The organism is Paraburkholderia sediminicola (genome assembly GCF_046027825.1).
Classification (GTDB): domain Bacteria; phylum Pseudomonadota; class Gammaproteobacteria; order Burkholderiales; family Burkholderiaceae; genus Paraburkholderia; species Paraburkholderia sediminicola_D.
Genome location: NZ_JAQQDU010000011.1, coordinates 1 through 115029, shown reverse-complemented (window position 1 = coordinate 115029; position 115029 = coordinate 1). Strand labels below are relative to the sequence as shown.

Here is a 115029-nt window from a genome sequence, read left to right as displayed (position 1 = left end):
CGGCGTAGCGGCTATGCAGATCGGCGACTTTGGCGTCGATGGGTTTCAGCGAATCGAGAAACTTCGCGAGGTTCGCATCGTACGCCGACTTGTGCGCCGGGTCAGCCGCTACGAGCGCCTCGCTCACCGCGCGCGCCACTTTCGGCATGGTCTGCGGGTCGTACCAGAGGTGGGGATTATCGCCGCCTTTCTTGCCGACGAGATCCGCGGCGATGATCGTGGTGCGCTTCGCGCTCTTCGAGGCGGCCAGCAGTTTTGCCATCCACGGATCGTAATCGGCGCCGTTGTAGACCACAAGGCTCGCATGCTGCAAGGCGCGCGCCGTCTTCGGGCTGGCTTCGAACAGGTGCGGATCCTGATCCGGATTGCTGAGGATGCTCGTCACGTCGACGCGGTCGCCGCCCAGTTGCTGCACGACGTCACCATAAAAGTTCTCCGCTGCCACCACCGGGATTTTCGCATCCGCGGCAAACGCGTTCTGGCTGAGCGTGACAGCAGCCGCGAGCGCCGTGCCCATGGCCACGGTCTTCGAGCGCTTCAGCGCATGGCGCGCCCCGTTCAACATCGAACCGAATGTCTTCATCGTTGTTCCCTGCTGGGTGAGAGTTGAATGAACTACAAAACTTAAGAGCGGCGCGCTTTGGCGGTCACTTTGGCAGTCATAGGGGGCATTCATGCCGCCGTTCGACCCTGCGCATCGGCGGTGCCGCACGCAGGCTGCTGGCCCAAAGCTGAGCGAGTTCGAAATGATATAACGTATCTCTCGTGCTTGTCAGCGACTTCTGCAGCAAGCGGCCTGGCTGCCTGCGATTTCTCGTCACGGTGTCGATTGGGGCGGGGAGCGGCGGCGCGGCGCTCCTGCCGCGCTGCACCATCGAAATCTGGTCGAGCGCCTTGACATGACCCGGTCCGTATCCGATCATTCGATCACTAACAGAGCAATTGTTCGCGCAGCGAGCGTTCGCTCACCGCGTCTCAAGAAGCGCAACGAACCGGAGACAGGCAGTGGCGGCACGATTGCAAGACAAGGTGGCCATTCTGACGGGTGCGGCAAGCGGAATCGGTGAAGCCGTGGCCCGGCGCTATCTGGACGAAGGCGCGTGTTGCGTGCTGGTCGATGTGAAGCCGGCGGACAGTTTCGGCGACGCGTTGCGCGCCGCGTATGGTGACCGCGTGCTGACTGTCAGTGCCGATGTGACGCGCCGCGAGGATATCGAACGCATCCTCGCGAGCACGCTGGCGCGTTTCGGCCAGGTCGATATCCTGTTCAACAACGCGGCGCTCTTCGATATGCGCCCGATCCTCGATGAATCCTGGGACGTGTTCGACCGCCTCTTCGCGGTCAACGTGAAGGGCATGTTCTTCCTGATGCAAACCGTTGCCCGGAAAATGGTCGAGCAGGGCCACGGCGGCAAGATCATCAATATGTCGTCGCAAGCCGGGCGGCGTGGCGAAGCGCTGGTGTCGCATTACTGCGCAAGCAAAGCCGCCGTACTCAGCTATACACAATCCGCAGCCCTCGCTCTCGCGCCGCACAGGATCAATGTGAACGGCATCGCGCCGGGCGTCGTCGATACGCCGATGTGGAACGAAGTCGACGCGCTCTTCGCACGCTATGAAAACCGGCCGCTCGGCGAGAAGAAGCGCCTGGTCGGTGAGGCGGTGCCGCTCGGCCGTATGGGTGTGCCGGACGATCTGACCGGCGCCGCCCTGTTTCTCGCGTCGGCCGATGCCGACTACATCACCGCGCAGACCCTGAACGTCGACGGCGGAAACTGGATGAGCTGAGCGGATCACAGCGTGGATGAGCCAACCCCGCTTCACCCTTCGTCATTTTCGTAGAACAAACGCAGCACTACATAACGTACGAGAAAGGAGACAACACATGAAACCAGCTACCAAAACCACGCTGAAGGCGGTCAGTGCCGGCGCACTTGCATGCTTTGCGTTGAACGCTCAGGCCGCCACGGTGACCATCGCCACGTTGAACAACCCGGACATGATCGAGCTGAAGAAGCTCTCGCCCGCTTTCGAGCAGGCGAATCCGGACATCAAGCTCAACTGGGTGATTCTCGAAGAAAACGTACTGCGTCAGCGCGCCACCACGGACATCACGACCGGCAGCGGCCAGTTCGACGTGATGACGATCGGCGCGTACGAAACGCCGCAATGGGGCAAGCGCGGTTGGCTCACGCCGCTTACCGGCCTGCCCGCTGATTACGATCTGAACGACGTCGTGAAAACAGCCCGCGACGGCCTCTCGAGCGGCGGCCAGTTGTACGCGCTGCCGTTCTACGTCGAAAGCTCGATGACGTATTACCGCAAGGATCTGTTCGCGGCCAAGGGCCTGAAGATGCCCGATCAACCGACCTACGACCAGATCGCGCAATTCGCCGACAAGCTCACGGACAAAGCCAATGGCATGTACGGCATCTGCCTGCGCGGCAAGGCCGGCTGGGGCGAAAACATGGCGTACGCGACGACGGTGGTGAACACCTTCGGCGGCCGCTGGTTCGACGAAAAGTGGCAGGCGCAACTGACCTCGCCGGAATGGAAGAAGGCCATCACGTTCTACGTCGATCTATTGAAGAAAGACGGCCCTCCGGGAGCGAGCTCGAACGGTTTCAACGAGAACCTGACGCTGATGTCCTCGGGCAAATGCGCGATGTGGATCGACGCCACGGTGGCCGCCGGCATGCTCTACAACAAGCAGCAGTCGCAGATCGCCGACAAGGTGGGCTTTGCGGCGGCGCCAATCGAAGTCACGCCGAAGGGCTCGCATTGGTTGTGGGCATGGGCGCTGGCCATTCCGAAGTCGTCGAAGCAGGCTGACGCGGCGAAGAAGTTCATCGCGTGGGCCACGTCGAAGCAGTACATCGAACTGGTCGCGAAGGATGAAGGCTGGGCCTCGGTGCCGCCGGGAACGCGTCATTCGACCTACGCGCGCCCTGAATACAAACAGGCTGCACCGTTCGGCGACTTCGTGCTGAAGGCGATCGAAACGGCGGATCCGGATCACCCGACGTTGAAGCCGGTGCCGTACACCGGTGTGCAGTTCGTCGGCATCCCTGAGTTCCAGTCGTTCGGCACAGTGGTCGGTCAGAGCATCTCCGGCGCGGTTGCCGGTCAGATGACGGTCGATCAGGCGCTGGCAGCCGGGCAGGCAACGGCGAACCGCGCCGTGCAACAGGCCGGCTATCAGAAGTAAGCCGCAGTGTTGAGCCGCACCGCAAGCACTGCAACGTAACGCGAAACGCGCCGGCTGACGCCCGTCAGCCGGCTCACGCAGCACAGCGGGCCGTCCTCGCCACTTATTGGCCACTCACGCGTCGCAACATCGCCTGGCGTCGCGGCGAGTGATGCGGCCAAGGTGGTGTCTTCGCCGGACAGCCCGCGCATTACCGAACAGGTGGTCAATCATGCGTCCTCTGCGCCTACCTCTCATGCATGCCCATCCCCAGACAGAAAAAGAACGCGAAGTCCGTAAAGCCAATTCCGCCCGCTGGCTGGTATCGCCCTCGGTCGCGGTACTTGTACTGTGGATGGCCATTCCGCTGGCGATGACGATCTGGTTTTCGTTCCGGCGCTACAACCTGCTGAATCCGGATCTCAAAGGCTTCGCCGGATTCGACAACTATAAGTATCTCGCCACCGATCCGTCGTTCGGACCGTCGATCGGGCACACCCTCGAACTGATCATCTCGGTGCTGGTGATCACCGTGGTTGGCGGCGTGCTGATGGCGATCCTGTTCGACCGTAAGTTCTACGGTCAGGGCATCGCGCGGCTGCTGGCGATCGGGCCGTTCTTCGTGATGCCGACGGTCAGCGCGCTGATCTGGAAGAACATGATCCTGCACCCGGTGTACGGCCTGATCGCACAGGGTATGCGCGCGATCGGCATGCAGCCGATCGACTGGTTCGCCGACTATCCATTGACGGCGGTGATCATGATCGTCGCGTGGCAGTGGCTGCCGTTCGCGTTCCTGATTCTGTTCACCGCGATCCAGTCGCTCGATCAGGAGCAGAAGGAAGCGGCGAAGATCGACGGGGCGGGTCCGTTCTCGATGTTCTTCTACATCACGCTGCCTCACCTGAAACGGGCGATCGCGGTGGTGGTGATGATGGAGACGATTTTCCTGCTGTCGATTTTCGCCGAAATCTATACGACCACGGGCGGCGGTCCGGGCACCGCGACCACCAATCTGTCGTACCTGATCTATTCGCTGGGCCTGCAACAGTTCGACGTCGGTCTCGCTTCGGCAGGCGGCATTCTGGCTGTCGTGCTGGCTAACATCGTGTCGTTCTTCCTTGTGCGGATGCTCGCGAAGAACCTGAAAGGGGAGTACGAAAAATGAGCCACGTTGCCTCTACACCGACGTCCACCTCGACGTCCATCAGCGTGCCGGCCAAATCACCGTTCGCCACGATTCGCCGCGGCATTCCCGGCGTGATTGCCTGGCTGGTCGCGCTGCTGCTGTTCTTCCCGATCTTCTGGATGACGATCACCGCGTTCAAGACGGAGCAGCAGGCGTATTCGTCGTCGCTGTTTTTCATCCCGACGCTCGATAGCTTCCGCGAGGTGTTCGCGCGCAGCAACTATTTTGCATTCGCGTGGAATTCCATCCTGATCTCGGTGGGCGTCACGGTGCTGTGCCTGCTGCTCGCCGTGCCGGCCGCCTATGCGATGGCCTTTTTTCCGACGCGCCGCACGCAGAAAGTGCTGCTGTGGATGCTGTCGACCAAGATGATGCCGTCGGTCGGCGTGCTGGTGCCGATCTATCTGCTGTGGAAAAACAGCGGCCTGCTCGATACGGTGTCCGGTCTGGTGATCGTCTACACGCTGATCAATCTGCCGATTGCGGTGTGGATGTCGTTCACGTACTTCGCCGAAATTCCGCGCGACATTCTCGAAGCAGGACGGATCGACGGCGCGGCGACGTGGCAGGAAATCGTCTACCTGCTCATGCCGATGTCGCTGCCGGGGCTCGCCTCCACCGCGCTCCTGCTGGTGATCCTGTCGTGGAACGAAGCGTTCTGGAGCATCAACCTGTCGAGTTCGAACGCCGCGCCGCTGACTGTGTTCATCGCCTCGTATTCGAGTCCTGAAGGTTTGTTCTGGGCCAAGCTCTCCGCTGCTTCGCTGCTCGCGGTCGCGCCGATCCTGATTGTCGGCTGGCTGTCGCAGAAGCAACTGGTGCGCGGCCTTACGTTCGGGGCGGTGAAATGACGGCAGTCACGAGTGCAGGTACGAGCGTAGGCAATTTCGCGCTGATCTGCGATTGCGACGGTGTGCTGATCGACAGCGAAGCCGTGGCGGCGCGCATGCTGGTGCACGAACTCGAAGCGCGCTGGCCCGATACCGATGTCGAACCGGTGGTGCTGCCGCTGCTCGGCTTGCGCATCGAAAAAGTGTTGCAAGGCACGGCGGCGCAACTTGACAAGCGCCTGAGCGCCGAGGATATCGAGGCGATCCGTCGAGCGGTGGAAGCAGCGGCGATGCAGGCACCCGCAGTCGATGGCATCGAGGCTGCGCTTGCGCAGGTGCCGCTCACCAAAGCCTGCGCGAGCAACAGTTTCCGCCCGTATGTGGAGAACGTACTGGCGCGCACGGGCCTCGTGAGGTTCTTCGGCGATCGGGTCTTTTGCGCCGATGCGGTGCCGAATCCGAAGCCGGCGCCCGATGTCTATCTTGCCGCAGCGCGTGGTCTCGGCCTTGCGCCGTCCGCCTGCCTGGTGGTGGAAGACAGCGTGACGGGCGTGACGGCGGCGACCGCGGCCGGCATGACGGTGCTGGGCTTTATCGGCGGCGGTCATGCGAGCGACGCGCAGATCGACGCATTGCATGCAGCGGGCGCGCGTTCCGTATTCGACGACATGTTGCAGTTGCCGGAGCTGGTTGCGCAATGGACGCTGAGCGCGACGGCAGCGACGCCATAAGCGCAACCGCCTTGGCGCAGCACCTGGATAAACGAATCAACGCAGTTAGAGCAATACACGGAGACACATCATGGCAAGCGTAACTCTGCGCAACATCAGAAAGGCCTACGACGACAACGAAGTGATGCGCGACATCAACCTCGACATCCTTGACGGCGAATTCGTCGTGTTTGTGGGTCCGAGCGGTTGCGGTAAATCGACGCTGATGCGGATGATCGCCGGCCTCGAAGATATCAGCGGCGGCGATCTGACCATCGACGGCACGCGCGTGAACGACGTGCCGCCCGCCAAGCGCGGCATCGCGATGGTGTTCCAGTCGTACGCGCTGTATCCGCACATGACGCTGTACGACAACATGGCGTTCGGCCTGAAGCTCGCCGGCACCAGGAAGCCGGAGATCGACGCCGCCGTGCGCAATGCGGCGAAGATTCTGCACATCGACCATCTGCTCGATCGTAAGCCAAAGCAGCTTTCGGGCGGTCAGCGCCAGCGGGTGGCAATCGGCCGCGCGATTACGCGCAAGCCGAAGGTGTTCCTGTTCGACGAACCATTGTCGAACCTCGACGCCGCGCTGCGCGTGAAGATGCGCCTCGAATTCGCGCGTCTGCACGACGAATTGAAAACCACGATGATCTACGTGACGCACGATCAGGTCGAAGCCATGACGCTGGCCGACAAGATCGTCGTGCTGTCGGCGGGCAATGTGGAGCAGGTCGGCAGCCCGACCATGCTGTATCACGCACCGGCTAATCGCTTCGTAGCCGGCTTCATCGGTTCGCCGAAGATGAACTTCATGGAAGGGGTCGTGCAGTCAGTGACGCATGACGGCGTCACGGTGCGCTACGAAACCGGCGAGACGCAGCGTGTCGCGGTGGAGCCAGGCACGGTGAAGCAGGGCGACAAGGTCACCGTCGGCATCCGTCCGGAGCATCTGCATGTCGGCATGACAGAAGACGGCATCTCGGCGCGCACCATGGCGCTCGAATCGCTCGGCGACGCAGCGTATCTGTATGCCGAATCGAGCGTTTCGCCGGATGGCCTGATCGCGCGGATTCCACCGCTCGAACGGCACGCCAAAGGTGAGACGCAAAAGCTCGGCGCCACGCCGGATCACTGCCATTTGTTTGACAGCGATGGGAAAGCCTTCCAGCGGAAGATTGTCGAAGTGCTGGCTGCGTGAGCACGTGATTGGGAAAGCGGCGGGGCGCCGCTTTCCTTCAATCAGCGCTCGGGATAAGCCGCCGTGGCAAGCGTCGCACTCGGGCTTCCAGCGGCGCCCGCGTGGGCAACGCGTTGCGAACACGTTTGGGCGCGGGCAGCGGTCTGCGCGTGCCGCGCTCAGGTTTCAAGCGCCGCCTGCGCACACAACTCGTCGGTCACAAGTTCGGACAGCCAATCGCCTGTGCGCGCCGCGCTTAGGCTTCGAGCGCCGCCTTCGCACACAACTCGTCGGTCACCAGTCCCGACAGCCAGCCACCTTTGAGCACCGCGATCAGCGCTTCACGCTTGCGCTCGCCGCCGGCAAACCCGATGGTGGGCCGCTGCGGCGGAGAGTCGAGCGCAATGCTGGTGACGCGCCGGCCGGTCGGTGATTCGACGTGCGCGCCGGATGAATCGATCGGCAGGCCGAGCATCTCAGCCACCGCACCGCTTTGCACCAACTCATTCACTTCCGCGGTCGTGATAAAGCCGTCTTCGTGCAGCGGGCATTTCGGGCCAATATTGCCGATGCCAACGAACGCGACATCCGCCTGGGCGGACAGCGATTCGACGATCCGGTACAGCCGGTGATTGCACCACTGCGCGCGTTCGGCCTCGCTGTCGGCGAGCAACGGCGCAGGCAGCAGAAAGTGCTTGCCGCCGGTCTTCTCCGAAATGTGCAGCGCGACGTCGTAGCGGTTCGAGGAGCCGTCCGAGGCGATCGCCCCGACCATCGATACCAACCGGTGCTGCGGACGCTCCAGTTGCGCGATCTGATCGACCGCGGCCTTCAGCGTACGGCCGCTGCTCACGGCGACCACCATCGGCTTTTCTTCGCCGAGATAGCGTTCCATGACCTGCGCGCCGGCCACGGCCAGCTTGCGGTCGACTTCCTCCGAGGTATCGCTGTCGATCGGGACGACCTCGCACATGCTCAGGCCGTAGCGCTTCGAGAGTTGATCGGCGAGGGCAAGACAATCGGCCAGTTTGTGATCGACGCGTACGCGAATCAGATTCTTCTCGACGGCGAAGGCGACCAGCCGCTGCGCGACCGGACGTGACACCTGCAGTTTCTCGGCGATTTCGTTTTGCGTATTGCCGGCGACGTAGTAAAGCCACGCGGCGCGGGTAGCAAGATCTAATTTTTCTGTGGACTTGGGCACGGTGACGGTTCGCTTGTAGTGCGCCGATGATAGCAGCCGGTCCTCGCCTCTCAACGGGAACCGGCTGTGGGTTGCCGGTTAGGCGAGCGGTTGCCGCGCGGGGTCGAACAGCGGCCGCACGTGGCGGTAGAGCGCGCGATAGGCTTCGAGCCGGCTGCGCAGCTCGGCGTGCCGCTGCGGATTCGGCGTGAACTCCTTTTCGATCGGCGGCTTGGTCAGCACCTTGGCCGGATCACCGCCCGCGGCCAGCCAGCCGAGACGTGCCGCGCCGAGCGCCGCGCCTGTTTCGCCGCCACCGTGCTTACGGGTGGCGGTGTCGAGCGCATCGGCGAGCAGTTGCGCCCAGTAATCGCTGCGCGCGCCGCCGCCGAGCAGGGACAACGCCTTCGCTTCGGTGCCGGCCGCGCGCAAGGCGTCGAGGCCGTCGGTAAGCGCGAGCGTCACGCCTTCGAGCACCGCATAGCCGAGCAACGCGCGATCGGTTGCGTGAGTCATGCCGAAGAACACGCCTTGCGCATACGGGTCGTTGTGCGGCGTACGTTCACCCGACAGATAGGGCAGAAAGAGTGGGGCAGTGTTCAACGCCTCCGCTGGCAACGCCTCGATTTCGGCGAGCAGGGTTGGCTCGTCGGTGGAGGTGAGCTTGCAGACCCAGCGCAAACAACTTGCCGCCGACAGCACCACGCTCATCTGATGCCAGCGATCCGGAATCGCGTGACAGAACGCGTGCACCGCGGATGCGGGGTTCGGCCGGAAACTGTCGCCGACCACGCACAACACGCCGGACGTGCCGAGTGAGACGAAGCCATCGCCCGGTTGCGTCGCGCCGATGCCGATCGCACTCGTGGCATTGTCGCCGCCGCCGGCCGCGACGATCACGCCGTCGCTCAAACCGAACTCGCGCGCCACCTCGGGGAGCAGGGTGCCGGACGGCGCGCTGCCTTCGCACAAGTCGGGCATCTGCGCGCGCGTCATGTTGCAGGCGGCGAGCAGCGAATCGGACCAGTCGCGTTTGGCGACGTCGAGCCACAGCGTGCCGGCTGCATCCGATGGGTCGGACACCTTGCCGCCGGTCAGTTGCAGCCGCAGGTAATCCTTCGGCAGCAGCACGCAGGCGGTTTGCGCGAAGATTTCCGGTTCGTGGCGCGCAACCCAGAGCAGCTTCGGCGCGGTGAAACCGGGCATCGCGAGATTGCCGGCCACCGTGTGCAACTCGGGCGCGCGTTCAGTTAGCTCCGCGCATTCCTTGTCGCTGCGCATGTCGTTCCACAGGATCGCGGGCCGCAATACGCGGTTCTCCGCATCCAGCAGCACGGCCCCGTGCATCTGCCCTGAAAGGCCGATGCCGCGAATCTGCGCGAACTCGTCCGGATGTTTGGCGCGCAACGCGGCCAGCGCCGTGCGCGTGCCGGCCCACCAGTCTTCGGGATTCTGTTCGGCCCAGCGCTGATGCGGGCGCGAAACGGTAAAGGGTGAGCCTGCGGTGCCGATCACGCGTCCATCGGAGGCGAGCAGCAGGACTTTCACTTCGGACGTGCCGAGGTCGATGCCGAGATACATGGGCGCGAAACCTTCGTCGTTAGGGATGCGCTACTTTAGCCGCATAGGGCAAGCGGTGCCATGCGCATTAAGCCTGGCACCGGTGTGGTTCGATGCCGCGCGGTGCGCGGCGCTGAGTGATGCTGCCTGATGCGATGCCCGTTGCTGCCGACGTCCACGCGCAACGTCGCGGCGACGCTGGCCGCCGGCATACGGGTCAAGCCGCGCCGCGTTTGGCCAGCCATACGTCGACGCGCGCTAACGCGCCCGCCAGCGCCGATTCCAACTCCGGCGTCTGCGCCATGCTGCCCCATAGCAGCCGGTCAGCGGCGAACGCCTTCAACGGGTCGGGCGCGGCAAAGAAACCGCGCGCGACGCGCTCGTCCATCAAGCCATCCTGATACGCATACGGCAGCTTGCCGGCGTTCCAGCGTTCGAGGAAGCGGAAGAACAGCGCCGGCAACATCGCCGTCGCCGCAGGCGTGACGCCACGTTCGAAGCATTCCGCAAGCGTCGGCGCGATAAAGCCGGGCAGCTTGGAAAAGCCATCGGCTGCAACGCGCTGGTTAGTGTCCTGGATGTAGGGATTGCCGAAGCGTTCGAGCACCACGTCGCGATAGCGCGCGAGATCGAGCGGGCTCGGCGTAAGGCAAGGGATCACGTCTTCGGTCACGTAATCGAAGGCGAACTTGTGAATGTCCGGATCGAGCGTGCCTTCGTGAATGTAGTTCAGTCCGACCAGCGTACCCGCCCACGCAATGCAGCTATGCGTCGCGTTGAGAATGCGGATCTTCGCCTCCTCGTACGGCAGCACCGAGTCGACCAGTTCCGCGCCGACGTTTTCCCACGCAGGGCGTCCTGCGATGAAGCGGTCTTCGATCACCCACTGGATGAATGATTCACCCATCACCGGGCAGGCATCGTCGACCCCGGTAGCGGCTTTGACGCGTTCGCGCACGTCGGGTGTCGGGCGCGGCGTGATGCGGTCGACCATCGAGCTCGGGCACGCGGTGTTGTCGTCGAACCATTGCGCCAGTTCATACGCGCCGCGCCGTTCGAGAAACGCGCTCATGCCCGCATGAAAACGCTCTCCGTTGCTGCGCAGGTTATCGCAGGTCTGCAGCGTGACCGGGCCGGCGCCACGCTTCATGCGGGCGTCGAGAATCGCCGCGAGCGCGCCGTAAATCGTGGTGTGGCCGCCTTTCAGGTCAGCCGCGAGATCGGCATTGGCCGTGTCGAGCTCGTCCTGTTCGTCGAGGTAATAGCCGCCTTCGGTGACGGTAAACGCAATGATCTTGCAGGCGGGATCGGCGCCCGCTTCGATGAGCGCGTCGAGACTCTCGGTCCACGGCACCACGCGTTCGATCGACCGGATCGTCTCGTACGCGCGCTCGCCCTGCGGCGTGACGGTCTCGAGCGTATAGACGCCGTTTTGCGCGGCGAGCGCTTCGAGTACCGCATTCATGTCGCTGCGGATATTGCCCACTGTCAGCGACCAGTGCGGTTCGCCCGGCACGTTCGCCTCGTTCAACTGATGGAGATACCACGCCTGATGCGCGCGATGAAACGATCCCGCGCCGATGTGCAGGATCACGTGTGCGGCCGCGCCGCTGCCTTGCCCGCTGTTCATGTGCGTCTCCTGAATGTCTTTGATCGCACCGCTCGGAGCGTGCGTTTTTCTTCGGGTGGAGCATTTGCTCTGGCTGTGAGCGAATGATCGTACCCGGCGAAACGAATGTCAAGGCGACGTCTGCGGCTTTTTTCGTGGCGCAGCGCGGCGTGGCGGGGCTTTCAGCACGACTCGCGAGGCGCCCACGTGCTATGGGACGTGTCTCGCCGTGCGTATTGCATTGCATCAATTTTGACTTTTACCGCGCCAGGACTAACCCGAATGCAAAAAAGTATCGGTCCGCGGTCTGATTTTTAGTGGTGGATCAGGCTTTAGAGGGCTACTTTTCGCTATACAAGACGAAGCTCAGCGGCACCGGCAGCACGCCGCTTCATGGAGGAAGACGCGAATGCAACCCGATCTGGAAGTCGTCGCCGTACGGCGCGACGAATCCTTCAAAGTGTGGTCGCACGGCTATCCGTATCGCACGGTGCGCTGGCACTTTCACCCGGAATACGAAATCCATCTGATCGTGGCGACGACCGGCAAGATGTTCGTCGGCGACCATATCAGCAGCTTTGCGCCCGGCAACCTCGTGTTGATGGGGCCGAACCTGCCGCACAACTGGGTCAGCGATGTGCCGGAAGGCGAGACCATTGCGCAGCGCAATCTGGTGGTTCAGTTCGGGCAGGCGTTCGTGTCGAGTTGTGTGGACAGTTTTCCGGAGTGGCGCCAGGTCGAGGCGCTCCTCGCCGACTCGCGCCGCGGCGTGTCGTTCGGTGGACAAACGAGCGCCGCGATCCAGCCGCTGTTTCTCGAATTGCTGGCCGCGCGGGGACTGCGCCGCCTCGTGCTGTTCATGTCGATGCTTGAAATCCTGATGAACGCCGAGGACCGCGAGACGCTCGCGAGTCCCGCCTATCAGGCCGACCCGACCGGTTTTGCGTCGACCCGCATCAATCACGCGCTGTCGTATATAGGCAAGAACCTGGCTAACGATCTGCGCGAATCGGATCTGGCGCAACTCGCCGGGCAAAGTGTGAGTGCGTTCTCGCGTTACTTCCGCCGTCATACGGGACTGCCGTTCGTGCAGTACGTGAATCGCATGCGTATCAACCTCGCGTGCCAGTTGCTCACGGACGATGAACTGAGTGTCACCGATATCTGCTTCAAGGCGGGCTTTAACAACCTGTCGAATTTCAACCGGCAGTTCCTCGCGGTGAAGGGCATGGCGCCTTCAAAATTTCGCCACTATCAGCAACTGAACGACGCGAGCCGCGATGCCTCCGAAGAGGCAGCCGCGCGCGGCACGGGCATCGACAATGCACCCGCGATCGTGCTTGCGCCAGATTTGCCACGCACCGCTGCGGCTGCCTATCCACCGACGTAGCACTGACGTAGTCCTACGTAACGTTTCAAAGCGAAGCGTTTCAGTTCACCCGCGTTTCAACACCTTTCGCGCTGTCCGCAGACAGCGTGAGGGATGTGCTTATCTCATCGAACAGTTTTAATAATGGAGTCAACCATGACGCAATCCACTTCGAAGCAGGCATCGTTGAAGACTTTCGCGCGCAGCACGGCCGCTCTCGCGACGCTCGCGTTCGGTCTGTCGTTCATCGCCGCGCCGGCTGCCCACGCCGCGCCGCTGAAGATCGGCATGACGTTTCAGGAACTGAACAACCCGTACTTCGTGACAATGCAAAAGGCGCTGAACGATGCGGCTGCGTCGATCGGCGCGACGGTGGTCGTCACCGACGCGCATCACGACGTCAGCAAGCAGGTCAGCGACGTTGAAGACATGCTGCAAAAGAAGATCGACATCCTGCTCGTGAATCCGACTGATTCGACCGGCATTCAATCCGCTGTGACCTCGGCGAAGAAGGCGGGCGTGGTGGTCGTCGCCGTCGATGCGAACGCGAATGGCCCGGTCGATTCATTCGTCGGTTCCAAGAACTTCGACGCGGGTGAGATGGCCTGCGACTATCTGGCGAAGTCGCTTGGCGGCAGCGGCGAAGTGGCGATTCTCGACGGCATTCCGGTAGTACCGATTCTCGAACGTGTGCGCGGCTGCAAGGCGGCGCTGGCGAAAGTGCCCGGTATCAAGCTCGTGGATACGCAGAACGGTAAGCAGGAACGCGCGACCGCCCTGTCCGTCACCGAGAACATGATCCAGGCGCATCCGAATCTGAAGGGCATCTTCAGCGTGAACGACGGCGGCTCGATGGGCGCGCTCTCGGCGATCGACTCATCGGGCAAGGATATCAAGCTGACCAGCGTCGACGGTGCGCCGGAAGCGATTGCCGCGATCCAGAAGCCGAATTCGAAGTTCATTGAAACGTCCGCGCAGTTCCCGGCCGACCAGGTGCGTATCGCGCTCGGCATTGCACTTGCGAAGAAGTGGGGCGCTAATGTGCCGAAAACGATTCCGGTCGACGTGAAGATGATCGACAAGAGCAATGCCAGGGGTTTTAGCTGGTAAGCCGAATGCTCGTCGCTGCGCCTCTTCGATGAACATGGCGGCGAGCAGCAGAGGAGGACCCGATGGACACGATTCTCAAGCTCGACAACATCACCAAAAGCTTTCCCGGTGTGAAGGCGCTGCAAGGCATTCACCTGGAAATCGCGCGCGGCGAGATTCATGCATTGCTCGGCGAAAACGGTGCGGGCAAATCGACGTTGATGAAGATTCTGTGCGGCATCTATCAACCAGATGAAGGCACGATCACGATTGCAGGCGACGCGCGCCACTTCACGAACTACCACGATGCGGTCGCCGCGGGTGTCGGTATCGTGTTTCAGGAGTTCAGCCTGATTCCGTATCTGAATGCGGTGGAGAACATGTTTCTCGGCCGTGAGTTGAAGAACGGTTTGGGTCTGCTTGAACGCGGCAAGATGCGGCGCGCCGCTGCCTCGATTTTTCAGCGGCTCGGCGTGGCGATCGATTTATCAGTGCCGATTCGTGAACTGTCGGTCGCGCAGCAGCAGTTTGTTGAAATCGGCAAGGCGTTGTCTTTGGAGGCGCGCATTCTGATTCTGGATGAACCGACCGCGACGCTGACGCCCGCCGAAGCCGGACATCTGTTCGCGATCATGCGCGAGCTGAAGACGCAGGGCGTTGCGATGATCTTTATCTCGCACCATCTCGAGGAGATCTTCGAAGTGTGCGACCGCATAACCGTGTTGCGCGACGGTCAGTACGTCGGCACGACGGAGGTCGCGCAATCCGATGTGAGCCGCCTCGTGGAAATGATGGTGGGGCGTCGCATCGAAAACAGTTTTCCGCCGAAGCCGCCGCTGCGCGCTGATGCGAAGATCGTGCTCGAAGTCGACAAGCTGCAGTTGCTCAAAGACAGCCCGATGCTGAGCTTTACGCTGCGTGAGGGCGAGATTCTCGGTTTCGCGGGACTGGTCGGTTCGGGCCGCACGGAAACCGCGCTGGCCGTGATCGGCGCGGACCCGGCTTATGTGAAAGAAATCCGCATCAATGGCGCCGCCGCGAAACTATCCGATCCGGCGGATGCCTTGCGCGCTGGCGTCGGCATTCTGCCCGAGAGCCGCAAGACCGAAGGCCTGATCACTGATTTCTCGATCAAGCAGAACATCTCGATCAACAACCTCGGCAAGTACCGCTCGCTGCGTTTCTTTATCGACCAGCGCAGTGAAGCGCGCGCCACTGCCGACATCATGAAGCGCGTCGGCGTCAAAGCGCCGACGATGCACACCGAAGTCGCAACCCTCTCAGGCGGCAATCAGCAAAAGGTGGTGATCGCGCGCTGGCTGAATCACGACACCAACATCCTTATCTTTGACGAACCGACGCGCGGAATCGACGTCGGCGCCAAAGCCGAAATCTATCTGCTGATGCGCGAACTCACCGCGCGCGGCTACTCGATCATCATGATCTCATCCGAACTGCCGGAGATCGTCGGCATGTGCGACCGCGTCGCCGTGTTCCGGCAGGGCCGCATCGAAGCGATGCTCGAAGGCGACGAGATCGACTCGAACGCCGTGATGACCTATGCAACAGCCGGCACCCGTGGAGCAACTCATGAACACGCCTAGTCCTTCTTCATCGCCGAAAACATCGACCGTCAGCAGCGACTCGCCGGGCGCACCTGTGCGCTTCACGTGGGCTGCGTTGAAACGCTCGACGCTGTTCTATCCGTTCATCGGCTTGCTGGTGGTGTGCATCGTGATGGTGTTCGCGAGCGACAGTTTCCTCTCCGCCGCAAATATCGAGAACGTACTGCGCCAGGTGTCGATCAACGCGATCATCGCTGTGGGGATGACGTGTGTGATTCTGACCGGCGGCATCGATCTGTCGGTTGGGTCGGTGATGGCTTTGGCAGGCACGCTCGCTGCAGGCTTGATCGTTGCCGGGATGAATGCAGTGGCCGCGTTGGCGGTCGGCATTGCGGTCGGCTTGGGCTTCGGCGCGGCGAACGGGTTCTTCGTCGCGTTCGCTGGTATGCCGCCGATCATCGTCACGCTCGCCACGATGGGTATCGCGCGCGGCCTCGCACTGATCTACACCGGTGGCTATCCGATCGACGGCTTGCCCGATTGGGTCAGCTTCTTCGGTAGCGGCAAGATCCTCGGCATTCAGGCGCCGGTTGTGATCATGGTGGTGATCTATGCGATCGCGTGGGTGTTGCTCGAGCGCATGCCATTCGGCCGTTACGTGTATGCGATTGGTGGCAACGAACAGGCGACGCGTCTATCCGGTGTGCGTGTGGCTCGTGTGAAGCTTATCGTGTATTCGATTGCCGGTTTGACCTCCGCTTTCGCCGCCATCGTGTTGACCGCACGGTTGATGAGCGGCCAGCCGAACGCGGGCGTCGGCTTCGAACTCGACGCCATTGCCGCCGTGGTGATGGGTGGCACGTCGATCTCCGGCGGACGCGGCTCGATTATCGGCACCCTGATCGGCGCCTTGTTACTTGGCGTACTTAACAACGGCCTCAACATGGTCGGCGTGAATCCGTATGTGCAGAACGTGATCAAGGGCGGGATTATTTTGCTGGCGATCTACATCAGCCGCGACCGCAGAAAGTAACTCTCCACTGACTAATCCTTTTATAAGCAGGACCGTGCAATGACTCAATCCACTCAATCCGACAAGCAGGACATGACGGCGATCGTCTGCCACGCACCGAAAGACTATCGCGTCGAACAGGTGTCCAAGCCTAAGGCCCGCGCTCATGAACTGGTGATCCGCGTCGCCGCGTGCGGCATCTGCGCGAGCGATTGCAAATGCCATTCCGGCGCGAAGATGTTCTGGGGCGGCCCGAGCCCGTGGGTCAAAGCGCCGGTGATTCCGGGCCACGAGTTCTTCGGTTTCGTCGAAGAAATCGGCGAAGGCGCGGCCGATCACTTCGGCGTGAAGATGGGTGACCGCGTGATCGCCGAACAGATCGTGCCGTGCGGCAAGTGCCGCTATTGCAAATCCGGCCAGTACTGGATGTGTGAAGTGCACAATATCTTCGGCTTCCAGCGCGAAGTCGCGGACGGTGGCATGGCCGAATACATGCGCATTCCGCCGACCGCGATCGTCCACAAGATTCCCGACGGCATCTCCCTCGAAGATGCCGCGATCATCGAACCTTTGGCGTGTGCAATACACACGGTGAACCGTGGTGAGTTGCAACTTGACGATGTGGTGGTGATTGCCGGCGCCGGTCCGCTTGGCTTGATGATGACGCAGGTCGCGCACTTGAAGACGCCGAAGAAGCTCGTCGTGATCGATCTGGTTGAAGAGCGCCTGGCGCTTGCACGCGAGTATGGCGCGGATGTGACGATCAACCCGAAGCAGGACGACGCGCTGGCGACCATTCATGCGCTGACCGACGGCTATGGTTGCGATGTTTACATCGAAACCACCGGCGCACCGATTGGCGTCAATCAGGGCATGGAGATGATTCGCAAGCTTGGGCGGTTTGTCGAGTTCTCCGTGTTCGGCGCGGATACGACGCTCGACTGGTCGGTGATCGGAGACCGCAAGGAGCTCGATGTACGCGGCGCGCATCTCGGCCCATACTGTTATCCGATTGCGATCGATTTGCTGGCGCGCGGGCTCGTGACGTCGAAGGGCATCGTCACGCACGGCTTTTCGCTGGAAGAATGGGACGAAGCGATCAAGGTCGCTAATTCGCTCGATTCGATCAAAGTGTTGATGAAGCCGCGCGCCTGAGCTTTCTTTGCGCAGGTACGGCATGAGCGGCACATAAACGGAGACTGTATGGACTACGTCATCGGCGTCGATATCGGCACGCAGAGCACCAAGGCGCTGCTGGTCGATCAGCACGGCGTGATCGTTGCGCAGCATGCGTCGAGCTATCAGCCGGACACGCCCAGGCCGCTATGGGCCGAGCAATGGCCGGCGGTGTGGTTGAAGGCGGTGGTGGAGTGTATTGCTGCGTGCGTCGGCAAAGCGAAGAAGTCGGGTGTTGCGGCGAAGTCGATCAAAGCGGTGTGCGTGAGCAGCCTGTATGGCGGCTCAGGGATTCCCGTCGATAGCGAGATGCGGCCTCTCTATCCATGTCTGATCTGGATGGACCGGCGTGCGACCGATCAGGTTGAGTGGGTGTGTGAACATATCGACCTCGAGCGACTGTATGCGATCACGGGCAATGGCGTGGATAGCTACTACGGTTACACGAAGATGTTGTGGCTGCGCGACCATGAGCCGGATGTGTGGGCGCATACGCGCTACTTCCTGCCGCCGAATGCCTATGTGATTTACATGCTGACTGGTGAGGTCGCCGTCGATCATAGTTCGGCGGGCAATATCGGCGGTATTTACGACATTGCGAAGCGCGACTGGTCCGATGAAGCGCTCGACATGCTAGGCATTCCCGCGACGATGATGCCGGAGCGGCTGGTGGAGTCGTCGGACGTGGTGGGTGGATTGTTGTCGCAGTGGACCGAGCAGCTTGGGTTGGACGCGGGCGCGGCGATCGTCGCGGGCGGGGTAGATGCGGCGGTGGCGACGTTTGCTGCGGGCGTGACGCGCGCTGGACAACACGTGGCAATGATCGGCACGAGCATGTGCTGGGGGTATATCAACCAGACTGTCGACGCGCGGCATGGTTTGATCAGCATGCCGCATGTGTTCAACGGGCAGCGCGATATTTATGTATTCGGCGGCGCGATTACGGCAGGTGCTTCGGTGACGTGGTATCGCGAGCAGTTCTGTCATGCGGAGACTGAGGCCGCTCGCGCGATACCGAATGGGGATCCGCATCGGTTGCTGGAAGAGAGTGCTTCCCAGATCCCGGCGGGTTCGGATGGTGTGATGTTCTTGCCGTATTTGATGGGAGAGCGCAGTCCGGTCTGGGACGCGAAGGCGAGCGGTGCGTTTGTCGGCCTGAGTCTGTTTCATACGCGGGCGCATTTGTATCGTGCGGTGTTGGAAGGCGTGTCGTTCGCGCTGAAACACAACATCGAGGCGGGACGTAAAGGTGCGCAATCGTTGGATGACAAGTTGATCGTCGTGGGCGGCGCCGCGCATTCGGATCTCTGGATGCAGATCATTGCGGACATTACCGGCTATCCGGTCTATACGATCGAGCAGGACGTGGAGGCGGCGATGGGGGCGGCGTTGCTGGCTGGCGTCGGTGTTGGTCTGGTGTCGCGTGAAGAAGCGCAGAGTGGATGGGTCACGCTGATCGAACGTGCGGAGCCGAACGCGCAACGGATGGCGTTGTACGAGCAGCGGTTCGGCATCTATACGGATTTGTATCCGGTGTTGAAGCCGGTCATGCATCGGTTGCAGACATCATGAATGCTACTTTCGATTTTTCTGGTCGCTCGATTCTGGTGACGGGCGCGTCGAGCGGAATTGGACGCGCGACGGTTGAAGCGTTGTGTGCTTCTGGCGCGAATGTCGTCGCGGCGGCGCGGAATGTGAATGAGCTCGCGCGGCTGGCTGAGGAAACGGGTTGCGAGCCGTTGATGCTCGATGTGAGCGATGAAGCCGCGATTGATGAGGCATTGGGCTCGCTCGATGCATTCGATGGGCTTGTGAACTGTGCGGGGATTGCTTTGCTTGAGCGTGCCGTGGATACGACCGGCGCGAGTTTCGATCGCGTAATGGGGGTGAATGCGCGGGGGGCGGTGCTGGTTGCCAAGCACGTGGCTCGTGGGATGATCGATGCTAAACGTGCTGGCAGCATCGTGAATGTTTCCAGTCAGGCTGCGCTTGTGGCGTTGGATGACCATTTGAGTTACTCCGCTTCGAAGGCGGCGCTCGATGCGGTTACGCGTGCTTTGTGTATCGAACTGGGGCCGTTCGGCATTCGGGTGAATAGCGTCAATCCGACGGTGACGCTGACGCCGATGGCGGTGCAGGCGTGGAGTGATCCTGCGAAGCGCGATCCTGCTTTGATGGCGATTCCGTTGCGACGCTTTGCGGAGTCCGTTGAGGTCGCCGCGCCGATTATGTTTTTGTTGAGCGACGCGGCTTCTATGATTAGCGGGGTTTGTTTGCCGATTGATGGGGGGTATACGGCGAGGTGATGGGCTTGTGCGTGTGGCCTACAACGATACGACCCGCGTACCAACGAGCGTGAGCGACCAATCAATGACAACGGCTAAAAAGCCCCATAAGAATAGCTGCCGTGCGCTCACATTTCTTCTGCTCAACTGGTAACCGAGGATTGCGAATAGGAAGGGCGGTCCGAGTACGACTAGTGCAAGACCTATGATCATGTGCGCGTTACTACTGCATACGTCAATGCCACCGCACACGCCGGGTTCCGGTCGGCAGTAGCTCGGATAAGCCTTGCACAATCTGACGTCTATAGCACCCCACCCAAGTACACTCGCGAACCCGAGAAGACCGAAACAAGCCGTTGTGAAGAAACGCCTATTCATTCGATTTCCGATTGAGCTAACCCTGCCGGCTCGGACGGTGCGCTTTGGCGATGATCCCGCCAGCGAGCGCAAGCACGAAAGCACCGGCCAATGCACAGCGAAGGGCGAAGACCAAAGCGCGCACGCCGCACTCGTCGCCGCATTCGATCGTCGAATGTGGCAAGGCGATGTACAGTCCAATCAAACCGCCAACGATAGCCCCGCTGACGAATAGTGCGAGGACGAGCATTGCTGTTTTCACGCTATTTCCCAGAGTGAGATCTGCTTTGCGTCCGCGAGATTAGAGAACAGATTCTCCGGCCCGACACCGATGACGAATAGCTTGATGCGCTTGGGTCGGTCGCGCGCGTGTACCACTCGGCCGGTCGCACTGAGGCGCGCTTGAGGTGCAGCTCACAAATCGCGCCTTTTTCAAGGTGGCAGCATGTTGGCTGCTACCTCTCTTTAGTGCTTCACGGCCGCCTGCTTTGCATCCGCTCGCGCGCACGCGGCAGTCTTTACGCGCTCCTGCTTACGCGTCACCGCTTTGTCCGACGCAGCTTTGGCTTCGGCTGCAGCTTCCCCTGCTTCTCGTCCCGCTTCCGCCGCATCTGAAAGAAGTTGTTCCGCAAGTTTGGCCGTCATGCGACTGTGAGGAACCCCCTTCGCATCGAGCGCGACTACCTGGTACAGGTCACGGTCGCCTTCAATTTCCTGCTGGTATTGCTCGACGGTATAGAGCAGGTGTTCCAGCAGGTTGCGCTCACGGCGTCTTTCCTCAACCGTCGTAGCCGGGCATTGGGTGATGCTCGCCGCGAGGTTAATCAGTGTTTCAGGCTGCCGGATTTGTCGGTCGCATTCGCCAAACGCCGGCAGTGCGAGTTTTTCGTACTGGAGCGCATCAACGGGTAGGCGTGATGCAGGTTGAGTCTTTTTGGTGGATTTGCTCATAGTGCGATTTCCGGTGTGTTCCTGAAACGCCCGACACCTACTATCAAGCAGGGTGAGCGGGTACGTAGCGCGTTTGAGAGACCGGCGGTAGTTCAAACCGGCGGGCCTTTCGGCCCTCTCGCTACGACCCGCCCATTGAATGGATGTGTGGAAGCAAGCGCACGACCCACGAATGTAGGTTATGTGAACTACCGTTCGGGCTCTCACACCCGGCCGTTTTGTCTAACGGCTCATGGAAATCTAACCCAGCCGTTTTTTAAGACGATCAACCACACAGGCTAAACACACGTATTGTGACCAATCTTTACATTCTGGCCTGTGCATCCACCGGGCACCATGCGTCGCGCAAACGCGGTCGATACATCGTGCATTGACGACGAAACGAAGACGCTTAAAGCATCGTCCTCACATGCCAAAGCTCAGGAAACAAAACAACGTCGAGCATCTTCCGCAGATAAGGCGCGCCGCTCGTGCCGCCGGTTCCTTGCTTGAATCCAATGATCCGCTCAACCGTCGTCACATGCCTAAACCGCCACTGTCGAAACGCATCCTCGAGATCGACAAGCTCCTCTGCCATCTCGTACAGCTCCCAATGCTGCGAAGGATTCCGATAAACCTCCAACCACGCCGCTTCGACAGAAGCATCATGCGTAGTCGGTTGCGTCCAATCGCGCTCCAACCTGGACGGTGAAATCGCAAACCCACGCCGCGACAGCAAGCGCACGACTTCGTCATAGAAAGAAGGCGCCTCCAGCGAAGCCGTCACCTCGGCAAGAACATCCGCCCGATGCGCATGCGGCTTCAGCATCTGCTCATTCTTATTGCCGAGCAGAAACTCGATCTGCCGATACTGATAAGACTGGAACCCGGAAGAGCTACCCAGATAAGGCCGCATTGCCGTGTACTCGGACGGCGTCATCGTCGCGAGAACACTCCATGCCTGCACGAGTTGCTCCATGATCCGCGACACCCGCGCGAGCATCTTGAACGCCGGCGGCAACTCATCGCGATGAACCGCCTTCAATGCAGCACGCAGTTCATACAGCGCGAGCTTCATCCACAACTCGCTTGTCTGATGCTGGATGATGAACAGCATCTCGTTGTGATCCGGCGACAACGGATGCTGCGCATCCAGCACCGTCCCCAGCGACAGATAATCGCCGTAACTCATCGACTCCGAAAAGTCGAGCTGTGCGTCATGCCAGCCATCGCCGGAATCGGCGGCGGCAGAAGCCGTAACCGAGGCCGAAGGGGCCACCCCACTGCCATGCCCAAACGGACATCCTTGCGCCGGTTTCTCTTCCGGCAATCCCGGCGTTTGCATGTGATCGGTCATCGTGCGCTCCTCAGGTCACTGCGCCGCGGGCGGCAAATTCAGGGGCTCGCCAGGTCTCTTGCGCAAGCACATCGCGCAGCGTCTCCACCGCATCCCACACATCGACAAAGCGCGTATACAACGGCGTAAAGCCAAACCGCAGCACATGGGGCTCGCGATAGTCGCCGATCACGCCACGCGCGATCAACGCCTGCATCACTTCATAACCATGCGGATGCTCGAAGCTCGCATGCGAACCTCGCTGCGCATGGTCACGCGGCGTCACGAGCTTCAAAGGAAACTCGCCGCAACGTGCTTCGACCAGTTCGATAAACAAATCGGTCAGCGCGAGCGACTTCGTGCGGATCGTCTGCATATCCGTTTGAAGGAACACATCGAGCCCACATTCGACCAGCGACATCGACACCATCGGCTGCGTGCCGCACAGGAAACGGCCGATACCGTCATCGGGTTGATACGCCGGGTCCATTTTGAACGGCGCGCGATGACCCCACCAACCGGACAGGGGCTGAGCGAAATCGTTCTGATGCCGCTGCGGCACCCACACGAAAGCCGGCGAACCCGGACCGCCGTTCAGATACTTATACGTGCAACCCACCGCGCAGTCCGCGCCTACACCATTCAGGTCGACCGGCACCGCGCCCGCCGAATGCGCGAGGTCCCACAGCGCGAGCGCGCCCTTGTCGTGGATCAGTTTGGTCAGTGCGGCCATGTCGTGCATGTAGCCGGTGCGGTAGTTCACGTGCGTGATCATCGCGATCGCGGTGTCGTCGCCGATCGCGGCGGGCAACTCGGAGGGATCGTCGACAAGGCGCAATTCATAACCGCGGTCGAGCTGTTCGATCAGCCCTTGCGCAATGTACAGATCGGTCGGGAAATTCGAACGCTCGGAAACGATCACGCGACGCTTGGGGTCGCGCGCATTCGCCAACCGCACAGCAGCCGACAAAAGCTTGAACAGGTTGATCGAAATCGTATCGGTGACGACCACTTCGTTGTCGGCCGCACCGATCAGCGGCGCGAGCTTGTTGCCGAGACGGCGCGGTAGTTCGAACCAGCCGGCGGTGTTCCAGCTGCGGATCAGGCCTTCGCCCCATTCGGCGCCGATGACGGTCTGCGCGCGTTGTGCGGCGGCGGCCGGCGGCACGCCGAGCGAGTTGCCGTCGAGATAGATAGTGGTCGGTGAGAGCGCGAACTGGTCGCGCAGCGGCGCGAGTGGGTCGGTGCTATCTAGCGCCAATGCTTCTTCACGAGTGTTCATGATGGTCCAGTCAGAGAGATCAGGGTGTTCGGTGAATGCGGTGATTCAGTTTTGCAGGGCGCCGGTGATCAGCGCGATTCGGGCAGCGCGCGCAACACGGCGCGCACGGGGCTCGCATCGAGCGTGGTCAGCTTGAGCGGCAGCGCGATCAATTCATAGTCGCCGGGCGCGACGGCATCCAGCACGATGCCTTCGAGAATCGCCATGCGATGCGCGCGAATCCGATGATGGGCATCCATCGTTTTCGATTCCTGCGGATCGAGCGACGGCGTATCGATGCCAATCAGCTTCACACCTCTCGCAGCCAGCAAGTCGATCGTTTCCGGCGCAACTGCGCAGAACGCGCTGTCCCAGACCGCAGTCGGCGCGTTTTTGTAAGTGCGTAGTAAGACTCGCGGCGGCAGGTCGTCGAGCGAACCCGTCAGGTGTTGTGGCGTGACAACAGGCGAAGCGCCGATGCAATGAATCACGCGGCAGCGTCCGAGGTACGCATCGAGCGGTACCCGACCGATCGCCGCGCCGTCGGCGTCGTAGTGAAGCGGGGCGTCGGTGTGGGCGCCGGTGTGCGGCGACAACGTCAGGCGCGCGACGTTGACGGGCGAGCCCGCTTCCATGCGCCACACGCGTTCGATGCCGACCGGCGTGTCGCCGGGCCAGACGGGCGTCGCGGTATCGACGGCGGGGGTGATGTCCCAGAGTTTGTCCATGTCTCCATCGGCGGATTGTGTCTATCCCGGAATGATAGGTGGCTTGCCACGAAATGTGATTGCGAAAAAATCTCCTTCTGAGCCGTGTCTTGGAACATAATTTGAGTCAAATGGGAAAGGGAGACCGAATATGAACGCGATCTCGCTCGACGCCACCGATTGCCGTATCTTGACGGTGCTACAGCAAGAAGGACGGATCAGCAATCTCGATTTGGCGGAGCGCATTTCGCTTTCGCCATCGGCCTGTCTGCGACGCTTGCGCCTACTGGAAGAACAGGGCGTCATCGAACATTACCGCGCGTGTCTGAATCGCGAAGTGCTGGGTTTCGAACTGGAAGCGTTCGTGCAGGTGTCGATGCGCAACGACCAGGAGAACTGGCACGAGCGTTTTGCGGAGGCGGTGCGGGATTGGCCGGAAGTGGTCGGCGCGTTTGTCGTGACCGGCGAAACCCATTATCTGCTGCGGGTGCTCGCCCACAATCTCAAACACTATTCGGATTTCGTGCTGCAACGCCTCTATAAGGCGCCGGGCGTGATGGATATTCGTTCGAATATCGTGCTGCAGACGCTGAAGGAAGATTCGGGCGTGCCGGTGTCGCTCGTGAAGAAAAGCAGTGGACACGCCGCGCCGCATAGCTGACTTAGGGCGGCTGGCTCAGCTTGCGTCGGTTTGAGCCTGCTTGTGGCCGCTGTTCATACACAGCGGCGCCGCGGTCAAAGCGGCTTGAGTCCGTGAAATCGACCGTTCTGGAAGACTAGCGGGGCAATCTCCGCGGCATTCTCGTGGACGCCGCAGCGCTCCACTTCGCCGACAAAAATCACGTGGTCGCCTTCTTCGTAGCGGCTGCGGTTATGGCATTCGAACCAGGCGAGCGCGCCGTCGAGCACCGGCATGCCGGTGTCGCCTTCGGCGTGCGACACACCTTCGAAACGATCGCCCTTCACTGTGGCAAAGCGTTTGCACAGATCCAGTTGCGACGCGGCCAGCACGTTGACCACGTAGTGACTGTTCGCCCGGAACACCGGCATCGACGCCGAGCGCGTGGCCAGGCTCCACAGCACCAGTGGCGGATTGAGCGAAACTGAATTGAACGAACTGGCCGTGATGCCGATCAACTGGCCGGACGCGGCGCGCGTGGTAATGACGGTGACGCCGGTGGCGAATTGGCCGAGCGCCTGTTTAAAGGCGGGTTGATCGAAGTTGGGCGGGCTGGCGCGCTTCATTGGGCGGGAGCCTTTGCGCCAAGCCGGATGAACCCCAGGCTGAACCCATCGTGCGTGCGACCGGAAATAAATGATTCAAAAGTCATAGTGAAAATCGTCGATTTGTCCCAATTTTAACTGCAATCGCAGTGGACTGGCCGCGCCGCCTGCCAGTTAGTGGAAAAACCGCTAAGCTGGAAAGCCTCGGTGGTGGCATGAGCGTTGCGGTTAACTGGGACCGGCATCGGCCGGCTATGCGTATCAAGGAGCAAGCAGCATGAGTCAGACAGGCGAAGTCGCCACCCTCGGTGGCGGGTGTTTCTGGTGTCTCGAAGCGGTGTATCTGGGCGTCGAGGGCGTGAACTCGGTGGAGTCGGGCTATGCGGGTGGCCAGACCCAACGGCCGACCTATGAACAGGTGTGCGACGGTGTGACGGGCCACGCTGAAGTCGTGAACGTCGACTTCGATCCGGCGAAGATCAGCTATCGCGAGATTCTCGATATTTTCTTCGCGATCCACGATCCGACCCAGTTGAACCGGCAGGGCAACGACGTCGGCACACAATACCGCTCGGCGATTTTTACCCACTCCGAAGCGCAGCGTGAAACGGCATTGCAGGCCATCCGCGAGATTGGCGAGCAGGGTATCTACGACGGCCAGATCGTCACCCAGGTCCTGCCGCTCGACGGCAACTACTGGCCGGCCGAAGCGTATCACCAGAACTATTTCGCGCAGCATCCGAACCAGGGGTACTGCTCGTTCGTGGTGGCGCCGAAGGTCGCGAAGTTTCGGCAGAAGTTCGCGCACCGGATCAAGGCGAGCTGAATCGGCGCGGCGGTGGAGGTTTGATGACTGCCTGATTGGTGGGACGGGCGGTGACCTGGGTTTCAGCCTGGCTCGCCGCCTTCCTGCTGCCCGTTCTCGTTCTCGTCCGACTCCGACTCCGACTCCGACTCCGACTCCGACTCCGACTCCGACTCCGACTCCGACTCCGACTCCGGGGGCGTCGGCTCGTGGCCGTGCTCGTGCTCATGGGCAAGGCGCGCATACGCCTCAATAATCTCTCGCGCCAGCTCCACGCAGCTTAGCGGCGCCGAACCTTCCGCCTTGTTATTGATCGCGATCACCACCGGCTGGCCGGCCAGCGCATAACGCGCGGCCAGTTCGGCAAGCGCGGCGCGGGTCGACGGGTCCTGATCGACCAGCTGGTTGAACGGTTCGTACTTGGCCTTCGCCTGTTCGTATTTGAAGCCACCGTGCAAACTCCAGCGCACGATCAACGGGCCGGCCGGCTCGCCGTCCAATAAGGCAAGCGCCGCCGCCTGACGCAGCGGATCAGGCATCCGTGCATGAATCCCCACGCAATACCGCACGCCCGCCGCTTTTAGCGTGCGGATGAAGCGCGGTGTGAGCAAACTGGCATCGCGGATTTCGATCGCGTAGCACGTGCCTTCGGGCAGCTTCGGCAACGCTGCCAGGAACTCGGCAAGCCGTTCGATGAACGCCGCCGGTTGCGCGAGCATCTGGTCGGGCAACGGTGAGAGCTGGAACACCAGTGCACCGGCTTTCGCGCCGAGGCCCTCGAGGCATGGCGTGACGAACTCGTCGATGGCCATTTGCGCGTTCAGAAAGCACGGGTTCAGTGAGACCGGCTCGCCGCGTTCGGCACGCACCGTGGCGTCGGTGATCGTCATCGGCGCTTTGACGATGAAGCGGAAGTGCTCCGGCACCTGCTGGGCATAGCGCAGGTACTCGGTGACGGTGAGCGCCTGGTAAAACGACCGGTCGATGCTGACGGTCCTTAACAGCGGATGCGCGCCATAAGCCGTCAGACCCTCGCGCGAGAGTTTGCTATTGCTGTAGTCGTCGCCGTAGACGATGCCGTTCCAGCCCGGAAACGACCATGTCGACGTGCCGAGGTGGACCTGCGCCGGCAGTTCGGCGGCGAGCGTCAGGAGTTCGGGAGAGGGTGTGGCGGCGAGAACGTCGCGCGAGCGGCGTTTTTTCGGTGCATCTGTTGTCGCCGGCGCCGCATGGGCCTCGGCCGCAGTCCCGGTTTCGGGTGGCACCGGTGCGTCGTTTTCCTGCCAGAGCAGGGCCACGCCGCTTGCCTTTGCGCGCGGTGGTTTCGCGCCCACATCAGGCTTCGATGCCGGTGCTGCCGTCTTCCCGACCGTCTGCTCCACCGGCATTCCGAACAGATCGACCTGCACGGCGTCGGCCTGTGCGTCATGCTCGCCGCTCACCGGCTGTTCAACTTCGCTTGTCCCGCTCTGGTCCATCGATGTTCGACCTGCTGTTTAACGTTTGCGCCGCGTCGGCCCGCCCAGACAATGCACGCAGCCCCGGCACGCAGCGACGACGAATCGCCGCTGCGCAACCCTATCACAGCGGTTTGTCGTACATATAGCGGCGTGACCACGGCAAGGTCGTCGCACTGCGGCCGGCTTTGCGGCAGACCACCTGGAAGATCGAGACGTCGTCGGCTTCGAACGCGTACGCGCAACCGGCGAGGTACACACGCCAGATGCGGAATTTTTCGTCGTCGACCAGCTTGCGGGCTTCGTCTGCATGCGCCTCGAAGTTTTCCGCCCAGATGTCCAGTGTGTGCGCATAGTGACGGCGCAGGCTTTCGACGTCAACCGCTTCGAGCCCACCGCGCTGCATGGCTTCGAGCGCGAGGCCGATGTGCGGCAGCTCGCCATCCGGAAAGACATAGCGGTCGATGAATTCGCCGCCGCCCAGCGCGGTTTCGCCGCTGTCCGAATCGCTCGACGTGATGCCGTGATTCATGGCGACGCCGTCGTCGACGAGCAGATCGTGAAGCTTCTGGAAGTAGCCCGGCAGATTCTTGCGGCCGACGTGCTCGAACATGCCGACACTGGTGATCCGGTCGAACTGTCCGTCGATGTCGCGATAGTCCTGCAGACGAATCTCGATCTGGTTTTCCAGGCCCGCGGCTTTCACGCGGGCAGTCGCGAGATCGAACTGGTTCTGCGACAGCGTCACGCCAACGCACTTTGCGCCGAACTTCTGCGCGGCGCGCAAGACGAGTGCGCCCCAGCCGCAGCCGATATCGAGCAGGCGCTGCCCGGGTTGCAACTGGATTTTGGTGAGGATGTGGTCGATCTTCTTGATCTGCGCGGTGGCAAGATCTTCATCGCCGTTCTCGAAGTACGCACACGAGTAGACCATGTTCTCGTCGAGCCACAGCCTGTAGAACTCGTTCGAGACGTCGTAGTGATACTGAATGGCCTTCTTGTCCGACGATTTCGAGTGCTGGAAGTAGCGCCGTACGCGCGCCAGCTTGCTCGCACTGGTGACGGTGTTGCGCGCCAGTTGATAGCTGATGTTGATGATGTCCGACAGCTTGCCTTCGATATCGATCTTGCCCTTCACATACGCCTCGCCGAGATTGTCGAGGCTCGGTTCGAGCAGATAAGGCAGCGCCGTAGCGCTTTTGACATGTAGCGTGACCTGGGGCGCGGCGAACTGCCCGAAGTCATGTTGCTGACCATCCCACAGCACAAGGCGTGCTGGCAGGTTAGCCTTGGTTTTTACATCTTCCACCCACTGCGCCAGCTTTTTCTCCCAGAACATGTGATCTCTCCGTGTCCGTTGAATTAAAGCAAAGCCTGTGTGGATTGCGACTCAGTGCGGCGCAACTCCCATGCCACGAGACGCAGTCCGACCGGCGCGCGCTGCTGCGTTGGCAACGCGCGTACGGTGTCGTTTTCCGTTTCAAGGCGATAGGCGGGAGATCTGCCAGTCGCTGTTTTCACTTGAACGCGTGTAGAGCAAGCGGTCGTGCAGACGCGACGGCCGGCCCTGCCAGAATTCGATTGCTTCGGGTACCAAACGATAACCGCCCCAGTGCGGTGGGCGCGGCGGTTGGTCGCCGTATTGCAGGCTGATTTCGCGTTCGCGTGTTTCGAGCTGCGAACGGCTTTCAATTAGCCGACTTTGATTGGATGCCCACGCGCCGATGCGTGAACCGAGCGGGCGCGACGCGAAATACGTATCGCTTTCTTCCGCGCTGGTTTTAACGATGCGGCCTTCGACGCGCACCTGGCGTTCGAGTTCGATCCAGTAGAACAGCAGGCTCGCGTACGGATTGGCGGCCAGTTCGCGGCCCTTGCGGCTTTCGTAATTGGTGAAAAACACAAAGCCCCGCTCATCGACGCCTTTGATCAGCACGATGCGCGCCGACGGCCGGCCACGCGAGTCAACCGTGGCCAGCGTCATCGTATTCGGTTCGGGCAGTTGGGCGTCGACCGCCTGCTTAAACCACGTGTCGAATTGACGAAACGGGTTGCGGTCGATGTCGGCAACGTCCAATGAACCGAGCGAATAGTTTTTTCGAAGTTCGGCGAGTGAGGTCATATTCTTATGCGAACGCTACAGTACAACCAGTATAGCTAAGGCGTGAATTCTTTGCCCACGACCAGGTCAAGTCCCGCCGCGCTGTGTGGACATCCAGGTCACCGCGTTTGAGGCCATGCGCGCCTGACATTAGCATCGCACCGAATTGGGCGCAGCGATGTGGATTGACGCGATCAGGCAAAATACGGGCTGCGAACGCCTGAGCGTGCCTGAGCGTTTTCACCACTTTGTGTTTTGCCTGCTTTGAACGAGCCTTCCACCATGTCCAGCACCACCGCGCATTCCGATCTTACTACCAGCCTCGACGGGAGTGAAACCGCCGACCGCGCGCGGCGCTTCGGCGGCGTTGCCCGTCTGTACGGGGCGCCGGCGCTTGCTGCGTTCGAAGGGGCACACGTTGCCGTGATCGGTATCGGCGGGGTCGGCTCGTGGGTGGCGGAGGCGTTGGCGCGTAGCGCGGTCGGCACGCTGACCTTGATCGATCTCGACAATGTTGCTGAGAGCAACACTAACCGCCAGATCCACGCGCTGGATGGTAACTACGGAAAACCGAAGGTCGAAGCGATGGCCGAACGCATCGCGGCAATCAATCCGTTCTGCGACGTGCGGCTGGTTGAAGACTTCGTCGAGCCGGATAATTTTGCGGTGGCGCTCGGCGGTGGTTTCGATTATGTGATCGATGCGATCGACAGCGTGCGCACCAAGACCGCGTTGATCGCGTGGTGCGTCGAGAAGAAGCAACCGTTGATTACGGTAGGTGGCGCGGGTGGCCAACTGGACCCGACGCGCATCCGGATCGACGATCTCGCGTTGACCATTCAGGATCCGTTGCTGTCGAAAGTGCGCGGGCAGTTGCGAAAACTGCATGGCTTTCCGCGTGGTCCGAAGGCGAAGTTCAAGGTGAGTGCGGTGTATTCCGACGAGCCGCTGATCTATCCTGAGGCTGCTGTCTGCGATATCGACGAGGAAGCGGAGCACGTCACGACGTCACCGGGTCATACTGGGCCGGTCGGTTTGAACTGTGCGGGGTTTGGTTCGAGTGTGTGCGTTACCGCGAGCTTCGGCTTTGCCGCTGCCGCGCATGTGTTGCGGGCGTTGGCGAAGCAGGCGGTGGGTTGAAGCGGTAGGGCGTTACAGCGTCGCCGCGTTCGAACGATACGGTGTTGATGCAGTCAGGCAGGTTGATGCAGTGTATGCCGCGGCGCGTTCAGGCGCGGCACCCTCGCCGCACCTGAACGCGCTACAGATTAATACAGCAACGCACTCAGCTTGCGCCGCCATTGCGACACCAGCTCCGGCTGATGCGCGGCGAGATCGAACACCGACAGCATCGTCTTACGGCCGATGTCTTCGCGGAACGTGCGGTCGCGTTGCACGATGGCGAGCAGGTGCTCGAGCGCGCCTTCGTATTTGCGGCGGGCGATCAGCGCACTAGCCAGATCGAAGCGTGCTTCGAGATCGTCCGGGTTCGCTGCGACTTTGGCTTCGAGTGCATCCGTAGGCGGCAGATCAGCAGCCGCGTCCACAGCGTCGAGACGGGTCTTGATCGCGTTGAAGCGCGCGTCGATGCCCTGCGTGGTTTTCGGCGACAGCAGGTCGACTTCATTGCGCACTTCGTCGATGCGGTGATCTTCGAGCAGCATTTCGATCAGGTCCATGCGCGCTTCGTCGAAGCCTGGGTCGTAGGCGAGTGCGGCTTGCAGCGCATTGTAGGCATCGTCACGACGGCCTTCGGCCAGCGCGGCTTGCGCGTCAAGACGTGCCGCGTCCGCGCCTTGCGGGATGAGGCGCTCGATAAACTCGCGCAACTGGCCTTCCGGCAGCACGCCGACGAATTGATCGACCGGCTGGCCGTCGGCAAATGCCATGACGTGCGGAATGCTACGCACCTGGAAGTGTCCGGCCAGTTCCTGGTTTTCGTCGACGTTCACCTTCACCAGCTTCCATTTGCCGGCGGCCTCGGCTTCGAGCTTTTCCAGCATCGGGCCGAGCGTCTTGCAGGGGCCGCACCACGGCGCCCAGAAATCGACCAGCACAGGGGCCAGTGTCGACGCCCCGATGACGTCCTGTTCGAAAGTGGCCAGAGTGGTGTCCATTGCGTCCTCTTCGATAAAACGGTTGGTTGGCTAGGTGGGGCCGGGCAGGGCGAATTCAATGCGCCTCGCGCTCACTTTTACTTGTTCGGATTCGCGCTTATTTGCTTGTCGGCAGCGGAATCCATTCGGTTTCACCCGGCACCTTGCCCATCTCCTGATTGGTCCACGCCAGCTTCGCGGCTTCGATCTTCTCGCGCGAGCTGGCGACGAAGTTCCATTCGATAAAGCGCTCGCCATCCAGCTTCTCGCCACCGAGCAGCATCACGCGTGCGCCGTGGGTGCTGGCAAGCGTGACGGTTTCGTCGAGCGCGAGCACGGCCATCTGACCCACTTCGAGCGGTGTGCCGTCGATCTCCAGATCGCCGTCCACCAGATAGACACCGCGTTCCTCGTGTTCCGGTTCGAGTGCGAACGCGCCGCCCGGAGCGAACTCCGCAGCCACATACAGCGTGCCGGAAAAGGTTGCGACGGGCGAGGTTTCGCCGAACGCGGTGCCCGCAATCACGCGCAGCGTGACGCCGTTGCGCTCGACCACCGGCAGCGTGTCGGCTGCGTGATGTGAGAAGGACGGTTCGATGTCTTCGTCGTCGAGCGGCAGCGCGACCCAGGTCTGGATACCGTGCATGGTCTGGCCGCTTGCGCGGTCTTCGGCCGGCGAGCGCTCGGAATGGACGATGCCGCGGCCCGCCGTCATCCAGTTGACGTCGCCCGGAACGATCTTCTGCTCGGAGCCGAGGCTGTCGCGATGCATGATCGAGCCTTCGAACAGATACGTGACGGTTGCAAGGCCGATATGCGGATGCGGACGCACGTCGAGCCCGACGCCGGGTTCGAGCGTGGCGGGGCCCATGTGGTCGAAGAAGATAAACGGGCCGATCAGGCGCGCCGCCATGGCCGGCAGCACACGCCGCACGGTGAGACTGCCGACATCGCGCAGATGCGGCTTGAGGACTGCTTTGATCGAGGAAGTCATGGGCAGGCTCGGCTGAAAGGGTGGGTTGGATTTTGCTTAATGGATTATTCTACTGCGGTTGAGGCTGCGCCCGCATTCTGCGCGCCATGTACACACATGTATTTACATTGGTAACGCGGATGGATATAGTATTAGCTCGTACATCCGGCGTACATCCGCAGCAGGAGTTCAGCATGCTCACCAAAGTCTTTCGCAACGGCAATTCGCAAGCGGTGCGTATTCCAGCCGAATTGGCATTCGACCGCGCCGACGTCGAGGTTGAAATTGAACGAGTTGGCGAAGAATTGCGGATCCGTCCAACCCGGCGTCCGCTGACCGGCGTGCTCAAGAAATTCGGGAAATTCGGGCCAGATTTCATGTCCGAAGGACGTGGCGACCACGAGCAGGCCGAACGCGAGGATTTGTAATGCCGCGATACATGCTCGATACGAATATCTGCATCTACCTGATGAAGAACCAACCGGAACAGGTTGCGAAGCGCTTTGCGGAATGTTTCGTTGGCGACGTGGTGATGTCTGCCATCACCTTTGCGGAACTCGAATTCGGCGTGGCGGTATCGGCGAACCGTGCGCGCGAGCGCCGCAATCTGGCAGCACTCGCCGAAGACATTCTGGTCATGCCGTTCGACAGCGCGGCAGCAAGTGCGTACGGTCCGATTCGCGAGGCGACGCGTGAGCGTAAGAAGGATCAACTCGACAAGCTGATTGCCGCGCATGCCGTGGCGCTCGGCGTGGTGCTGGTGACCAACAACGAACGTGACTTCGCCGCGTATCCGGGGCTGCGCGTGGAAAACTGGCTGAACGGCTAACTACGCTTTAACGCACTGTCGAGTCAGGCGACGTCCGCTAAACTGCCGGTTCGAACAAACAAATGGAGACCGGGATGTCGCCCAGGGATCTGCTTCTCGCGCTGGTGGTCGTGGTTGCGTGGGGTGTCAATTTCGTCGTGATCAAGGTAGGCCTGCATGGCGTGCCGCCGATGCTGCTCGGCGCGCTGCGTTTCACGCTCGCCGCGGTGCCGGCGGTGTTTTTCGTCAAGCGGCCGCAGATGCCCTGGCGCTGGCTGTTCGCGTACGGGGCAACGATTTCGTTCGGGCAGTTCGCTTTCCTGTTTTCTGCGATGTACGTTGGTATGCCGGCGGGGCTCGCTTCGCTCGTATTGCAGGCGCAGGCTTTCTTCACGCTGATTTTCGCGGCACTGTTTCTGCATGAGCGTTTTCGCGTGCCGAACATCGTCGGTTTGTTGATCGCGGCGGGCGGTCTCGCGGTAATCGGCATGCAAGGCGGCCACGCGATGACGCTCGCCGGTTTCGTCCTCACGCTGTGCGCCGCGTGTTCGTGGGCGCTCGGCAACATCGTCACGAAGAAGGTCGGCAAGGTCGATCTGGTCGGGCTGGTGGTGTGGGGCAGCCTGATTCCGCCGCTGCCGTTTTTCGCGCTGTCGTACGCGTTCGAGGGACCGCAATGGATCGTCGCGGCGCTCTCCGGCATCAGCGCGATGTCGATTTTCGCCATCGTGTACCTCGCGTTTATCGCGACGCTGATCGGCTACGGCCTGTGGAGCCGACTCCTGTCGCGCTATCCGGCCAGCCAGGTGGCGCCGTTCTCACTGCTGGTGCCCATTGTCGGGCTGGCGTCGGCGTCCTTGTTTCTCGACGAGCAGTTGTCGGGGGCGCAGATCGTGGGCGCCTTGCTGGTGATGGCGGGGTTGGCGGTGAATGTGTTCGGTGGTTGGGTCGTGCAGCGGCTTTCACCGGCGCGTTGAACGCTTCTTAAGCATCAAGCTGAAACTAAACGGGCTGAGTCCCGTGATGGACAGAACTCAGCCCTCGCGGCCCTGGCCGAAAACTGTCCAACTTTGCGGGGTCAGTGCTCGAGCGGCCGTTTTGTTTATTGCCGGCATGACCCGGTGTCACGCCGGGCGGCGTCAGGTCATGCGGCTCTTCGCCAGCGGCGGATTCGCCGCGAAATAGCGCTTGATGCCGGTCATGATCGCATCGGCCATCTTCTCCCGATACGCGTCGTCGTTCAGGCGGCGCTCCTCATCCGGGTTGCTGATGAAGGCGGTCTCCACAAGGATCGACGGAATGTCCGGCGCCTTCAGCACGGCAAACCCCGCCTGTTCGACCGAGCCTTTGTGCAGCTTGTTAATGCCGCCGATCTCGTTCAGTACGAAATTGCCATAGCGCATCGAGTCGCGGATCTGCGCGGTGGTCGACATATCGAACAGCGCGCGGTTGACGGAGGCGTCGGCGGACTTGATGTTGATCCCGCCGATCTGATCCGACGAGTTCTCCTTGTTCGCCATCCAGCGCGCCGCGGCGCTCGATGCGCCATGCTCCGACAAGGCGAACACCGACGAGCCCTTCGCATCGGGTGTGGTGAACGCGTCCGCGTGGATCGACACGAAGAGGTCCGCACCCACGCGCCGCGCCTTCTGCACGCGCACGTTCAGCGGCACGAAGAAGTCGGCGTCGCGCGTCATCATGGCGCGCATGTTCGGCTGCGCGTCGATCTTCGCGCGCAGCTTCTTCGCGATGTCGAGTGCGACGTGTTTCTCGTACGTGCCCGAACTGCCGATCGCGCCCGGGTCTTCGCCGCCATGGCCCGGATCGATTGCGACGGTCAACAGACGCACCGTGTTGCTCTTGCCGGATTTCGGGTTGGTGAAAGCGTAGCTATCGTCGCTGTCGTTGTCATCGCCGAGGTTGCTGGCGCTGCTGCCACTGCTATTGCTGCCTTTGTTGCGAGCGATGGCGGTCGGCGGCGCGATGGGCGCCGTCGGCGTGGAAGGCTTGCCCAGGATGGGCGGCGCCGGTGTCGGTGTGACGTGGACAGGCGGACGTGGCACGCTCGGCGCGGGCCCGCCGCTGCCGTTCTGCGCATAACGCTCGAAGAAGGCTTCGCTGTTGTCAGGGGTGGGCGGCGTGGTGCCCGGGCCGCTTAGCGTGGCGGGCGGCGCGTTATTCTCGTCCAGCGTTTGCTGCTTGCGCTCGGTCTGCGCGAGCAGATCCATGAGCGGATCGGGCGCGACAGCGGGGTACAGGTCGAATACCAGCCGGTATTTGTACGCGCCGACCGGCGGCAGCGTGAACACCTGTGGTTTCACCGAGCCCTTCAGATCGAACACCATGCGCACGACGTGCGGCTGATACTGCCCTACGCGCACCGACTGAATCTGCGGGTCGTTCGGCATGATCTTCGACACCAGGTCTTTCAGCGCCTGATCCAGATCGAGGCCGCTCAGATCGACCACCAGCCGGTCCGGACTCTGCAGCAACTGCTGCGCGTTCTGCAAAGGCTGATCCGACTCGATCGTCACACGCGTGTAATCGCGCGCCGGCCAGACCCGCACGCCCAGCACCGAGCTCGCCCACGCGAGACGCGGAGCGACAAGGCCAAGCACGAGCGTGGACGCGCCCGCGCGCAGAATCTGGCGGCGCCGCCAGTTATGCGTTGCGGTAGCCGCTGATTCGATCGAGCGGAACGGTTTGATCAACATCTTTCGAGACATGCCTTTCCTGATTCGCTATATGCCTGTGCGACGAGTACCCGGCCGTCGCCCCCGCTGTCCAGGTCGAGCGAGAAGACGAGATCCGGCACGCCGAGGAGCCGTCCGGCGCGCTGCGGCCATTCGACGAGGCAGATGGCGCCGCTGTCGAAGTACTCGCGAAAGCCCGCGTCGGCCCATTCGGCCGGATCGGTGAATCTGTACAGATCGAAGTGATAGAGCGCGAGTTCCCCAGCGGGCCGCTCGAGCACGTAGGGTTCGACGAGTGTGTAAGTGGGACTGCGCACGCGGCCGGTGTGGCCGAGGCCACGCAAGGTCGCGCGCACGAGCGTGGTCTTGCCGGCGCCGAGGTCGCCGACGAGTTGTACCTGGAGCCCGTGGAATGCCTGATCATCCGCAGCGCCTGGCGCGCGTTGTTGCGTTTTTTGCTGCAACTCGCGCACGCTTTCGATCGCCCGGGCGAAGCGCTCGCCGAATGCATGGGTGGCGGCCTCGTCCGCGAGCGCGAAGGAGCGTTCGAGCAGGATATCGGCGGGCGGTTGGATCGCGAGATCGGGATTGACGGGCATTCTCGTAAAATGGCGTGATGAACCGAAGTCCGGAGTCCCCTGTTTCCTGCACGCCTGCGTCTAACGACGATGTGCGTGCCGAGCGTCATTTCGATGAAGCGGCGCTGAATGCGCTCGCGCTCAACATCAAAACGTGGGGCCGTGAACTGGGATTCGGGGCGATCGGTATCAGCGACACCGATCTCTCCGCTGCCGAAGCGCCGCTTGCAGCATGGCTGGACGCGGGTTGCCACGGCGAGATGGATTATATGGCGAAACACGGTATGAAACGCGCGCGCCCCGCCGAGCTTGTGGCCGGCACGCGACGTGTGATTACCGCGCGCATCGCCTATTTGCCAGCTCAGACATTGCGTGGAAAGGCGCACGAAAGCGCTTTGCAGGACACCCCGCTCGCCCCCCAAGACTGGCGCGCAGCCGAGCATGCGCGGCTCGCAGACCCGTCGGCGGCGGTGGTGTCGATCTATGCGCGGGGCCGCGATTATCACAAGGTGATGCGTAACCGTCTGCAACATCTGGCCGAGAAAATCGAGGCGGAGATCGGCGCGTTCGGCTACCGCGTTTTTACCGATTCGGCGCCGGTGCTCGAAGTAGAACTTGCCCAGAAGGCCGGCATCGGCTGGCGCGGCAAGCACACGTTGCTGCTGCAGCGCGACGCCGGATCGCTGTTCTTTCTCGGTGAAATCTATGTCGACGTGCCGTTGCCCACCGATGCCGAGACGTCGCCCGACGATGCGCCCGAAACGCCGGGCTCGCATTGCGGCAGTTGCACGCGCTGCATCGGCGCATGTCCGACGGGTGCGATCGTGGCGCCCTATAAGGTCGATGCACGCCTCTGTATTTCGTATCTGACGATCGAATTGAAGGGCAATATTCCCCTGGAAATGCGGCCGCTGATCGGTAATCGTGTGTATGGCTGCGACGATTGCCAGCTCGTCTGTCCGTGGAACAAGTTTGCGCAGGCTGCGCCGGTTGCCGATTTCGACGTGCGGCACGGACTCGATCGCGCGACGCTGGTCGAACTGTTCGCATGGAGCGCGGACGAGTTCGATACGCGCATGCAGGGCAGTGCGATTCGCCGCATTGGCTATGAGAGCTGGCTGCGCAATCTGGCGGTGGGGATGGGTAATGCGCTGCGGGCCTCTTCGGAAAGTTTGAGTGTGGATGCGCGCGAGGCGATTGTTCACGCGCTTAAATTGCGCGCCGAAGACCCCTCCGCCGTGGTGCGCGAGCATGTGGAGTGGGCGTTGGAAGCGGCGTAAAGTAGCGGCATTCCGGCGAGGCGGTTTTTCTGGGCGAAACGCCTGCACCCCATGCAGGTACGCTACCGTGACGTTTAAAAGGCGCCGGTCCAGTCATGAGGCAAGCAATCATGTTCAACGCAGTGATCGATGCACCGTTCGGCAAGGTCGGCATTCGCCTAGAAGGCGAGGCCGTGCGCGAGATCGTCTATCTGCCAGAGTCGATCCAGAGCGTCGCGCCGGACACACCGCTGGCCAAGCAGGCCGTCGAGCAGATCGAGCGTTATTTCGAGCGCGCGTCCGCGAAGTTCGAATTGCCGCTGGCAGCGGTCGGCACCACGTATCAACGACGTGTCTGGCAAGCGATCAGCGACATTCCGCCGGGCGTCGTATTGACCTATGGGCAACTGGCGAGGCAACTCGGCAGCGTCCCGCGCGCGGTCGGCCAGGCGTGCGGCTCCAACTACTTCCCGATCGTGATTCCGTGTCACCGGGTGGTCAGTTCGAGCGGCATCGGCGGATTCGCACATCACGCCGGCGATGGTTTCTTTCGCAACGTCAAGCGCTGGCTTCTGGCGCATGAAGGTATCCCGTACGCATGAGCGACACCGTGACTGAAGACGCGCCCATCGCGTCACCTTTGTTTGTGGCGAGTTCGGCCTCGATCGATGCGTTCTGCGACGCGTTGTGGCTCGAGCACGGCTTGTCGCGCAACACACTCGATGCGTACCGGCGCGATCTGCGGCTGTTCTGCGAATGGCTCGCGCAAACCCGCAACACGTCGCTCGACACCGCCAGCGAGGCCGATCTCAGCGCCTATAGCGCGGCGCGTCAGAAAGACAAATCCACCTCGGCGAACCGGCGGCTCTCGGTGTTTCGCCGCTACTACGGCTGGGCGGTGCGCGAGCATCGCACGCAGGTCGATCCGACGGTGCGCGTGCGTTCCGCGAAGCAACCGCCGCGTTTTCCGTCGACGCTCACCGAGGCGCAAGTCGAAGCGCTGCTCGGTGCGCCGGATATCGACACGCCCCTGGGCCTGCGCGATCGCACCATGCTGGAGTTGATGTACGCGAGCGGCTTGCGTGTCACCGAACTCGTCACGCTGAAGACGGTGGAAGTGGGTCTGAATGAAGGCGTAGTGCGCGTGATGGGCAAGGGCTCGAAAGAGCGCCTGATTCCGTTCGGGGAAGAGGCGCACGGCTGGATCGAACGTTATCTGCGCGAAGCGCGTCCGGCTTTGCTAGGGGCGCGGGCGACGGATGCGCTGTTTGTCACGAGCCGCGCGGAGGGCATGACCCGCCAGCAGTTCTGGAACATCATCAAGCGTCACGCGGCAGCGGCCGATGTGCGCGCGCCACTCTCGCCGCATACGCTGCGGCACGCGTTCGCCACGCACCTGCTGAACCATGGCGCCGATTTGCGCGTCGTGCAATTGCTGCTCGGTCATACGGATATCTCGACCACGCAAATCTATACGCACGTGGCGCGCGAACGGTTGAAGTCGCTGCATGCGCAGCATCATCCGCGGGGGTGAGGTGCGCCGGCAGCGGCATTGAGTCGTGATGCGGCTGCCGTTGCTGTGGCCCGTAGCGGCCAAGGTGGCGACCGTTACCAAGGCCACAAATCGTGTGACCGTAGTCGCTGTCGTCGCCATAGCCGCTACCGCCGCATGGCTGCTGCGTTACATGAACTCGCGCAACCGGTGCTTGAGAATCTTGCCCGTCGACGCGGCCGGCAGCGCGGCGAGTACCTTCACTTCGGCAGGCCGCTTGTAGGGCGCGAGACGCTCGCCACACCACGCGATCAGTTCAGCCGGCGACACCTTCGCACCCGCGATCAATTCGACGAACGCGACCACTTCCTCGTTACCCTCCACGGCGCGCCCGATCACCGCCGACTGTACCACCTGTGGATGCGCGTTCAACACATGCTCGACTTCCGCCGGATACACGTTGAAGCCCGAGCGAATGATCAACTCCTTGCTGCGCCCGACGATATGCAACGCACCGTCCGTGTCTCGCCGCGCGAGATCGCCGGTCTTGAGCCAGCCGTCTTCGGTGACAGTGGCGCGGGTCTGCTCCGGGCTGCGGTAGTAACCCAGCATCACGTTCGGGCCACGCACCCACAGTTCGCCGATTTCGCCCGGCGTGGCATCCACGCCGTCGAGTCCGACAAACCGCACGTCAACGCCGGGAATGACCTCGCCGACTGAGCAATCGCTGCGCGGCGCATCGAGCATGGTGTGGGAGACGGTCGGGCTGCTCTCGGTCATGCCGTAGCCGTTGTGCAGCGGAAGGCCGTAGACGCTTTCGACCTGTGCCTTCAACGCGGCGTCGAGCGGCGAGCCGCCCGAATAGGCAAAGCGCAGGTACGGCGCGGACCACGCGTGGCCGTGCGTCTGCAGATGTTCGAGCAGTTTCGCGTGCATGGCCGGCACGCCCTGGAAGATCGACACGCGCTCTTCGGCGAGCGCGCGACGCACCGCTTCTGGAGCGAACCGCGGCACGAGGCGCAAAGTGGCGCCGGCGTACAGGCTGCCGAGGCAAACCGAGGCAAAGCCGTACACGTGCGAGATCGGCAGCACGGCGTACACGACGTCTTCCGGACCGACTTTGCGCAAGCGGCTCGACACGGCCGCGATGAAGAGCAGATTGCGGTGCGACAGCATCACGCCTTTCGGCGCGCCTGTGGTTCCCGTGGTGTAGATCAGCGCGGCGCATTGGCGATGATTAGCGGCTTCGACCGGTTCGGCTTTTGCGGTGGTGTCGATCGTGTATGACCACGTACCGATATCCGGCGCGATAGCAGGCGCTGTGACAGCTTGGTGTCGCTGCGCATGCTGTTGGGCATCCGCGGAGCTTTCGACCGCGTACGCGACCACGCGAGGCTGCGCGTGCGCGCGAATCGCGTCGAGTTCGGCGGCGGACAGGCGTGCATTCGACACCAGCGCCCACGCGTCGAGCTTCGCGGTCGCGAACAGCAGCACGATCTGCACGATGCTGTTCTCGGCCACGATCATCACGCGATCGCCGCCGCGCACGCCCCATTCGCGCAGCAGCGCCGCGGCGGCATCGACGGCTTCCAGAAGTTGCGCATTGGTGAGGCGGCGCGCATCCTCGATCAAGGCGACGTGCTGCGGATCGCGCGCGGCCGCGAGCGCCGGGATTTCGGCAATACGCTCGGGTAGGCCGGCCAGCAGGGCGGGAATGTCGATCGTGGAACGGGTAGATGAATCGAGGCTCAACGCTGTCTCCTGTGTCGACCAGAGTTCGCGCTTTAGCGCGTTACTCTGGTCCCATGCGAGGCGGTCGACCAGAGTGGGTGCTTTAGGGTCTTACTCTGGTCCCCTGCAAGGTAATTGCAAAAACGATTCAGTGCCCGGCATGCTGTGCGCCGGAAGATTTGCGAACGATCGTGCCACAATGCCAGGACCCGCACAATTGGCCGTTCGGCAAATAGCCGTTGTGCAAAGTCGCCATTACAATGCGCCGATGAGCAAATCCAGACACGTCTCCGAAACGCCCGCGACGCAGTTGCTGCGCCGTCATGGCATCACTTTCGGCGAACATCCTTACGATTACGTCGAGCACGGCGGCACCGAGGAATCGGCGCGCCAGCTCGGCGTGGACGAACATCATGTCGTCAAGACGCTCGTGATGGAAGACGAACACGCCAAGCCCCTGATCGTGCTGATGCACGGCGACCGCACCGTCAGCACCAAGAATCTGGCGCGGCAGATCGGCGTGAAGCGGGTCGAGCCGTGCAAGCCGCAGGTGGCGAACCGGCATTCGGGCTATCTGATCGGCGGTACGTCGCCGTTCGGTACGAAGAAGCAGATGCCGGTGTTCGTCGAGTCGAGCATTCTCGAGATGGACGCGATCTGGCTGAACGGCGGGCGGCGCGGTTTTCTGGTCAGCATCGAGCCCAAGGTATTGACCGACTTGCTGGCGGCGAAGCCGGTTCAGTGCGCAAGCGTCGATTGACGTTTGCCTGAATGTTTTCCGGGCAGGTGGGTTCGGTAGAATGTGCGCCGCCTTGTTCCCTGTTGCGGTTGGGGTATCGAGTTTCAGACCGCCGATCCTTATAAGAGTCCCAGATGCAAAACCTGATCGTTGCTGTCGTTGCCTACCTGATCGGCTCGGTGTCGTTTGCCGTGATCGTGAGCGCCGCGATGGGGCTGGAGGACCCGCGCTCGTACGGTTCGGGCAACCCGGGTGCCACCAACGTGCTGCGCAGCGGCAGCAAGAAAGCCGCGATACTCACCCTGATCGGCGACGCCTTCAAGGGATGGCTGCCGGTGTGGTTCGTGGTGCACTTCGGCGCGCGATTCGGCCTTGACGATACGTCGGTTGCGATTGCGTCCGTGGCCGTGTTTCTCGGCCACCTGTATCCGATCTTTTTCCGCTTTCAGGGCGGCAAAGGGGTGGCAACCGCAGCGGGCGTGCTGATCGCGATCAACCCGATCCTCGGCATTGCCACCTTGCTGACGTGGCTGATCGTGGCGTTCTTTACGCGCTATTCGTCGCTGGCGGCATTGGCCGCGGCGGTGTTCGCCCCGATTTTCGATGGCTTTCTGTTCGGGCCGCACATCATCGCGCTGGCGATCGTGGTGATGAGTTCGCTGCTGGTCTGGCGCCACCGCGGCAACATTGCCAAGCTGATGCGCGGCCAGGAAAGCCGCATCGGCGACAAGAAGAAAACCGATGCAGCTGCCGGCGCGGCGGGCGGTAACGAACCTTGAGCGCGGACGGGGTGCCGACCGGGTGTTGGCCGGCGTACCCTGGTTCGCTCACGGAGTGCGCACTGAAGGCGTACTGCCTGTGCGCGGGTCGTTCGATACGCGTCGGGTGCTGCGCCTCACGCTGCCAGGCGCTTCGTGGCGAGCCTTAACGCAGCGCATTGCCGAGCGTTCAACACGCGCCCGGTACTGAGCCTGATGCGCGTTCAGTCGCGGAAGTTGTTGAAGTCGAGCGGGGTATCGGTCACGTCCTTGCGCAGCATTGCGATCACGCTTTGCAGATCGTCGCGCTTGCCGCCGGTGATACGCACCGCGTCGCCCTGAATGCTTGCCTGGACCTTGATCTTGCTGTCCTTCACGAGGCGCACGATTTTCTTCGACAGATCGCCGGACACGCCTTTCTTGATCTTGATGACCTGCTTGACCTTGTCGCCGCCGATCTTCTCGATCTTGCCGTAGTCGAGAAAGCGCACGTCTACGTTGCGCTTGGCCATTTTCGACAGCAGGACGTCTTTGACCTGGCCGAGCTTGAAGTCGTCGTCGGCGTAGGCGGTGATTTCGCTTTCCTTGTGCTCGACGCGCGCGTCCGACCCTTTGAAGTCGAAGCGGGTTGAAATTTCCTTGTTGGACTGCTCGATCGCGTTCTTGACTTCGATCATGTCTGCTTCGCAGACGACGTCAAACGATGGCATTGTTTTCTCCCAATAGTGCTGCGGTGCGTGGCGCGGCCGGTCGGCTGCTCACGGGGCACTCGCTATAATCACGAACCGGACGTCATTTTACCGACGCCACTCCCTTTTGCCTAAGGCTGCCGCGCATTGTCGCGGAGCCGGGGGCCAGATGCCGATTCGTTCGTCGTTCCATTCTTCTCATTCTGATGTCCCAACCCAACTCTGCCACGTTCATTGCCGGCTATCCGCTCAAGGCACATAACACCTTTGGTTTCGATGTTCGCGCGCAGTTGGCGTGCCGGATCGAGCGCGAAGCGCAGCTGATGGCTGCCGTGCGCGATCCGCGTGCCGTCGGCTTGCCGCGACTGGTGCTGGGCGGTGGCAGCAATGTTGTGCTGACGGGCGACTTCGCCGGACTGGTGCTGCTCGTGGCGCTGCAAGGCCGCCGCATCGTGCGCGAGGACGATGACGCATGGTACGTCGAGGCGGCAGCCGGCGAGCCGTGGCATGACTTTGTCGCCTGGACTTTGTCGCAAGGGCTGCCTGGGCTGGAGAACCTCGCACTGATTCCGGGCACGGTGGGTGCGGCGCCGATTCAGAACATCGGCGCGTATGGGCTGGAGATGTGTGAGCGGTTTGCGTGGCTGCGGGCCGTCGAGCTGGAAACGGGCGCCGTGGTTGAGCTCGATGCCGGCGCTTGCCGATTCGGCTACCGCGACAGTTTCTTCAAGCGGGAAGGGCGTGACCGTTTTGTGATTACGTCGGTTACTTTCCGTTTGCCGAAGGCTTGGCAGCCGCGGGCGGGGTATGCGGATCTGGCGCGAGAGTTGGCTGCGAATGGACACGCCGATACGCCGCCGAGCGCGCAGGCGATTTTCGACGCGGTGGTCGCGGTGCGGCGGGCCAAACTGCCTGATCCGCTTCAGCTGGGTAACGCGGGGAGTTTCTTCAAGAATCCGGTTGTGGAGGCGATACAGTTCGACGCGCTGAAGGTTAAGGAGCCCGAGGTTGTGTCTTACCTTCAACCGGATGGCCGGGTGAAGCTTGCGGCGGGCTGGTTGATCGACCGATGTGGCTGGAAAGGCCGTGCGATGGGCGCCGCGGCCGTGCATGAACGGCAGGCGCTGGTGCTGGTGAATCGCGGCGGAGCAAGCGGCGCGGAGGTGTTGGCGCTGGCGAAGGCGGTTCAGCGGGATGTGCTGGCGCGGTTTGGGGTGGAGTTGGAGGCTGAGCCGGTTTGTTTGTGACCGCGTAAGTGGCTTGCAACAATGAAAAAAGGCGCCGCGAGTTTCCTCCCGGCGCCTTTTTCGCATCTGCGCTTCAGTTTCAGCCGCGCTGGCTTGGCATTTTGGCTCCGGCCGCGCCTTGCGGCGCTTAACTTGGCTTGCGCGAAGTGAGCCTTCACCGAAACGCGCGTCCTCAGCTACGCTGACGACGCGCGTTTTCAGCAATCCGCATGCGCAGTGCGTTCAGCTTGATGAACCCGCCAGCGTCGGCCTGGTTGTATGCACCGCCGTCGTCGTCGAACGTGGCGATGGTCTTGTCGAACAGCGTTTCCTTCGAATCGCGCGCGACAACCGAGACGCTGCCCTTGTACAGCTTCACGCGCACCCAGCCGTTGACCTTCTCTTGCGTGTGGTCGATCAGCACCTGGATTGCGCGTCGCTCCGGGCTCCACCAGTAGCCGTTGTAAATCAGCGCGGCGTAGCGGGCCATCAGGTCGTCTTTCAGGTGGGCCACTTCGCGGTCGAGCGTAATCGACTCGATGCCACGGTGCGCCTTCAGCATGATCGTGCCGCCCGGCGTTTCATAGCAGCCGCGCGACTTCATGCCGACGTAACGGTTTTCAACCAGATCCAGACGGCCGATACCGTGCTTGCCGCCCAAACCATTCAGTTCAGCCAGCATTTCCGCTGCCGACAGACGCTTGCCGTTGATCGCGACCGGGTCGCCGTGTTCGTATTCGATGTCGAGGTACTCAGCCTGGTCGGGCGCCTGTTCCGGCGACACCGTCCAACGCCACATATCGGCTTCGGCTTCAGCCTTCGGGTCTTCCAGGTGACGGCCTTCGAACGAGATGTGCAGCAGGTTCGCGTCCATCGAATACGGCGCGCCACCTTGCTTGTGCTTCATTTCGATCGGAATGCCGGCCTTTTCGGCGTACGCGAGCAGCTTTTCGCGCGACAGCAGATCCCATTCGCGCCACGGTGCGATCACCTTGATGCCCGGTTCCAGCGCGTAGTAACCGAGTTCGAAGCGAACCTGGTCGTTGCCCTTGCCGGTTGCGCCGTGCGAGACCGCTTGCGCGCCGGTTGCGCGGGCGATTTCGATCTGACGCTTGGCGATCAGCGGACGCGCGATCGACGTACCCAGCAGGTACTCGCCTTCATAGATCGTGTTGGCGCGGAACATCGGGAACACGTAGTCGCGCACGAACTCTTCGCGCAGGTCTTCGATGAAGATGTTGTCCTGCTTGATGCCAAGTTGCAGGGCTTTCTTGCGCGCCGGTTCCAGCTCTTCGCCCTGGCCGATGTCGGCCGTAAACGTGACGACTTCGGCGTCGTAGTTGTCCTGCAACCACTTCAGGATGACGGAGGTGTCGAGGCCGCCCGAATAGGCGAGCACGACTTTCTTGATATCGCTCATGGTGAACTCGTAGCTGGAGAAAGCTGGAAAACAAGGCGCACCGGCGGTTCCGGAGCGCGGAAAACCACTATTTTGACACTAAACCGCCGCTTGCCCGCGTTTTTGGGACAGTGCGGTGGGTGAGCCGGGTCCGCTTGCAACCGTGAACAACCGGTGGACGCCGGCTCGATGCGTGGCGCTAACGTGGTTGCCTTGCCTCGTATTCAAGGCCCCGTCGCGCTTCACGCAGGTGCTGCTTAAGGTGCTGAACAGCGGCTCGCTCAGTGATTGAGCTTGCCGAGCAGCAGATATTCCATCAACGCCTTTTGCACGTGCAGACGATTTTCCGCTTCGTCCCACACGACGCTTTGCGGGCCGTCGATCACTTCCGCGCTGACTTCCTCGCCACGGTGGGCGGGCAGGCAGTGCATGAACAGGGCATCAGGATTGGCGCAGGCCATCATGTCAGCGTCCACGCACCAGTCTGCAAAGGCTTTCTTGCGTGCTTCGTTTTCGGCTTCGAAGCCCATGCTGGTCCACACGTCTGTGGTAACCAGATCGGCGCCCGCGCAGGCTTCGTTCGGATCGTCGAATTCCTGATAGAACGGTGCGCTTTCCGCCGCGACCATGGCGGGGTCGAGCTTGTAGCCTGGCGGCGTGGACAGGCGCAGCTTGAAGCCGAGAATCTGGGCGGCTTCGATCCACGTGTACAGCATGTTGTTCGCGTCACCCACCCACGCGACCGTCTTGTCGCGAATCGGACCGCGATGCTCGAAGTACGTGAAGATGTCCGCCAGCACCTGGCATGGATGATATTCGTTCGTCAGCCCGTTGATCACCGGCACGCGCGAATTCTCGGCGAAGCGCTGAAGAATGTCCTGGCCGAACGTGCGGATCATGATGATGTCGACCATGCGCGAGATCACTTGCGCTGCGTCTTCGATCGGTTCGCCGCGGCCGAGCTGCGTGTCGCGCGTGCTCATGAAGACGGCGTGGCCGCCCAGCTGGAAGATGCCGGCTTCGAACGACAGGCGCGTGCGTGTCGAGTTTTTCTCGAAGATCATCGCCAGCGTGCGGTCGTGCAGCGGGTGGTAGGTCTCGTAGTTCTTGAATTTGCGTTTCAGAATGCGCGCGCGTTCCAGCACGTACTCGTAGTCTTCCAGCGAGAAATCCTTGAACTGCAGGTAGTGGCGAATTTTCTTGGCGGTCATGAAACAAATACGGCGGTCTCACCCGGCAGGATTGCCGGACGGCGCCGCCGTCGTTTGTGGTAACTCGATGCAGCATAAAGGATTTTGTCCGGTTTGACGAGTCGGCCAAAAGGCTGGGTAAGTTGCCTGAAAGCCTTTCGCAACGCTCGAACGAGGCTTGTGTGCGCTGCGGAAAAAGGCCCGCTGCGCTATAATCTACCGGTTATCCCTAAGCCCAGCAGGCCGGTATTGAGCTTGCGGGACACGGCTCGCGCGCTCCGGAAAGTTTCCTCGCGGTGCGCCGTCATGATGAGCGCCGAGGCGGCTTGTCCGGCCGTTCGCGGTTTCTGGCGGCGCAGTTCGCCATTCAGGCGTGGTCGACGTGTTCAGGCATCCAAAGCCGCATTGCAGGCGGCTTTGCCGTCATCCCGCTGGGCAGTCACACAGGTATTCCTACATGGCCGAAGCAGCTCCAACCGAATATTTCATTCAGGGCATCACGTCGACCGGGAAAAAATTTCGGCCGAGCGACTGGTCGGAGCGGCTTGCGGGCGTGATGTCATGTTTCGGTCCCAGAGCGGGCGGCAGGGGACCGAACGCTTATCTGCAGTACTCGTTGTACGTCCGGCCCACTCTGATCGGCGACCTCAAATGCGTGATTCTCGATTCGCGCTTGCGCGACATCGAGCCGATGGCCTTCGATTTCGTCATGAACTTCGCGAAAGACAATGACCTCCTTGTGACCGAGGCGTGCGAGTTGGAGCTCGAGCACGCAACGCCGCAAGAAAAAAAGCACGTGCTGTAGCGCAAGCCAGCCAGATCGGCAAAAGTAAAAAAACCCGCAAGCAGCGGGTTTTTTTATGGCTGAGATCGAGGCCTCATTGGGCAGTTCGTCAATGACGAGCGCGAACGAGCGAGACGCGACACGTCGCGCGGAATAGCGCGGATCTGTCAGTTCCAAGCAAAAAAGCCCGCCGAGGCGAGCTTTTCCGTTGCAGCGGAAACAGGAGGTAGCCCACCGAAGCGGGCTGACCGAATTTACTGCGCTGCGGGCGCTTGCAGACCCTTGAGGGCTGCAGCGAGACGGCTCTTGTTGCGAGCTGCCTTGTTCTTGTGAACGATTTTCTTGTCGGCGATGATGTCGATGGTCTTCGACGATGCCTGGAAGATCTCGACGGCCTTAGCCTTGTCGCCGGCTTCGATTGCCTTGCGGACAGCCTTGATAGCCGTGCGGAACTTCGAGCGCAGTGCCGAGTTGTGCGAGTTAGCCTTGGCGGCCTGGCGGGCGCGCTTGCGTGCTTGTGCGGTGTTAGCCATGACGGTTCCTTATCCTGTTCCTGTTTCCAGTACCTGACCTTCAAGTGGTAGGTGCTGCTTTTAGATCGAACTCTTGGAAGCGATTGCCCAAGAGCGCAAAAAGTGTCGAAGTGAGTCGAAAAAATCGATCGGCCCACGCGAAGGCGGGCCCGTGTTCCGGTGTTTTTCGAGGCTGGCTGGCGCGCCAATACGGCTTGCGTGCCGCTTGAGCGATGCTCGCGACCGGCTTGCGCCCGCTTACTGCGGCGTGCCCGAATCTCATCCGGAAGTCATCCGAAAACCCGTCCGAAAATTGAGCGAGCTTCGAAACCGGCGATTATAGCAACAAAATCAGGCACGTGGCAACGGGGAATCGCCGATCCCGATGAGGTGCGCTGCCGCGCATCGCCCAGAATTCTGTCAGTTTCAGCGGTTCGCAAGCGTCCCGGTGCCGTCGCTACGGGCAAGCGGCGGGCGAGTGGCCGACGCTGGTGCGGCTCGCGGAGCCCGGGGCAAGCAACAAAAAACGGCCCGATCCGCTGATCCGACCGAACGTCTGCGCCACAAATCGGTCCGATTCGCGTTCCGGCTCGTCGTCCGCACCTGCGGCACCCGTATAATAAGCGCCCCATGAATCTATTCCGAGCCCTGCTGACGGTCAGCGGCTTCACGCTGCTGTCGCGCGTGACCGGACTGGCCCGCGAAACGCTGATCGCCCGTGCGTTCGGTGCCAGTCAATATACTGACGCGTTCTACGTCGCCTTCCGCATTCCGAACCTGCTGCGCCGCATTTCGGCCGAGGGTGCGTTCTCGCAGGCCTTCGTGCCGATCCTCGCCGAATTCAAGAACCAGCAAGGACACGACGCCACCAAGGCGCTTGTCGACGCCACCTCGACCGTGCTTGCCTGGGCGCTCGCGATTCTCTCGGTGATCGGCGTGGTCGGGGCGTCGGGCGTGGTGTTCATCGTCGCCTCAGGGCTCGCGCATGAAGGCCAGGCGTACGCGCTCGCCGTCACGATGACGCGCATCATGTTCCCGTACATCATTTTCATCTCGCTGACGTCGCTGGCGTCCGGCGTGCTGAATACGTACAAGAACTTTTCGCTGCCCGCATTCGCGCCGGTTCTGCTGAACGTCGCCTTTATCTTCGCGGCAGTGTTTGTCGCGCCGCGCCTGCAAACGCCGGTCTATGCGCTCGCCTGGGCCGTGATCGCCGGCGGTGTGCTGCAATTCATCGTGCAACTGCCCGGTCTGAAGAAGATCGACATGCTGCCGCGCATCGGCCTGAATCCGCTGAAGGCGCTCGCGCACCGCGGCGTGAAGCGGGTGCTGTCGAAGATGGTGCCGGCGATGTTCGCCGTGTCGGTCGCGCAGATCAGCCTGATCATCAACACCAATATTGCGTCACGCATCGGTCCGGGGGCCGTCTCCTGGATCAACTACGCTGACCGGCTGATGGAGTTTCCGACCGCGCTGCTCGGCGTCGCGCTCGGCACGATCCTGTTGCCGAGCCTGTCGAAGGCGCACGTCGATGCCGACCCGCACGAGTATTCGTCGCTGCTCGACTGGGGGTTGCGCGTCACCTTCCTGCTGGCCGCACCGAGCGCCGTCGCGCTGTTTTTCTTCGCGCAGCCGCTTACCGCGACGTTGTTTCACTATGGCAAGTTCGACGGCAACTCAGTGGTCATGGTTGGCCGTGCGCTATCGGCCTACGGCATCGGCCTGATCGGCCTGATTCTCATCAAGATCCTCGCGCCTGGTTTTTACGCGAAGCAGGACATCAAGACGCCGGTGAAGATCGGCATCGGTGTGCTGATCGTCACGCAGCTGAGCAACTACCTGTTCGTGCCGATTTTCGCGCATGCGGGCCTGACACTGAGTGTCGGGCTCGGTGCTTGTGTCAATGCGCTGTTCCTGTTCCTCGGCCTGCGCAAGCGCGGCATCTATATGCCGTCGAAGGGCTGGCTGAAGTTCTTCGTGCAGTTGCTCGGCGCCTGTCTGGTGCTGGCCGGCACGATGCATTGGCTTGCGATCAGCTTCGACTGGATCGGCATGCATAGCCGTCCTGTCGATCGCATCGTGTTGCTGGGGGCGTGCCTGGTTCTGTTCGCCGCGCTATATTTCGGTATGCTTTGGCTGATGGGCTTCAAGTACGCGTATTTCAAAAGGCGAGTGAAGTGATCACGATGACGCGAGTTCTCGACTATTTCAGCACGCTGGTTGCCGAAGATGACAGCCTGCCGCTGACCGAGGCGGCGCTCTCGCTCGCGCAGGACGCTTATCCCGATCTTGATTTGCAAGGCACGCTGGCCGAGATCGACGAGTTGGTCGTGCGTTTGCAGCGCCGCATGCCGGACGATGCCGACATCAGGCAGAAGGTCGGCATTCTGAACCGGTTCTTCTTCCGTGAGCTGGGTTTCGCCAGCAACCTCAACGATTACTACGACCCCGACAACAGCCATCTGAACGCGGTGCTCAAGCGGCGCCGCGGCATTCCGATTTCGCTGGCGGTGCTGTATCTGGAGATGGCCGAGCAGATCGGCATTCCGGCGCGCGGCGTGTCGTTTCCCGGTCACTTCCTGTTGCGCGTCACAACGCCGGATGGCGACGTGATGCTTGATCCGACCAACGGGCATTCGCTGTCCGAATCGCAGATGGTGGACATGCTGGAGCCGTATGTGGCGTCGGCGGGCGAGTCGGTGAGCAGGGCGCTGCGCATGTTGCTGCAACCGGCCACGCGCCGCGAGATCATCGCTCGCATGCTGCGCAATCTGAAGTCCACTTATCTTCAGACGGAACGCTGGCAGCGTCTGTTGGCGGTGCAGCAGCGTCTCGTGATCCTGTTGCCGGACAGTATCGAGGAAGTGCGCGATCGCGGTTTCGCCTATGCACGGCTCGATTACCTGCGCCCGGCGCTCGAGGATCTCGAACGCTATCTCGGCGACCGGCCGGATGCGGAGGATGCGACGGTGGTGGAGTCGCAGTTGCATGAACTGCGTCAACGCACCCAGTACGACGACCGCGACTAATATCGCTTCCAGTCTGCCGTTCAAAACAGAACGCCTGCACATGACTCATGCGCAGGCGTTTTTCATTGGCGCGGCCGCGCAACGCGGCGCGCTGGATACATCGTCACTTCGGCTGCATCCGGATCGCGCCATCCAGACGAATCACTTCGCCGTTGAGCATCGGATTGTCGAAGATCTGCTTGGCCAGCATCGCGTACTCTGCCGGTTTGCCGAGGCGCGGCGGGAACGGCACCATTGCACCGAGCGCGTCCTGCACTTCCTGCGGCATGCCGAGCAGCATCGGCGTTTCGAAAATACCCGGTGCAATCGTCATCACACGGATCGCGTTGCGCGACAGATCGCGTGCGATCGGCAGCGTCATACCGACCACGCCGCTCTTGGACGCAGCATAAGCGGCCTGGCCGATCTGGCCGTCAAACGCCGCCACCGATGCCGTGTTGATGATCACGCCACGCTCGCCATTCGCATTCGGTTCGTTCTTCGACATCGCCGCGGCAGCGAGCCGGATCATGTTGAAGGTGCCGATCAGATTGATGGAGATGGTGCGCGCGAACGACTCGAGTGGATGCGGGCCATCCTTGCCGACGGTCTTGATGGCGGGCGCCACGCCCGCGCAATTGATGAGGCCGCGCAGCGTGCCGAGCTTCGTGGCGGCTTCGACGGCTTGCGTGGCGTCGTCTTCGCGGCTCACGTCGCATTTGACGAACACGCCGCCGAGTTCCTTCGCGAGCGCCTCACCGCCATCCTGATTCAGGTCGGCGAGCACCACCTTGCCGCCGTTTTCGACGAACAGGCGCGCTGTGGCCGCGCCGAGTCCCGATGCACCGCCGGTGATCAGGAATACGTTGTCACGAATCTCCATGTCTTCTCCTTTGCTTCAGTTCAGTAATGTCTCGAGTCTCGATCGAATATTTTTTCGATAAACGATTGTAACGGCTATGCTGCAATGCGGAAAGCGAAGTGGGCATTGGCCGCCTGCGGCCCCTGCCGGCGCCCCATAGCGCCGCCAAATTGCTATGGATGGCTAATTAATGCTGGGCCTGGCGGACAACGGAGATCGTGGGAGCGCACAAGCCACGCCACGCGGCGCACAATGAAAAAACCCGCCGGAATGGGCGGGTTTTTTTGACCGACAAACGCAGAGGCAAGATTACTTCAACGCATCGAACGCGCGGTTGCGAATTTCGTCGACCGTGCCGAGGCCCAGAATGCGGCGATACTGCGGCGCCGTCAGCGAAGTCGACGGGTCACCGTTTTGCGCCCAGTTGTTGTAGTACTCGATCAGCGGCTTGGTTTGCGCAACGTACACGTCGAGGCGCTTCTTGACCGTTTCTTCCTTGTCGTCGTCGCGCTGGATCAGCGGTTCGCCCGTCACGTCGTCGATACCGTCAACCTTCGGCGGGTTGAACTTGACGTGGTACGTACGGCCCGACGCTGCGTGCGAGCGGCGGCCGCTCATGCGCACGATGATCTCGTCGAACGGCACGTCGATTTCCAGCACGTAATCGATCGCGACACCCGCCTGCTTCATGGCTTCAGCTTGCGGAATGGTGCGCGGAAAGCCGTCGAACAGGTAACCGTTCGCGCAATCCGGCTGCTGCAGGCGTTCTTTCACCAGGTTGATGATCAGCTCGTCCGTGACCAGTTCACCGGCATCCATGAAGCGCTTGGCTTCAAGGCCGAGCGGCGTGCCAGCCTTAACGGCCGCGCGCAGCATGTCACCGGTGGAAATTTGCGGAATGCCGAACTTTTCCTTGATGAAGGTGGCTTGAGTGCCCTTACCCGCGCCGGGCGCACCCAAAAGGATCAAACGCATGTGATATCTCCAGATCTATGTGAATTCTTTGGTGGCGCTGCAGCCATCCCACGATGCGTCGAGGGACCCGCGTCGGTTGCCGTTTCAAGTCTCGCGCAGCACGTCGAAAACGACGGCGCTGCAAGACAACAACGGCGCGACCGGGGCAAACCCTGACGCTCGCTCCTAATGGGAGGCGCGCACATCCATCCGATTATGCCATGGGTTTTTACGCTCAAGCCCTGAATAAAGCCTGTACGCGCGCGAGATCGGCGGGCGTGTCGACACCGGGCAGCGGCGCATTCAGCGTGACGAGCACCGCGATTCGCTCGCCGTGCCACATCGCGCGCAGTTGTTCGAGCGCTTCGACCTGCTCGATCGGTGAGATCGCGAGACTCGGATAGCTGCGCAGAAATTGGGCGCGATACGCGTACAGGCCGATATGCCGGTGGACGACGGCGGGGGCCGGCGGCGTGGGCATCGACGCCACGTTGGGCCAATGCGGCTGATACGCGTCGCGTGCCCACGGAATCGGCGCGCGCGAGAAGTACAGCGCGACGCCGCGCGCGTCGAGCACGACCTTGACGACGTTCGGATTGAAAATTTCCGCGGGATCGGTGATCGGATGCGCGGCGGTGGCAATTGCGCACCCATGGCTCGAAGCCAGGTGCGACGCCACGCCGCACACGAGCGCCGGGTCGATCAGCGGCTCGTCGCCCTGAACGTTCACCACGATCGTGTCGTCGCTCCAGCCGAACTGCGCCGCCACTTCCGCGAGACGGTCGGTGCCCGACGGATGATCGGCGCGCGTCAGCACGGCGTCGAAGCCGTGCTCGCGTGCCACATCCAGCACCGCTTGCGCGTCCGACGCGATCAGCACCTGCTGCGCGCCCGATTCGCGCGCGCGTTCGGCGACCCGTACCACCATCGGCTTGCCGCCGATGTCGGCGAGCGGCTTGTTGGGCAGACGCGTCGAGGCGAGCCGGGCCGGCACGACGGCGATGAACGGGGGAGTGGTGGCGTTAGCGTTGGTCATCGGAAGGACGGGCGGCGATGAAACCGGAAGAAAGCGCTCGCAAGTGCACGGCGGGCGTTGACGGGAAAGACAGCAAATGCGGATGGCAAATGCGGATCAGACACGCGAGGGGCGCGCAGAACGCACCCCTCGTCGGGCAAAGCTGCTTCAGGCGACCGAGCCCGGATTCAGATCGACCGGCGTGCCTTCCACGGTCTGCCGCGCTTCGTCGACCAGCATCACGGGAATGCCGTCGCGGATCGGATAGGCAAGCTTGTCCGCGTTGCAGATCAGTTCCTGTGCAGCACGGTCGTAGCTGAGCGGGCCCTTGCAGATCGGGCAGACGAGAATTTCAAGCAGGCGAGCGTCCACGGACTTTCTCCACAACTAATGCAATGAGGCGATGATCGAGCGCGGCTTCGACAGGGACTACCCAGATGCGCGCGTCGTGCCAGGACCCTAATTTTACCGCATCCTTTTCGGTTATCAGGATGGCGTCCGCATCGACGTCCGCAAAAGGATTGCGCTCGAACGCGTAGTGATCCGGCAAGGCGCGAGTGGCGGGCGTGAGACCGGCCGCGCGCAGCGTCGCGAAAAAACGCTCCGGTGCGCCGATGCCGGCCGCAGCCAGCACGCGATCGCCGCTGAATTGCGCCAGCGGGCGGCGCAGACCGGGGTTGTCGAGATGCCAGGCGTCGGCGGGCGCGAGTTGCAGCGCGAAGGTGTTCGGCCACGGAGGCAGCGAGCGGGCGTACGGGTCGTTGATCAGCGTCGCGTCGCGGCGGCGCGACAGCGGCTCGCGCAGCGGGCCGGCCGGCAGCAGAAAACCATTGCCGCCGAGCCGGTGGTCGAAGACCACGAGTTCGGCGTCGCGGGCGAGGCGGTAGTGCTGCAAGCCGTCGTCGCTGACGATCACATCGACGTCGCGATGCGCGGCGCACAGCGCCTGCGCGGCCGCGACGCGATCCGGGCAGACCCACACTGGTGCGCCGGTGCGGCGTGCGATCAGCAGCGGTTCGTCGCCGCCGACGCCCGCTGCCGACGTCGAGAAAACCGGCGTCGGTCCCTTGACGCGCGCGCCATAACCACGCGAGACGACGCCGGGCTTAAAGCCGGCGGCGCGCAAGGCTTCGACGAGCGCGATGACGGTCGGCGTCTTGCCGGTGCCGCCGACGGTCACGTTGCCGACCACCACCACCGGCACGCCAATGCGCACGGATTTCAGCCAGCCGAACGAGAAAGCGACGCGGCGCGCGGCGGCAATCGCGCCGAACGCACACGCGAAGGGCGTGAGCGCCCACGCAAACGGGCCACGCTGCTGCCACTCGCGGGCGAGGCGTGCTTCGAGACGGTTGTTCAGTTCGCTCATCGGCAAGCCGTAAGGACGGGCGGCGGGGGCCGGGACGGCGGCGTGGAAGCGCCAGGTGCAATACGCGGTGCGGGCATCAACGCGGTTCTCCGGACAATCGAAAGGTGAAGCGAAAAGGTGACGCGGCGGCTGCATCCGATGCGCTTGCGCAGTGTGCCGCCATTGTGTCGTCATGGCGAGCGTTGCGCGGCGTTCGGTATGCCGTCGAACCCGCCACTCTAGCGCGCGGGCGTCCCGCCCGGCAAGTCGCGCGCCCCGCACGGCGCGGTGCGGCAGCGCTTCCAACGATTCCCACAGCTTGTGGATAACTTTGTGGAGAACCTGCCAGTCGATGGGCTGAAAGGGCCGCGCGGAGCCCTCCGTATCGGCAATCGTTCTCTTTAACGAGATATAAACAGCATATAAATCAATGACATGCTTCCAATTCGCGCGGCTTGGCGAGGAGGTCTGGCGGCATTCGTCTAAAGGGTCCCGACATGTGGACACTTTTAACAATTCGCCCGTTGCGCTGGACGCCGATGGCCACTCGGTCTATCGTCTGTCCGGCCAGTCACCGATATTCCTCGCATGAATCCCGAAAGCCCCTTTTCCTCGTCGGCCACGCCCGGCGGTGAAGTTGTTGTCCCCGTTTCCGCGCTCAACCGTGCGATTGGCACGATGCTTGAACGCTCGTTTCCGCTCGTCTGGGTGGCCGGGGAAGTGTCGAACTTCACGCGTGCCGCGAGCGGCCATTGGTATTTCTCGATCAAGGACGCGCAGGCGCAGATGCGCTGCGTGATGTTCCGCGGTCGCGCGCAGTACGCCGAATTCACGCCGCGCGAAGGCGATCGCATCGAAGTGCGCGCGCTGGTGACGATGTACGAACCGCGCGGCGAGCTGCAACTGAATGTTGAAGCGGTGCGCCGCACGGGGCAGGGGCGTCTTTACGAAGCCTTTCTCAAGCTGAAGGCGCAACTCGAAGCCGAGGGTCTCTTTGCTGCCGAGCGCAAACGTGCGTTACCGGCCCACCCGCGTGCGATCGGCATCGTGACATCGCTCCAGGCCGCTGCATTGCGTGACGTCTTGACCACCTTGTCGCGGCGCGCGCCGCACATTCCGGTCATCGTCTATCCGGCGCCGGTGCAGGGCGTGGGTGTCAGCGCGAAGCTGGCGGCGATGGTCGATGCGGCCAACGCGCGGCGCGAGGTCGATGTGCTGATCGTGTGCCGCGGCGGCGGCTCGATTGAAGACTTGTGGGCGTTCAACGAAGAAGTTCTGGCGCGCGCGATTGCCGAAAGCGCGGTACCGGTGGTGAGCGGCGTGGGTCACGAAACCGATTTCACGATCGCTGATTTCGCCGCCGACGTGCGCGCACCGACGCCCAGCGGCGCCGCCGAACTCGTCAGCCCACAGCGCGTGCTGTTGTTGCGCGAGCTCGATCATCGGCATGCGACGCTCGCACGCGGTTTCGGCCGCATGATGGAGCGGCGTGCCCAACAACTCGACTGGCTCGCGCGCCGGCTCGTGTCACCGGCTGAGCGGCTTGCGCGGCAGCGCACGCATCTGCAGCAATTGAGCGTGCGGCTGGCGTCGGCCGGCGCGCGTCCGGTGCGTGACGCCCGAGCGCGGTTTTCTCTGTTGCAGATGCGCTGGCAGCACTGGCGCCCTGATCTCGCCACGCATCAGGCGAAGCTCGGCAATCTCTCGGAGCGTCTGGACGCTGCATTGTTACGCCAGCATGAACGTCAGTCTGCGCGGATCGGCACGCTGGCCGCTCGGCTCGAGGTGCTGAGTCCGCAGCGTACGCTGGAGCGTGGTTATGCTGCCGTGCTCGATGCGCAGAGCGGTCGTGCGGTGCGTTCGCCGTCGTCGCTGAAACCGGGGCGGCGCCTCACGGTGCATCTTGCTGAAGGGGCTGCGGACATTGCCCTCGCCGATGTGCAACCGCGTCTGACCGACGGTTTCTGACACTTCGCCGACAGCACGAAAAGGCGGTTTTTTGACCTCCGCATGGGGCAGGCACAACTCATGCGGATGCACTAATTACGCTATGTGTGCGGCATGTTTGCCGATGCCGGGCATAAAGTCCGTTGGTTTGCGGGGTTATTCCAACTCGCCTACAATCCAGTGCTCTACAGCGTTATCCGCAGACTCCCCCACAACAGATACAGACAGAAGGAAAGCACCATGGAACATACGCTCCCGCCGCTGCCGTTTGCAAAAAACGCACTCGTTCCGAACATGTCGGAAGAGACGCTCGAGTATCACTACGGCAAGCACCACCAGACCTATGTGACCAACCTGAACAATCTGATCAAGGGCACGGAGTTCGAGAACCTGACGCTCGAAGAGATCGTCAAGAAGGCATCGGGTGGTGTTTTCAATAACGCTGCTCAAGTGTGGAACCACACGTTCTTCTGGAACAGCCTGTCGCCGCAAGGTGGCGGTGCACCGACCGGCGCACTGGCTGACGCAATCAACGCCAAGTGGGGTTCGTTCGAGAAGTTCAAGGAAGAATTTGCCAAGACCGCAGTCGGCACGTTCGGCTCGGGCTGGGCATGGCTGGTGAAGAAGGCTGACGGTTCGCTCGACCTGGTGTCGACGAGCAACGCTGCTACGCCGCTGACCACGGACGCGAAGGCACTGCTGACGATCGACGTGTGGGAACACGCGTACTACATCGACTACCGCAATGCGCGTCCGAAGTTCGTTGAAGCGTACTGGAACATCGTCAACTGGGAATTCGCGTCGAAGAACTTCGCGTGAGATTGCCGGTTGCAGCGTGACAACCTGGCTTGGGAAGTGCAATAAGGTTTGCAAAAACCGAGCGGGTTGCCGCAGTCGAAGCAGTAGTGAAAAAAAGCCCTCCTGTGCGAGGGCTTTTTTGTTTCTTGCGTTCCTATCGTTATTTACTGGCAGGCTTTCCCGTGATCGGCGTGGAAACCTTTTGCCTTTGCATCCGCTTCAGTCATGTATGCACCATTCTTCGTCTTGCCGTAGTACTTGTCTGTCGGGCAATGGTAGACCTTGGTGCTCGTGTTGACCCAGACCTGGCCGGGGCCGCCACCGGCTGCCGCCGGTTTCGCGCTGCTCGCGGCGGCCGGAGCGACAGCAGGGGCTGCGCCTGCGGGAGCGCTGGCAGCCCCCGCTGCAGCGCCCGTTGCGCCGTACCAGGTCTTGACACCCTTATGACCCGCGCACGCGCCCTTTTTCGAAGCGCCTGAATAGGACGTGCCGTCCTTGCAGAGGGCGGTTGATCCGGCCGGCGCGCTGGCCGGGACCTGCGCATAGGCCGCCGTTGCAGCGAGCAATCCGGTCGCCACTGCCATGGTAAGAAACGGTATTTTCATCGCTGATCCTGTAGGTGTGAGACGAGGTGGAGTCGATCAGTGTCGCGCGCCCGCACGGCACTGCTTGATATAACGCGACGTCCTCGCGTTCCGCTGACAGGGTCAGGTCTGCAAGATTGTCAATCTTCGCAAAATAAAACCGGCGGTTGCGATTCAGCCGCCGACTTCCTGCTACCCGGCGACACGTGCCGCTGTCCGGCTCGTGTGGTTGACTGGCAGCCGCCAACCCGCCTGGCGGTGTGAGCGTCTGGCTACCCTTTCAAGCATCGTTCTATATAACCGATCAATTCGTTCTATATTCCGCGTTGGAATATAGAATCTGTCATCGCGATAATCCCTCCATTATCTTGACGCTGAAATGCCGAGGATGCGATGTCGACTCCGCTAGAACCCCATGTTTTAACCGGAAGGCACCCGGTGGAATTCAACACCCTGGCTTGGGTGCGAAGCCATGCGCCGGGCGTTGCCCTATGCATGGCCGTCACGCTGGCTGCTTTCGGGTTGCAATGGGTCGAGCAACAGATGTTTGGGCGCGCGTGGCTGGAAGCACTGGTCCTCGCCATTCTCGTCGGAACGGCTGTGCGAAGTGTCTGGAAGCCGGCCGCTCACTGGCACGCCGGGATCAACTTCAGCGCCAAGACGCTGCTTGAAATTGCCGTGGTCCTGCTGGGCGCCTCGCTCAGCACCCAGACACTCAAAGCCGCTGGGCTGGGACTGCTGGCAGGTATCGTGGTTGTGGTCGGCGTGGTCATCGTGGTCAGTTACGGTATTGGGCGCGTCCTTGGTTTGCATCACCGGATGGCCTTGCTGGTCGCATGCGGCAACTCGATTTGCGGCAACTCGGCGATCGCCGCCGTGGCTCCCGTGATTCGGGCGCATAGCGATGACGTGGCCGCGTCGATTGCCTTTACCGCCGTGCTCGGCGTGATCGTCGTGCTCGGACTGCCGCTGCTGGTTCCCGTGCTGCACCTGAGCAACCTGCAATACGGGGTACTGGCCGGAATGACGGTCTATGCGGTGCCGCAGGTGCTGGCTGCAACGGTCCCTGTTTCGGCGGTTAGCGCCAATCTCGGCACGCTGGTCAAACTGGTCCGTGTGCTGATGCTCGGTCCCGTGATCCTTGTCCTGTCAATCGCTTCGCGTCGCGGTGCCGGTGCTGCTGCGATGCCCGGTGCGTCGAAGGGACCGCGTCTTGCCTGGCATAAACTCTTGCCCTGGTTCATTATTGGCTTCCTGGCGCTGGTTGCCCTTCGTTCGGCCAACCTCGTTCCGACGGAAGCGTTGCCGCCCATCAGCAGCACGGCGAACATATTGACGATTATTTCGATGGCGGCACTCGGTTTGGGCGTCGATGTGCGAATGGTCGCCAAAGCCGGCCCCCGCGTGACACTCGCGGTGGTGCTGTCGATCGTCGCGCTCGCGCTCATCAGTCTCGTGCTGATCCACGTGCTGGGCATGGCGTAAAAAAGGCTTAAGGTCCACTGAGAAACATGACGCTCGATCAACTTCGTATCTTTGTTGCAGTGGCGGAGCAAGAGCATGTGACGCGTGCGGCCGACGTACTGGCGCTTTCGCAATCGGCGGTGAGCAGTTCAATCGCCGCTCTCGAAGCGCAGTACGACATCAAACTGTTCCACCGAATTCGCCGGAATATTGTGCTGACTGACGCCGGTCAGCAGTTTCTCAGCGAAGCGCGCGCGGTGCTCGCCCGTGCCTCGTCGGCCGGGAACATGCTGGCCGATCTGGCCGGATTGCGGCGCGGTGCACTATCGCTCGCGGCAAGTCAGACGGTAGCCAACTACTGGATACCGAAGGTGATGCAGCGCTTCCACGTGGCCTACCCGGGCGTTTCGCTCAAGCTGTCGATCACGAATACCGGGCAGGTCGTCCGCCAGGTCGCCGAGGGCGCCGTCGATCTAGGTTTCGTGGAAGATCAGGTGGACGCCGACGGTCTCGAGGTGCGCGCGGTTGCCCAGGATGAACTGGTGCTAGTGGTCGCCCCCAGCCATCCTTGGGCGGCTCACGATTCGACGGCTGCCGACACGATTGACTTGCGCGATAGCGCCTGGGTGTTGCGTGAACAGGAATCGGGTACGCGCGGGATCTTCGAAAAGATGGTGCGAAGCTTAGGGGGCGATCCCTCCGGGTTCGAGATCGCGCTGGAGCTTCCGTCGAACGAAGCGGTACGCGCCGCGGTCGAGGCCGGCGCTGGCGCGACCGTGATGTCCCGTCTGGTCGCGGCTTCCTCACTCAATGCCGGGACGCTGACAGCACTCCGGTGGCCTCTGCCGTCGCGCGATTTCCTGATGCTGCGTCATCAACAACGCTATGTGACGGAGGCGATGCGCGTGTTCTTCGAGATGGCGTCGGAATGGGGCAGCGTTGAAGTGCCAGCAACGACGGCGAATCAAGACGGCTGAACTGATTGCTGCAATGAAGTCTGGAAACGATAGGAATGCAGAAAGCCCTCCTTCGCGAGGGCTTTCTGCATTCCAGCGTCGTAGGTGTGCGTCGCATGAATCATCAGCTACGCGGATACATCAAATCTGAATTCACGATTTCTGTTATCGAATGGATATCCTTAGACTTGGCAACGTTCATCAGGCTGCTGCCATGTCGATTGAATCACTCGTGCGCCCGCATTTGCGCGACTTCGACAGTTCGAACAACAACAAGGAGAGACAGACATGACTAACCAGAATGCGCGCCGCAGTGCGTTGAAGACGTTTGGCCTCGCTGCCGGTACGGCGCTTCTGAGCGCCACCGGGCAGTCGCAAGCGATCGCAGCCGACGCCGCCTCGTTGCTACCTGGAGGGGCAGGCAATCTGGCCGAGTTGACGCAACGATTGGCCGCCGCCCCAAGGCGCCGTGACTTCAAAACGGTACCCATGATTCTCGAGCGTCCTGACCAATGGGATCATGAGGCGCTCTCCGCCGTCATTGGGTATCGAGGTAACCCGAAACAGGTTTGGGACAACACCGACCTTGGCGGGCCGTGGCTGAACCTCATGCGCAATGCCCTGAATGCGCAGATCTGGTCGTTCAGGCATCCCGACTTCCTCGTGGTGTCAGCAACGCATGGGTCGGCCCATTTGGCCTTGTTCGACCAGGCAGCGTGGGACAAATACGGTCTCGCGAAAATGAGCGGCGACAAGTTTGCGGCCAATACCTTGCTCGACAGCAAGCCGGCCGAAGCGATAGGTAACGGCGATCATGAAAGCGCCGAAGGCGCCTTCTCGTCCCACGACAACAGCATTCCTGCCCTGTTGAAAAGAGGTGCTGTTTTTCTGTCGTGTCACAACGCCATCTGGGAACTGGCGGAGAGACTGATCGCCGCCAATGCGAATCCGGACAAGTTGCCGCTGGACGCGCTTGCCGCCGATCTGACCAACCATGTCATCCCGAGTGCGATCGTCACGCCCGGCGCGGTGGCGACCCTGGTCGAACTCCAACACGTCGGCTTTCACTACGCCAGTTAAGGATCAGTCATGGCACTCACTTGCGCTCACAACCCGTTGCATCGGGCTCGACGATTCTTGCGACTTGCTCTTGCGGTCTCACTGTGTTGCTCGGCTGGGATCGCGTGCGCGTCACCCGCTTCGACGCAGGCCGACGTTTTTCCGCCGTGGCAGCATGGAGAAAATAACGACGCGATTGATCGGGGACTCGAATTCACCGTCCCGCAGGTCGACGTGCTGGCCGATTTCCACGGCAACCTGTCAGCGCCCAAGCTTGTGCTGTTCGTGGGGGGGAACTACTTCTTCGCGATGGCCCCGCTTGTTGCGCAATTCGAGAAAGAGAACCCTGAGTATCGCGGGCGGATTTTCTGGGAAACCATTCCCCCCGGTTTGCTGGTCAAGCAGATGAAGGCCGGCGGCACGATCACGGTTGGCAACATGACATGGACGGTCAAGCCTGACGCTTATTTCGCAGGATTGGCGAAGGTCAAGGATCTCATTGCGGACGGCACGCTAACCGGCCCCGCTGTTCCCTACGTGACGAATCAACTGACGATCATGGTTCGTCGCGACAACCCTCAGCACGTCATGTCGCTCAAAGATCTGGCGAGGCCCGAGTTGCGGCTCGCCATGCCCAATCCGGAGTTTGAAGGCGTGACACGGCAGATCAAGGCATCGCTCGTGAAAGCCGGCGGCGACGCGCTCGCCAAGACCGTCTACGAGGATAAGGTGCGGGACGGATCGACCGTGCTGACGCAGATACATCATCGGCAAACCGCACTTTTTCTGATGCAGGATCGGGCCGACGCGGGTGTGCTCTGGAAATCCGAAGCCTTGTTCCAGGAGCAGATCGGGCATCCTCTTACTCATGTCGACATTCCCGACGCTGAAAACACCACCGCGATCTACGCCGGCGCGATGGTCAACGGCGCACCGCACCCGCAAGCGGCTCGCAAGTGGCTCAGCTTTATTCACTCGCCCGCCGCGTTTCAGATTTTCCAGCGATACGGCTTCGGCAAGTACGAACCGGCGCAGACTACGCCTTCAGCAGTTCAATGATGCGCTGTTGCGATTCGACGAGAACAGTCGAACGCTAGCTGGATACCGGTGCCCGAGCGGGTGACAACCCGCCATAATTTGAAGGAGACGACGTGGACGATTCGGTCGAGATAGTGCGGCGCAGATACCTCACCACGTATCTGGCCATAGCGGGCACGGTGTTGGCGATGTCCAGTGCCCACGCGGATGACCTGAGTACCGGACAAACCATCGCGATGCAGGGCACGGCGAAGGGTGTCGCCGCATGTATCAGTTGCCATGGCGCGAAGGGCGAAGGCAACGCGGCAGCAGGTTTCCCCCGCCTTGCTGGCGTGAGTGCATCCTATTTGTCGGCCCAATTAACGGCATTCGCGGACGGGACGCGGCAGAACCCGATCATGCAACCGATGGCGAAATTGTTGTCCGCACACGAGCGTGATGCTGTTGCGCAGTACTTCGCCGGGCTGCAGCCGCCGCCGGGCATCAAAGCGAGTGACAACGAGTCAGCCAAGCCTTCGGACGTAGGCGCATGGATCGCCACGCGCGGGCGCTGGAACGAGGGCCTGCCTGCCTGTGTGCAATGCCACGGACCAGGCGGAATCGGTGTAGGCGCCACGTTCCCGCCACTGGCCGGTCAGCCGGCCTCTTATATCGCGAGCCAATTGCATAGCTGGAAGAGCGGCACCCGGCCGCCTGGGCCCATGGCGTTGATGGCAGCCGTCGCGGGCAAGCTCTCAGACACGGATATCACGGCTGTCGCCGCCTACTACGGCGGCACGGGAGCATCGGCTGACGAGTCGTCTGCGAACGGGAGCAAGCAATGATCGATCGAACCTGGTTGTACCGCGGCGTGCTCACTGGCGTGTTGAGTGCGGTTGCCGGCGCGTGCCTGGCTGCCAACGGCGACATGCCGGCGGTGCCCGCCTCTTCTGCGCAGGCCCCGGCGTCGTCACCGGAAAAGCCGTTCGCGCCCCCGGCAGAGTCGAGCATACCGACGGACGGTTTCGGCAAATCGGTCAAACTGGGCGAGCAAATCTTTACGCATACCCAAACGTTCGCCGGGAAGTACGTCGGCAACACCCTGAACTGTGCCAGCTGTCACCTTGATGCAGGTCGCAAGGCGAATTCGAGTCCGCTGTGGGGTGCATATCCTTTGTATCCGGCCTATCGGAGCAAGAACGGACATGTGAACTCATTCGCCGAGCGGCTCCAGGGATGCTTCATGTACAGCATGAACGGCAAGGCCCCGCCGCTCGGTGACCCGGTGCTCGTGGCATTGGAGTCGTACGCTTACTGGCTCGCGAAAGGTGCGCCGATCGGCGAAAAGCTGCCGGGGCAAGGCTATCCCAAACTTCCCGCGCCCGCGCAAAAGGCGGACTACGCGAGAGGGGGCGCCGTCTATGCCCAGCACTGTGCGCTATGTCACGGTGCCGATGGGCAGGGACAGTCGAGCGGGGGACAAGCCGTCTTCCCGCCGCTGTGGGGAGCGCATTCGTTCAATTGGGGGGCCGGAATGGGTGACATTCAGAATGCAGCCGGTTTCATCAAGGCGAATATGCCGTTGGGCCTGGCTGGCACGCTGACGGACCAGCAAGCGTGGGACGTGGCGACGTTTATGGATAGCCATGAACGTCCACAGGATCCTCGCTTTGCGACTTCCGTTGAAGCGACGCGAGCAAAGTTCCATGACTCGCCGTACTCGATGTACGGTCAGACCGTGAATGGACAGGTTTTGGGCGCGCCCGGGTCCCGATGACGTCATGCGTTTCCGCGAGCCGGGCCATGCCTCGCTCGCGGCAGCGGCGTCGCATTTGCGCGTCAAATCTTTCTCAATCCCGGCCCAATGTTACTTGCGGGTTACTGAATATTTCTTTCTGCTGGAAAGCTTCGTCGGCGTTCCGCATTCCGGGTACGGTCTTACCGAAAGCATCGGGTCTCGCCATCGAAAGATTCACCATCGTCATTATTCTCATCTGAACACGGCATGCACCGCGCTGGCTATAAGCAGGGTGCCTGCCATGCTCGCCAAAACCTCGCTTACAACCTCGCACTCAGCAAAGCGTCCACGGTGTTTCGCCGCCGGACTTGAAGCGTGTAACCACATCACCTTAAGTTCCACTGGGTGAGTCCTGGTAAACATCGGTAAGGACTGGCTCGCTATTGTTCGCTAGCGTTCGTCCCCCTCGCGCAGCCGATATTTCGCCTCGCGCGATGACATCACCAGCAGGTGATGCGGACCACGGTCCGGGCCCGAGCGTCTTCGATGAAATAAATAGCAGGCCACCCGCGGGGCACGATGGATACCACTCAGCTTCTGGAACGCGCGACCGCGCACCATCTCGCGGGCGAGTTCAGCCACGCCCGCGAGTTGTACGAACGTGCGCTCGCGCTCGCGCCCGACGACGCGAACGTGATGTTCCGCCTTGGCGTGCTCGACATGCAAGGGGGAGCGTACGATGCCGCGCTCGGCTGGCTCGACCGGGCGCTGAGCCGCGCGCCTGAGAACGCTCGCTACCACTTCGTGCGCGGGCAAGTGTTTGCCGCTGCCCAGCGGTTTGTCGACGCGATCGATGCCTATCTGCAAGCACTGTCATTCGACGCCAATTCCACCGACACGTTGTTCGCATTGGCCGCGGCGTTGCAATCGGTCGGCGAATCCGCTGCTGCGATCGAGACTTATACGTCGCTGCTCGCGCTTGAACCGGCCCACGTCGAGGCACTGAATAACCTGGGCAACTGCTACCGGCAGCAGGGCGACATGCAGGGGGCGGAAGCCGCGTACCGCCGCGCGATCGCAGCGCAACCCGGCGACGCCAACGCGTTGACGAATCTCGGCACGCTGCTCGAGGCAGCCGGCCGCCTGGACGAAGCCGTGACCTTGCTCGAAGCAGCGGTGCGCGTCGCGCCCGATTCGCCGTGCGGCCTGTTGAATCTTGGCGTCGCGCTCCACCGGCGCGGCGAATTCGAACCGGGCGCTGCGCTGCTGACACGCGCCCTTGAGTTGGACCCTTCGTTCCCCGAAGCCGCGTACAACCTCGCCAATGCGCTGCATACGCTCGGCAGGCGGCGCGAAGCGGTGAGCTACTATCAGCGGGCGATCGAGCAGACGCCGACACACGCCGACGCATACAACAATCTGGGTATCGTCTATCAGGAATCGGGATCGCGCGAGGACGCCGCGCAGGCGTTCAGCACTGCGATCCGCCTGCGCCCGGGTTTCGTTGCCGCGCTCAACAATGCCGCTACCCTGATGCGCACGCTCGGCCGCATCGCCGAGGCTGAATCTCATCTGCGCGAGGCGCTCGCTGTTGATCCGCATCACTCGGTTACGCACAACAATCTCGGCAATGTGCTGAAAGACCAAGGGCGCCTCGAAGACGGTATCGACGCCTATCGCCACGCCCTCACTTGCGATCCGGGGAACGTCGTCGCGCACAGCAACCTGGCGTATGCGCTGACCTTTCAGGCGGAGCAACCCCAGCCGCTGCTGGACGAATGCCGTCGTTGGTCGGCGCGGCATGAGGCACCTTATCGTGGCACCCATGAGCCGCATTCGAACGACGCGACACCCTCCCGCCGTTTGCGCATCGGCTACGTGTCGCCGGACTTTCGGGAACACTGCCAGACGCTGTTCACGCTGCCGCTGCTGTCGCATCACGATCATGAACAGTTCGAAGTCTTCTGTTATGCGAGCGTCACCCGGCCGGACAGTCTGACGCAGCGCGTAGCCGGTCATGCCGATGTGTGGCGCGACGTGCGTGAACTCAACGACGAGCGGCTGGCGCAGATGATCCGCGACGACCGCATCGACATTCTCATCGACCTGACCATGCACATGGCGGATGGCCGTCCGCTGCTGTTCGCGCGCAAGCCCGCGCCGGTGCAGATCGCATGGCTGGCCTATCCGGGGACGACCGGCATCGACGCGATCGATTACCGGCTGACCGACCCATGGCTCGACCCGGCCGGTACCGACGCGCAGTACAGCGAACGGTCGATTCGCCTGCCGGACTCATTCTGGTGTTATGACCCGTTGACCGATACACCTGCGGTCAACGCGTTACCCGCGCTGTCGAACGGACATCCGACCTTCGGCTGCCTGAACAACCCGTGCAAGCTGAGCGACGCGACGTTCAGAATGTGGGGCGGCGTGATGCGCGAGGTGGCGGACGCCCGGCTCCTGCTGATGGCGCCGGAAGGCGCCGCTCGTGCGAGTCTGCTCGGGCGGCTCGGGCAACAGGGGATCGGCGAGGAGCGGGTCTCCTTTACCTCGTTCCGGCCGCGCGCGGACTATCTGGCCACGTATCACCAGATCGATGCCGGGCTCGATACGTTTCCGTACAACGGCCATACGACGAGTCTCGACTCGTACTGGATGGGCGTGCCGGTCATCACACGAGTCGGTGACACATCGGTGGGGCGCGCGGGGCTGAGCCAGTTGGAGAACCTGGGTCTGCGCGAACTCGCGGCGGACAGCGACGCACAGCTTGTCGAGACGGCGGTCCAGTTGGTGCGCGACCTGCCGCGTCTGAGCGAGATGCGTGGGAGCCTGCGGGCACGGCTCGCCGCCTCGCCGTTGATGGACGGTGCGCGCTTCGCACGCCATGTCGAGGCGGTTTATCGCAATGTCTGGCTAGCGTGGTGCGAGCAGGCTCGCGTAGCGCGCCCGTTAGACGCGTCAGCGCTACCCTTGGGCCCCGCCGCGCGAACTTTCACCCGCCGCGCCCAGTTTCAGGCGCAAGCGGTCAACATAGAGATAAACCACCGGCGTGGTGTTTAGCGTGAGCAACTGACTCACGATCAAACCGCCCACGATCGAATTGCCTAGCGGCCGGCGCCCGCCGGGCCACCTCAGCGTGCAAGCTTTGTCACAGTTGGTAACTGCGGCGAGGTCGGCGGACCGGCATTGCGCACGGATTCAGACCCAAGGCGCGCTCACTGACGCGGTTACTCACCTATTCAATTAGGGCTCAGTTGACGCAGCGCCGGTCGTATCGGAATCCGCCGACATCTGCTTATGCCGATGGCCACGCCCGCCTCCGGTGGACGCAACCGAACTCGCCGGCGCGGGTGGCGGCGGCGGATGATTCATGTACTGGAAATTCTGCGCAATCGAGGCGCTGGGAAATGCTGTCGTCGACGGGTGGACTAGAACACTGCTCGGGACGGTCGTGTCCGACTGTGCGAAAACGGGCGGTATGCACGATAGGCAGGCAGCAGAAGCCGCCGCTACTAAGAAAACAAGCCGGTTCATCGAGTCATCCTCTGTTTCTTTCTTTGACGGTTACGCCCCGAGCCGATGGGTGAGCGCAGGTCCATTCGCGTTGCCGTGCGATGTGGGGAGAGCCCTTTGGTGACCCGATCGCGTGGGCGTTGGAGGCGATCAGTTTAGAGCGTGAGACGTGAAATCAGATTGCCGCTTCGCTTACAAGCGTTACCCGATATAACGCCGTGGCATGGGTGATCGAGGCCTTATTCCTGCACTGCGTGGGACAGTGCGCGGCGCCATTGCGCAGATGTAAGCGAAAAACTTTCTGTAACGATCTGGTAACCAAGGACGGTACTGATTGGCCTAACGTTTAAATTCCAATATCTCCAAAGCGTACGAACATGATCTCCAGCACCAAATCGATAGGCCTCGCCATACCGGTTGCCGTCGTCGCGCTCGCGCTCGGCGGTTGCGCGGTGATGCCGCCGAGCGGGCCGAGTGTGGTCGCATTGCCGCGCAGCGGTGAGCCGCTCGGGCAGTTCCAGCAGGACGACTATGCGTGCCGCGACTACGCGAACCGTTCGACGGATCCGAACGGGACCGCCGCGCAAGCGGCAACCACGAACAGCGTGAACAGTGCGGCACTGGGCACGCTCGGCGGCGCCGCAGTCGGCGCACTGATCGGTGCGGCGGCGGGCAATGCCGGCGCGGGCGCGGCAATCGGCGCGGGCAGCGGACTGTTGATTGGCGGCGCGAACGGGGCGAATGGCGCGCAGTATTCCGCCGCAGGCCTGCAAGCGCGCTACGACGCTGCCTACGCGCAGTGCATGACCTCGAAAGGCAATACGATCTCGCAGCCGCCGCAACCGGCCTATTACGCACCGCAGCCGTACTACTACGCGCCGCCGCCGAGGTACTACGCGCCGCCTCCGGTGATCTACTCGCCTTATCCGTATTACTGAGGTTGATCGGCGGCCTCGCTTCGCCAAAACGAACCGTTTGCGCCAGATACCAGGCAAGTTTGTTGCTGTAAAGCTTTTGTCATGTCTGGCGGAAAGACACGAAACGATGGCGGCAACCCGCCCGGCAAAGGGCGTAGGTTTGAATCGAGGGCGAGAGGCGCCGGTTGTGTGGCGGTTCCGCCCAGTCCGCAAATTCCACCCATCCCTGCCGGCACACGCCGTTTCTGACTTCGCCGTGCGACGTAGCCCGCCGTACGGCGTTGGCCGGACATCGTGCAAGCGAGGCGACTATGCAGCGATCGCAAACTGGCACGTTCAATCCGGGCGTGTGGTTCCGCGTGTGCGAGTGGCTGGCGATTGCATTGGTCGCAGCGTGCTTCCTTTCTTGCGGCGGTGGCTCGGGTGGTGGGTCGGGTACCGGCTCGGGTTCAGCGGGCGGCAGCGGCAGCACCAGCGGTGGCTCGACCACTGGCGGCAGCAGCGGCACAGGCGGCACCGGCTCAACCGGTTCGGGCAGCATGTCTTCGGGAACGACGGCCTACGCCACCGATGTGCTGATGCATCACAACGATCTCGCCCGCACCGGCCAGATGCTTGCCGAGACGACGTTGACGCTCACGAATGTCAGTTCGGCCAGCTTTGGCAAAGTCGCGTTTCTCCCCGCGGACGGCAAGGTCGATGCACAGCCGCTGTTCGTGACCAGTTTGCCGATCGGCGGCACGTCGCACGATGTGGTCTACGTCGAGACCGAACACGACAGCGTGTACGCCTATGACGCCACAACCTTCGCCCAGTTGTGGACAGTCTCGTTGATCGGCAGCGGTGAAACTCCCAGCGACGACTTTAGTTGTCCGGACTTCACGCCGGAAATCGGCATTACGTCGACGCCGGTCATCGATCGCAATCGTGGCGCAAACGGCGTCCTGTATGTCGTGGCAATGACCAAGGACAGCAGCGGCGCCTATCATCACCGCTTGCATGCGCTCGATCTGACTACCGGCGCCGAAGTGCTGGGCGGCCCGACTGAGATCGCCGCGACCTACCCAGGCAACGGTGCGGGCAGCGTCAACGGCCTGATTACCTTTAATCCCGCGCTACATACGGAGCGCGCGGCACTTACGCTGGTTGGCGGCAACATCTATATGGGGTGGACCTCGCATTGCATGGACGGCGCGTACACCGGCTGGCTGATGGCCTATAGCGCTGATGCCCTGAAGCAGGTCAGCGCGCTCAACATCACGCCGAACGGCAGTCAGGGTTCTATCTGGATGGCCGGCTCAGGCATGGCGTCGGACGGCACGTCGCTCTACGTCGTGGACGGCAACGGCACGTTCGACACCACCCTGAACGCGCAGGGCTTTCCCGTCAACGGTGACTTTGGGGACTCGCTGATGAAGCTGTCGCTGGGGAACCTGCAGGTCACCGATTACTTCGCGATGTACGACGTCGTGGCGCAGTCCGCCGCCGACAACGATTTCGGCTCGGGCGGCGTCATGCTGCTGCCGGACCAGACGACCGCGGCCGGCGTAGTCAAACACCTGGCGGTAGCCGCCGGCAAGGACAACAACATCTATGTCGTCGATCGAGATGCGATGGGCGAATTCAGTCCCACGGCGAACAATATCTGGCAGGAGTTGATCGGCACGCTCGCGGGTGGCATCTGGGGTTCGCCGGCGTACTACAACGGTGTGGTCTATTACGGCGGCTGGAACGATAACCTGAAGGCGCTGCCGGTCTCGGGGGCTTATCTCGCGACCACCGCTTCGTCAAAGAGTCCCACCACGTTTGCCTATCCCGGCGCGACGCCGGCGGTGTCGGCCAACGGCACGAGCAACGGCATCGTCTGGGCGGCGGAAAACGGCACGACCGGTGCCTTGCATGCGTACGACGCAAGCAACCTTGCAAACGAGTTGTACAACAGCAACCAGGCCGGCACACGTGATCAATGGGGCGCGGGCAACAAGTTCATCACGCCGATGATCGCAAAGGGCAAGGTGTATGTGGGTGCGACTAATGGCGTGGCGGTGTTTGGTTTGCGGTGAGCGCTATGGTTCTAGTCGCAGTCGCAGTCGCAGTCGCAGTCGCAGTCGCAGTCGCAGTCGCAGTCGCAGTCGCAGTCGCCGGTGACTGTGTGGTGTGTGGTGTGGGAGGGAGCCGTTGCAGGTTTAGCTCAACCGTAGCTGGCCGCTGACGCTAGTTCCTCCTCGTCGCGGCTTGCGCCTCGAACCCGATCAACTGGCAGACAGAGCATGGCTCTGCTGATCGAAAATGGAAAAGCCCCTGTCTGTTACGAGCAGGGGCTTTTCGTTGCCGCTGGGTTTGTGCTGCGGCGCGCAGATTGCTAAGGGCGACACCTGAAGCACTCAGCGCACATCACGCGATGCGAGACGCTTACTCCGCGTCGCTCGTTGCCGCTGTTTTACGCGGCCGGCGAGCACGCGGTGCGGTTTTGCGTGCGGCCTTTTTTGCCGCCACCGGAGCTTCTTCCGCGCTGACGGACGCCGCCGGTGCTTCAGCAGGCGCCGCGATCTCCGGTACCTCATCGATCGTTCGCGGTGTAGCCTTCTTCACTTTCTTCGCGGCTGTTTTGCGCGGTGCGCGTTCCTTGCGGCGCTTGGTTTGAGCAGCGCTTTCTTCCTGCGGCACTTCGTTGCCTACGGTGACCGGTTCAGCGGCAAAGGTCTCCGGTTCTGCCCAAGCCGCTTCCGGCTGTTCGAAAATCGGCTCGCTGACTGACGGCGCTTGCGTCTGCACGTCTTCTGCGTGGGCCTGCACGTGAGCGCCGCGCCCGACTGCCGCGCGCGCTTCCTGAGTGGCGTCCTGCTGGCCACCACGGCCGGGCTTGCGGTTGCTGCGGCCTCTGCGGCGCGACTCGTGCTTGCCGCCCGACCCGGCGACCACCACTTCGGCAACCTGTGCCTCATACAACTGTTCTGCCGATTCGCCCGATTCGGCCGGCTCGTTCACGTTGTCGGCAGCCACGCTTGCAGCATTGCTTCGATAGACATACGCGCCCGACTTCTCGTCGCGGCCGAATTCGAGCAGCCCGCGCGCATGCGCCTCTTCCAGCAGATTGCCGAATGCGCGAAAACCGTAGTACGTCTCGTTGAAATCCGGCTTGCGGCGTTTGATCGCGTTCTTCAGTACCGACGCCCAGATCTTGCCGCTGTCGCCACGCTCGGACGCGAGCGCGTCGAACGTCTGCACCGCAATCTCGACCGCTTTGGTGCGGCGCTTTTCGAGGTCTTCCTTGCTGCGTGACTTTTCCTCGTCGGGCGTCCGTTTGGCCGTTTGCTGCGCGGCCTGTTGCGGGCGGGACGACTCGCGTTTGGCTACCGTGCGCTGACTTTCGCGCACCAGGTCGTCGTAAAAGAAGAATTCGTCGCAGTTCGCGATCAGCAGATCGGAGGTGGATTGCTGCACACCGATGCCGATCACCTGCTTGTTGTTCTCACGCAGCTTCGACACCAGCGGCGAAAAGTCCGAGTCGCCACTGATGATGACGAAGGTATTGACGTGCGATTTCGTGTAGCAGAGGTCGAGCGCGTCGACCACGAGCCGGATGTCGGCCGAATTCTTGCCCGATTGGCGCACGTGTGGAATTTCGATCAGCTCGAAATTAGCCTCGTGCATCGCGCCTTTGAAACTCTTGTAGCGGTCCCAGTCGCAATACGCTTTCTTCACGACAATGCTGCCCTTGAGCAGCAGACGTTCGAGCACCAGTTTGATGTCGAACTTGTCGTACTTCGCGTCGCGCACGCCGAGCGCAACGTTTTCGAAGTCGCAGAATAGCGCCATGCTGACGGTTTCGTTGGATGACGCCATGAATATCTCCATTGAAGCGATCGTCAAATTCGACGAATCGCGACCATGATAGCGATTCCTACGGAGGTGATCAGCTTTTGTGTTCCTGGCGCACCGATGCGGAAGGCAGAAAGCCGTCCGGGGCGAGGGCTTTTTGGGCGACGCCGTCTTGCCGAGCTACAGGTCACGGTGGCGAGCCGGGTCGCCTGGGTCGCTGTGCGCCGCGCGTGTTTCCAGCACCTCGTCGACGAGGCCATACGTTTTGGCGTCGCGAGCCGACATGAAGTTGTCGCGGTCGGTGTCGCGGACGATCTCTTCGATACTGCGCCCGGTGCACTCGGCCATCATCGCGTTGAGGCGTTGGCGTTGGTAGAGCACCTCTCTCGCCTGGATTTCGACGTCGGCCGCGGTACCCTGGCTGCCGCCCGACGGCTGGTGAATCATGATGCGCGCGTTCGGCAGCGCGTACCGTTTGCCGCGCTGGCCGGCGGTCAGCAAAAACGTCCCCATGCTTGCGGCAAAACCGGTGCACAAGGTGGACACCTCGGGCTTGATGAATTGCATCGTGTCGTAGATGGCGAGGCCGTCGTACACCGAACCGCCCGGCGAATTGATGTAAAAAGAAATATCCTTGTCGGGATTCTCGGATTCCAGAAACAGTAATTGGGCGACGATCAGACTGGCCGACTGTTCGTTCACCGGGCCGACCAGAAAGACGATGCGCTCGCGCAGCAGGCGCGAATAAATGTCGTAGGCGCGCTCACCGCGGCCGGACTGTTCGATCACGGTGGGCACGAGGCCCAGGCCGGTGATGGATGAATAGCTGGAATGCATGTTTGCCTCGTTTTAGGCGGCGCGTTGCCGGTAGCCGGGAGTGGTGGCCGATTCGAACAACCGCGCACCCGTCGCGGTTGTTGTTCCTATGACGAGGGGGAGGGCGGCGACGTGACAGGAATATTTTTTCGTTGGACTGTCACATCGGCGGGGGCCCGAGCGTCAAGTTGAGAAGGATGCAGATCTGGAGGTTTACGCATGACGGAACAAGGAATCGACAAGGCATCCAGCTTCGAGGCCGTCCGTGCCCGCCTGCTCGCGCTGGCGTACCGGATGCTCGGCAGCCGCGCCGAAGCGGAAGACGTGGTGCAGGACGTCTGGCTCAAATGGCATCTCGCCGATACGCAAGCGGTGCAGACGCCGGCAGCGTGGCTGACCACGATCACCACGCGAGTGGCTATCGACCGGCTGCGTCACGTGCGGCGCGAACGCGCGTCACAGGCCGCCGGCTGGCTGCCGGAGCCTTGGCTCGACGAGGTGGCGCCGTCGGCGGAGGAACTGGCCTTGCGCGCGGCTGAGATGTCCTACGGTGTGATGCTCCTGCTCGAGCGTCTGAAGCCGGATGAGCGGGCGGCATTCGTGCTGCACGAAGCTTTCGAGTGCGACTACGCGGAAATTGCGAAAATCCTCGACCGTACGCCGGCGAGTTGTCGTCAGATCGTTCACCGGGCCAAGGCGCGTTTGCAGCGCGCGGGTGCGCCGCTGGAACGGGCGGATCCCGCTGCGCATGCGCGGATCGTGGAGCGTTTGCGCACCGCGCTGGAGGCACAGGATCGGGCGGGCTTGCTGCGCCTGTTTAGCGACGCGCCGGAAGTCGTCAGCGACGCACCGGTGTGCACGCAAGAACTGGCGCCCGTGGCCTGGATGGAGACGGTGACAGCGCTCGCGCATCAGGCGAGCCATGCAGAGGTGGTGTCGGTCGAAGGCGCAAGGTGTATTGCGTTGCTCTTCGAAGGCGAGGTGGTCGGGGTGATCGACGTGTCGACGCAAAGTCTGGCGGACGGTTCCGTGAAGATCGTCTCGTTGCGCGCGGTCACCAGCGCGGTGCGTTTGCAGGCAGCGAACCGCCTGCTGGGTCGCGCGGCCGTCATGAAACTGCTCGCGCGGATTCAGCAGAACACCCTTGCCTCAATTACGATGCGCAGCGACTTCCCAGTTGATGTCGACGCATAGCACCTGCGTGCCGTGCGGCGTATGCGCGGCGATCGAGGCCGTCACGCACAGGTGCGCCTCGTTGATCGACAGGTAGGGTGGCGTGAGGTGCACCTGGCCGGGCACGCGCATGGCCTGAATGAAGTACGGCCGGCGCTCCCAGCTTGCGCCTTCCGAATGCAGCAGCGGCCGGAAGCGCTTGGCGCGTTGCGATGCGCGCCCCGGCGGCAGCACGTTGTCGCCGATTTGCCGGCCCGAACCGTCGAGCACAAAGCAGCGTGCCGTCTCGCCAAGCGTGAGCAGCGGCGCGGTCGCCTGGGCAACGGATTCCCCGGCCACGAGTTGGGCAGCCGCCGTTTCCAGCGCCGTGACATAGGGTGCGAGCCGCGCAGACTGTGCGCGTCCGCGCGCGGCGACCCGTTCGCGTAGCGCAGCGGAGAGCGAGTCCATCAAGCCGGCCGCCGCTTGTGGTTTCACTGGCTCGACGCTCGGGCCCGCGAAGAATGCGCCCTGCACGAAGTCGACGTTGCATTCCAGCGCGATCAACGCGTCGCGCTCGGTGCTCAGGCCGCCCATCAGCACCAGTTGCCCGGATTCGTGCAGCAGCGAGACGAGGCCCGGCAGCACGCGTTCGATATGTGAGTGCTCGCTCGCTTGCGCGAGAATGCAGCGGTCGAGCGTGACGATGTCCGGACGCAGATTCCACACGCGGTCGATATTCGAATGCTTCGCGCCGAAGCCGTCCAGGGCGATCAGGAAGCCGGATTTGCGCAATGCGTCGACGATTTCGGCGAAGCGAGTGGTTTCACCGCCTGCCTGTTCGGACACTTCCAGCACCACCCGTTGCGGCGGGAGACCCAGCGCCTTGAGGCCGGCGAGTAGCGCGTCGCCGTAACTGGTGTCCATCAGCGCCGCCGGGTGCAGGCTCAGGAAAAGCCATTCGTCGTGACTGTCGAATGCATTGAAATTGCCCAGATGCAGCGATTCGGCGAGCCGCCCGAGTTCCAGCAGGTCCCCGCGCCGCGCCGCCTGCGTGAAAACCTCGTGCGACGGCACCTGCAGCGCATGCTCGTCGTGTGCGCGCAGCGAAGCGTGATAACCGATCGCGCGCCGGTGCGACACCGAGAAAACCGGCTGGAACACGCTGAAAACCGTGTAGCCGCCGTACAGGACGGTGCGCCGGGAGCCTTCGTCGCCGGCCATCGGGCGCGGCGGCTGGAAGCCGGGAGGATCGAGTTCGATCATGCTCATCATGTCAGTCGTGTGGAAGTGGCGGCGCGCTTCTCATGCTCGACACGAGTGGGCACGCGCAAAATGTGAGTTTACAGGATAGGTGAGCAAGAACTATGCGCGCGCGGAAACACACTGCGCGTGCCCGGTTACCCCGGTCAATACCGCGATTGTGCGCCAGCGCGGGCGCGAAGGCGATGATTCGCACTTCAGTGGTGCGGTACGCGCCCCGTTGCGGGTCGGCGGCGCAGGCACGGCGGGGAACGGCGAGGAGGCTTGTTGCGGTGACGCCGGGGCGACGGCGAGTCACCGCGAGGCCGCCGCGAAGTTGCGCCCATGTCGCTGCGAAGTCATGGCACCCAGCCCGAGCCAGGTCGCCGCGAGGTCACCGCAGCCCGGCAAATAACTCAGGTCCGTTCCGAAGGATCGGTCTTTTTCGCGGGCGTGCGGATGTCCGGCGACAGTTGCGCGAAGATCCACGACGAGCCCGCGGTGATGATGCCGACACACAGGAACGTCGCATGGAACGCCGGCAGTGAGTTGGCGGCGGTCACGCGCGGCAGGAGGCCGGTGAAGGTCGCGAGCAACGCGCCGGCCACCGTCACGCCGAGACTCATCGACAGCATCTGCACCAGCGAGAACAGACTGTTGCCACTGCTCGCGCCGCCGGTGCCGAGGTCCTTGAGCGTCAACGTGTTCATGGCGGTGAACTGCATCGAGTTGACGCCGCCGAAGAGCGCCAGTTGCACGAGCCGCAGCCACAGCGGCTGGCTGGCGGTGGTGAGAGCGAAGCTCGCCATGGCCAGGCCCACCAGCACCGTGTTGACGATCAGCACGCGCCGGTAGCTGTACTTGACGATCAGCGTCGTGACGAGGCGCTTGGCCGCCATGCCCGCGGCCGCCACCGGCAGCATCATCATGCCGGCTTCGAAGGCGCTATAGCCGAGACTCACCTGCAATAGCAGCGGGATCAGATACGGCATCGCGCCGCTGCCGATCCGCGCAAACAGGTTGCCGAGCAGACCGACGCTGAAGGTGTGGATCTTGAACAGGTCGAGCGAGAAGATCGGTTCGGGCTCGCGCACGGCGTGCAAACCATAGGCGACGAAGCAGGCGAGGCTCAGGATCAGCAGCACCAGCACCGTGGCGTGCTGAATACCGAACTCGGTGCGGCCGTCGAGTGCGAACGAAATCGCCACCATGCCGAAGATCAGCAGCAGATACCCTTTCAGATCGAACTTGCCGGTGTGCTCGTTGCGGCTATCCGGCATGAAGATAAACGTGGCGATGCACCCCACGATGCCCACCGGCACGTTGATCAGGAAGATCCAGTGCCACGACGCGATTTTCACGAGCCAGCCGCCGAGCGTCGGTCCGATCAGCGGTCCGATCAACCCTGGAATCGCCACGAACGACAAAGCCGGCAAATAGCGTTCCGCCGGGAAGGTGCGCAGCACCGCCAGCCGTCCGACGGGCAGCAGCATCGCACCGCCCACGCCTTGCACGATGCGGAAGATCACCAGTTGATTCAACGTATGCGCGTTCGCGCACAGCAACGAACCGACCGCGAACACGAGGATCGCGCTGAAGAACACGAGCCGGGTGCCGAGTTTGTCGGCGAGCCAGCCGGACACCGGGATCATCACGGCCATCGTCAGCGAATAGGCGATCACCACCGATTGCATGCGCAACGGCAACTCGCCGAGGCTCGTCGCCATCGCGGGGAGCGCGGTGTTGACGATGGTCGAGTCGAGCGTCTGCATGAAGAAGCCGGTGGCGACGAGCCACAGCATCACCGTGAGCGACCGGGCCGAAGGAGCCGCAGGCGCTGCAGGAGCCGAAGCGGCGGGGGCGGAAGCAGGCTGGGTCGGCGGTGTGGACATGGAGGGCGGCTAGGCGCGCAGGGACGGGCTGGGACTCGCTATTCTAGGGAAAAGCGCAGCCCGGCGCAGCGGGCACGCCCGCGTGCACGTATCTGGCGCGAAGCCAGGATGAGCCGCTCAGACTGAAGCAGGCAACGCGGCAGCAGCATGGAAGAACGTCCGGGCACGCGGCTCATTGCCGAATGCGGCGTGAATCCTGATCCACGGGCTGACTTCCATGTTCGGCCGGAAATAGCTGCCGGGCAGCACCATCACGCCGAGCGGTGCGCCGCATGCCACCAGCCGTACGGCGTCGTCGATATGCGGCACGCGCGCCCACACGAATTTGCCGCCGACGGGTTTTTCGAACACCTCCCAGCCAGCGTCTTCGAGTGTCTGGATGGTCGAGCCGAGCGCATCGCGCATGCGGCGGCGCAGCCGCTCCAGATATTTGCGGTACGCGCCGCGCTCCAGCAGCGACACGGCGACCGCCTCGGCAAAGCGCGAAGCGCCGAGGCTCGTCAGCATCTTGATGTCGACCAGATCCTTGATGATCGCGTGGCTCGCCACCACGCAGCCGATCCGCAACGACGACGACAGCGTCTTCGACAAGCCGCCCACGTAGATCACATGTTCGAGCTGATCGAGGGTCGCGAGACGGTCCGTGACGTCGGTCTGGAAGTCGGCGTAAATGTCGTCTTCGACGATCGTGAAGCGGTGTTCGCGTGCCAGTTGCAGCAGCCGGAACGCCACGGGCGGCGCGACTGTGGTTCCGGTCGGATTGTGGAACACGGTATTGATGAACATCAGCTTCGGCCGATGCAGTTGCAACTGCGCCTGCAACACGTCGAGATCCGGGCCGGAGCGGGTGCGGGGAATGCCGATCAGCTTCACGCCGTGCAGTTTCAGGAGGCCGTTCAGGTTGTAGTAGCCGGGGTCCTCGACGAAGATCGTGTCGCCGGCTTTGAGCATGTAGCGCATCAGCAGATCGAGCGCCTGGCTCGCGCCGTTGGTGATCAGAATTTGCGAGGTGTCCGCCTGAATGCCCAACTGGCCGATGCGGCCTTGCAGATGTTCGCGCAAGGTCAGGTTGCCGAGCGGGGTTGCGTAATCGACCATGCTCGCCGTGTCGGTGCGCGACACGTGGCGGATCGCCTGCGCGAGGCTATCCACGTCGCGCCAGGCATCGGGAATGAAGCCGCTGCCGAGCTTGAGCATCTCTCCTGGCTCGTTGAACTGCTGGAGGAGGTGGCCCGATTCGTCCTCGGCGCGGCGCGGGTCCGACGTGCCCTGGCAGTGCGTGCTGGCCGGCTGACGGTCGGCCACATAGAAGCCTGAGCCGTGGCGCGAGTCGACATAGCCGAGCGACACCAGCCGGTCGTAAGCCTCGATTACGGGGAAACGGCTCACGCCGTAGTCGGCTGCGAATTGGCGGATCGACGGCAGCTTTGAGCCGGGGTGAGCCGTGCGGGCACGAATCCAGGCGGTGACGCCCGTGACGATCTGCTCGGTGAGCGGTACACCATTGTCCCGATCGAGTTGGATTTCGAGTTTCATGCGGTTCTTTTCCTTCACCGGGCAGCCGGGGCGTCGAACCAACTGTCGGCTCATCGCGCCCTCGTGAAGCGCGACTACCGCCAACTGTCCGTTTTTTCGACTGAACAGTTCCGATGGAAGTGTTCGGAACTGTGCATGGGTATCTGATGATCGCACGTCAATAATCGGTACAACAGGAAAGTTCTTCGAAGGAGAAAAACGATGCGTGAAGTCCGTATTTTCGAAATGGAACATGACGAGCCCGCGGCGGCCTGGCGTGTCGCGCGTCCGTCGATCTTCAAGGCGATCTCGGGCGAGATCTGGGTGACCGTCGAAGGCGAGCGTGGGGATCACTGGCTGGCAACGGGGCAATCGATCGAGTTGCCGCGCGGTGCGGTGGCGTGGGTCAGCGCAGGGCGGGCCGGTGCGCGTTTTGCGCTGGCTAGCGGTTCGGAACGCGCTGCAACGCGGGTACTGCGCGGTTTGCCGGCGTTGAGCTGGCTGCCGCGCTGGCTGGGCGTGGCGTAACGGGACGCTGTGGCTGATGCAGGCACGGCTGCGTACCGTATTCGCTCCGCAGCCGGTCAAGGCCGCGTCTCAACCGGGTGCTTCGTACTCCCCGATATAGCGCGCGCGCGGCCGGATCAACCGGCCGTCGCGCGTCTGTTCCATTGCATGGGCGATCCAGCCCACCACCCGGCCGACCGCGAACAGCGTGAAAGCGGCGCCGGCCGGCAGGCCGAGCACCCGTTCGATGGCCACCAGCGCAAAGTCGACGTTCGGCTCCGCGCCGGTCGTGTCGTGCACCGTGCGCGCGAGCGCATGCAATTCGCCTAGCGGCGAGCGGGCCGGCGCGCAGTCGGCGAGCATCCCGAGCAGCAGACGCGCGCGCGGGTCGCCGTCCGGATACAGCAGATGGCCGAAGCCGGACAACACCGGCCCATGGGAACCGTGTTCGAGGCGGGCGAGCCGGTTCGCCAGGTAGCGATCGAGATCGGGTGCGCGCGACGCTTCATCGAGCAGCGCGGCAATCCGTACTGTCTCGCCACCGTGCCGCGGTCCGGACAATGCGGCCAGACCACCCGCTACAGCCCCGAATAAATGTGTCCCCGTCGACGTGATGCAGCGCACCGTGAAGGTCGACGCATTCAGTTCATGATCCGCGCATGCCACCAGCGCCGCGCGCAGCAGCCCTGCCTGCTGACGGTTGCGCACGTTCCACGCTGAAGCCAACTGCTTGTGCAGTGGTTCGTTCGACGGCGCTGCCGAGATCATCGCCGCGGCCAGCAAGCGCATGACCGCGCAGGCGGTGTCGAGTTGTGCATCGCGACCGAGCGCCCATACCCGCGGCATTTGCGCCGCGGCGGCAGGCAGCAGCACGAGCGCACGGTCGAGCGGCGTGCTGTCGCTCCAGAGCTTGAGCCACGCCGCCCACTGAGCGGCGGCGAACGGGATGGCCGGTGCGTCGGCGATACGCTTCACATTGGATTCCCACAACAACGCCGCGACATCTTCCAGCGATGCCGTGCGCGCCAGTTCCATGGCGTCGTGGCCGCGGTACAGCAGGCGGCCATCGGCCACCAGCGTGATCGACGATTCGAGCACCGGCACGCCCCAGTCCAGCACCTTCTGCGCGACCTTGCCGGCGCGCTTGCCGTCTTCCTTGCGGCGCGCGAGCCGCCGCACTTCGCCGGCGTCGTAGAGCCGGTGCTTGCCTTGGGCATCCGGTGACGAGCTCAGCATGCCGCGGCTGACATACGCATACAGTGTAGGCAGGCTGATGCCGAGCGCGGCGGCGGCTTCGGCAGCGGTCAGGGAGTGGGAGGGTGGCATGGAAACGTGTAGAAACCGAAGAAATCAATATATATTGATTATCATAATCAAGATTGATTGCGGCAAGGCGGAATTCTAGACTCGGTTCACTTTCTTCCCGTTCTGAGATGAAACGACATGAACACCATGACGCCTGAACTCGCTCTCAAACATATCTGGACGACTGCGGAATGCGACCCGACTGCGCTGAGGTCCGTTTCGTTTGCTGGCACCGATCCGGGCTTGCCGTCGGTCTATCGGGTCGGCACGCTGGCCTCGGCGACCATCGCCGCGACCGGCCTCGCGGCAGCCGAATACCACCGCTTGCGCACGGGACACCGGCAACACGTCACGGTAGAGATGCGGCGGGCGCTGGCCTCGTTTCGCAGTGAGCGCTATCTGCGTATCGACGAGGGGGCGCCGCCCGCCTTGCGCGATCCGGTGATGGGTTTCTACGCGACGCGAGACGAGCGCTGGATTCAACTGCACACGAACTTTCCGCATCATCTCGAAGGGGTGCTGAAGGTGCTCGGTTGCGCGAACGACCGTGCGGCGGTAGCCGAGGCGATTCGCGGCTGGGATGGCGCGACGCTTGACCAGACGCTCGCCGAAGCCGGCTTGTGCGCCGCCCTGATTCGCACACCCGATGAGTGGGCCGCGCTCGATCAGGCGAAAGCGATTGCGGGGCTGCCGTTGTTCGAGATCGAGCGTATCGGCGACGCGCCGGTTGAGCCTCCACTGCGAGGTGGTGCGGAGCGGCCGCTGGCGGGTGTGCGGGTGCTGGATTTGTCGCGCATCATTGCCGGACCGGTGGCGGGACGCGCGCTTGCGCAGCATGGCGCTGAGGTATTGATGGTCAACGGCCCGCACTTGCCGAACATTGCGCCGCTGGTGATCGACAACGGGCGCGGCAAACGCTCGGCTGTTGTCGATTTGCGCGATGCTGCGGGGCGGGCAACGCTACGTGGGCTCGCCGGCGGCGCCGATGTGTTTTTGCAGGCCTATCGGCCGGGCGCTCTGACGGCACGCGGGTTTGGTCCCGAGGAACTGGCGCGCGTGCGGCCGGGCATCGTCTATGTCTCCGTTTGCGCTTATGGGCACAAGGGACCTTGGGCCGGGCGGCGCGGCTTCGATAGTCTGGTGCAGTCCGCGAGCGGGATTGCTTTTACCGAGCGCCAGGCGGCGGGATGGGATGAGCCGAAGCATCTGCCTTGTCAGGCGTTGGATCACGCCACGGGGTATCTGGCCGCTTTCGGCGCGATGGCCGCATTGGCGCGGCGTGCCACCGAAGGTGGGAGCTGGCACGTGCGGGTATCGCTCGCGCAGACCGGGCGGTGGCTGCAGTCGTTTGGCTTGCTTCCCGACGGTTGGAAGACGCCCGATGTTTCGCTCGACGATGTGCGGGATTGTTTGGGAACCGTGCAGTCCGAGTTCGGGCAGGTTCTGGGCGTTCTGCCGGCCGAGCGTCTGGAGGAGACGCCTGCCTGTTTTGAGCTGCCACCGGCCCGGATAGGGGCGCACGAGGCGAAATGGGTGTGAAGACTGCTGACCCGTACGGCGTCTGGTTGCTTGCGTACGGCGCCTGTTCGCAGGCGCCGCGAACAGGCGCCGGGCGGGCAGAAAACTACTTCCTCAACTCCGCCACAAAATCATAGTAATCGTTCCGGCAGTAGGTATCGGTCAGTTCGATCGCCCGCTGATCTGCCGTATACCCAACCCGGGTAATCAGCAACAGCGCCTCGTTCGGGGCAATACTCATCTGCTGCGCGATCTCGTCATTCGCGTTCACGGCGCGAAAATGCTGCAGCGCGCGCACAATCGTCAATCCGCGATTTTCCAGGTACGTGTACAAGGAATCGCCAATGGCCTGAGGATCGGGAATCACCGCAGCGGGGAAGGTGGAGTTCTCCACGGCCATCACGATACCGTCGGCGAGGCGTAAGCGGCGCAGCCGGGTCACGGCAGCCGCCGGCGACAGGCCCAGTTGAATCACCTCGTCGCGGTTAGCCGGCGAAATTTCCCGCGACAACCACTTCGAACTCGGCGTAAAACCGCGTCGCCGCAGCATTTCGCTGAAACTCGACAGACGCGACAGCGGATCTTCATAGCGCGGCGTGATGAAGCTGCCTGCACCCTGGGTGCGGCGGATCAATCCCTGTTCGACCAGTAGCGCAATGGCTTTGCGCGAGGTGATCCGCGATACGCCGAGCGCTTCGGACAGCACGCGCTCGGAGGGCAGCGCCTCGCCCGCGTTCCAACGGTTTTCGTGAATCGCAGTGCCGAGCTTGCGAGCGAGTTGCAGGTACAAGGGCGTGTCGTTTTCCGGGTCCGGGCGCAGGTCGCGCCAGCGGTCTTCCGAGGCAGAGGTCATGGGGCTCACGCAAGAAGGGCAAGCGGCAATTCTAAGACATCGGCGCGCTGTGTTATAGCGGGCTTTTGCCTGGTGCCCGATCCGATGCCCGTGCAACCGCTAAACTCGCCCCTATCGTTTCCGTAGCATGCGCCGCGCATTTGCCTGCGCCGGCGCGCCGACGGACTCGCATGACTCTACGCGCACTTCAATCCGTTTAGCCATTTCGAGGAGTAAGCATGACGACCGATATCGCAAGCGTAAGCCTGCCCGACGGCGAACACATTCCGAAACTGGGGCAGGGCACCTGGGAGATGGGCGAACATCCGACGCGCCGCGCCTCGGAACTCGCCGCGCTGCGCTGCGGTATCGACCTGGGCATGACGCTGATCGACACGGCGGAAATGTACGGCGACGGCGCCACCGAATCGCTCGTCGGTGAAGCGCTGGCGGGGCTGCGCGATCAGGTATTTCTCGTCAGCAAGGTGTATCCGCACAACGCCAGCCGGCGCGGTGTGATCGCGGCCTGCGAGCAGAGCCTCAAGCGCCTGAAAACCGATCGGCTCGATCTGTATCTGCTGCACTGGCGTGGCTCGGTGCCGCTCGCGGAAACCGTCGAGGCATTCGAAACATTGCGCAGCGCGGGCAAGATTCGCCACTGGGGCGTCAGCAACTTCGATACCGACGATATGGAAGAGCTCGTCGCCACGCCGGGCGGCGAGGCATGCGCGACCAATCAGATTCTCTATAACGTCGCGCGCCGTGGGCCGGAATTCGACCTGGTGCCGTGGCTCGCCGCGCGCAAGATGCCTGCGATGGCATACAGCCCTGTCGATCACGGGCGCCTGCCGAAGCGCTCGCCGCTCGACGATATCGCCGACGCACGCGGCGTTTCGGTGTTTCAGGTAGCGCTAGCGTGGGTGTTGCAACAGCCCGGCGTGTTCGCGATTCCGAAAGCGGGACGCGTTGAGCATGTGCGCGACAACCATCGGGCGTCGCAACTGCAACTCGACGCTCGTGAACTCGCTGCCATCGACACGTATTTCAAGCCGCCTCGCAGCAAGCGGCCACTCGAAATGCTGTGAGCGTAGGGGTGGCCGTTAGAGCGAACGGCAGCCGGCCTTGCAGCCGGCGCGCTTGCGACACTGCGGCGCGCGGCACCGGCGTCATTAATTGCAACCGTGGTGCATGTGCACGGAACCCAGAACGGCGACTTCAGCGGGCGTGTGCTTGAGCGAATCTTCGTTGACCTGGGCCGCGTCGGCGACGAAATCGTCGACGATCGACGACACCTGCGTATTGCGCAAACACAGCGACACCCGTTGCGTTTCGTTGGGCGGCAGCGACGCGCGCTGACCGAGGAACAACACGCCGTACTGATAGCCGTGGATGATGCCGCGGATCGCGCCAACGCATTGACCCTGCGCGACGTTGTCGTTTTTCTGTTTGCAGGTTTGCGCAAGCGAATAGGCGGAGAAGGTGGGGTCGACCGGCGGCGCGGCTTGCGACAGGGTTGGTGGCTCCGGCTGGGCCGACGTAGCCGGGGCTTGCGCGGGGGTTTGCGGCGCCGTTTGTGCCGCCGTTTGCGCATGAGCGAGCGATGCGAGGCTCAACGCTGCGACCATCAGCAGGCCGGTGGCCGTACGCGCCATGGAGTGGGGGACGTTTCGTTGCATGTTGTGGTGCCCTCATATCGAACGTTGAATCTGATATGAGGCAATCGCTTCGGTTTGGTTCCGGTCACGCACAACGCGGTCGATTGTTTTGATTCAGAACGTGTGCGGGAGCCGCTTGTCAGCGATTCACGATGGTTTGCGCCGTTTTGCCGGGTCGCTGGCGGGCGCTGTCGACGCTGACCGGCCTCGGGCGGTGACGCTCGACCGGGGGATCGAGACATCACCGCCTTCGCCGGGGGACTGCGGACGGGATACAGAAGTATCTCGTTAGCGACGGGTAGGGCGCGGGGGCCCCCTACCCGGGAAGCAGGCAACTGCTAGTGCCCGTTTCCTCCGCCATTGCCACCACCGTTACCGCCGCTACCCTTGCCTCCGTGACCGCCGCTGCTGCCTCCGCCAAAGCCGCCGCCGAACCCGCCACCGAAGCCTCCGCCAAAACCACCACCGGGGCCACTGCCGCAACCGCAGCCGCCGCTGCCGCCACCGAAGCCTCCGCCACCGCCGCTGCTTCCGCCACCGCTGCTGCCACCGCCGCTGCTGCCACCGCCGCTGCTGCCACCGCCGCTGCTTCCGCCACCGCTGCTGCCACCGCCGCTGCTGCCACCGCCGCTGCTACCACCGCCATTACCATTACCCTTACCGCCGCCGCTGCCTGAGCCCGCTGCGCCGCCGAGGCCGCCGGAACCATTGCCGCTCGCACCCGCGCCACTGTTGCCCGCACTTGCCGCGCCGCCGTTGCCGTTACCGCCGGCATGCTGCACGCATCCCCCAACAGTCGTCTTTACGCAATCGCGTGGGCTGAACACAATGGCCGCATCGTCGGCAGCGGTCGGTTCATCGGCTGCGGTGCCGGTGGCCGCTGCGCCTGCCGCCGCACCGTCGTCTTGCGCGAGTTGCGTCGCGCTGTGCGCGTCACTCGCAGGCATGGGTGCATCGGCATGAAAGACCCACTTGGGGATCACATCGGTCGACGCTGAATACGCGACCTGGGTCACCAGCAGAACCACGCCGGCCGCGATCGCCGAACCTCGTATAACCCCGAAGTAGTACTGATTGAATTTTCTGGTTTTCATCACGTCTCTCCCGAGGGAATGCCGACACCTCGTTGCCGCCATTTCCCACGCTTATTCGCCGACGCCGGGCCTGTCTGAATGCGGGCCTCGTCGTCCCCCGAGTCTGTTTTGCGGATGCAAGTCAAATACCATCATTGTCTTCCCGGCTCCGTAGCCGGTGCGCCGATGAGCGCTGCGATGCGCTTCAGCAGATACACACCGGGGCGCGCTTCGTCACGTATCGCTTCTTGCTGCGGCGATTCGCACAAGCGGCGCTCCCGATTCTCTCCCGATCTGTTTGGCTTCGAATGTCTGGAGAGTACTTAGCGATATCCATGCCATTACCCGCAAAGCCTTGCGGCGACGGGCATCGAATAGGGGCGTGCGATGCCCGCGAGGAAAAAACGCATGAAAACGTTTCGGTGATGAAACGCGTGGCCGGAAAGCCGCGTTATTGCGCGTTATTCGTTACGTGCGGCGCCTTCCGGCGCGTTTTCCGGGTCGTTGCCGGAGGCCTTGCCGGCGCTGTCGCGCGAGGCGGCTTGCAACGTGCGCAGTTCGTCGATGGGGATATGGCAGCGGATGCGATGCGTGGACGGCTGCGCAGGGTCACTGCTGCCGGCTTCGAGGAAGGGTGGGTCTTGCTGCTCGCAGATCGCCCCGAGTTTGCGCGGACAGCGCGTTTGAAACACGCAACCGGGCGGCGCCGCCGCCGCGCTCGGCAGATCGCCGGACAGACGTATACGGGCGCGACTGTTGTGGGCGTCGAGCGTCGGCACTGAAGATAGCAGCGCTTCGGTGTAAGGATGGTGTGGTCCGCCGAAGACTGCCGCTGCCGGTCCGATCTCCAGCAGCCGGCCGAGGTACAGCACCGCGATGCGATCCGACAGATAGCGCACCACGTGCAGATCATGCGAGATGAACACGTAGCTCACGCCGCGCTCGCGTTGCAGATCGGCGAGCAGGTTGAGAATCGCGGCCTGCACGGAGACGTCCAGCGCGGAAGTTGGTTCGTCGCAGACCACCACACGCGGCTCACCGGCAAACGCGCGCGCGATCGCCACGCGCTGTTTGAGCCCGCCGGACAACTGGCGCGTGCGTGAGCCGAGATAGCGCTCGGGCAAGCGCACGGCCGCCGTCAAGGTGGCGAGCCGTTCGTCGATCGCGGCGCCACGCAACGCGGTGAGGCGCGACAGCGCACGACCGATCAGCCGCTTTACCGAATGTGCACGATTGAGCGCCGAGTCCGGATTCTGGAACACGATCTGCAGCGACTTGACCTGCTCGTCGTTGCGTCGCGTGACGCGCGCGGCGAGTGGCGTGCCGTCGAGTTCGAGCACGCTGCCCGCATCCGGTGTGAGCAGGCCGAGCATCAGTTTCGCGAGGGTCGTCTTGCCGCTGCCGGATTCGCCGACGAGGCCGAGTGTTTCACCACTGGCGAGATCGATCGAAACGTTGTCGACTGCACGCAGCGCAGCGCCGGAAACGTGGAACGTCTTCGAGAGGTTTTCCGCGCGCAGTACGAGAGCAGGGCGCTCACCGTCACGCAACGCGCCGTCATGCTGGGGCAATGCGTCCGCAGCCGAATGCGGCAGTTCGATCGCGCGTTCGTGGTAATGGCAGCGCGACATCTGATCGCCGTGCGCGGCGCTCACCCGGTACGGCGGCGGCGCTTCATGGCGGCAGCGGTCGTCGGCGAGGCGGCAGCGGTCCGCGTAAATGCAGCCTTGCGTGACCGAGCCCGGCAAGGGCAGGTGACCCGCGATGGTATCGAGCCGCTCGGTGTCCTTGCTGCGCCCCGCGCCCGGCAAGCAGCGCAGCAGTCCAACCGTATAGGGATGACGCGGCCGCGCGAACACATCCTGGGTGGCGCCTTCCTCGACCAGCTTGCCGGCATACAGCACGCCGACGCGCTCGCACATTCGCCCGATCACCGCGAGGTTGTGGCTGATGAACAGCACAGCCGTGCCGAGTTCTTCGCGTAGTTGCGCCACGAGGTCGAGCACTTCGGCTTCGACGGTGGCGTCGAGCCCGGTGGTCGGTTCGTCGAGGATCAGCAAAGCCGGATTCGAGGCGAGCGCCATGGCGATCACCACACGCTGCTGCATGCCGCCCGACAACTGATGCGGATAGCTGTCCATTACTCGTTCGGGTGACGCGATGCGTACGCGCTGCAGGATCTCGACTGTGCGCTGCACCGCTTCGTCACGCGATACGCCGGCCGCTTCGAATGCTTCCGTGACTTGCCGCGCGATCGTCAGTGACGGATTCAACGCGCGCCCGGGATCCTGATAGACCATCGAAATCGCGTTCGCGCGCATCGTGCGTAAAGCGTCGGTGTCGAGCTTCTGCACGTCCTGGCCGGCGATGAGGATTTTGCCCGCCTTCACCTTGCCGTTGCGCGGCAGATAGCGCAGCGCCGCCATCGCGACCGTCGATTTACCGCAGCCCGACTCCCCGACGAGGCCATACGCTTCGCCGCGCCGCACACGAAACGATACGTCCTGGAGTACTTCACGATCGCGCCCCCGCATCCGGTACGTGACCGTCAGGCCGACGACGGTAAGCGCATCCGTGCGATCGCTCTTCGACACGTCGAAGGCGGGGAACGAGGCGGGCGGCGGGCCGTTCATCGGTCGAGCACTCCTTGCACGCTGTCGGCGATCAGATTCACGCCGACCACGAGCGAGGCGATGGCGCCGGCCGCGAACACAACCGTCCACCACGCACCGCCCGCCATCAGCGTGTACGACTCGGACAGCGCGAGCCCCCAGTCGGCGGAAGGCGGTTGAATGCCGAAGCCGAGAAACGATAGCGTCGCGACCGCGAAAATGGCGTATCCGAGCCGCACGGTCGCCTCGACGATAATCGGCGGCAGCACGTTCGGCAGAATCTCCGCGAACATGATGTAGGGCGCACGTTCGCCGCGCAGTTGCGCGGCGGCGACGTAGTCCAGATGCCGTTCGGCGAACACGGCGGCGCGAACCGTACGCGCGGTGATTGGCGTAAAGGTGATGCCGATCACGAGGATCACGGTGAAGTTCGACGCGCCGACGGCGGCCAGCGCGAGCAACGCGACGATGACCAGCGGCAGCGCAAGCACGGCGTCGATTGCCCGTCCCACTACGTTGTCGACCCAACCCTCGAAGTAGCCGACGATCAAGCCGAGGGCCGTGCCCGCCACCGTGCCGAGCAGGGTCGCCAAAGGCGCAATGGTCAGAATGTCGCGCGCGCCGACAATCACGCGCGAGAATACGTCACGGCCGAGTTGATCGGTGCCGAACCAATGCGTGCTGTCGGGCGGCATGAGCGAGTTGAGCGGATCGGATGCATACGGGTCGATTCGCACGATCCATGGCCCGGCGATCGCGCAGACGATCCACCATCCCACGATCAGCACGCCGACCACGAACGTGGGCGAGCGCAGCAGCACGCGCAACTGGTCGAAGCGCGGTTCGGTAGCCGGACGTGGTGTAGGCGGTGCGGCCGGCGGAACGAGGGTGCTCATTCGGCGCTCCTCACTCGCAGCCGCGGATTGAGCAGGACATGCAGCGCATCGGCGACGAGGTTGGCGACCGTGTAGACCACCCCGATCGTCAGCACGCCTGCTTCGAGCATCGGAAAGTCCTTGGCCTTGGCGGCGTTGTAGATCAACGAGCCGATGCCTTGATAGTGGAACAGCGTCTCCACGACCACGAGACCGCCGATCATGTAGCCGAGCTGCGTCGCGGCAACGGTGATGGTCGGCAGCAGTGCATTGCGCAAGACGTGCCGCCAGATCACGGTACGGCGCGGCAAACCTTTGAGGATCGCGGTGCGTGTGTAGTCCGCATCAAGCGCTTCGACGGTGCCCGCGCGCGCCATTCTCGCGATGTAGCCGAAAAACACCAGCACCAGCGGCAGCACCGGCAGAATCAGATATCGCAATTGTTCGAGTGCGCTCGCTTCGGGCGGATACGACGCTTCGATCGGCAACCAACGCAACCATATGCCGAACACCAGAATCAGCACGATCGACGAGACGAACTCCGGCACCACTGTCGCCGACAAACCGGCGATGCTGATCGTGCGATCGAGCCAGCGTCCCGCGTGCATGGCCGACCACACACCGCCCGCAATGCCGAGCGGCACGACGACAACAAACGCGAACAGGCCGAGTTTGGCCGAATGCGCCAGGGCGTCGGCGATAAACGGGCCAACCGGCTCGCGGTACGCATAGGAGAGTCCCATATCGCCGCGCACGAAATGCGAGATCCACTCGACGTATTGCGTCATGAGCGGACGGTCCGCGCCGAGTTGGTGATTGAGCGCGGCGACCGCGCGCGCATCGGCGAGGGGCCCGAGCACCGCGCGGCCGATATCGCCGGGCAGCAGCTGGCCGCCCGCGAACACGATCACCGACAGCAGCCACAGCGTAATCAACGACAAGCCGACCCGCGTTGCCAGAAATCGCACGACGCGTCCCGCGTTGCCGCTCGAGACCGGGGAGGCGGAAGGCGTCACCGTGGTCGACATCGTGATCTCCTGCCGAAGAAGCGCCGTGCGCTCATGCGTTCAATGGCCTTTGCATTCACGGCTTTTGCGCCCACTGCATTTTCGGCCACCGCATTTGCATCCCTCGCATTTTCGTCCAACGCCTTTGCGTTCACCGCATTTGTATCCGCATTACGCGCTCAGCACCGCGCGATCGAAATAGAGTTGCGCGAGCGCGGTGAAGCGCACGCCGTTCACACCCTTGCGCATGGCGATCAGTTGATCGTAGAAGAACGGGATGATCACGGGCGTTTCGTCGAGCAGCAGCGTCTGGATCTGTCCGGAGATTTTCCTCTGCGTGCCCAGGTCGATTGCCGCGACGAACTGCGCGACCAGTTGATCGTACTGCGGGTTCCTGAAGTGCGCCGCGTTCCACGTGCCGGTGCTGGTGAGCGGCGCGTTCAGAAACACGTTCGGCACCCCGCGGTGACCGTAATCGGTGATGCCGAGCGGCGAGTCGAGCCAATCCGATTTGCCCGGCGTGCCTGCGCCGTAGTACAGCGACTGGCTTTCCACTTTCAGATTGATGCGAACGCCAATCGCCTTCGCAGCGTTCTGCACGACCACCGCGAGATCGGGAATCTCCATGTACTTTTCGGTGGTCAGCGTGACGTCGAATCCGTTCGGCACGCCCGCTTGCGCCAGCAGTTGCTTCGCTTTCGCGATGTCGATCCTGCGTTGCGCGACGCCTGCATCGGATGACGGAAACACCGGTGCGAAGGGACTGTCGTTACCAAGTTGGGCGCGGCCCTTGAACAGGCCACGCACCAGCACGTCGCGATCGAGCGACAACGCCAGCGCCTGGCGCACGCGTTTGTCCTTGAACAGCGGATTGTCGTTGCGCATATGAATCTGGCGATGCGCGCTCGACTTCACGCCGACCGCCTTGTAGTCCGGATTGTTCAGAATGCCGGCGCCGCCCTGCACGGTGAAGGTGCCCATCACGTCGGCCTGATGGCCTTGCAAGGCGAGCATTTGTGCCTGTTCGTCGGCGTAGAACGAGAACTGTACGCGTTGCGGTAACGCTTTGTCTCCCCAGTAATCGGGATTGCGCACGAATGACGCGCCGACTTTCGCCTGATACTTTTCGAGCTTGAACGGACCGGTGCCGATAAAGCTCTTTTCATACCCACCCGCATAGTTCGCGGGCAGGATCACGGCGTTGTAATTGTCCGAGGAAACGTAGTAGGGGAAGTTGCCGTTCGGTGCATCGAGATGGAAGGCGACCGTGTGGTCGTCGACTACCTTTGCCCCGCCTTTCGACAGCACGCCCTTGAGCACCGAGAGCGCCGCCGAACCGCTCGCCGGATCGGCGAGGCGATCGAACGTGGCGACGACGTCTTTGGCGGTGAACGCCTGGCCGTCGTGGAACTTGACGTTCGGACGCAGCGTGAAGGTCCACACGTCGCCCTTGTCGTTCGGCTTCCACGACAAGGCCAGCGCCGGCCTCAGCACGAGTTTTTCGCCATCGTCGTCGATCAGGAATTCGCCGGTCTGGTTCAGCAACGCGAGACTTGCGGCATCGGTCACCGTGAGCGGATCGACCGCGCCTGCCGGCGTCAGATGGGCGACGCGGATCGTCTGGTTAGACGGGGCCGCTGCGCCTTGCGCGCGGGCGCGCGGCGCATTCAGAACGCCGCCGCCAACCAGTGACAAACCGATCACGCTCGCATAGCGCAGCAAATCGCGGCGCGTGATGCGGCCGGCGATAAATTCGTCGATAGCGTGGTTGCCGTAGGCGTCGGCGGTGCGGCGGGCTGCGTCGAGTTCGGGAAATCGGTCCGCGGGAGTCTTCATCGATGGAGTGTCCAGTCCGTTCTGCTGTCGGTTCTGAAGGGCCGCGCCGGATGCGCGCGACAGGGCGACTTTATTGCAATGACGAAAAGCTGCAGCACGCTGCAGTGGCGAAAAGCGGTTTCAGTGTAAGCGATTGCCCACCGGTTCGGCGTGCCTGCAGCACGGTCCGGTGCCCGTTTGACGGATAAAAGGGCCGGCGTGTGTCGTCACGACAACGCCCGGTGGGGCTGTCTCGCATGACCCACGCAAATGCACAGGATGCCGCAGCGCGGAACCCGATGTTGTGGCGCCGCCGCCGTGGAAACCTTACCGATCCGCCGTGCAGGGCAAGTTGGATTTACCCGGCACGCGTAGCCGGCTGGTGAGGGCAGGGCGAAGCGAGATTCAGTGGTCGTGCGGATGTTTGTGAATCGGATCGACCCAGAACACGGTTTCCGGGGCTTCGACCGCGTCGATGTTCAGATTCACCACCACCGCTTCATTGTCGCTGCGCACCAGCACGCATTCGAGTGGATCGTCGGTGCTCGCGTTGATTTCCTGATGCGGCACATAGGGCGGCACGAAGATGAAGTCGCCCGGGCCGGCTTCGGCCGTGAACTCCAGATGTTCGCCCCACCGCATGCGTGCCTGGCCGCGTACCACGTAGATCACGCTTTCGAGCGCGCCGTGATGATGCGCGCCGGTCTTGGCATTCGGATGGATCGTCACGGTGCCGGCCCAGATTTTCTGCGCACCGACGCGCGCCGCGTTGATCGCCGCCGCGCGATTCATGCCGGGTGTTTGTGCGGTATTGCTGTCGAGCTGATCGCCCTTGATGACCTTGACGCCGTGTTCGCGCCAGTCGATCGGCGCTGACGGTTGCTCGTCCTTGTAGTGCGGGTGTTCGTGATCCTGGCTCATGGTGTGTCTCCTCGTGGGCAGGCGCCCGGGAGCTGGCCGTGGCGCCGTCTGGCATTTTTGCACGTTCAACAGGGTGTGTGTTGCCGGCGGACCCAGGCGCCGCCGCGGACAAAAAAAGCCCATCCACCGGGGACGGGCTTTTTTCTATTGGCCTTCATTGCAACGCGGGTCGCAGCACATGGCGTGCTGCGACCCGTAGCGCTTACTTCTGCTTCGCGTTGATCACGGCTTCCGCGACGTTGTTCGGCGTTTCAGCGTAGTGCTTGAACTCCATCGTGTAGGTCGCGCGACCTTGCGTGGCTGAACGCAGCGAGGTCGAATAGCCGAACATCTCCGCGAGCGGCACTTCGGCGCGCACCAGCTTGCCACCACCGCCGGCGATGTCTTCCATGCCTTGCACCATGCCGCGACGGCTCGACAGATCGCCCATCACGTTGCCCATGAAGTCTTCCGGCGTTTCCACTTCGACGGCCATCATCGGTTCGAGCAGCACCGGCTTGGCCTTGCGCATCGCGTCCTTGAACGCCATCGAACCGGCCATGCGGAACGCGTTTTCGTTCGAGTCGACATCGTGGTACGAACCGAAGGTCAGCGTCACTTTCACGTCGACCACCGGATAGCCCGCCAGCACGCCGGCCTTCAGTGTTTCCTGAATGCCCTTGTCGACCGCCGGAATGTATTCACGCGGAATCACGCCACCCTTGATCGCGTCGACGAATTCGTAGCCCTTGCCTTGCGCCGACGGTTCGAGCGTGATCACCGCGTGGCCGTACTGGCCGCGGCCGCCCGACTGCTTGACGAACTTGCCTTCAACGTCTTCGACCTTATTGCGCACCGTTTCGCGGTAAGCCACCTGCGGCTTGCCGACGGTCGCCTCGACGCCGAACTCGCGCTTCATCCGGTCGACCAGAATTTCCAGGTGCAACTCGCCCATCCCGGAGATGATGGTCTGGCCGGATTCTTCATCCGTCTGCACGCGGAATGACGGGTCTTCCTGCGCCAGACGATTGAGCGCGATGCCCATCTTTTCCTGGTCGACCTTGGTCTTCGGCTCGACGGCCTGCGAAATCACCGGTTCCGGGAAGATCATCTTTTCAAGAATGATCACATGTTGCGGATCGCACAGCGTGTCGCCCGTGGTCGCTTCTTTCAGGCCGACTGCCGCGGCGATGTCGCCGCAGTAGACTTCCTTGATTTCCTTGCGCTCGTTCGCATGCATCTGCAGGATCCGGCCAAGGCGTTCCTTCTTTTCCTTGGTCGCGTTGTAGACGGTATCGCCCGAGTTCACCACGCCCGAATACACGCGGAAGAAGATCAACTGACCGACGAACGGGTCGGTCATGATCTTGAAGGCGAGCGCGGAGAACGGATCGTCGTCTTTCGGATGACGCTCGATTTCGTTGTCGTGCTCGTCGTGACCGGTAATTGCGGGGATGTCGAGCGGCGACGGCAGATAGTCGATCACCGCGTCGAGCATGGCCTGCACGCCCTTGTTCTTGAACGCGCTGCCGCACAGCATCGGCACGATCTCGTTGGCGATGGTGCGCACACGAATGCCGTGCTTGATTTCCTCTTCGGTTAGCGTCCCGCCGTGCAGGTATTTGTCGAGCAGTTCCTCGCTCGCTTCAGCGGCAGCCTCGACCATCTTGTCGTGCCACTCCTTCGCGGTCGCCTCGAGCTCGGGCGGAATGTCCCGGTACTCGAATTTGATCCCCTGGTTCTCTTCGTCCCAGTAGATCGCCTTCATCTTGACGAGGTCGACCACGCCCTGGAAATGGTCTTCCGCGCCGACCGGAATCTGGATCGGTACGGCGTTGCCCTTCAGGCGATCACCAATCTGCCGCTGCACGCGGAAGAAGTCCGCGCCCACACGGTCCATCTTGTTGACGAACGCAATGCGCGGCACCTTGTACTTGTTCGCCTGACGCCACACGGTTTCGGACTGCGGCTGCACACCACCCACCGAGTCGTACACCATGCACGCGCCGTCGAGCACGCGCATCGAGCGCTCCACTTCAATTGTGAAGTCGACGTGACCCGGGGTGTCGATGATGTTGATCCGGTGTTCCGGATAGTTGCCGGCCATACCCTTCCAGAAAGCAGTCGTGGCAGCCGATGTGATCGTGATGCCGCGCTCCTGCTCCTGTTCCATCCAGTCCATCGTCGCAGCACCGTCGTGAACCTCGCCGATCTTGTGGGTCACGCCTGTATAGAACAGGATGCGTTCGGTGGTGGTGGTTTTGCCGGCGTCGATGTGGGCGCTAATGCCGATATTCCGGTAGCGCTCGATGGGAGTCTTGCGGGGCACGTGAACCTCCTTGAAATGGCGCGCCTGAAACGCTTGCCGGGCGGCAGTCTGTGCTACCCGGGGGAGCCTGGGTGCTGCTTTGCTAAGATTACTAGGATAGCGCGTCGGCCTGTCTTTTGCAGGAATCTTGCCAGCCGCGTGTGACGGCCTGCTGGTAAGGGCTGACGGGGCGCGGCGCGGACCTCTGCCGCGTGGCGCCGCGCATTGTGTGCTCCGCGCAGAACGCAAAAAAAGCCGGCGCCTCGTGAAAGGCACCGGCTTTTTCCGGAAAGCGGCCGCTGACAATGCAGCGGGGTGTCGCCGAGGTCGGCGCGCGTTTATTGCGCGGCCGGCAACCCCTGGATTTTCATCCCCGGTTTGATGCCTTTCGATGAGAACCAGCCCTTGCTCATTTCCAACGCATACACGCCGTTGTTCTTCGGGCAGTGATTGTTGGTGGTCTCGGCCTGCATCTCGTCGATGTCGGTGACCGTGCCGTCGGCGCGCATGAAGGCGATCGACAACGGGATCAACGTGTTCTTCATCCAGAAGCAATGCACGGCGTTTTCATTGAAGACGAACAGCATGCCTTCATTCGGCGCGAGGGTCGTGCGATACATCAGGCCTTGTTCGCGGTCCGCGTCGTTGGCGGCGACGGCCGCGTCGATCACGAACATGCCCGCGGTCAGCTTCGCGCGCGGAAAGTCGCCGGGCTGCTTCGCGCCGGGCGGCATGTCTTGCGCATGAGCGGGGGCAGTGGTCGTCGCGACGAACGACATCGCGGCGAGCGGCAGTGCAACGGCAACAGCGAAACGCGCAATCAACGAGCGCATGGGAAATCGCACGGCATGACTCCTTGCTGGAAATTAACCCGCGAATGTTACGCGAGCGCGTCAAAAACAAAAAGGCAGATCGCCTTGCGGTGATCTGCCTTTCAACGCCGTAAGAACGGCAATGAAGCGAGTTCTTGACTGCGTTTTTACAACAAACTTACTCCGAAGCGCCCGAAGCTGCAGCTGCTGCTGCTGCCTTCTTGTGCGACTTCTTGTGTGCTGCCTTCTTCGTGGTCTTCTTTGCCGACGAAGCTGCTGCAGCCGGAGCTGCCGATGCTGCCACCGGTGCCGAAGCTTGTGCGAATGCTGCCGTTGCGAAGAGGCCAGCGACCAGAGCGGCGATCAGTTTGTTCATTTTGTAAATCCTCAGCTTTAGTTAATTAACCAAATGACCCGGTTATATGTAGAGTCATGTCGGTAAACGTGCCATCCACCTTTCGGTTGACAGCCGCATCGATATTTTTTCGACGCGTCTGTTTAGCGCTCAGACTCCCTGCACTGACCGCTAGAGCGGCTTGCACAAAGGCCCTTAAGGCTGAATGCCGGATAGCTTCGGGCGGCATCTGCGTCGAATAACGCGTGAGCTCGCGCACCGGTTGACGTGTTTTTTGTGGAAAATTTATATGCCGACGTACTGAAGCAAATGAATGGTTGCGTCGCGATCGTGAACGCAATTGTTTCACGCGTTTTTCATGTTGGTTTCACGCGCGAATTTGTTTGCGGATACAACGAGTTAGCTTTTTCGCTGCTGTGGAAAATAGAGGTTCGGCGCGGGTTCAATGCGGATGAAGTACGCCGGTAAACGCGTTCAGACGATACCTTCCCATGGCGCGTTCAGCGGCAATTCAACACTCTCTCCTGGCTGCAGACCGAGAGAAAAAATATCGAGTGCGCCGACACCGGCGCGCACGAGACGCAACGTCGGAAAACCCACCGCCGCAGTCATGCGACGCACCTGGCGGTTCTTGCCCTCGGTGATCGACAATTCGATCCACGTGGTCGGAATCGCGGCGCGATAGCGGATCGGCGGCGTGCGTGTCCACAGCGAATCAGTCGGCTCGACGTATTCGGCGCGGCAGGGCCGCGTCACGTAATCGCCGAGATCGACGCCGCGCGCGAGCTTCTTCAGCGTGGCCTCATCGACGGCGCCTTCCACTTGTGCCCAATAACGTTTGACAAGTTTGTGACGCGGCTCGGCGATGCGCGCTTGCAGCGCGCCGTCGTCGGTGAGGAGCAGCAGCCCTTCACTATCGGAGTCGAGCCGGCCCGCCGGATAGACGTCGGGTATTTTCACCCAGTCGGCCAGTGACGCCCGCGTTTCGTGCGGCGAAAACTGACAGATGGTGCCGAACGGTTTGTTCAGGGCGAGAAGTCGCATAGAGGAAATCGATGAAGGTCGAGCGGCGCCGGCTGCGTCGGGGGCGTGCGACGCAGGCTGGGAGAGGCGCTGACCCGATAGTAAATGGCGGAATGATAATGCATAATGAGCAACCGCAAATCTCATGTCTTATATAAGATATAAGAGTAAATACCCTCGCTGATTTGATTTTCGACAATGTTGGAAAACCCCAAGCCGCTACGGGCTCGTTGCCACGTCGGCGTGGGCTAGAATAGACGGCCTAGCCGCTCGCGGGCGTCCGGCATTGCGCGTAGCGAGGAGCACCCAGTTTTCGCAGTCTCCCACCAGCTTTCAGCACAGCTTTCACTGGAGTCCGATCATGCCGTATCAGCACATCAAGGTTCCGACCGGCGGTGACAAGATCACTGTCAACGCAGATTTCTCGCTCAATGTTTCCGACCAGCCGATCATTCCGTATATCGAAGGCGACGGAACGGGCCTCGACATCACGCCGGTGATGTTGAAAGTGGTGGATGCCGCAGTAGAAAAAGCTTACGCAGGCAAGAGGAAAATCCACTGGATGGAAATCTACGCCGGCGAGAAATCGACCAAGGTGTACGGCCCGGACGTGTGGCTGCCGGAAGAAACGCTGCAGGTGCTGAAGGAATACGTTGTCTCGATCAAGGGGCCCCTCACCACGCCGGTTGGCGGTGGTATCCGTTCGTTGAACGTCGCTCTGCGTCAGGAACTGGATCTGTATGTTTGCCTGCGCCCGATACAGTATTTCAAGGGTGTGCCTTCGCCGGTGCGTGAGCCGGAAAAGATCGACATGGTGATCTTCCGCGAGAACTCGGAAGACATTTACGCCGGCATCGAATGGCCTGCTGAGTCGGAACAGGCGAAGAAGGTCATCAAGTTCCTGCGCGAAGAAATGGGTGTGAAGAAGATCCGCTTCCCTGAAACCTCGGGGATCGGGATCAAGCCGGTGTCGCGCGAAGGCACGGAGCGCCTGGTGCGCAAGGCGATCCAGTATGCGCTCGACAACAATCGCCGCTCGGTCACGCTGGTGCACAAGGGCAACATCATGAAGTTCACGGAAGGTGCATTCCGCGACTACGGTTATGCGCTGGCGCAAAAGGAATTCGGCGCGGAGCTGATCGACGGTGGTCCGTGGATGAAGATCAAGAACCCGAAGACGGGTGGCGACATCGTCGTGAAAGACGTGATCGCCGACGCGTTCCTGCAGCAGATCCTGCTGCGTCCGGCGGAATATGACGTGATCGCCACGCTGAACCTGAACGGCGACTACGTTTCAGACGCGCTCGCCGCGCAAGTCGGCGGTATCGGGATTGCGCCGGGTGCGAACCTGTCAGATTCGGTCGCGATGTTCGAAGCCACGCACGGCACGGCGCCGAAGTACGCCGGCAAAGATTATGTGAACCCGGGTTCGGAAATTCTCTCGGCTGAGATGATGTTGCGCCACATGGGCTGGACCGAAGCGGCCGACCTGATCATCAAGTCGATGGAAAAGTCGATTCTGCAAAAGCGGGTGACGTATGACTTCGCGCGGCTGATGGAAGGCGCGACGCAAGTGTCCTGCTCGGGCTTTGGTCAGGTGTTGATCGAAAACATGTAAGCGATTCGCGCCGGGTTCTCCCGCTCGAATTCAAAACCCCGGCGCCGTGAGGCGGCCGGGGTTTTTTGTATTTCGACACTGAACATGTAAGTGCGTGCGTCCGTCCGGATTTCCCACACATGTCGAGATATAACCGGCTCCCATTCGGACGTTTCGGTCTGTCCCCGCAGGTTTATATCGGGATGCGCGCGGCGCAGAGCCGGATACCATACGACTGACGAAGAATTTACCCCACTGATCGTTAAGGCGCATCGCCCTGCCTGACATCCAGATTCCCAGCACGAGAGTGAAAATTCAATGACCCAACAAGATAAAGCTGCAAACGTGTTTGTCGCGACGCCCAGCTATGGCGCCGTTGTGACGACTGACTATGCCCTCGGACTTCTCGATCTCTATGATGCGGCGGGTCAACACGGCTTCGGCACGCGGGTCAACTTCAACAGTTTCGACAGCCTGATCACGCGGGCACGCAACACGATGGTGGCCGAGTTTCTCGCGGACGATCACTTCACCCATCTGATGTGGATAGATGGCGATATCGGCTTCAAAGGTGAGGACGTGGTTCGCCTTTTGCGGGCTGATCGTCCTGTGGTGGCAGGCGTTTATCCGTTGAAGATCGACGGTTGGTCCGCCGGAGGTCTGGAGCAGGGTCTGCCGGCTGGTTCGACGAAAGCCGATTTTCGCGCATGTCATGTGATGTATCCCGCAATCGCGCGCTCGGACGCACTGGAACCGGACGCAGACGGTTTTCTCGATGTCCTCTATGCCCCCACCGGATTCATGCTCATCAAACGAGAGGTGTATCTGGCGCTGATGCAGCGTTTTCCAGATCTCAAGTGCCGGTCGAGACTCGCTGGCCGTCCGGAGCTGGATGTGGGCGACCCAGCGGAGTTTCTCTACGCGTTTTTCGACACGATGATCGACCCTGAAACGCGAATGTACCTGTCGGAAGACTATGCTTTCTGTCGGCTCATCGACAGCATTGGCATTACGCCCGCAGTCGACGTGAGGTCGAACCTGCGTCATCAAGGTATTGCGGTCTATGAGGGTGACCTTGCTCGCAGTCTCGAGATACAACGTGCGGAAACGCGTCGTGCCGCCAGATAGTAGGGCAGGCATCGAAAGCCCACAGAAAGGACCGACAAGACCCGATATCTGGGAAATTCGCGTTATCGACGTCACGAGGCGGGGTAAGGAGCGGCCAGAGATCAGAAGCAATTAGAAGGCGCCGCCCAAAAAAGAAACCCGGCACGGAGCCGGGTTTCAAAGGACGGGTAACGAACAGTGTCAGGCAGGTGCCTGGATGTTCGATGCCTGTTTGCCTTTCGGGCCTTGCACGACCTCGAAGGTTACTTTCTGACCTTCCTTGAGGGTCTTGAACCCATTCATCTGGATGGCCGAGAAGTGTGCAAACAGATCCTCACCCCCTTCGTCAGGCGTGATGAATCCGAAACCTTTTGCGTCATTGAACCATTTGACCGTACCAGTTGCCATTCCAACTTCCCCTGTAACTCATGTCACTACCACGAGCCCTCGAAAAGCTCGACGACCGCGGGATGCAGCCGCTCCCTCCTCACAAGCTCACCATCGGCATTTTTTCGAATTATGGCTCAGTGAAAAAAGTGCCAGCTTGATTGTTGAGGCTCTTTATTCGAGTGTCAAGAAAATTTTGAGATGCCGTTGCCGCGTTGCAAACAGGCGTTTCCAGGGTTTTTCCCGCTTTTGTTTTCTTATGTGCGGTTGCCCAAGCGTGCCGTCTTGAAAAGTCGCATAATCGACTCACATGCTGTTCTGCGGGTCGCGCACCGTCCGCTGGCCGGGCGAGTGCCCACAGCCAGTACCGGCAGGTTGTGCGATACTCGATCCGACTGCGGCGCAGCACGGCCGCGATGCATCACTGGATAGGGGCCGGCTCCGCAATCGGCTCGTCGAATGACGCAACGCTTTTGGGGGTAATCACCCATCAGGCGGTAGCGAACGGGCTCACCGGCCGGTCGGCCGGGTTTTGACAGGATTGCGGGCCTGTCCTAGTTGTTTAGAATGGGTGTATGGCGATTATCCCGGACAAGCAGGACGGCACCGTACTGGAGCGGCAGGAAAAGAAGCTGAAGCCGCCGTCCATGTACAAGGTGGTGCTGCTGAATGACGACTTCACGCCAATGGAATTTGTCGTGATGATCGTGCAGGAATATTTCAATAAAGATCGTGAAACCGCAACGCAGGTCATGTTGAAGGTGCATCGCGAGGGCAGGGGAGTTTGTGGGGTCTATACGCGGGACATCGCGTCGACCAAAGTCGAGCAAGTCGTTACCCACGCACGGCAGGCCGGGCATCCGCTGCAGTGTGTGATGGAGGAAGCATGATTGCCCAGGAACTGGAAGTCAGCCTGCACATGGCGTTCATGGAAGCACGCCAGGCGCGGCACGAGTTCATAACGGTCGAACATCTTTTGCTGGCACTGTTGGACAATCCAACGGCCGCGGAGGTGTTGCGTGCATGCGCGGCCAATATCGAGGATCTGCGCCAGAACCTGCGCAATTTCATTCATGACAACACGCCAACCGTGCCTGGCACGGACGACGTCGACACGCAGCCCACGCTGGGTTTCCAGCGTGTGATCCAGCGCGCGATCATGCATGTGCAATCCACCTCGAACGGCAAGAAGGAAGTGACCGGCGCGAATGTGCTGGTGGCGATCTTCGGCGAGAAGGATTCGCACGCGGTGTACTACCTGCAGCAGCAGGGCGTGACGCGTCTGGACGTGGTGAATTTCATCTCGCATGGCATTGCCAAGACCAGCAGCACGGACGCCGCGAAAGCGAGCGACGCGAATGCCGAGTCCGACGAAGCCGCCGCGCAGAAGGAAACGCCGCTCGCCCAGTTCACGCAGAACCTGAACCAGATGGCGAAAGACGGCCGCATCGATCCGCTGATCGGGCGCGAGTCGGAAGTCGAGCGCGTGGTGCAGGTGCTGTGCCGCAGGCGCAAAAACAATCCGCTACTGGTCGGTGAGGCCGGCGTCGGCAAGACGGCGATCGCCGAAGGGCTCGCCTGGCGCATTACGCGCGGCGAAGTGCCGGATATTCTGGCCGATGCCCAGGTGTATTCGCTCGACATGGGCGCGCTGCTCGCCGGCACCAAGTATCGCGGCGACTTTGAACAGCGCCTGAAGACGGTCCTCAAGGAATTGAAAGAACGTCCGCACGCGATCCTGTTCATCGACGAAATTCATACGCTGATTGGCGCGGGCGCTGCGTCGGGCGGCACGCTGGACGCATCGAATCTGCTGAAACCGGCCTTGTCGTCGGGCACGCTGAAGTGCATCGGTGCGACCACGTTCACGGAATATCGCGGCATCTTCGAAAAAGACGCGGCTTTGTCGCGCCGTTTCCAGAAGGTCGATGTGACCGAGCCGACCGTCGAACAGACGGTGGCGATCCTGCGTGGCCTGAAGTCGCGCTTCGAAGAGCACCACGGCGTGAAGTATTCGTCGGGTGCGCTGTCGGCTGCGGCTGAATTGTCGGCACGCTTCATTACGGATCGTCATCTGCCGGATAAGGCGATCGACGTGATCGACGAAGCGGGCGCGGCGCAACGCATCCTGCCGAAGTCGAAGCAGAAGAAGACCATCGGCAAGAACGAGATCGAAGAAATCATCTCGAAGATCGCCCGCGTCCCGCCGCAAAGCGTGTCGCAAGACGATCGCAGCAAGCTGCAAACGCTGGACCGCGATCTGAAGAGCGTGGTGTTCGGGCAAGACCCGGCCATCGATGCGCTGTCGGCCGCGATCAAGATGGCGCGCGCGGGCCTCGGCAAGCTGGACAAGCCGATCGGCGCGTTCCTGTTCTCCGGGCCGACGGGCGTCGGCAAGACGGAAGTGGCGAAGCAACTGGCCTTCACGCTGGGGATCGAGTTGATCCGCTTCGACATGTCGGAATACATGGAGCGTCATGCGGTGAGCCGTTTGATCGGTGCGCCGCCGGGCTATGTCGGTTTCGATCAGGGCGGTCTGTTGACCGAAGCCGTCACGAAGAAGCCGCACTGCGTGCTGCTGCTCGACGAAATCGAGAAGGCGCATCCGGACATCTACAACGTGCTGCTGCAGGTGATGGACCACGGCACGCTGACGGACAACAACGGCCGCAAGGCGGATTTCCGCAACGTCATCATCATCATGACGACGAACGCGGGTGCTGAGGCAATGGGCAAGGCGGTGATCGGCTTCACGAACCGTCGGGAAACCGGCGACGAAATGGTCGACATCAAGCGCATGTTCACGCCGGAGTTCCGTAACCGTCTGGACGCAACGATCAGCTTCCGTTCGCTCGATGAAGAAATCATCATGCGTGTGGTCGACAAGTTCCTGATGCAGCTGGAAGATCAACTGCATGAGAAGAAGGTCGACGCGCTCTTCACCGACGCGCTGCGCCAGCATCTCGCCAAGCACGGTTTCGATCCGCTGATGGGCGCGCGGCCGATGCAGCGTTTGATCCAGGACACGATCCGTCGTGCGCTGGCCGACGAGCTGCTGTTCGGCAAGCTGATGAACGGCGGTCGCGTAACGGTCGACGTGGATGCGGAGGACAAGGTGCAGTTGACCTTCGACGAGCATCCGGCGCCGCGCAATCCGAATCCGGAAGCGGTTGAGGTTGAGTAAGTCGGTCGAGTAAGTTCAGGTCTTACCTGAAAGCAGAACGGCGCGGGTTGAACCCCGCGCCGTTCTGCTTTTTGCGTTGTGCTGAGCGCTTGTCAGAAGCAAGCGATGCCTTCGCGCTTAGGACATTCTCGTGTCTTAGTGCTTGCCCGTGCTGCCGAACCCACCCGCGCCACGTTCGCTAGTTTCGAAATCGTCGACGATAGTGAACTCGGCCTGGACCACCGGCACGATCACAAGTTGCGCAAGGCGCTCCATCGGATTCAGCACGAACGTGGTCTCGCCACGATTCCACGTCGAGATCATCAACTGGCCCTGGTAATCCGAATCGATCAGGCCGACCAGGTTCCCCAGCACGATCCCATGCTTATGACCCAGACCCGAACGCGGCAGAATCAATGCCGCATAACCCGGATCGGCAACGTGAATCGCCAGACCCGTCGGCACCAGCGCGGTCTCGCCGGGTTTCAGCGTCAACGGCTCGTCGAGGCAGGCGCGCAGGTCGAGGCCCGCGCTGCCGGTGGTGGCGTAGGCCGGGAGTTGGTCGCGCATGCGCGCGTCGAGAATCTTCAGGTCGAGTTTCATGCAGGTTCGAAGGTTTAAGGGGTGGAGGCCGGGCGTCCGAGTTGGAGCGCATCGGCAAGAAGTTCATAGGAGCGCAGCCGGGCGCGATAGCTGCCGGCTACGGTGAGCACGATCAGCTCGTCGGCCTGGAACTGTTCCTGCAAGGCATGGAGCCGCTCAGTGACGGTTTCCGGCGTGCCGATGATGCTGCGGGGTTTCTCGCGGTCGATCACCAGCCGCTCGCGCTCGCCGTATTCCTGCGCGATGCCTTGTTCGACGGTTGGAATCGGCTCGTTCAGGCCGTAGGCCATTTGCACGCGACGCAAGTCGACGGCCTTTTCCAGATCGGCGGCTTCCTGTTCGGTGTCCGCGCAGATCACGAATACGGCGGCCGCCAGATAGGGCTGTTGCGTTTCCAGGCTGGCTTTGAAGCGCTCGCGATAGGCAAGCGCCACCTGATGCCCAAAATGCGCGTTGATGAAATGCGCGAACGCAAAGCGGATACCGAGTTGTGCCGCCAGCAGGCCACCGAATTCACTTGAGCCGAGCATCCACAGCTGCGGTCGCGTAGCGATCTGCGGTTGCAGCAACACGCCATGCGCAAGGTGATCTTCAGGCAACGTGCCGTGCATCAAACCCACCAGATCGGCAACCTGCTGCGGGAAAATGTCGCCGCGGTTGTAGGCGCCGGCCGCGACCGCCTGCGCTGTGCGCATGTCGCCACCAGGGGCGCGCCCCACGCCGAGGTCGATGCGATTAGGAAAGAGCGCCTCGAGCATCATGAATTGCTCGGCGACTTTGAATGGGCTGTAGTACGGCAGCATCACGCCGCCGGAACCCAGGCGAATGCGTTGGGTCACGCTGCCGAGGCGCGCCAGCATCACCTCGGGGCTGGGATTCGACACGCCGCGCAAGCCGTGATGCTCGGCGCACCAATAGCGCGTGTAGCCGAGGTCGTCAGCCAGCTGCGCGAGTTCGATGGTAGCGGCGATGGCGTCCGCCACTGAGTGCCCGCCGATCACGGGCGTTTGATCGAGCACGGAAAGTAGCGTCATGTCAGTACTGCTCCAGATGATTCGGTGCGCCAAAGCGGCTGGCGGCACATTCAGCGTGTGCCGCCTCGCGGCTTTAGCGGATCAGACTTGTATCGGGCAGACGCTTCGCAATTTCGACGATCAGGGCGCGCGCGAGCGTCTGCTTGTCGGCGCGCGGCAGCTTCGTTGCACCGCCTGCTTCGAACAGGATCACTTCGTTGTCGTCGAGGCCGAACGTCAGCGGACCGAGATTGCCGATCAGAAGCGGCACGTTCTTGCGCGCGCGCTTTTCTTCGCCATGCACTTCTAGATCGCCGCTTTCCGCTGCAAAGCCGACTGCGAACGGCGGCCGCGGCAGCTTGGCGACCGCGGCCAGAATGTCCGGATTCTCGACAAACGTGAAGGTGGGCAGCGCGCGCTCGGCGGTCTTCTTGATCTTGTGTTCGCTGGCGTGATCGACGCGCCAGTCGGCCACCGCAGCCACGCCGATGAAGATGTCGGCGTCGGCCACCGAGCGCATTACCGCGTCGTGCATTTGCTGCGCGTTTTGCACGTCTTCGCGGAACACGCCCCACGGTGTTTCCAGTGCGACAGGGCCCGCGACCAGATGCACTTCGGCGCCCGCTTGCTGCGCGGCGCGCGCCAGTGCAAAACCCATCTTGCCGCTCGAACGATTGGTGATGCCACGCACCGGATCGAGCGGTTCGAAGGTCGGGCCGGCGGTCAGCAACACGCGATGACCGGACAGGATCTTGGGCGAGAAGAACGACGCGATCGCTTCGTAAGTCGCTGCCGCTTCGAGCATGCGCCCGTCACCGATTTCGCCGCACGCTTGCGGACCCGAATCGGGGCCCAGCACCTCAATACTGTCCGCACGCAGTTGCGCGACGTTGCGTTGGGTGGCCGGGTTCTGCCACATCTGCCGGTTCATCGCGGGCACGACCAGCAGCGGACAATCGCGTGCGACGCACAGCGTCGACAGCAGATCGTCGGCCATGCCGTGGGCGAGCTTGGCGAGGAAATCGGTCGAGGCGGGCGCAATGACGATCGCGTCGGCTTCACGCGACAGATCGATGTGCGCCATGTTGTTCGGCACGCGGCCGTCCCACTGGCTCGTATAGACGGGGCGGCCGGACAGCGCCTGCATGGTGACAGGGGTGATGAACTGCGTGGCCGCTTCGGTCATCACGACCTGCACGGTCGCGCCGGCCTTGGTCAGGAGGCGTGTGAGCTCGGCGATCTTGTAGCAGGCAATGCCGCCTGTCATGCCGAGGACAAGGTGTTTTCCTGCGAGTTCTGCGGTTGCCAACGAAAGCCTCCGACAAAGCGTGGTAGCGGGCAGCGGCACTGTGCACCGCTGCCGGCCTTCAAACTAGCGCGTACTGCGCACGCGCCGCAACTCGTCGAGCACGAGCAGGATCGCGCCGATCGTGATCGCGCTGTCGGCGAGATTGAACGCCGGCCAGTGCCACGTGCGGACGTGGAAGTCGAGAAAGTCGATCACATGGCCGTACGCGAGCCGGTCAATCACATTGCCGAGCGCACCGCCGAGAATCAGCGAGAGCGCCGTGCAGAACATTTTCTGTCCGCCGTGACGCTTGAGCAGGTAGCAGATCACCAGTGCCGCGACCACGCCGAGCGCGGTGAACGCCCAGCGCTGCCAGCCGCCCGCCATCGCGAGGAAGCTGAAGGCGGCGCCACGGTTGTACACGAGGATCAGGTTGAAAAACGGCGCGACCTCATGCGGAACACCGTAGGCAAACACCTTCTGGACCGCGATTTTCGTCAGCTGATCGAACAGGATCACGATCAGCGCGACGCCAAGCCACGGTGCCAGCGAACTGTTGCTGGCCGACGTTTTCGACATGGTTTTTGCCATTATGCCGCGCTCCGCGTTTCGCCGTTGCCGAACAGGTTGCTGAAGCAGCGGCCGCACAGGTTGGGGTGCTCGGCGTTGGCGCCGACGTCCGCGCGGTAGTGCCAGCAGCGTTCGCACTTCAGATACTTCGAAGCGATCACTTCGACACCTTCTTCCGCTTCGCTGTCGACCTTCACGACGTTCGCCGCCGACGTGATCAGCACGAACTTCAGGTCGTCGCCGAGACTTGTGAGCGCGTCGTAACGCGCGCCGCTCGCGCGGATTTCGACTTCCGCCTGCAGTGACGAACCGATCAGGTTCGCGACGCGTGCTTCTTCCAGTGCCTTGGTCACGTCGCTACGCGCGGCGCGCAGCAGCGTCCATTTGTCGAGCAGCTCACCGGCTTGCGGGACTGCCGGGAACGCGTGATAGGTCTCGGTGAAGATCGTTTCGCTGTTCGGCGAGAAGATCTTCCACGCTTCTTCCGCGGTGAACGACAGGAACGGCGCCATCAGACGCAGCAGGCCGTGTGCGATGTGATACAGCGCGGTCTGAGCCGAACGGCGCGCGACGGAGTCGACCGCCGTGGTGTACAGGCGGTCTTTCAGCACGTCCAGGTAGAAACCGCCCAGGTCTTCCGAGCAGAACGTCTGCAGTTTCGCGACCACCGGGTGGAACTCGTACTTGTCGTAGTGCGAGAGGATGTCGTTCTGCAGATTCGCCGACAGCGCCACTGCGTAACGATCGATCTCGAGCCAGTCTTCGACCGGACGCGCATGTTGCGCGAAGTCGAAGTCCGACAGGTTCGCGAGCAGGAAGCGCAGCGTGTTGCGGATGCGGCGATAGCCTTCCGTCACGCGCTTCAGGATCTCTTCGGAGATCGCCAGTTCGCCCGAGTAATCGGTCGATGCGATCCACAGACGGATGATTTCCGCGCCGAGGCGGTTCGACACTTCATGCGGATCGATACCGTTGCCGAGCGACTTGCTCATCTTGCGGCCTTCGCCGTCGACGGTGAAACCGTGCGTGAGCAGCGCGTTGTACGGCGGACGGCCGTCGAGCATCGAAGCGGTCAGCAGCGACGAGTGGAACCAGCCGCGGTGCTGGTCCGAGCCTTCCAGATACAGGTCAGCCGGGAATTGCAGTTCGTCTTTATGCGAGCCGCGCAGCACGTGCCAGTGCGTGGTGCCCGAATCGAACCAGACGTCCAGCGTGTCGCGGTTCTTTTCGTACATGTTGGCGTCGTCACCGAGCAGTTCGCGCGGGTCGAGCGTTTGCCACGCTTCGATACCGGCCTTCTCGACGCGTTGCGCGACTTCTTCGAGCAGTTCCAGCGTGCGCGGATGCAGCTCGCCGGTTTCCTTGTGCACGAAGAACGCCATCGGCACGCCCCATTGGCGCTGACGCGACAGCGTCCAGTCCGGGCGATTCGCGATCATGCTGAACAGGCGCTGCTTGCCCCACGCCGGATAGAAGGCGGTGTTCTCGATGCCTTCGAGCGCGGTTTCGCGCAGCGTCTTGTCGGTGTCGTTCGGCTTCACATCCATGCCGGCGAACCATTGCGAGGTCGCACGATAGATGATCGGCGTTTTGTGGCGCCAGCAGTGCATGTAGCTGTGCCGATAGTTCTCGGTGCGCAGCAGCGTGCCGGCGGCTTGCAGGGCTTCGACGATCTGCGGATTGGCCGCCCAGATCGACAGGCCACCGAACAGCGCGAGTGATTCGATGTAACGGCCGTCGCCCATCACCGGGTTGATGATGTCCGAATCGGCCATGCCGTGTGCCTTGCAGGACACGAAGTCTTCGACGCCGTACGCCGGTGACGAGTGGACCACACCCGTACCCGAATCGGTCGTCACGTAGTCGCCGAGATAAACCGGCGCCGTACGCTTGTAGGCCGGATGGGCGGCTGCGAGCGGATGATTGAAGCGCAGATTGACGAGCTTCGCGCCCGGCGTGGTCGCGATGACTGTGCCTTCCAGTTCGTACTGTTTCAGGCACGCTTCAACGCGCTCTTCGGCGAGGATCAGCAAGCCGCGCGGCGTATCGACCAGCGCGTAGACGATTTCCGGGTGCAGGTTTAGCGCCTGGTTGGCGGGGATGGTCCACGGCGTGGTGGTCCAGATCACGATTCCGCCTTCGTTGCGCGGCAGTGCAGCCAGGCCGAAAGCCTGCGCGGTCTTTTCCGGCTCGGCGAAGCTGAACAGCACGTCGATGGTCGGATCGGTCTTGTCTGCGTATTCAACTTCCGCCTCGGCCAGCGCCGAACCGCAGTCGAAACACCAGTTGACCGGCTTCAGGCCGCGGAACACGTAGCCCTTTTCCATGATCTTCGCGAGCGCGCGGATTTCGCCGGCTTCGTTCGTGAAGTTCATCGTCTTGTACGGGTTGTCCCAGTCGCCGAGCACGCCCAGGCGGCGGAAGCCGACCTTCTGCTTCTCGATCTGCTCGGTCGCGTAGGCGCGCGCCTTCTGCATCACTTCAGCGGCCGGCAGCGACTTGCCGAACTGCTTTTCGATCTGGATTTCGATCGGCATGCCGTGGCAATCCCAGCCCGGCACGTAGACGGCGTCGAAGCCCGCCAGATTGCGCGCCTTGACGATCATGTCCTTGAGGATCTTGTTCACCGCGTGGCCGAGGTGGATGTCGCCGTTCGCATACGGCGGGCCGTCGTGCAGAATGAACTTCTTACGGCCTTTGCTGGCCGCGCGGATCGTCTCGTAGACCTTGCGCTCCTGCCATTCCTTGACCCATTGCGGCTCGCGCTTGGGCAGGTCGCCACGCATCGGGAACGGCGTGTCGAGCAGGTTGACCGGGTAGCGTGACTGCGGTTTCGAATCGGCTTTCTTGTTGCTCATGATGAGGTCGCGGTGAATTCTTTCTAAGCGCAGCGAAGCTGCGGGTTGCGCACGAAGCGCAGGGCGTTGGGCGCGCCCGGCAGGCATGTCGCGTGATCCACACGGACGCCCTTCGATGCGCGCAGCGGTGGGTACATGCAGCACTTGGCGCGCTAGCATGTACCGCGGCGGCTATCTAATTCGGTCGGTGGCCGAGGTGGCGAAACCGGTGGAACGGCTGCCCGGCGTGCCGGTGCCGACGGCCGCGAACCACGCGCGCGCATTGGCGACGTCGCGCGCGATGGCGGCGGTCAACGTTTCGAGGTCGACGTACTTTTCCTCGTCACGCAGCTTTTTCAGGAATTCGACGCGCACGAGTTTGCCATACGCGTCGCCGTGCCAGTCGAGCAGATGCACCTCGAGCAGCACGCGGCCGGAATCGTCGACAGTGGGGCGCAAGCCGAGGCTGGCGACGCCCTGCAACGGTTCGTCCGCCACGCCATGCACGCGCACCACAAAAATGCCCGCCAGTGCCGGACGCTTATGCGCGATCGGCAGATTGAGCGTTGGGAAACCGAGATCGCGGCCGAGCTTCATGCCATGCACGACATGGCCGCTGATCAGGTAGTCGCGGCCCAGCGCGGCGCGCGCCGAGTCGAGATCGCCTGCCACCAGCGCCGTGCGCACGCCCGAGCTGGAAATGCGCGCGCCCGACGGATCGGCCACGGTGCCCATCTGCTCGACTTCGAAACCGTACTGCTCACCGGCGGTCTTGAGCGACGCGAAATCGCCCGCGCGCTTCGCGCCGTAGCGGAAGTCGTCGCCGATCATCACCCAGCGCGCATGCAGCCCGTTGACGATGATCCGTTCGACAAACGCATCCGGCGACTGGCTCGCGAAGGTGTGATTGAAATGCTCGACCACGACCCGATCGACGCCGTTGGTGCGCAGCGCCTCGAGCTTGTCGCGCAGCATTGCGATTCGCGGCGGCGCGCCAGCCGGATTGAAGAACTCGCGCGGGTGCGGCTCGAAGGTCATCACGCAGACGGGCAGGCCGCGTGCATCGGCTGCGGCCCGGACGTGGGCGAGCAAAGCCTGATGGCCGCGGTGGACACCGTCGAAGTTGCCGATGGTCAGTGCGCAGGGCGCACGGCTTTCAGCATTGGGAAGACCGCGGAAGACTCTCACGATAGCGGGTTTGAGGTAGGGCGGCCGAGGAGCCGCAAAACAAACGATTATAAACGCTCAACGCACGAGACGGCGGCGCGTCGCCGTTTCAGTGTCCCCCGAATGATAAAATCCACGGATGAAAAAACTCGTCATCCTGATTTCCGGACGGGGAAGCAACATGGAAGCTATCATTCGCGCCTGCGCGGACGAGGGCTGGGCGGCGCAAGTCGCCGCCGTGATTGCCAACCGTCCTGACGCCGCGGGCCTTGCGTTCGCAGCGTCGCACGGCATTGCCACGGCGGTGGTCGACCACCGCCAGTTTCCCGATCGCGACGGCTTCGACACCGCGCTGGCGCAAGAAATCGACCGTTTCGGGCCCGATCTGGTCGTGCTGGCCGGCTTCATGCGGGTGCTCACGGCCGGTTTCGTCGACCACTACGCCGGGCGCATGCTGAACGTGCACCCGTCGCTGCTGCCGAGCTTTCCGGGCCTGAAAACCCATCAACAGGCGCTTGACGCCGGCGTGCGCCTGCACGGCGCGTCGGTGCATTTTGTCACGTCGCAGCTGGATCACGGGCCGATCGTCGCGCAGGCGGCCGTCCCCGTCGAGGCTGGCGACACCCCCGCCATGCTCGCGGAACGCGTGCTGGCAACCGAACATATTATTTATCCACGCGCGGTGCGCTGGTTCGTCGAAGGGCGTCTTGCCCTCGACGGCTTGCGTGTCACGCTTACGCCGCCGGAGCCGCAATGGCTCTTTGCCGGTCACACCGCCGGAGAGGGCGCATGAGATTACATGGTTTTTTGATTGGACAAACTGAGACTTTGCTGGCTGAAGTCCTGAAACTGAACGGCCCGGCCGACGCCACGACGAGCCGCTTTTTCCGCGCGCATCCGAAGCTCGGGCATGGCGAGCGCGGCGTGATCGCCGAGGCGGTCTTCGCGGTGCTGCGTCGCCGGATGGAATTCGCCCACCTGGCCGAAGGCGGCGCGGGCAGCCCGGCGCGCCGTATGGCCTTGCTGGGACTGATGCAGACAGCGGGCCGCACGGCCCTCAAGCCGTTCTTGTCGGAAACCGAATCGCACTGGCTCGAACACGTCGCGAAGATTGACCCGGAAAGCCTGCCGCTGCGGATTCGCCTGAATCTGCCCGACTGGATCCATCAGGCGCTCTCCAAGCGTTTCGAACCCGCGGAACTGGCGCAACTGGCCGCCGCGCTGAACTATCCGGCGCCGCTGGACCTGCGCGCAAACCCGATCAAGGCAAGCCGTGACGACGTGCTGAACGCACTATCGAAGGCCGGCATCGAAGGGGGCGCGACGCCTTTCGCGCCGTTCGGCGTGCGGGTGGTCGGCAAGCCGCCGCTCACCAAGCTCGACGCGTTCCAGCACGGCTGGGTTGAAGTCCAGGACGAAGGCAGCCAGTTGCTGTGTTCGCTAGTCGCGCCCAAGCGCGGCGAAATGATCGTGGATTTCTGCGCGGGCGCGGGCGGCAAGACGCTGGCGCTGGGCGCGGCGATGCGCTCTACCGGCCGTCTGTACGCATTCGACGTCTCCGAGCGCCGTTTGGCCAAGCTCAAGCCGCGCCTCGCGCGCAGCGGCCTGTCGAACGTGAATCCGGTGCTGATCGACAGCGAACACGATGCGAAGATCAAGCGTCTGGCCGGCAAGATCGACCGCGTGCTGGTCGATGCGCCGTGCAGCGGCCTGGGTACGCTGCGCCGTAACCCTGACCTGAAATGGCGCCAGTCGCCGGAGTCGGTCGCCGAACTGGCACCGAAGCAGGCGTCGATTCTCGCCAGCGCCTCGCGTCTGGTGAAGAAGGGTGGCCGTCTCGTCTACGCCACCTGTTCGATTCTGGAAGAGGAAAACGAAGCCGTCGTGCAGCAATTCCTCGCCAACCATCCGGACTTCGCATTGGTGCCGGCGCGCGACGTACTGGCCGAGCAGCGCATCGACCTGGAAATGGGCGATTACCTGTCACTGTGGCCGCACCGTCACGCCACGGACGGTTTCTTTGCAGCCG

The 115029-nt window shown here is 62.3% G+C and carries 103 protein-coding genes (1 of these 103 only partly in view); 49 read left to right on the top strand and 54 right to left on the bottom strand.

The window, feature by feature from the left end; translation table 11 throughout:
• A protein-coding gene (locus tag PQQ96_RS08640) for a metal ABC transporter solute-binding protein (protein WP_408290812.1) crosses the window boundary here: on the bottom strand, window positions 1-583 show its 5' portion. It extends 383 nt beyond the left edge of the window; only the first 583 of its 966 coding nucleotides appear in the window; it begins with the start codon at window positions 581-583; the stop codon falls past the left edge of the window.
• 422 nt (window positions 584-1005) lie between these two features.
• On the opposite strand from PQQ96_RS08640, the gene PQQ96_RS08635 reads away from it, so the two are divergent.
• Together PQQ96_RS08635 and PQQ96_RS08630 are read left to right on the top strand one after the other, a co-directional pair.
• Complete coding sequence (locus tag PQQ96_RS08635) at window positions 1006-1788, top strand: L-iditol 2-dehydrogenase (protein WP_408290810.1); 783 nt, start codon at window positions 1006-1008, stop codon at window positions 1786-1788.
• 97 nt (window positions 1789-1885) lie between these two features.
• A complete protein-coding gene (locus PQQ96_RS08630) occupies window positions 1886-3208 on the top strand; it encodes an ABC transporter substrate-binding protein (protein WP_408290808.1) in 1323 nt (440 codons plus the stop codon).
• On the opposite strand, the gene PQQ96_RS08625 is transcribed toward PQQ96_RS08630, so the two are convergent.
• Entirely contained in the window at window positions 3199-3417 is a 219-nt protein-coding gene (locus tag PQQ96_RS08625; RefSeq protein ID WP_408290806.1) for a hypothetical protein, read from the bottom strand. The genes PQQ96_RS08630 and PQQ96_RS08625 overlap by 10 nt on opposite strands.
• Window positions 3418-3419: 2 nt before the next feature.
• Between PQQ96_RS08625 and PQQ96_RS08620 the strand changes: the two genes are divergently transcribed.
• The 4 genes from PQQ96_RS08620 (at window position 3420) to PQQ96_RS08605 (ending at window position 7117) form a co-directional block, all read left to right on the top strand.
• Complete coding sequence (locus tag PQQ96_RS08620) at window positions 3420-4355, top strand: carbohydrate ABC transporter permease (protein WP_408290804.1); 936 nt, start codon at window positions 3420-3422, stop codon at window positions 4353-4355.
• A complete protein-coding gene (locus PQQ96_RS08615) occupies window positions 4352-5227 on the top strand; it encodes a carbohydrate ABC transporter permease (protein WP_408290802.1) in 876 nt (291 codons plus the stop codon). The genes PQQ96_RS08620 and PQQ96_RS08615 overlap by 4 nt, the downstream gene beginning before the upstream one ends.
• Window positions 5224-5937 (top strand): HAD family hydrolase, encoded by a 714-nt coding sequence (locus PQQ96_RS08610; RefSeq protein ID WP_408290800.1) that lies wholly within the window; start codon window positions 5224-5226, stop codon window positions 5935-5937. Before PQQ96_RS08615 ends, PQQ96_RS08610 begins: the two co-directional genes overlap by 4 nt.
• A 70-nt stretch (window positions 5938-6007) precedes the next feature.
• The gene (locus tag PQQ96_RS08605; RefSeq protein WP_408290799.1) at window positions 6008-7117 is read left to right on the top strand and encodes an ABC transporter ATP-binding protein; all 1110 of its coding nucleotides are present in this window, start codon (window positions 6008-6010) and stop codon (window positions 7115-7117) included.
• A 235-nt stretch (window positions 7118-7352) separates the two neighbouring features.
• Here the strand turns inward: PQQ96_RS08605 and PQQ96_RS08600 are convergent, their stop codons facing one another.
• The 3 genes from PQQ96_RS08600 to dalD form a co-directional block, all read right to left on the bottom strand.
• Window positions 7353-8300 carry a sugar-binding transcriptional regulator gene (locus tag PQQ96_RS08600; protein WP_408290797.1) on the bottom strand — a complete coding sequence of 316 codons (948 nt, stop codon included), beginning with the start codon at window positions 8298-8300 and terminating at the stop codon, window positions 7353-7355.
• 78 nt (window positions 8301-8378) lie between these two features.
• On the bottom strand, window positions 8379-9860 hold the full coding sequence (xylB, locus tag PQQ96_RS08595) for a xylulokinase (RefSeq protein ID WP_408290795.1): 1482 nt from the start codon (window positions 9858-9860) through the stop codon (window positions 8379-8381).
• Between the two features lie 196 nt (window positions 9861-10056).
• Complete coding sequence (gene dalD, locus PQQ96_RS08590) at window positions 10057-11469, bottom strand: D-arabinitol 4-dehydrogenase (RefSeq protein ID WP_408290794.1); 1413 nt, start codon at window positions 11467-11469, stop codon at window positions 10057-10059.
• 388 nt (window positions 11470-11857) lie between these two features.
• Between dalD and PQQ96_RS08585 the strand changes: the two genes are divergently transcribed.
• From PQQ96_RS08585 to PQQ96_RS08555, 7 genes are all read left to right on the top strand, one after another.
• A complete protein-coding gene (locus tag PQQ96_RS08585; protein ID WP_408290792.1) occupies window positions 11858-12838 on the top strand; it encodes an AraC family transcriptional regulator in 981 nt (326 codons plus the stop codon).
• 135 nt (window positions 12839-12973) lie between these two features.
• A complete protein-coding gene (locus PQQ96_RS08580; RefSeq protein WP_408290790.1) occupies window positions 12974-13927 on the top strand; it encodes an ABC transporter substrate-binding protein in 954 nt (317 codons plus the stop codon).
• 62 nt (window positions 13928-13989) lie between these two features.
• Window positions 13990-15510 carry a sugar ABC transporter ATP-binding protein gene (locus tag PQQ96_RS08575; protein WP_408290789.1) on the top strand — a complete coding sequence of 507 codons (1521 nt, stop codon included), beginning with the start codon at window positions 13990-13992 and terminating at the stop codon, window positions 15508-15510.
• Window positions 15497-16504 (top strand): ABC transporter permease, encoded by a 1008-nt coding sequence (locus tag PQQ96_RS08570; protein ID WP_408290787.1) that lies wholly within the window; start codon window positions 15497-15499, stop codon window positions 16502-16504. The genes PQQ96_RS08575 and PQQ96_RS08570 overlap by 14 nt, the downstream gene beginning before the upstream one ends.
• 39 nt (window positions 16505-16543) lie before the next feature.
• Window positions 16544-17638, top strand: coding sequence for an alcohol dehydrogenase catalytic domain-containing protein (locus PQQ96_RS08565; RefSeq protein ID WP_408290785.1), 1095 nt, complete (start codon window positions 16544-16546; stop codon window positions 17636-17638).
• A 48-nt stretch (window positions 17639-17686) separates the two neighbouring features.
• On the top strand, window positions 17687-19231 hold the full coding sequence (locus PQQ96_RS08560; RefSeq protein ID WP_408290783.1) for an FGGY-family carbohydrate kinase: 1545 nt from the start codon (window positions 17687-17689) through the stop codon (window positions 19229-19231).
• Entirely contained in the window at window positions 19228-19965 is a 738-nt protein-coding gene (locus PQQ96_RS08555; protein WP_408290781.1) for an SDR family oxidoreductase, read from the top strand. Before PQQ96_RS08560 ends, PQQ96_RS08555 begins: the two co-directional genes overlap by 4 nt.
• Window positions 19966-20338: 373 nt before the next feature.
• Here the strand turns inward: PQQ96_RS08555 and PQQ96_RS08550 are convergent, their stop codons facing one another.
• The 5 genes from PQQ96_RS08550 to kynB all read right to left on the bottom strand — a co-directional run bounded on the left by PQQ96_RS08550 (window position 20339) and on the right by kynB (window position 24556).
• The gene (locus PQQ96_RS08550; RefSeq protein ID WP_408290779.1) at window positions 20339-20563 is read right to left on the bottom strand and encodes a hypothetical protein; all 225 of its coding nucleotides are present in this window, start codon (window positions 20561-20563) and stop codon (window positions 20339-20341) included.
• A gap of 203 nt (window positions 20564-20766) precedes the next feature.
• A complete protein-coding gene (locus tag PQQ96_RS08545) occupies window positions 20767-21252 on the bottom strand; it encodes a hypothetical protein (RefSeq protein WP_408290778.1) in 486 nt (161 codons plus the stop codon).
• A 391-nt stretch (window positions 21253-21643) separates the two neighbouring features.
• On the bottom strand, window positions 21644-22588 hold the full coding sequence (gene kynA / locus PQQ96_RS08540; RefSeq protein WP_408290776.1) for a tryptophan 2,3-dioxygenase: 945 nt from the start codon (window positions 22586-22588) through the stop codon (window positions 21644-21646).
• Between the two features lie 10 nt (window positions 22589-22598).
• A complete protein-coding gene (gene kynU / locus PQQ96_RS08535; RefSeq protein WP_408290774.1) occupies window positions 22599-23849 on the bottom strand; it encodes a kynureninase in 1251 nt (416 codons plus the stop codon).
• A gap of 68 nt (window positions 23850-23917) precedes the next feature.
• A complete protein-coding gene (kynB, locus tag PQQ96_RS08530; RefSeq protein WP_408290772.1) occupies window positions 23918-24556 on the bottom strand; it encodes an arylformamidase in 639 nt (212 codons plus the stop codon).
• Between the two features lie 130 nt (window positions 24557-24686).
• On the opposite strand from kynB, the gene PQQ96_RS08525 reads away from it, so the two are divergent.
• Window positions 24687-25196: an Lrp/AsnC family transcriptional regulator gene (locus PQQ96_RS08525; RefSeq protein WP_074282355.1), complete on the top strand. Its 510-nt coding sequence runs from the start codon at window positions 24687-24689 to the stop codon at window positions 25194-25196.
• 74 nt (window positions 25197-25270) lie between these two features.
• Here the strand turns inward: PQQ96_RS08525 and PQQ96_RS08520 are convergent, their stop codons facing one another.
• Entirely contained in the window at window positions 25271-25780 is a 510-nt protein-coding gene (locus PQQ96_RS08520; RefSeq protein WP_408290770.1) for a flavin reductase family protein, read from the bottom strand.
• Between the two features lie 256 nt (window positions 25781-26036).
• On the opposite strand from PQQ96_RS08520, the gene msrA reads away from it, so the two are divergent.
• Entirely contained in the window at window positions 26037-26585 is a 549-nt protein-coding gene (gene msrA, locus PQQ96_RS08515) for a peptide-methionine (S)-S-oxide reductase MsrA (RefSeq protein WP_408290768.1), read from the top strand.
• A gap of 62 nt (window positions 26586-26647) precedes the next feature.
• Here the strand turns inward: msrA and PQQ96_RS08510 are convergent, their stop codons facing one another.
• The 3 genes from PQQ96_RS08510 to pdxH form a co-directional block, all read right to left on the bottom strand.
• Window positions 26648-28042 (bottom strand): DUF72 domain-containing protein, encoded by a 1395-nt coding sequence (locus PQQ96_RS08510; RefSeq protein WP_408290766.1) that lies wholly within the window; start codon window positions 28040-28042, stop codon window positions 26648-26650.
• Window positions 28043-28145: 103 nt separating this feature from the next.
• The gene (locus tag PQQ96_RS08505; protein WP_408290764.1) at window positions 28146-29360 is read right to left on the bottom strand and encodes a class I SAM-dependent methyltransferase; all 1215 of its coding nucleotides are present in this window, start codon (window positions 29358-29360) and stop codon (window positions 28146-28148) included.
• Between the two features lie 141 nt (window positions 29361-29501).
• Window positions 29502-30143, bottom strand: coding sequence for a pyridoxamine 5'-phosphate oxidase (gene pdxH / locus PQQ96_RS08500; RefSeq protein WP_408290762.1), 642 nt, complete (start codon window positions 30141-30143; stop codon window positions 29502-29504).
• Window positions 30144-30404: 261 nt separating this feature from the next.
• On the opposite strand from pdxH, the gene tcdA reads away from it, so the two are divergent.
• Window positions 30405-31262: a tRNA cyclic N6-threonylcarbamoyladenosine(37) synthase TcdA gene (tcdA, locus tag PQQ96_RS08495; protein WP_408290760.1), complete on the top strand. Its 858-nt coding sequence runs from the start codon at window positions 30405-30407 to the stop codon at window positions 31260-31262.
• 128 nt (window positions 31263-31390) lie between these two features.
• Here the strand turns inward: tcdA and trxA are convergent, their stop codons facing one another.
• Entirely contained in the window at window positions 31391-32239 is an 849-nt protein-coding gene (gene trxA / locus PQQ96_RS08490) for a thioredoxin (RefSeq protein ID WP_408290758.1), read from the bottom strand.
• A 97-nt stretch (window positions 32240-32336) separates the two neighbouring features.
• Entirely contained in the window at window positions 32337-33212 is an 876-nt protein-coding gene (locus PQQ96_RS08485; RefSeq protein ID WP_408290756.1) for a pirin family protein, read from the bottom strand.
• Between the two features lie 173 nt (window positions 33213-33385).
• On the opposite strand from PQQ96_RS08485, the gene vapB reads away from it, so the two are divergent.
• The 3 genes from vapB to PQQ96_RS08470 all read left to right on the top strand — a co-directional run bounded on the left by vapB (window position 33386) and on the right by PQQ96_RS08470 (window position 34976).
• Window positions 33386-33619, top strand: coding sequence for a type II toxin-antitoxin system VapB family antitoxin (gene vapB / locus PQQ96_RS08480; protein WP_172309389.1), 234 nt, complete (start codon window positions 33386-33388; stop codon window positions 33617-33619).
• Window positions 33619-34020, top strand: a complete 402-nt coding sequence (locus PQQ96_RS08475; protein WP_408290754.1) for a type II toxin-antitoxin system VapC family toxin — start codon at window positions 33619-33621, stop codon at window positions 34018-34020. Before vapB ends, PQQ96_RS08475 begins: the two co-directional genes overlap by 1 nt.
• 74 nt (window positions 34021-34094) lie before the next feature.
• On the top strand, window positions 34095-34976 hold the full coding sequence (locus tag PQQ96_RS08470; RefSeq protein WP_408290752.1) for an EamA family transporter: 882 nt from the start codon (window positions 34095-34097) through the stop codon (window positions 34974-34976).
• A gap of 162 nt (window positions 34977-35138) precedes the next feature.
• On the opposite strand, the gene PQQ96_RS08465 is transcribed toward PQQ96_RS08470, so the two are convergent.
• Together PQQ96_RS08465 and tsaE are read right to left on the bottom strand one after the other, a co-directional pair.
• Entirely contained in the window at window positions 35139-36725 is a 1587-nt protein-coding gene (locus tag PQQ96_RS08465; RefSeq protein ID WP_408290750.1) for an N-acetylmuramoyl-L-alanine amidase, read from the bottom strand.
• Window positions 36707-37291, bottom strand: coding sequence for a tRNA (adenosine(37)-N6)-threonylcarbamoyltransferase complex ATPase subunit type 1 TsaE (gene tsaE, locus PQQ96_RS08460; RefSeq protein WP_408290748.1), 585 nt, complete (start codon window positions 37289-37291; stop codon window positions 36707-36709). Before tsaE ends, PQQ96_RS08465 begins: the two co-directional genes overlap by 19 nt.
• Before the next feature lie 17 nt (window positions 37292-37308).
• Here tsaE and queG point away from each other — a divergent pair, with 17 nt between their 5' ends.
• From queG to xerD, 3 genes are all read left to right on the top strand, one after another.
• A complete protein-coding gene (gene queG / locus PQQ96_RS08455) occupies window positions 37309-38550 on the top strand; it encodes a tRNA epoxyqueuosine(34) reductase QueG (RefSeq protein ID WP_408290746.1) in 1242 nt (413 codons plus the stop codon).
• A gap of 110 nt (window positions 38551-38660) precedes the next feature.
• Window positions 38661-39131, top strand: coding sequence for a methylated-DNA--[protein]-cysteine S-methyltransferase (locus PQQ96_RS08450; protein ID WP_408290856.1), 471 nt, complete (start codon window positions 38661-38663; stop codon window positions 39129-39131).
• Window positions 39128-40063, top strand: a complete 936-nt coding sequence (gene xerD, locus PQQ96_RS08445; protein ID WP_408290744.1) for a site-specific tyrosine recombinase XerD — start codon at window positions 39128-39130, stop codon at window positions 40061-40063. The genes PQQ96_RS08450 and xerD overlap by 4 nt, the downstream gene beginning before the upstream one ends.
• A gap of 147 nt (window positions 40064-40210) precedes the next feature.
• On the opposite strand, the gene PQQ96_RS08440 is transcribed toward xerD, so the two are convergent.
• The gene (locus PQQ96_RS08440; RefSeq protein WP_408290743.1) at window positions 40211-41773 is read right to left on the bottom strand and encodes a class I adenylate-forming enzyme family protein; all 1563 of its coding nucleotides are present in this window, start codon (window positions 41771-41773) and stop codon (window positions 40211-40213) included.
• Between the two features lie 247 nt (window positions 41774-42020).
• Between PQQ96_RS08440 and ybaK the strand changes: the two genes are divergently transcribed.
• Both ybaK and plsY read left to right on the top strand, forming a co-directional pair.
• The gene (gene ybaK / locus PQQ96_RS08435; RefSeq protein ID WP_408290741.1) at window positions 42021-42512 is read left to right on the top strand and encodes a Cys-tRNA(Pro) deacylase; all 492 of its coding nucleotides are present in this window, start codon (window positions 42021-42023) and stop codon (window positions 42510-42512) included.
• Between the two features lie 113 nt (window positions 42513-42625).
• Window positions 42626-43270 (top strand): glycerol-3-phosphate 1-O-acyltransferase PlsY, encoded by a 645-nt coding sequence (gene plsY, locus PQQ96_RS08430; protein WP_121108577.1) that lies wholly within the window; start codon window positions 42626-42628, stop codon window positions 43268-43270.
• A 203-nt stretch (window positions 43271-43473) separates the two neighbouring features.
• Here plsY and PQQ96_RS08425 read toward each other — a convergent pair whose 3' ends face one another.
• Window positions 43474-43959 (bottom strand): YajQ family cyclic di-GMP-binding protein, encoded by a 486-nt coding sequence (locus PQQ96_RS08425; RefSeq protein WP_028197943.1) that lies wholly within the window; start codon window positions 43957-43959, stop codon window positions 43474-43476.
• A gap of 185 nt (window positions 43960-44144) precedes the next feature.
• Between PQQ96_RS08425 and murB the strand changes: the two genes are divergently transcribed.
• Window positions 44145-45185 carry a UDP-N-acetylmuramate dehydrogenase gene (gene murB / locus PQQ96_RS08420; RefSeq protein ID WP_408290738.1) on the top strand — a complete coding sequence of 347 codons (1041 nt, stop codon included), beginning with the start codon at window positions 44145-44147 and terminating at the stop codon, window positions 45183-45185.
• Between the two features lie 172 nt (window positions 45186-45357).
• Here the strand turns inward: murB and PQQ96_RS08415 are convergent, their stop codons facing one another.
• Both PQQ96_RS08415 and argF read right to left on the bottom strand, forming a co-directional pair.
• On the bottom strand, window positions 45358-46584 hold the full coding sequence (locus PQQ96_RS08415) for an argininosuccinate synthase (protein WP_408290737.1): 1227 nt from the start codon (window positions 46582-46584) through the stop codon (window positions 45358-45360).
• A 260-nt stretch (window positions 46585-46844) separates the two neighbouring features.
• Entirely contained in the window at window positions 46845-47774 is a 930-nt protein-coding gene (gene argF / locus PQQ96_RS08410) for an ornithine carbamoyltransferase (protein WP_408290735.1), read from the bottom strand.
• A gap of 436 nt (window positions 47775-48210) precedes the next feature.
• On the opposite strand from argF, the gene PQQ96_RS08405 reads away from it, so the two are divergent.
• Window positions 48211-48558 carry a DUF3579 domain-containing protein gene (locus tag PQQ96_RS08405; RefSeq protein WP_408290734.1) on the top strand — a complete coding sequence of 116 codons (348 nt, stop codon included), beginning with the start codon at window positions 48211-48213 and terminating at the stop codon, window positions 48556-48558.
• Window positions 48559-48791: 233 nt separating this feature from the next.
• Here the strand turns inward: PQQ96_RS08405 and rpsT are convergent, their stop codons facing one another.
• Window positions 48792-49070, bottom strand: coding sequence for a 30S ribosomal protein S20 (gene rpsT / locus PQQ96_RS08400; protein WP_074282377.1), 279 nt, complete (start codon window positions 49068-49070; stop codon window positions 48792-48794).
• A 609-nt stretch (window positions 49071-49679) separates the two neighbouring features.
• Between rpsT and murJ the strand changes: the two genes are divergently transcribed.
• Both murJ and PQQ96_RS08390 read left to right on the top strand, forming a co-directional pair.
• Window positions 49680-51230 carry a murein biosynthesis integral membrane protein MurJ gene (gene murJ / locus PQQ96_RS08395; RefSeq protein WP_408290733.1) on the top strand — a complete coding sequence of 517 codons (1551 nt, stop codon included), beginning with the start codon at window positions 49680-49682 and terminating at the stop codon, window positions 51228-51230.
• A gap of 5 nt (window positions 51231-51235) precedes the next feature.
• Window positions 51236-52078 carry a SirB1 family protein gene (locus tag PQQ96_RS08390; protein ID WP_408290731.1) on the top strand — a complete coding sequence of 281 codons (843 nt, stop codon included), beginning with the start codon at window positions 51236-51238 and terminating at the stop codon, window positions 52076-52078.
• A 103-nt stretch (window positions 52079-52181) separates the two neighbouring features.
• Here the strand turns inward: PQQ96_RS08390 and PQQ96_RS08385 are convergent, their stop codons facing one another.
• The 5 genes from PQQ96_RS08385 to lpxK all read right to left on the bottom strand — a co-directional run bounded on the left by PQQ96_RS08385 (window position 52182) and on the right by lpxK (window position 56257).
• Complete coding sequence (locus PQQ96_RS08385; RefSeq protein WP_408290730.1) at window positions 52182-52940, bottom strand: 3-hydroxyacyl-CoA dehydrogenase; 759 nt, start codon at window positions 52938-52940, stop codon at window positions 52182-52184.
• Window positions 52941-53228: 288 nt separating this feature from the next.
• On the bottom strand, window positions 53229-53894 hold the full coding sequence (gene adk / locus PQQ96_RS08380) for an adenylate kinase (protein WP_408290728.1): 666 nt from the start codon (window positions 53892-53894) through the stop codon (window positions 53229-53231).
• Between the two features lie 214 nt (window positions 53895-54108).
• Window positions 54109-54909, bottom strand: coding sequence for a 3-deoxy-manno-octulosonate cytidylyltransferase (gene kdsB / locus PQQ96_RS08375; RefSeq protein WP_408290727.1), 801 nt, complete (start codon window positions 54907-54909; stop codon window positions 54109-54111).
• Window positions 54910-55056: 147 nt separating this feature from the next.
• The gene (locus PQQ96_RS08370) at window positions 55057-55260 is read right to left on the bottom strand and encodes a Trm112 family protein (protein ID WP_007180583.1); all 204 of its coding nucleotides are present in this window, start codon (window positions 55258-55260) and stop codon (window positions 55057-55059) included.
• On the bottom strand, window positions 55241-56257 hold the full coding sequence (gene lpxK, locus PQQ96_RS08365) for a tetraacyldisaccharide 4'-kinase (protein ID WP_408290725.1): 1017 nt from the start codon (window positions 56255-56257) through the stop codon (window positions 55241-55243). The genes PQQ96_RS08370 and lpxK overlap by 20 nt, the downstream gene beginning before the upstream one ends.
• A 567-nt stretch (window positions 56258-56824) precedes the next feature.
• Between lpxK and xseA the strand changes: the two genes are divergently transcribed.
• On the top strand, window positions 56825-58204 hold the full coding sequence (xseA, locus tag PQQ96_RS08360; protein WP_408290723.1) for an exodeoxyribonuclease VII large subunit: 1380 nt from the start codon (window positions 56825-56827) through the stop codon (window positions 58202-58204).
• Between the two features lie 219 nt (window positions 58205-58423).
• Window positions 58424-59002, top strand: coding sequence for a superoxide dismutase (locus PQQ96_RS08355; protein ID WP_408290721.1), 579 nt, complete (start codon window positions 58424-58426; stop codon window positions 59000-59002).
• 143 nt (window positions 59003-59145) lie between these two features.
• On the opposite strand, the gene PQQ96_RS08350 is transcribed toward PQQ96_RS08355, so the two are convergent.
• Window positions 59146-59586, bottom strand: coding sequence for a DUF3761 domain-containing protein (locus PQQ96_RS08350; protein ID WP_408290719.1), 441 nt, complete (start codon window positions 59584-59586; stop codon window positions 59146-59148).
• Between the two features lie 417 nt (window positions 59587-60003).
• On the opposite strand from PQQ96_RS08350, the gene PQQ96_RS08345 reads away from it, so the two are divergent.
• The 9 genes from PQQ96_RS08345 (at window position 60004) to PQQ96_RS08305 (ending at window position 72295) form a co-directional block, all read left to right on the top strand.
• Entirely contained in the window at window positions 60004-61050 is a 1047-nt protein-coding gene (locus tag PQQ96_RS08345) for a YeiH family protein (protein WP_408290717.1), read from the top strand.
• Window positions 61051-61076: 26 nt separating this feature from the next.
• On the top strand, window positions 61077-62006 hold the full coding sequence (locus PQQ96_RS08340) for a LysR substrate-binding domain-containing protein (RefSeq protein ID WP_408290715.1): 930 nt from the start codon (window positions 61077-61079) through the stop codon (window positions 62004-62006).
• A 267-nt stretch (window positions 62007-62273) separates the two neighbouring features.
• Window positions 62274-63065, top strand: a complete 792-nt coding sequence (gene tetH, locus PQQ96_RS08335) for a thiosulfate dehydrogenase (RefSeq protein ID WP_408290714.1) — start codon at window positions 62274-62276, stop codon at window positions 63063-63065.
• A gap of 9 nt (window positions 63066-63074) precedes the next feature.
• The gene (locus tag PQQ96_RS08330; protein WP_408290712.1) at window positions 63075-64103 is read left to right on the top strand and encodes a substrate-binding domain-containing protein; all 1029 of its coding nucleotides are present in this window, start codon (window positions 63075-63077) and stop codon (window positions 64101-64103) included.
• Window positions 64104-64195: 92 nt separating this feature from the next.
• Window positions 64196-64906, top strand: coding sequence for a c-type cytochrome (locus PQQ96_RS08325; protein WP_408290710.1), 711 nt, complete (start codon window positions 64196-64198; stop codon window positions 64904-64906).
• The gene (locus tag PQQ96_RS08320) at window positions 64903-65838 is read left to right on the top strand and encodes a c-type cytochrome (protein WP_408290709.1); all 936 of its coding nucleotides are present in this window, start codon (window positions 64903-64905) and stop codon (window positions 65836-65838) included. The genes PQQ96_RS08325 and PQQ96_RS08320 overlap by 4 nt, the downstream gene beginning before the upstream one ends.
• Window positions 65839-66378: 540 nt before the next feature.
• A complete protein-coding gene (locus PQQ96_RS08315; protein ID WP_408290707.1) occupies window positions 66379-68862 on the top strand; it encodes a tetratricopeptide repeat protein in 2484 nt (827 codons plus the stop codon).
• Between the two features lie 830 nt (window positions 68863-69692).
• Entirely contained in the window at window positions 69693-70253 is a 561-nt protein-coding gene (locus tag PQQ96_RS08310; protein ID WP_408290705.1) for a glycine zipper family protein, read from the top strand.
• Window positions 70254-70543: 290 nt separating this feature from the next.
• The gene (locus tag PQQ96_RS08305) at window positions 70544-72295 is read left to right on the top strand and encodes a PQQ-binding-like beta-propeller repeat protein (protein WP_408290703.1); all 1752 of its coding nucleotides are present in this window, start codon (window positions 70544-70546) and stop codon (window positions 72293-72295) included.
• 349 nt (window positions 72296-72644) lie between these two features.
• On the opposite strand, the gene PQQ96_RS08300 is transcribed toward PQQ96_RS08305, so the two are convergent.
• Window positions 72645-74078: an NYN domain-containing protein gene (locus PQQ96_RS08300; protein WP_408290701.1), complete on the bottom strand. Its 1434-nt coding sequence runs from the start codon at window positions 74076-74078 to the stop codon at window positions 72645-72647.
• A 156-nt stretch (window positions 74079-74234) separates the two neighbouring features.
• Window positions 74235-74891, bottom strand: a complete 657-nt coding sequence (gene clpP, locus PQQ96_RS08295) for an ATP-dependent Clp endopeptidase proteolytic subunit ClpP (protein WP_408290699.1) — start codon at window positions 74889-74891, stop codon at window positions 74235-74237.
• Window positions 74892-75089: 198 nt separating this feature from the next.
• Between clpP and PQQ96_RS08290 the strand changes: the two genes are divergently transcribed.
• Window positions 75090-76064: a sigma-70 family RNA polymerase sigma factor gene (locus PQQ96_RS08290; RefSeq protein WP_408290697.1), complete on the top strand. Its 975-nt coding sequence runs from the start codon at window positions 75090-75092 to the stop codon at window positions 76062-76064.
• Here PQQ96_RS08290 and PQQ96_RS08285 read toward each other — a convergent pair.
• From PQQ96_RS08285 to PQQ96_RS08275, 3 genes are all read right to left on the bottom strand, one after another.
• A complete protein-coding gene (locus tag PQQ96_RS08285; RefSeq protein WP_408290854.1) occupies window positions 76020-77294 on the bottom strand; it encodes an EAL domain-containing protein in 1275 nt (424 codons plus the stop codon). The genes PQQ96_RS08290 and PQQ96_RS08285 overlap by 45 nt on opposite strands.
• Window positions 77295-77680: 386 nt before the next feature.
• A complete protein-coding gene (gene mdtD, locus PQQ96_RS08280) occupies window positions 77681-79156 on the bottom strand; it encodes a multidrug transporter subunit MdtD (protein ID WP_408290695.1) in 1476 nt (491 codons plus the stop codon).
• Window positions 79157-79273: 117 nt separating this feature from the next.
• On the bottom strand, window positions 79274-80692 hold the full coding sequence (locus PQQ96_RS08275) for an aminotransferase-like domain-containing protein (protein WP_408290693.1): 1419 nt from the start codon (window positions 80690-80692) through the stop codon (window positions 79274-79276).
• Window positions 80693-80893: 201 nt separating this feature from the next.
• Here PQQ96_RS08275 and PQQ96_RS08270 point away from each other — a divergent pair, with 201 nt between their 5' ends.
• A complete protein-coding gene (locus PQQ96_RS08270) occupies window positions 80894-81199 on the top strand; it encodes a DUF2917 domain-containing protein (RefSeq protein ID WP_408290691.1) in 306 nt (101 codons plus the stop codon).
• Between the two features lie 69 nt (window positions 81200-81268).
• On the opposite strand, the gene PQQ96_RS08265 is transcribed toward PQQ96_RS08270, so the two are convergent.
• A complete protein-coding gene (locus PQQ96_RS08265) occupies window positions 81269-82504 on the bottom strand; it encodes a citrate/2-methylcitrate synthase (protein WP_408290690.1) in 1236 nt (411 codons plus the stop codon).
• A 126-nt stretch (window positions 82505-82630) separates the two neighbouring features.
• Between PQQ96_RS08265 and PQQ96_RS08260 the strand changes: the two genes are divergently transcribed.
• Window positions 82631-84022, top strand: coding sequence for a CoA transferase (locus tag PQQ96_RS08260; RefSeq protein ID WP_408290852.1), 1392 nt, complete (start codon window positions 82631-82633; stop codon window positions 84020-84022).
• 85 nt (window positions 84023-84107) lie between these two features.
• On the opposite strand, the gene PQQ96_RS08255 is transcribed toward PQQ96_RS08260, so the two are convergent.
• Entirely contained in the window at window positions 84108-84854 is a 747-nt protein-coding gene (locus PQQ96_RS08255; protein ID WP_074282400.1) for a GntR family transcriptional regulator, read from the bottom strand.
• A gap of 218 nt (window positions 84855-85072) precedes the next feature.
• Between PQQ96_RS08255 and PQQ96_RS08250 the strand changes: the two genes are divergently transcribed.
• The gene (locus tag PQQ96_RS08250; RefSeq protein WP_408290688.1) at window positions 85073-85918 is read left to right on the top strand and encodes an aldo/keto reductase; all 846 of its coding nucleotides are present in this window, start codon (window positions 85073-85075) and stop codon (window positions 85916-85918) included.
• An 84-nt stretch (window positions 85919-86002) separates the two neighbouring features.
• On the opposite strand, the gene PQQ96_RS08245 is transcribed toward PQQ96_RS08250, so the two are convergent.
• The 11 genes from PQQ96_RS08245 to PQQ96_RS08195 all read right to left on the bottom strand — a co-directional run bounded on the left by PQQ96_RS08245 (window position 86003) and on the right by PQQ96_RS08195 (window position 99289).
• Window positions 86003-86509 carry a hypothetical protein gene (locus PQQ96_RS08245; protein ID WP_408290686.1) on the bottom strand — a complete coding sequence of 169 codons (507 nt, stop codon included), beginning with the start codon at window positions 86507-86509 and terminating at the stop codon, window positions 86003-86005.
• A 317-nt stretch (window positions 86510-86826) separates the two neighbouring features.
• A complete protein-coding gene (locus PQQ96_RS08240; RefSeq protein WP_408290684.1) occupies window positions 86827-87582 on the bottom strand; it encodes a hypothetical protein in 756 nt (251 codons plus the stop codon).
• Between the two features lie 440 nt (window positions 87583-88022).
• On the bottom strand, window positions 88023-90194 hold the full coding sequence (locus PQQ96_RS08235) for an ABC transporter ATP-binding protein (RefSeq protein WP_408290682.1): 2172 nt from the start codon (window positions 90192-90194) through the stop codon (window positions 88023-88025).
• Window positions 90191-91069 carry an ABC transporter permease gene (locus PQQ96_RS08230; RefSeq protein WP_408290680.1) on the bottom strand — a complete coding sequence of 293 codons (879 nt, stop codon included), beginning with the start codon at window positions 91067-91069 and terminating at the stop codon, window positions 90191-90193. Before PQQ96_RS08230 ends, PQQ96_RS08235 begins: the two co-directional genes overlap by 4 nt.
• The gene (locus tag PQQ96_RS08225) at window positions 91066-92076 is read right to left on the bottom strand and encodes an ABC transporter permease (RefSeq protein WP_408290678.1); all 1011 of its coding nucleotides are present in this window, start codon (window positions 92074-92076) and stop codon (window positions 91066-91068) included. The genes PQQ96_RS08230 and PQQ96_RS08225 overlap by 4 nt, the downstream gene beginning before the upstream one ends.
• Before the next feature lie 150 nt (window positions 92077-92226).
• Entirely contained in the window at window positions 92227-93891 is a 1665-nt protein-coding gene (locus PQQ96_RS08220; protein WP_408290677.1) for an ABC transporter substrate-binding protein, read from the bottom strand.
• Between the two features lie 384 nt (window positions 93892-94275).
• Window positions 94276-94791 carry a cupin domain-containing protein gene (locus PQQ96_RS08215; RefSeq protein WP_097390236.1) on the bottom strand — a complete coding sequence of 172 codons (516 nt, stop codon included), beginning with the start codon at window positions 94789-94791 and terminating at the stop codon, window positions 94276-94278.
• A 202-nt stretch (window positions 94792-94993) separates the two neighbouring features.
• The gene (fusA, locus tag PQQ96_RS08210; protein WP_408290675.1) at window positions 94994-97099 is read right to left on the bottom strand and encodes an elongation factor G; all 2106 of its coding nucleotides are present in this window, start codon (window positions 97097-97099) and stop codon (window positions 94994-94996) included.
• Between the two features lie 317 nt (window positions 97100-97416).
• The gene (locus tag PQQ96_RS08205) at window positions 97417-97923 is read right to left on the bottom strand and encodes a DUF192 domain-containing protein (protein ID WP_408290673.1); all 507 of its coding nucleotides are present in this window, start codon (window positions 97921-97923) and stop codon (window positions 97417-97419) included.
• Between the two features lie 145 nt (window positions 97924-98068).
• The gene (locus tag PQQ96_RS08200) at window positions 98069-98266 is read right to left on the bottom strand and encodes a hypothetical protein (protein WP_074282411.1); all 198 of its coding nucleotides are present in this window, start codon (window positions 98264-98266) and stop codon (window positions 98069-98071) included.
• Window positions 98267-98719: 453 nt separating this feature from the next.
• Window positions 98720-99289 (bottom strand): pseudouridine synthase, encoded by a 570-nt coding sequence (locus tag PQQ96_RS08195; protein WP_408290672.1) that lies wholly within the window; start codon window positions 99287-99289, stop codon window positions 98720-98722.
• A gap of 340 nt (window positions 99290-99629) precedes the next feature.
• On the opposite strand from PQQ96_RS08195, the gene icd reads away from it, so the two are divergent.
• Both icd and PQQ96_RS08185 read left to right on the top strand, forming a co-directional pair.
• Window positions 99630-100886 (top strand): NADP-dependent isocitrate dehydrogenase, encoded by a 1257-nt coding sequence (gene icd, locus PQQ96_RS08190; RefSeq protein WP_408290670.1) that lies wholly within the window; start codon window positions 99630-99632, stop codon window positions 100884-100886.
• Window positions 100887-101183: 297 nt separating this feature from the next.
• A complete protein-coding gene (locus PQQ96_RS08185) occupies window positions 101184-101993 on the top strand; it encodes a hypothetical protein (RefSeq protein ID WP_408290669.1) in 810 nt (269 codons plus the stop codon).
• 180 nt (window positions 101994-102173) lie between these two features.
• Here PQQ96_RS08185 and PQQ96_RS08180 read toward each other — a convergent pair whose 3' ends face one another.
• Window positions 102174-102380, bottom strand: coding sequence for a cold-shock protein (locus tag PQQ96_RS08180; RefSeq protein WP_007180614.1), 207 nt, complete (start codon window positions 102378-102380; stop codon window positions 102174-102176).
• Between the two features lie 554 nt (window positions 102381-102934).
• On the opposite strand from PQQ96_RS08180, the gene clpS reads away from it, so the two are divergent.
• Both clpS and clpA read left to right on the top strand, forming a co-directional pair.
• The gene (gene clpS / locus PQQ96_RS08175; protein ID WP_006050100.1) at window positions 102935-103249 is read left to right on the top strand and encodes an ATP-dependent Clp protease adapter ClpS; all 315 of its coding nucleotides are present in this window, start codon (window positions 102935-102937) and stop codon (window positions 103247-103249) included.
• Window positions 103246-105543, top strand: coding sequence for an ATP-dependent Clp protease ATP-binding subunit ClpA (gene clpA, locus PQQ96_RS08170; RefSeq protein WP_408290667.1), 2298 nt, complete (start codon window positions 103246-103248; stop codon window positions 105541-105543). Before clpS ends, clpA begins: the two co-directional genes overlap by 4 nt.
• 135 nt (window positions 105544-105678) lie before the next feature.
• On the opposite strand, the gene dut is transcribed toward clpA, so the two are convergent.
• The 6 genes from dut to PQQ96_RS08140 all read right to left on the bottom strand — a co-directional run bounded on the left by dut (window position 105679) and on the right by PQQ96_RS08140 (window position 113021).
• Window positions 105679-106125 (bottom strand): dUTP diphosphatase, encoded by a 447-nt coding sequence (dut, locus tag PQQ96_RS08165; RefSeq protein ID WP_408290665.1) that lies wholly within the window; start codon window positions 106123-106125, stop codon window positions 105679-105681.
• A 14-nt stretch (window positions 106126-106139) separates the two neighbouring features.
• The gene (locus tag PQQ96_RS08160; RefSeq protein WP_408290663.1) at window positions 106140-107159 is read right to left on the bottom strand and encodes an LLM class flavin-dependent oxidoreductase; all 1020 of its coding nucleotides are present in this window, start codon (window positions 107157-107159) and stop codon (window positions 106140-106142) included.
• Between the two features lie 73 nt (window positions 107160-107232).
• Window positions 107233-108447 (bottom strand): bifunctional phosphopantothenoylcysteine decarboxylase/phosphopantothenate--cysteine ligase CoaBC, encoded by a 1215-nt coding sequence (coaBC, locus tag PQQ96_RS08155; RefSeq protein WP_408290661.1) that lies wholly within the window; start codon window positions 108445-108447, stop codon window positions 107233-107235.
• A gap of 63 nt (window positions 108448-108510) precedes the next feature.
• On the bottom strand, window positions 108511-109017 hold the full coding sequence (gene lspA / locus PQQ96_RS08150; protein ID WP_408290659.1) for a signal peptidase II: 507 nt from the start codon (window positions 109015-109017) through the stop codon (window positions 108511-108513).
• Window positions 109017-111854, bottom strand: coding sequence for an isoleucine--tRNA ligase (gene ileS / locus PQQ96_RS08145; RefSeq protein WP_408290658.1), 2838 nt, complete (start codon window positions 111852-111854; stop codon window positions 109017-109019). The genes lspA and ileS overlap by 1 nt, the downstream gene beginning before the upstream one ends.
• Before the next feature lie 171 nt (window positions 111855-112025).
• Window positions 112026-113021: a bifunctional riboflavin kinase/FAD synthetase gene (locus PQQ96_RS08140; protein ID WP_408290656.1), complete on the bottom strand. Its 996-nt coding sequence runs from the start codon at window positions 113019-113021 to the stop codon at window positions 112026-112028.
• Window positions 113022-113139: 118 nt separating this feature from the next.
• Between PQQ96_RS08140 and purN the strand changes: the two genes are divergently transcribed.
• Together purN and PQQ96_RS08130 are read left to right on the top strand one after the other, a co-directional pair.
• A complete protein-coding gene (purN, locus tag PQQ96_RS08135) occupies window positions 113140-113793 on the top strand; it encodes a phosphoribosylglycinamide formyltransferase (RefSeq protein ID WP_408290655.1) in 654 nt (217 codons plus the stop codon).
• A partial coding sequence (locus tag PQQ96_RS08130) for an RsmB/NOP family class I SAM-dependent RNA methyltransferase (RefSeq protein WP_408290653.1) occupies window positions 113790-115029 on the top strand: 1240 nt, incomplete at its 3' end. The genes purN and PQQ96_RS08130, both read left to right, overlap by 4 nt.

Bases quoted from the DNA above. Each gene is read 5' to 3' on its own strand.
- PQQ96_RS08575 (WP_408290789.1), top strand. From the start codon at position 13,990: ATGGACACGATTCTCAAGCTCGACAACATCACCAAAAGCTTTCCCGGT.
- PQQ96_RS08310 (WP_408290705.1), top strand. From the start codon at position 69,693: ATGATCTCCAGCACCAAATCGATAGGCCTCGCCATACCGGTTGCCGTC.
- PQQ96_RS08340 (WP_408290715.1), top strand. From the start codon at position 61,077: ATGACGCTCGATCAACTTCGTATCTTTGTTGCAGTGGCGGAGCAAGAG.
- PQQ96_RS08390 (WP_408290731.1), top strand. From the start codon at position 51,236: ATGACGCGAGTTCTCGACTATTTCAGCACGCTGGTTGCCGAAGATGAC.
- PQQ96_RS08585 (WP_408290792.1), top strand. From the start codon at position 11,858: ATGCAACCCGATCTGGAAGTCGTCGCCGTACGGCGCGACGAATCCTTC.
- PQQ96_RS08555 (WP_408290781.1), top strand. From the start codon at position 19,228: ATGAATGCTACTTTCGATTTTTCTGGTCGCTCGATTCTGGTGACGGGC.
- PQQ96_RS08355 (WP_408290721.1), top strand. From the start codon at position 58,424: ATGGAACATACGCTCCCGCCGCTGCCGTTTGCAAAAAACGCACTCGTT.
- mdtD (WP_408290695.1), bottom strand. From the start codon at position 79,156: ATGTCCACACCGCCGACCCAGCCTGCTTCCGCCCCCGCCGCTTCGGCT.
- PQQ96_RS08450 (WP_408290856.1), top strand. From the start codon at position 38,661: ATGTTCAACGCAGTGATCGATGCACCGTTCGGCAAGGTCGGCATTCGC.
- PQQ96_RS08505 (WP_408290764.1), bottom strand. From the start codon at position 29,360: ATGTTCTGGGAGAAAAAGCTGGCGCAGTGGGTGGAAGATGTAAAAACC.
- pdxH (WP_408290762.1), bottom strand. From the start codon at position 30,143: ATGACCTCACTCGCCGAACTTCGAAAAAACTATTCGCTCGGTTCATTG.
- PQQ96_RS08220 (WP_408290677.1), bottom strand. From the start codon at position 93,891: ATGAAGACTCCCGCGGACCGATTTCCCGAACTCGACGCAGCCCGCCGC.
- kdsB (WP_408290727.1), bottom strand. From the start codon at position 54,909: ATGACCAACGCTAACGCCACCACTCCCCCGTTCATCGCCGTCGTGCCG.
- PQQ96_RS08285 (WP_408290854.1), bottom strand. From the start codon at position 77,294: ATGAGCATGATCGAACTCGATCCTCCCGGCTTCCAGCCGCCGCGCCCG.
- murJ (WP_408290733.1), top strand. From the start codon at position 49,680: ATGAATCTATTCCGAGCCCTGCTGACGGTCAGCGGCTTCACGCTGCTG.
- icd (WP_408290670.1), top strand. From the start codon at position 99,630: ATGCCGTATCAGCACATCAAGGTTCCGACCGGCGGTGACAAGATCACT.
- PQQ96_RS08265 (WP_408290690.1), bottom strand. From the start codon at position 82,504: ATGCCACCCTCCCACTCCCTGACCGCTGCCGAAGCCGCCGCCGCGCTC.
- PQQ96_RS08565 (WP_408290785.1), top strand. From the start codon at position 16,544: ATGACTCAATCCACTCAATCCGACAAGCAGGACATGACGGCGATCGTC.
- plsY (WP_121108577.1), top strand. From the start codon at position 42,626: ATGCAAAACCTGATCGTTGCTGTCGTTGCCTACCTGATCGGCTCGGTG.
- PQQ96_RS08570 (WP_408290787.1), top strand. From the start codon at position 15,497: ATGAACACGCCTAGTCCTTCTTCATCGCCGAAAACATCGACCGTCAGC.
- PQQ96_RS08580 (WP_408290790.1), top strand. From the start codon at position 12,974: ATGACGCAATCCACTTCGAAGCAGGCATCGTTGAAGACTTTCGCGCGC.
- PQQ96_RS08230 (WP_408290680.1), bottom strand. From the start codon at position 91,069: ATGAGCACCCTCGTTCCGCCGGCCGCACCGCCTACACCACGTCCGGCT.
- queG (WP_408290746.1), top strand. From the start codon at position 37,309: ATGAACCGAAGTCCGGAGTCCCCTGTTTCCTGCACGCCTGCGTCTAAC.
- PQQ96_RS08160 (WP_408290663.1), bottom strand. From the start codon at position 107,159: ATGACGCTACTTTCCGTGCTCGATCAAACGCCCGTGATCGGCGGGCAC.
- PQQ96_RS08215 (WP_097390236.1), bottom strand. From the start codon at position 94,791: ATGAGCCAGGATCACGAACACCCGCACTACAAGGACGAGCAACCGTCA.
- PQQ96_RS08200 (WP_074282411.1), bottom strand. From the start codon at position 98,266: ATGAACAAACTGATCGCCGCTCTGGTCGCTGGCCTCTTCGCAACGGCA.
- rpsT (WP_074282377.1), bottom strand. From the start codon at position 49,070: ATGGCTAACACCGCACAAGCACGCAAGCGCGCCCGCCAGGCCGCCAAG.
- lspA (WP_408290659.1), bottom strand. From the start codon at position 109,017: ATGGCAAAAACCATGTCGAAAACGTCGGCCAGCAACAGTTCGCTGGCA.
- PQQ96_RS08300 (WP_408290701.1), bottom strand. From the start codon at position 74,078: ATGGCGTCATCCAACGAAACCGTCAGCATGGCGCTATTCTGCGACTTC.
- kynB (WP_408290772.1), bottom strand. From the start codon at position 24,556: ATGGACAAACTCTGGGACATCACCCCCGCCGTCGATACCGCGACGCCC.
- adk (WP_408290728.1), bottom strand. From the start codon at position 53,894: ATGCGTTTGATCCTTTTGGGTGCGCCCGGCGCGGGTAAGGGCACTCAA.
- dalD (WP_408290794.1), bottom strand. From the start codon at position 11,469: ATGAACAGCGGGCAAGGCAGCGGCGCGGCCGCACACGTGATCCTGCAC.
- tetH (WP_408290714.1), top strand. From the start codon at position 62,274: ATGACTAACCAGAATGCGCGCCGCAGTGCGTTGAAGACGTTTGGCCTC.
- PQQ96_RS08185 (WP_408290669.1), top strand. From the start codon at position 101,184: ATGACCCAACAAGATAAAGCTGCAAACGTGTTTGTCGCGACGCCCAGC.
- vapB (WP_172309389.1), top strand. From the start codon at position 33,386: ATGCTCACCAAAGTCTTTCGCAACGGCAATTCGCAAGCGGTGCGTATT.
- PQQ96_RS08620 (WP_408290804.1), top strand. From the start codon at position 3,420: ATGCGTCCTCTGCGCCTACCTCTCATGCATGCCCATCCCCAGACAGAA.
- PQQ96_RS08290 (WP_408290697.1), top strand. From the start codon at position 75,090: ATGACGGAACAAGGAATCGACAAGGCATCCAGCTTCGAGGCCGTCCGT.
- PQQ96_RS08545 (WP_408290778.1), bottom strand. From the start codon at position 21,252: ATGAGCAAATCCACCAAAAAGACTCAACCTGCATCACGCCTACCCGTT.
- trxA (WP_408290758.1), bottom strand. From the start codon at position 32,239: ATGGACACCACTCTGGCCACTTTCGAACAGGACGTCATCGGGGCGTCG.
- PQQ96_RS08245 (WP_408290686.1), bottom strand. From the start codon at position 86,509: ATGCAACGAAACGTCCCCCACTCCATGGCGCGTACGGCCACCGGCCTG.
- PQQ96_RS08275 (WP_408290693.1), bottom strand. From the start codon at position 80,692: ATGAAACTCGAAATCCAACTCGATCGGGACAATGGTGTACCGCTCACC.
- kynU (WP_408290774.1), bottom strand. From the start codon at position 23,849: ATGAACACTCGTGAAGAAGCATTGGCGCTAGATAGCACCGACCCACTC.
- PQQ96_RS08485 (WP_408290756.1), bottom strand. From the start codon at position 33,212: ATGACTTCCTCGATCAAAGCAGTCCTCAAGCCGCATCTGCGCGATGTC.
- PQQ96_RS08560 (WP_408290783.1), top strand. From the start codon at position 17,687: ATGGACTACGTCATCGGCGTCGATATCGGCACGCAGAGCACCAAGGCG.
- PQQ96_RS08405 (WP_408290734.1), top strand. From the start codon at position 48,211: ATGGCCGAAGCAGCTCCAACCGAATATTTCATTCAGGGCATCACGTCG.
- PQQ96_RS08315 (WP_408290707.1), top strand. From the start codon at position 66,379: ATGGATACCACTCAGCTTCTGGAACGCGCGACCGCGCACCATCTCGCG.
- msrA (WP_408290768.1), top strand. From the start codon at position 26,037: ATGAGTCAGACAGGCGAAGTCGCCACCCTCGGTGGCGGGTGTTTCTGG.
- PQQ96_RS08305 (WP_408290703.1), top strand. From the start codon at position 70,544: ATGCAGCGATCGCAAACTGGCACGTTCAATCCGGGCGTGTGGTTCCGC.
- murB (WP_408290738.1), top strand. From the start codon at position 44,145: ATGTCCCAACCCAACTCTGCCACGTTCATTGCCGGCTATCCGCTCAAG.
- PQQ96_RS08630 (WP_408290808.1), top strand. From the start codon at position 1,886: ATGAAACCAGCTACCAAAACCACGCTGAAGGCGGTCAGTGCCGGCGCA.
- lpxK (WP_408290725.1), bottom strand. From the start codon at position 56,257: ATGAGCGAACTGAACAACCGTCTCGAAGCACGCCTCGCCCGCGAGTGG.
- PQQ96_RS08260 (WP_408290852.1), top strand. From the start codon at position 82,631: ATGACGCCTGAACTCGCTCTCAAACATATCTGGACGACTGCGGAATGC.
- ileS (WP_408290658.1), bottom strand. From the start codon at position 111,854: ATGAGCAACAAGAAAGCCGATTCGAAACCGCAGTCACGCTACCCGGTC.
- PQQ96_RS08425 (WP_028197943.1), bottom strand. From the start codon at position 43,959: ATGCCATCGTTTGACGTCGTCTGCGAAGCAGACATGATCGAAGTCAAG.
- tsaE (WP_408290748.1), bottom strand. From the start codon at position 37,291: ATGCCCGTCAATCCCGATCTCGCGATCCAACCGCCCGCCGATATCCTG.
- clpS (WP_006050100.1), top strand. From the start codon at position 102,935: ATGGCGATTATCCCGGACAAGCAGGACGGCACCGTACTGGAGCGGCAG.
- clpA (WP_408290667.1), top strand. From the start codon at position 103,246: ATGATTGCCCAGGAACTGGAAGTCAGCCTGCACATGGCGTTCATGGAA.
- PQQ96_RS08235 (WP_408290682.1), bottom strand. From the start codon at position 90,194: ATGAACGGCCCGCCGCCCGCCTCGTTCCCCGCCTTCGACGTGTCGAAG.
- PQQ96_RS08255 (WP_074282400.1), bottom strand. From the start codon at position 84,854: ATGACCTCTGCCTCGGAAGACCGCTGGCGCGACCTGCGCCCGGACCCG.
- PQQ96_RS08470 (WP_408290752.1), top strand. From the start codon at position 34,095: ATGTCGCCCAGGGATCTGCTTCTCGCGCTGGTGGTCGTGGTTGCGTGG.
- PQQ96_RS08610 (WP_408290800.1), top strand. From the start codon at position 5,224: ATGACGGCAGTCACGAGTGCAGGTACGAGCGTAGGCAATTTCGCGCTG.
- clpP (WP_408290699.1), bottom strand. From the start codon at position 74,891: ATGCATTCCAGCTATTCATCCATCACCGGCCTGGGCCTCGTGCCCACC.
- xerD (WP_408290744.1), top strand. From the start codon at position 39,128: ATGAGCGACACCGTGACTGAAGACGCGCCCATCGCGTCACCTTTGTTT.
- PQQ96_RS08415 (WP_408290737.1), bottom strand. From the start codon at position 46,584: ATGAGCGATATCAAGAAAGTCGTGCTCGCCTATTCGGGCGGCCTCGAC.
- xylB (WP_408290795.1), bottom strand. From the start codon at position 9,860: ATGTATCTCGGCATCGACCTCGGCACGTCCGAAGTGAAAGTCCTGCTG.
- PQQ96_RS08250 (WP_408290688.1), top strand. From the start codon at position 85,073: ATGACGACCGATATCGCAAGCGTAAGCCTGCCCGACGGCGAACACATT.
- ybaK (WP_408290741.1), top strand. From the start codon at position 42,021: ATGAGCAAATCCAGACACGTCTCCGAAACGCCCGCGACGCAGTTGCTG.
- kynA (WP_408290776.1), bottom strand. From the start codon at position 22,588: ATGACCGATCACATGCAAACGCCGGGATTGCCGGAAGAGAAACCGGCG.
- PQQ96_RS08605 (WP_408290799.1), top strand. From the start codon at position 6,008: ATGGCAAGCGTAACTCTGCGCAACATCAGAAAGGCCTACGACGACAAC.
- PQQ96_RS08510 (WP_408290766.1), bottom strand. From the start codon at position 28,042: ATGGACCAGAGCGGGACAAGCGAAGTTGAACAGCCGGTGAGCGGCGAG.
- PQQ96_RS08320 (WP_408290709.1), top strand. From the start codon at position 64,903: ATGATCGATCGAACCTGGTTGTACCGCGGCGTGCTCACTGGCGTGTTG.
- PQQ96_RS08330 (WP_408290712.1), top strand. From the start codon at position 63,075: ATGGCACTCACTTGCGCTCACAACCCGTTGCATCGGGCTCGACGATTC.
- PQQ96_RS08350 (WP_408290719.1), bottom strand. From the start codon at position 59,586: ATGAAAATACCGTTTCTTACCATGGCAGTGGCGACCGGATTGCTCGCT.
- PQQ96_RS08525 (WP_074282355.1), top strand. From the start codon at position 24,687: ATGAACGCGATCTCGCTCGACGCCACCGATTGCCGTATCTTGACGGTG.
- PQQ96_RS08240 (WP_408290684.1), bottom strand. From the start codon at position 87,582: ATGAAAACCAGAAAATTCAATCAGTACTACTTCGGGGTTATACGAGGT.
- PQQ96_RS08475 (WP_408290754.1), top strand. From the start codon at position 33,619: ATGCCGCGATACATGCTCGATACGAATATCTGCATCTACCTGATGAAG.
- PQQ96_RS08615 (WP_408290802.1), top strand. From the start codon at position 4,352: ATGAGCCACGTTGCCTCTACACCGACGTCCACCTCGACGTCCATCAGC.
- PQQ96_RS08180 (WP_007180614.1), bottom strand. From the start codon at position 102,380: ATGGCAACTGGTACGGTCAAATGGTTCAATGACGCAAAAGGTTTCGGA.
- PQQ96_RS08270 (WP_408290691.1), top strand. From the start codon at position 80,894: ATGCGTGAAGTCCGTATTTTCGAAATGGAACATGACGAGCCCGCGGCG.
- argF (WP_408290735.1), bottom strand. From the start codon at position 47,774: ATGACCGCCAAGAAAATTCGCCACTACCTGCAGTTCAAGGATTTCTCG.
- xseA (WP_408290723.1), top strand. From the start codon at position 56,825: ATGAATCCCGAAAGCCCCTTTTCCTCGTCGGCCACGCCCGGCGGTGAA.
- tcdA (WP_408290760.1), top strand. From the start codon at position 30,405: ATGTCCAGCACCACCGCGCATTCCGATCTTACTACCAGCCTCGACGGG.
- PQQ96_RS08520 (WP_408290770.1), bottom strand. From the start codon at position 25,780: ATGAAGCGCGCCAGCCCGCCCAACTTCGATCAACCCGCCTTTAAACAG.
- PQQ96_RS08465 (WP_408290750.1), bottom strand. From the start codon at position 36,725: ATGTCTCGAAAGATGTTGATCAAACCGTTCCGCTCGATCGAATCAGCG.
- PQQ96_RS08195 (WP_408290672.1), bottom strand. From the start codon at position 99,289: ATGCGACTTCTCGCCCTGAACAAACCGTTCGGCACCATCTGTCAGTTT.
- dut (WP_408290665.1), bottom strand. From the start codon at position 106,125: ATGAAACTCGACCTGAAGATTCTCGACGCGCGCATGCGCGACCAACTC.
- PQQ96_RS08225 (WP_408290678.1), bottom strand. From the start codon at position 92,076: ATGTCGACCACGGTGACGCCTTCCGCCTCCCCGGTCTCGAGCGGCAAC.
- purN (WP_408290655.1), top strand. From the start codon at position 113,140: ATGAAAAAACTCGTCATCCTGATTTCCGGACGGGGAAGCAACATGGAA.
- PQQ96_RS08385 (WP_408290730.1), bottom strand. From the start codon at position 52,940: ATGGAGATTCGTGACAACGTATTCCTGATCACCGGCGGTGCATCGGGA.